The sequence below is a fragment of the uncultured Shimia sp. genome (genome assembly GCF_947493595.1).
Lineage (GTDB): Bacteria > Pseudomonadota > Alphaproteobacteria > Rhodobacterales > Rhodobacteraceae > Shimia.
Window position 1 is genome coordinate 165393 of record NZ_CANLRL010000001.1, and the last position, 111224, is coordinate 276616.

General features: G+C 58.6%; 109 protein-coding genes and 1 tRNA gene (2 of these 110 cut by a window edge). 65 read left to right on the forward strand and 45 right to left on the reverse strand.

Translation table 11 applies throughout. From position 1 onward, the window contains the following. The 7 genes from Q0955_RS00860 to Q0955_RS00890 all read left to right on the forward strand — a co-directional run. Nucleotides 1-252: the final stretch of a hypothetical protein gene (locus Q0955_RS00860; protein WP_299418783.1), read on the forward strand. It extends 303 nt beyond the left edge of the window; 252 of the gene's 555 nt are visible here — the last part of the coding sequence; its start codon lies off the left edge, out of view; it ends in the stop codon at nt 250-252. Between the two features lie 46 nt (nt 253-298). Next, nucleotides 299-1117 carry a hypothetical protein gene (locus tag Q0955_RS00865; protein ID WP_299418785.1) on the forward strand — a complete coding sequence of 273 codons (819 nt, stop codon included), beginning with the start codon at nt 299-301 and terminating at the stop codon, nt 1115-1117. 52 nt (nt 1118-1169) lie between these two features. Continuing rightward, on the forward strand, nt 1170-1949 hold the full coding sequence (locus Q0955_RS00870; protein WP_299418787.1) for a succinate dehydrogenase iron-sulfur subunit: 780 nt from the start codon (nt 1170-1172) through the stop codon (nt 1947-1949). A gap of 188 nt (nt 1950-2137) precedes the next feature. Further along, nucleotides 2138-2290: a hypothetical protein gene (locus Q0955_RS00875; protein ID WP_299418789.1), complete on the forward strand. Its 153-nt coding sequence runs from the start codon at nt 2138-2140 to the stop codon at nt 2288-2290. A 135-nt stretch (nt 2291-2425) separates the two neighbouring features. Further along, the gene (locus Q0955_RS00880) at nt 2426-4066 is read left to right on the forward strand and encodes an FAD-binding dehydrogenase (RefSeq protein ID WP_299418791.1); all 1641 of its coding nucleotides are present in this window, start codon (nt 2426-2428) and stop codon (nt 4064-4066) included. Between the two features lie 58 nt (nt 4067-4124). Then, complete coding sequence (locus Q0955_RS00885; protein WP_299418793.1) at nt 4125-4559, forward strand: DUF4399 domain-containing protein; 435 nt, start codon at nt 4125-4127, stop codon at nt 4557-4559. Nucleotides 4560-4608: 49 nt separating this feature from the next. Then, on the forward strand, nt 4609-5472 hold the full coding sequence (locus Q0955_RS00890) for a DUF1989 domain-containing protein (protein WP_299418795.1): 864 nt from the start codon (nt 4609-4611) through the stop codon (nt 5470-5472). Between the two features lie 100 nt (nt 5473-5572). Here Q0955_RS00890 and Q0955_RS00895 read toward each other — a convergent pair whose 3' ends face one another. From Q0955_RS00895 to Q0955_RS00920, 6 genes are all read right to left on the reverse strand, one after another. Further along, nucleotides 5573-6157, reverse strand: a complete 585-nt coding sequence (locus Q0955_RS00895) for an HNH endonuclease (RefSeq protein ID WP_299418797.1) — start codon at nt 6155-6157, stop codon at nt 5573-5575. A 231-nt stretch (nt 6158-6388) separates the two neighbouring features. Further along, nucleotides 6389-8068, reverse strand: coding sequence for a hypothetical protein (locus tag Q0955_RS00900; RefSeq protein WP_299418799.1), 1680 nt, complete (start codon nt 8066-8068; stop codon nt 6389-6391). A gap of 113 nt (nt 8069-8181) precedes the next feature. Further along, the gene (locus tag Q0955_RS00905; protein ID WP_299418801.1) at nt 8182-8847 is read right to left on the reverse strand and encodes an alpha/beta fold hydrolase; all 666 of its coding nucleotides are present in this window, start codon (nt 8845-8847) and stop codon (nt 8182-8184) included. 110 nt (nt 8848-8957) lie between these two features. Beyond that, entirely contained in the window at nt 8958-9662 is a 705-nt protein-coding gene (deoD, locus tag Q0955_RS00910; RefSeq protein ID WP_299418803.1) for a purine-nucleoside phosphorylase, read from the reverse strand. A 195-nt stretch (nt 9663-9857) separates the two neighbouring features. Then, a complete protein-coding gene (locus Q0955_RS00915) occupies nt 9858-10172 on the reverse strand; it encodes an H-NS histone family protein (RefSeq protein WP_299418805.1) in 315 nt (104 codons plus the stop codon). A 193-nt stretch (nt 10173-10365) separates the two neighbouring features. Continuing rightward, the gene (locus Q0955_RS00920) at nt 10366-12360 is read right to left on the reverse strand and encodes a protein meaA (RefSeq protein ID WP_299418807.1); all 1995 of its coding nucleotides are present in this window, start codon (nt 12358-12360) and stop codon (nt 10366-10368) included. 193 nt (nt 12361-12553) lie between these two features. Here Q0955_RS00920 and Q0955_RS00925 point away from each other — a divergent pair, with 193 nt between their 5' ends. The 5 genes from Q0955_RS00925 (at nt 12554) to Q0955_RS00945 (ending at nt 18749) form a co-directional block, all read left to right on the forward strand. Then, complete coding sequence (locus Q0955_RS00925) at nt 12554-13912, forward strand: 1-acyl-sn-glycerol-3-phosphate acyltransferase (protein ID WP_299418809.1); 1359 nt, start codon at nt 12554-12556, stop codon at nt 13910-13912. 151 nt (nt 13913-14063) lie between these two features. After that, a complete protein-coding gene (gene ccrA, locus Q0955_RS00930; RefSeq protein ID WP_299418811.1) occupies nt 14064-15350 on the forward strand; it encodes a crotonyl-CoA carboxylase/reductase in 1287 nt (428 codons plus the stop codon). Between the two features lie 327 nt (nt 15351-15677). Next, entirely contained in the window at nt 15678-16316 is a 639-nt protein-coding gene (locus Q0955_RS00935) for a transporter substrate-binding domain-containing protein (protein ID WP_299418813.1), read from the forward strand. A 175-nt stretch (nt 16317-16491) separates the two neighbouring features. Beyond that, a complete protein-coding gene (locus Q0955_RS00940) occupies nt 16492-18024 on the forward strand; it encodes an AAA family ATPase (RefSeq protein WP_299418815.1) in 1533 nt (510 codons plus the stop codon). Then, nucleotides 18021-18749, forward strand: a complete 729-nt coding sequence (locus Q0955_RS00945; RefSeq protein WP_299418817.1) for an SDR family oxidoreductase — start codon at nt 18021-18023, stop codon at nt 18747-18749. Before Q0955_RS00940 ends, Q0955_RS00945 begins: the two co-directional genes overlap by 4 nt. 113 nt (nt 18750-18862) lie before the next feature. Here the strand turns inward: Q0955_RS00945 and Q0955_RS00950 are convergent, their stop codons facing one another. Both Q0955_RS00950 and Q0955_RS00955 read right to left on the reverse strand, forming a co-directional pair. Further along, entirely contained in the window at nt 18863-20761 is a 1899-nt protein-coding gene (locus Q0955_RS00950; RefSeq protein ID WP_299418819.1) for a PhoX family phosphatase, read from the reverse strand. A gap of 102 nt (nt 20762-20863) precedes the next feature. Next, a complete protein-coding gene (locus tag Q0955_RS00955) occupies nt 20864-21349 on the reverse strand; it encodes a VOC family protein (RefSeq protein ID WP_299418821.1) in 486 nt (161 codons plus the stop codon). Between the two features lie 194 nt (nt 21350-21543). Between Q0955_RS00955 and Q0955_RS00960 the strand changes: the two genes are divergently transcribed. Beyond that, complete coding sequence (locus Q0955_RS00960; RefSeq protein WP_299418823.1) at nt 21544-22086, forward strand: GNAT family N-acetyltransferase; 543 nt, start codon at nt 21544-21546, stop codon at nt 22084-22086. A gap of 63 nt (nt 22087-22149) precedes the next feature. On the opposite strand, the gene trpS is transcribed toward Q0955_RS00960, so the two are convergent. Beyond that, a complete protein-coding gene (trpS, locus tag Q0955_RS00965; RefSeq protein ID WP_299418825.1) occupies nt 22150-23187 on the reverse strand; it encodes a tryptophan--tRNA ligase in 1038 nt (345 codons plus the stop codon). Between the two features lie 87 nt (nt 23188-23274). Here trpS and Q0955_RS00970 point away from each other — a divergent pair, with 87 nt between their 5' ends. Continuing rightward, a complete protein-coding gene (locus Q0955_RS00970; protein WP_299418827.1) occupies nt 23275-23961 on the forward strand; it encodes a rhomboid family intramembrane serine protease in 687 nt (228 codons plus the stop codon). 9 nt (nt 23962-23970) lie between these two features. Here the strand turns inward: Q0955_RS00970 and Q0955_RS00975 are convergent, their stop codons facing one another. The 4 genes from Q0955_RS00975 to Q0955_RS00990 form a co-directional block, all read right to left on the reverse strand. After that, nucleotides 23971-24516, reverse strand: coding sequence for a DUF308 domain-containing protein (locus Q0955_RS00975; RefSeq protein WP_299418829.1), 546 nt, complete (start codon nt 24514-24516; stop codon nt 23971-23973). Between the two features lie 95 nt (nt 24517-24611). Beyond that, on the reverse strand, nt 24612-26153 hold the full coding sequence (murJ, locus tag Q0955_RS00980) for a murein biosynthesis integral membrane protein MurJ (protein ID WP_299418831.1): 1542 nt from the start codon (nt 26151-26153) through the stop codon (nt 24612-24614). Beyond that, a complete protein-coding gene (locus Q0955_RS00985; protein WP_299421004.1) occupies nt 26150-28942 on the reverse strand; it encodes a [protein-PII] uridylyltransferase in 2793 nt (930 codons plus the stop codon). The genes murJ and Q0955_RS00985 overlap by 4 nt, the downstream gene beginning before the upstream one ends. After that, a complete protein-coding gene (locus Q0955_RS00990; protein WP_299418833.1) occupies nt 28923-30095 on the reverse strand; it encodes a penicillin-binding protein activator in 1173 nt (390 codons plus the stop codon). Before Q0955_RS00990 ends, Q0955_RS00985 begins: the two co-directional genes overlap by 20 nt. 93 nt (nt 30096-30188) lie before the next feature. Here Q0955_RS00990 and rsmI point away from each other — a divergent pair, with 93 nt between their 5' ends. From rsmI to gshB, 3 genes are all read left to right on the forward strand, one after another. After that, nucleotides 30189-31049, forward strand: a complete 861-nt coding sequence (gene rsmI, locus Q0955_RS00995) for a 16S rRNA (cytidine(1402)-2'-O)-methyltransferase (protein ID WP_299418834.1) — start codon at nt 30189-30191, stop codon at nt 31047-31049. A gap of 16 nt (nt 31050-31065) precedes the next feature. Further along, nucleotides 31066-31437 (forward strand): YraN family protein, encoded by a 372-nt coding sequence (locus Q0955_RS01000; protein ID WP_299418836.1) that lies wholly within the window; start codon nt 31066-31068, stop codon nt 31435-31437. A 71-nt stretch (nt 31438-31508) separates the two neighbouring features. Further along, nucleotides 31509-32444, forward strand: coding sequence for a glutathione synthase (gshB, locus tag Q0955_RS01005; protein ID WP_299418838.1), 936 nt, complete (start codon nt 31509-31511; stop codon nt 32442-32444). On the opposite strand, the gene Q0955_RS01010 is transcribed toward gshB, so the two are convergent. The 4 genes from Q0955_RS01010 to cobU form a co-directional block, all read right to left on the reverse strand. Then, a complete protein-coding gene (locus tag Q0955_RS01010; RefSeq protein ID WP_299418840.1) occupies nt 32441-33955 on the reverse strand; it encodes a YifB family Mg chelatase-like AAA ATPase in 1515 nt (504 codons plus the stop codon). The genes gshB and Q0955_RS01010 overlap by 4 nt on opposite strands. A gap of 78 nt (nt 33956-34033) precedes the next feature. Beyond that, the gene (locus Q0955_RS01015; RefSeq protein ID WP_299418842.1) at nt 34034-34900 is read right to left on the reverse strand and encodes a glutathione S-transferase; all 867 of its coding nucleotides are present in this window, start codon (nt 34898-34900) and stop codon (nt 34034-34036) included. 58 nt (nt 34901-34958) lie between these two features. Beyond that, nucleotides 34959-35537, reverse strand: a complete 579-nt coding sequence (locus Q0955_RS01020; RefSeq protein ID WP_299418844.1) for a histidine phosphatase family protein — start codon at nt 35535-35537, stop codon at nt 34959-34961. Further along, nucleotides 35534-36055, reverse strand: a complete 522-nt coding sequence (gene cobU / locus Q0955_RS01025) for a bifunctional adenosylcobinamide kinase/adenosylcobinamide-phosphate guanylyltransferase (protein ID WP_299418846.1) — start codon at nt 36053-36055, stop codon at nt 35534-35536. Before cobU ends, Q0955_RS01020 begins: the two co-directional genes overlap by 4 nt. A gap of 122 nt (nt 36056-36177) precedes the next feature. Here cobU and Q0955_RS01030 point away from each other — a divergent pair, with 122 nt between their 5' ends. The 5 genes from Q0955_RS01030 (at nt 36178) to Q0955_RS01050 (ending at nt 41972) form a co-directional block, all read left to right on the forward strand. Further along, nucleotides 36178-36969, forward strand: coding sequence for a ChaN family lipoprotein (locus tag Q0955_RS01030; protein WP_299418848.1), 792 nt, complete (start codon nt 36178-36180; stop codon nt 36967-36969). A gap of 66 nt (nt 36970-37035) precedes the next feature. Next, nucleotides 37036-38232, forward strand: a complete 1197-nt coding sequence (gene coaBC / locus Q0955_RS01035; RefSeq protein ID WP_299418850.1) for a bifunctional phosphopantothenoylcysteine decarboxylase/phosphopantothenate--cysteine ligase CoaBC — start codon at nt 37036-37038, stop codon at nt 38230-38232. 48 nt (nt 38233-38280) lie between these two features. After that, a complete protein-coding gene (dut, locus tag Q0955_RS01040; protein ID WP_299418852.1) occupies nt 38281-38748 on the forward strand; it encodes a dUTP diphosphatase in 468 nt (155 codons plus the stop codon). Continuing rightward, nucleotides 38748-39803 (forward strand): HesA/MoeB/ThiF family protein, encoded by a 1056-nt coding sequence (locus Q0955_RS01045; RefSeq protein ID WP_299418854.1) that lies wholly within the window; start codon nt 38748-38750, stop codon nt 39801-39803. Before dut ends, Q0955_RS01045 begins: the two co-directional genes overlap by 1 nt. 156 nt (nt 39804-39959) lie before the next feature. Next, entirely contained in the window at nt 39960-41972 is a 2013-nt protein-coding gene (locus tag Q0955_RS01050) for a M3 family metallopeptidase (protein WP_299418856.1), read from the forward strand. Nucleotides 41973-42038: 66 nt separating this feature from the next. Here Q0955_RS01050 and Q0955_RS01055 read toward each other — a convergent pair whose 3' ends face one another. Continuing rightward, nucleotides 42039-42407, reverse strand: coding sequence for a glycine zipper family protein (locus Q0955_RS01055; RefSeq protein ID WP_299418858.1), 369 nt, complete (start codon nt 42405-42407; stop codon nt 42039-42041). A 157-nt stretch (nt 42408-42564) separates the two neighbouring features. Here Q0955_RS01055 and Q0955_RS01060 point away from each other — a divergent pair, with 157 nt between their 5' ends. Next, on the forward strand, nt 42565-43074 hold the full coding sequence (locus Q0955_RS01060) for a hypothetical protein (protein WP_299418860.1): 510 nt from the start codon (nt 42565-42567) through the stop codon (nt 43072-43074). 8 nt (nt 43075-43082) lie between these two features. Next, the gene (locus Q0955_RS01065; protein WP_058241470.1) at nt 43083-43295 is read left to right on the forward strand and encodes a helix-turn-helix transcriptional regulator; all 213 of its coding nucleotides are present in this window, start codon (nt 43083-43085) and stop codon (nt 43293-43295) included. Nucleotides 43296-43417: 122 nt separating this feature from the next. Here the strand turns inward: Q0955_RS01065 and Q0955_RS01070 are convergent, their stop codons facing one another. The 6 genes from Q0955_RS01070 to Q0955_RS01095 all read right to left on the reverse strand — a co-directional run bounded on the left by Q0955_RS01070 (nt 43418) and on the right by Q0955_RS01095 (nt 49738). Continuing rightward, the gene (locus Q0955_RS01070) at nt 43418-44914 is read right to left on the reverse strand and encodes a phosphomannomutase/phosphoglucomutase (protein WP_299418863.1); all 1497 of its coding nucleotides are present in this window, start codon (nt 44912-44914) and stop codon (nt 43418-43420) included. A gap of 32 nt (nt 44915-44946) precedes the next feature. After that, nucleotides 44947-45780, reverse strand: coding sequence for a 3-deoxy-8-phosphooctulonate synthase (gene kdsA / locus Q0955_RS01075; RefSeq protein ID WP_299418865.1), 834 nt, complete (start codon nt 45778-45780; stop codon nt 44947-44949). Then, nucleotides 45780-47438 (reverse strand): capsule biosynthesis protein, encoded by a 1659-nt coding sequence (locus Q0955_RS01080; protein WP_299418867.1) that lies wholly within the window; start codon nt 47436-47438, stop codon nt 45780-45782. Before Q0955_RS01080 ends, kdsA begins: the two co-directional genes overlap by 1 nt. Beyond that, nucleotides 47416-48075 carry an ATP-binding cassette domain-containing protein gene (locus Q0955_RS01085; RefSeq protein ID WP_294116355.1) on the reverse strand — a complete coding sequence of 220 codons (660 nt, stop codon included), beginning with the start codon at nt 48073-48075 and terminating at the stop codon, nt 47416-47418. The genes Q0955_RS01080 and Q0955_RS01085 overlap by 23 nt, the downstream gene beginning before the upstream one ends. A gap of 288 nt (nt 48076-48363) precedes the next feature. Beyond that, nucleotides 48364-49401: a permease gene (locus Q0955_RS01090; protein WP_299418869.1), complete on the reverse strand. Its 1038-nt coding sequence runs from the start codon at nt 49399-49401 to the stop codon at nt 48364-48366. Continuing rightward, nucleotides 49394-49738 carry a metalloregulator ArsR/SmtB family transcription factor gene (locus Q0955_RS01095; protein ID WP_299418871.1) on the reverse strand — a complete coding sequence of 115 codons (345 nt, stop codon included), beginning with the start codon at nt 49736-49738 and terminating at the stop codon, nt 49394-49396. The genes Q0955_RS01090 and Q0955_RS01095 overlap by 8 nt, the downstream gene beginning before the upstream one ends. An 86-nt stretch (nt 49739-49824) precedes the next feature. Between Q0955_RS01095 and Q0955_RS01100 the strand changes: the two genes are divergently transcribed. Together Q0955_RS01100 and Q0955_RS01105 are read left to right on the forward strand one after the other, a co-directional pair. Then, nucleotides 49825-50406 (forward strand): uracil-DNA glycosylase family protein, encoded by a 582-nt coding sequence (locus Q0955_RS01100; RefSeq protein WP_299418873.1) that lies wholly within the window; start codon nt 49825-49827, stop codon nt 50404-50406. After that, nucleotides 50403-51194: an SseB family protein gene (locus Q0955_RS01105; protein WP_299418875.1), complete on the forward strand. Its 792-nt coding sequence runs from the start codon at nt 50403-50405 to the stop codon at nt 51192-51194. The genes Q0955_RS01100 and Q0955_RS01105 overlap by 4 nt, the downstream gene beginning before the upstream one ends. Nucleotides 51195-51279: 85 nt before the next feature. Here Q0955_RS01105 and Q0955_RS01110 read toward each other — a convergent pair whose 3' ends face one another. Beyond that, nucleotides 51280-52209 (reverse strand): glyoxylate/hydroxypyruvate reductase A, encoded by a 930-nt coding sequence (locus tag Q0955_RS01110; protein ID WP_299418877.1) that lies wholly within the window; start codon nt 52207-52209, stop codon nt 51280-51282. After that, entirely contained in the window at nt 52206-52616 is a 411-nt protein-coding gene (locus Q0955_RS01115; protein WP_299418879.1) for a VOC family protein, read from the reverse strand. Before Q0955_RS01115 ends, Q0955_RS01110 begins: the two co-directional genes overlap by 4 nt. Before the next feature lie 103 nt (nt 52617-52719). On the opposite strand from Q0955_RS01115, the gene Q0955_RS01120 reads away from it, so the two are divergent. Further along, entirely contained in the window at nt 52720-53565 is an 846-nt protein-coding gene (locus tag Q0955_RS01120) for a LysR substrate-binding domain-containing protein (protein WP_299418881.1), read from the forward strand. Between the two features lie 7 nt (nt 53566-53572). Here the strand turns inward: Q0955_RS01120 and rodA are convergent, their stop codons facing one another. From rodA to Q0955_RS01150, 6 genes are all read right to left on the reverse strand, one after another. Next, the gene (gene rodA, locus Q0955_RS01125) at nt 53573-54718 is read right to left on the reverse strand and encodes a rod shape-determining protein RodA (protein WP_299418883.1); all 1146 of its coding nucleotides are present in this window, start codon (nt 54716-54718) and stop codon (nt 53573-53575) included. A 7-nt stretch (nt 54719-54725) separates the two neighbouring features. Then, nucleotides 54726-56669, reverse strand: a complete 1944-nt coding sequence (gene mrdA, locus Q0955_RS01130) for a penicillin-binding protein 2 (RefSeq protein WP_299418885.1) — start codon at nt 56667-56669, stop codon at nt 54726-54728. Next, nucleotides 56669-57199, reverse strand: coding sequence for a rod shape-determining protein MreD (locus tag Q0955_RS01135; RefSeq protein WP_299418887.1), 531 nt, complete (start codon nt 57197-57199; stop codon nt 56669-56671). The genes mrdA and Q0955_RS01135 overlap by 1 nt, the downstream gene beginning before the upstream one ends. Continuing rightward, entirely contained in the window at nt 57192-58085 is an 894-nt protein-coding gene (mreC, locus tag Q0955_RS01140; RefSeq protein ID WP_299418889.1) for a rod shape-determining protein MreC, read from the reverse strand. The genes Q0955_RS01135 and mreC overlap by 8 nt, the downstream gene beginning before the upstream one ends. 81 nt (nt 58086-58166) lie before the next feature. After that, nucleotides 58167-59207, reverse strand: coding sequence for a rod shape-determining protein (locus tag Q0955_RS01145; RefSeq protein WP_299418891.1), 1041 nt, complete (start codon nt 59205-59207; stop codon nt 58167-58169). Between the two features lie 165 nt (nt 59208-59372). Then, nucleotides 59373-60011 (reverse strand): TorF family putative porin, encoded by a 639-nt coding sequence (locus tag Q0955_RS01150; RefSeq protein ID WP_299418893.1) that lies wholly within the window; start codon nt 60009-60011, stop codon nt 59373-59375. Nucleotides 60012-60216: 205 nt separating this feature from the next. On the opposite strand from Q0955_RS01150, the gene rlmJ reads away from it, so the two are divergent. From rlmJ to Q0955_RS01255, 21 genes are all read left to right on the forward strand, one after another. Then, a complete protein-coding gene (gene rlmJ / locus Q0955_RS01155) occupies nt 60217-60996 on the forward strand; it encodes a 23S rRNA (adenine(2030)-N(6))-methyltransferase RlmJ (RefSeq protein ID WP_299418895.1) in 780 nt (259 codons plus the stop codon). A 260-nt stretch (nt 60997-61256) separates the two neighbouring features. Beyond that, nucleotides 61257-62777 carry an arylsulfatase gene (locus Q0955_RS01160; RefSeq protein ID WP_299421006.1) on the forward strand — a complete coding sequence of 507 codons (1521 nt, stop codon included), beginning with the start codon at nt 61257-61259 and terminating at the stop codon, nt 62775-62777. A 92-nt stretch (nt 62778-62869) separates the two neighbouring features. Continuing rightward, entirely contained in the window at nt 62870-63862 is a 993-nt protein-coding gene (locus tag Q0955_RS01165) for an HAD family hydrolase (protein ID WP_299418897.1), read from the forward strand. After that, complete coding sequence (locus tag Q0955_RS01170) at nt 63862-64857, forward strand: MoxR family ATPase (RefSeq protein ID WP_299418899.1); 996 nt, start codon at nt 63862-63864, stop codon at nt 64855-64857. Before Q0955_RS01165 ends, Q0955_RS01170 begins: the two co-directional genes overlap by 1 nt. Nucleotides 64858-64869: 12 nt before the next feature. After that, nucleotides 64870-65853 carry a DUF58 domain-containing protein gene (locus tag Q0955_RS01175; RefSeq protein ID WP_299418901.1) on the forward strand — a complete coding sequence of 328 codons (984 nt, stop codon included), beginning with the start codon at nt 64870-64872 and terminating at the stop codon, nt 65851-65853. After that, nucleotides 65850-66335, forward strand: coding sequence for a DUF4381 domain-containing protein (locus Q0955_RS01180; RefSeq protein WP_299418903.1), 486 nt, complete (start codon nt 65850-65852; stop codon nt 66333-66335). Before Q0955_RS01175 ends, Q0955_RS01180 begins: the two co-directional genes overlap by 4 nt. Then, nucleotides 66328-67311, forward strand: a complete 984-nt coding sequence (locus Q0955_RS01185; protein ID WP_299418905.1) for a VWA domain-containing protein — start codon at nt 66328-66330, stop codon at nt 67309-67311. The genes Q0955_RS01180 and Q0955_RS01185 overlap by 8 nt, the downstream gene beginning before the upstream one ends. Then, nucleotides 67308-68873, forward strand: coding sequence for a VWA domain-containing protein (locus Q0955_RS01190; RefSeq protein ID WP_299418907.1), 1566 nt, complete (start codon nt 67308-67310; stop codon nt 68871-68873). Before Q0955_RS01185 ends, Q0955_RS01190 begins: the two co-directional genes overlap by 4 nt. Next, nucleotides 68870-70150: a hypothetical protein gene (locus tag Q0955_RS01195; protein WP_299418909.1), complete on the forward strand. Its 1281-nt coding sequence runs from the start codon at nt 68870-68872 to the stop codon at nt 70148-70150. The genes Q0955_RS01190 and Q0955_RS01195 overlap by 4 nt, the downstream gene beginning before the upstream one ends. Nucleotides 70151-70161: 11 nt before the next feature. Further along, the gene (locus tag Q0955_RS01200; RefSeq protein WP_299418911.1) at nt 70162-72099 is read left to right on the forward strand and encodes a multiheme c-type cytochrome; all 1938 of its coding nucleotides are present in this window, start codon (nt 70162-70164) and stop codon (nt 72097-72099) included. 129 nt (nt 72100-72228) lie between these two features. Beyond that, the gene (locus Q0955_RS01205; protein ID WP_299418913.1) at nt 72229-75105 is read left to right on the forward strand and encodes a monovalent cation/H+ antiporter subunit A; all 2877 of its coding nucleotides are present in this window, start codon (nt 72229-72231) and stop codon (nt 75103-75105) included. A 1-nt stretch (nt 75106) separates the two neighbouring features. Beyond that, nucleotides 75107-75469: a Na+/H+ antiporter subunit C gene (locus tag Q0955_RS01210; protein ID WP_299418916.1), complete on the forward strand. Its 363-nt coding sequence runs from the start codon at nt 75107-75109 to the stop codon at nt 75467-75469. After that, nucleotides 75466-76998, forward strand: coding sequence for a monovalent cation/H+ antiporter subunit D (locus Q0955_RS01215; RefSeq protein ID WP_299418918.1), 1533 nt, complete (start codon nt 75466-75468; stop codon nt 76996-76998). Before Q0955_RS01210 ends, Q0955_RS01215 begins: the two co-directional genes overlap by 4 nt. Continuing rightward, the gene (locus Q0955_RS01220; RefSeq protein WP_299418920.1) at nt 76995-77486 is read left to right on the forward strand and encodes a Na+/H+ antiporter subunit E; all 492 of its coding nucleotides are present in this window, start codon (nt 76995-76997) and stop codon (nt 77484-77486) included. Before Q0955_RS01215 ends, Q0955_RS01220 begins: the two co-directional genes overlap by 4 nt. Further along, nucleotides 77483-77752, forward strand: coding sequence for a K+/H+ antiporter subunit F (locus tag Q0955_RS01225; protein WP_299418923.1), 270 nt, complete (start codon nt 77483-77485; stop codon nt 77750-77752). Before Q0955_RS01220 ends, Q0955_RS01225 begins: the two co-directional genes overlap by 4 nt. Before the next feature lie 11 nt (nt 77753-77763). Further along, complete coding sequence (locus Q0955_RS01230; RefSeq protein ID WP_299418925.1) at nt 77764-78132, forward strand: Na+/H+ antiporter subunit G; 369 nt, start codon at nt 77764-77766, stop codon at nt 78130-78132. Nucleotides 78133-78327: 195 nt separating this feature from the next. Then, nucleotides 78328-79464 (forward strand): efflux RND transporter periplasmic adaptor subunit, encoded by a 1137-nt coding sequence (locus tag Q0955_RS01235; protein ID WP_299418927.1) that lies wholly within the window; start codon nt 78328-78330, stop codon nt 79462-79464. 3 nt (nt 79465-79467) lie between these two features. Further along, nucleotides 79468-82605 carry a multidrug efflux RND transporter permease subunit gene (locus Q0955_RS01240; protein WP_299418929.1) on the forward strand — a complete coding sequence of 1046 codons (3138 nt, stop codon included), beginning with the start codon at nt 79468-79470 and terminating at the stop codon, nt 82603-82605. 137 nt (nt 82606-82742) lie between these two features. Next, complete coding sequence (locus tag Q0955_RS01245; protein ID WP_299418931.1) at nt 82743-83186, forward strand: hypothetical protein; 444 nt, start codon at nt 82743-82745, stop codon at nt 83184-83186. 9 nt (nt 83187-83195) lie between these two features. Further along, nucleotides 83196-83768: a hypothetical protein gene (locus tag Q0955_RS01250; RefSeq protein ID WP_299418933.1), complete on the forward strand. Its 573-nt coding sequence runs from the start codon at nt 83196-83198 to the stop codon at nt 83766-83768. A gap of 70 nt (nt 83769-83838) precedes the next feature. Continuing rightward, on the forward strand, nt 83839-84471 hold the full coding sequence (locus tag Q0955_RS01255; protein WP_299418935.1) for a hypothetical protein: 633 nt from the start codon (nt 83839-83841) through the stop codon (nt 84469-84471). Nucleotides 84472-84549: 78 nt separating this feature from the next. Here the strand turns inward: Q0955_RS01255 and Q0955_RS01260 are convergent, their stop codons facing one another. Beyond that, the gene (locus Q0955_RS01260; RefSeq protein WP_299418937.1) at nt 84550-86511 is read right to left on the reverse strand and encodes a bifunctional 2',3'-cyclic-nucleotide 2'-phosphodiesterase/3'-nucleotidase; all 1962 of its coding nucleotides are present in this window, start codon (nt 86509-86511) and stop codon (nt 84550-84552) included. 318 nt (nt 86512-86829) lie between these two features. Here Q0955_RS01260 and Q0955_RS01265 point away from each other — a divergent pair, with 318 nt between their 5' ends. Continuing rightward, the gene (locus Q0955_RS01265; RefSeq protein ID WP_299418939.1) at nt 86830-87006 is read left to right on the forward strand and encodes a hypothetical protein; all 177 of its coding nucleotides are present in this window, start codon (nt 86830-86832) and stop codon (nt 87004-87006) included. A 52-nt stretch (nt 87007-87058) separates the two neighbouring features. Here the strand turns inward: Q0955_RS01265 and trpE are convergent, their stop codons facing one another. The 7 genes from trpE to fabI form a co-directional block, all read right to left on the reverse strand. Next, nucleotides 87059-88570 (reverse strand): anthranilate synthase component I, encoded by a 1512-nt coding sequence (gene trpE / locus Q0955_RS01270; RefSeq protein WP_299418941.1) that lies wholly within the window; start codon nt 88568-88570, stop codon nt 87059-87061. Nucleotides 88571-88585: 15 nt separating this feature from the next. Then, nucleotides 88586-90427, reverse strand: a complete 1842-nt coding sequence (locus Q0955_RS01275) for a peptidylprolyl isomerase (protein WP_299418943.1) — start codon at nt 90425-90427, stop codon at nt 88586-88588. A 107-nt stretch (nt 90428-90534) separates the two neighbouring features. Beyond that, nucleotides 90535-91710, reverse strand: coding sequence for an aminotransferase (locus Q0955_RS01280; protein ID WP_299418945.1), 1176 nt, complete (start codon nt 91708-91710; stop codon nt 90535-90537). 109 nt (nt 91711-91819) lie between these two features. Beyond that, a complete protein-coding gene (gene gpt, locus Q0955_RS01285; protein ID WP_299418947.1) occupies nt 91820-92338 on the reverse strand; it encodes a xanthine phosphoribosyltransferase in 519 nt (172 codons plus the stop codon). A gap of 73 nt (nt 92339-92411) precedes the next feature. Then, the gene (locus Q0955_RS01290; RefSeq protein ID WP_299418949.1) at nt 92412-93170 is read right to left on the reverse strand and encodes a murein L,D-transpeptidase family protein; all 759 of its coding nucleotides are present in this window, start codon (nt 93168-93170) and stop codon (nt 92412-92414) included. 14 nt (nt 93171-93184) lie between these two features. Next, nucleotides 93185-93799 (reverse strand): LysE family translocator, encoded by a 615-nt coding sequence (locus tag Q0955_RS01295; RefSeq protein ID WP_299418951.1) that lies wholly within the window; start codon nt 93797-93799, stop codon nt 93185-93187. Beyond that, nucleotides 93796-94614: an enoyl-ACP reductase FabI gene (gene fabI, locus Q0955_RS01300; protein WP_299418953.1), complete on the reverse strand. Its 819-nt coding sequence runs from the start codon at nt 94612-94614 to the stop codon at nt 93796-93798. Before fabI ends, Q0955_RS01295 begins: the two co-directional genes overlap by 4 nt. A 124-nt stretch (nt 94615-94738) precedes the next feature. Between fabI and pdxH the strand changes: the two genes are divergently transcribed. The 4 genes from pdxH (at nt 94739) to Q0955_RS01320 (ending at nt 96615) form a co-directional block, all read left to right on the forward strand. Then, on the forward strand, nt 94739-95344 hold the full coding sequence (pdxH, locus tag Q0955_RS01305) for a pyridoxamine 5'-phosphate oxidase (RefSeq protein WP_299418955.1): 606 nt from the start codon (nt 94739-94741) through the stop codon (nt 95342-95344). Nucleotides 95345-95440: 96 nt separating this feature from the next. After that, the gene (locus Q0955_RS01310; RefSeq protein WP_299418957.1) at nt 95441-95998 is read left to right on the forward strand and encodes a cold-shock protein; all 558 of its coding nucleotides are present in this window, start codon (nt 95441-95443) and stop codon (nt 95996-95998) included. Nucleotides 95999-96057: 59 nt separating this feature from the next. After that, the gene (locus tag Q0955_RS01315) at nt 96058-96492 is read left to right on the forward strand and encodes a DUF192 domain-containing protein (RefSeq protein WP_299418959.1); all 435 of its coding nucleotides are present in this window, start codon (nt 96058-96060) and stop codon (nt 96490-96492) included. A gap of 46 nt (nt 96493-96538) precedes the next feature. After that, a tRNA-Pro gene (locus tag Q0955_RS01320) sits at nt 96539-96615 on the forward strand. A 91-nt stretch (nt 96616-96706) separates the two neighbouring features. Here Q0955_RS01320 and Q0955_RS01325 read toward each other — a convergent pair. After that, complete coding sequence (locus Q0955_RS01325) at nt 96707-97609, reverse strand: LysR family transcriptional regulator (protein ID WP_299418961.1); 903 nt, start codon at nt 97607-97609, stop codon at nt 96707-96709. Nucleotides 97610-97713: 104 nt separating this feature from the next. Here Q0955_RS01325 and Q0955_RS01330 point away from each other — a divergent pair, with 104 nt between their 5' ends. Together Q0955_RS01330 and Q0955_RS01335 are read left to right on the forward strand one after the other, a co-directional pair. Continuing rightward, nucleotides 97714-98274, forward strand: a complete 561-nt coding sequence (locus Q0955_RS01330) for an NAD(P)H-dependent oxidoreductase (RefSeq protein ID WP_299418963.1) — start codon at nt 97714-97716, stop codon at nt 98272-98274. A gap of 85 nt (nt 98275-98359) precedes the next feature. Beyond that, nucleotides 98360-99097: an SDR family oxidoreductase gene (locus Q0955_RS01335; RefSeq protein ID WP_299418965.1), complete on the forward strand. Its 738-nt coding sequence runs from the start codon at nt 98360-98362 to the stop codon at nt 99095-99097. Between the two features lie 111 nt (nt 99098-99208). Here the strand turns inward: Q0955_RS01335 and Q0955_RS01340 are convergent, their stop codons facing one another. Continuing rightward, nucleotides 99209-99415: a cold-shock protein gene (locus Q0955_RS01340; RefSeq protein ID WP_299418967.1), complete on the reverse strand. Its 207-nt coding sequence runs from the start codon at nt 99413-99415 to the stop codon at nt 99209-99211. A gap of 416 nt (nt 99416-99831) precedes the next feature. On the opposite strand from Q0955_RS01340, the gene Q0955_RS01345 reads away from it, so the two are divergent. Then, nucleotides 99832-101154, forward strand: a complete 1323-nt coding sequence (locus Q0955_RS01345) for an NAD(P)-dependent oxidoreductase (RefSeq protein ID WP_299418969.1) — start codon at nt 99832-99834, stop codon at nt 101152-101154. A 14-nt stretch (nt 101155-101168) separates the two neighbouring features. After that, nucleotides 101169-102473 carry an NAD-dependent dihydropyrimidine dehydrogenase subunit PreA gene (preA, locus tag Q0955_RS01350; RefSeq protein ID WP_299418971.1) on the forward strand — a complete coding sequence of 435 codons (1305 nt, stop codon included), beginning with the start codon at nt 101169-101171 and terminating at the stop codon, nt 102471-102473. A gap of 99 nt (nt 102474-102572) precedes the next feature. Here the strand turns inward: preA and Q0955_RS01355 are convergent, their stop codons facing one another. Further along, nucleotides 102573-103100, reverse strand: a complete 528-nt coding sequence (locus Q0955_RS01355) for a carbonic anhydrase (RefSeq protein WP_299418972.1) — start codon at nt 103098-103100, stop codon at nt 102573-102575. Nucleotides 103101-103224: 124 nt separating this feature from the next. Here Q0955_RS01355 and Q0955_RS01360 point away from each other — a divergent pair, with 124 nt between their 5' ends. After that, a complete protein-coding gene (locus Q0955_RS01360) occupies nt 103225-103875 on the forward strand; it encodes a helix-turn-helix domain-containing protein (protein WP_299418974.1) in 651 nt (216 codons plus the stop codon). On the opposite strand, the gene Q0955_RS01365 is transcribed toward Q0955_RS01360, so the two are convergent. Both Q0955_RS01365 and Q0955_RS01370 read right to left on the reverse strand, forming a co-directional pair. Further along, a complete protein-coding gene (locus Q0955_RS01365) occupies nt 103872-104489 on the reverse strand; it encodes a TetR family transcriptional regulator C-terminal domain-containing protein (RefSeq protein ID WP_299418976.1) in 618 nt (205 codons plus the stop codon). The two genes, Q0955_RS01360 and Q0955_RS01365, sit on opposite strands and share 4 nt — an antisense overlap. Before the next feature lie 81 nt (nt 104490-104570). Continuing rightward, on the reverse strand, nt 104571-105218 hold the full coding sequence (locus Q0955_RS01370) for a TetR/AcrR family transcriptional regulator (protein WP_299418978.1): 648 nt from the start codon (nt 105216-105218) through the stop codon (nt 104571-104573). Between the two features lie 155 nt (nt 105219-105373). Here Q0955_RS01370 and Q0955_RS01375 point away from each other — a divergent pair, with 155 nt between their 5' ends. From Q0955_RS01375 to Q0955_RS01405, 7 genes are all read left to right on the forward strand, one after another. Continuing rightward, complete coding sequence (locus Q0955_RS01375) at nt 105374-106624, forward strand: Zn-dependent hydrolase (RefSeq protein ID WP_299418980.1); 1251 nt, start codon at nt 105374-105376, stop codon at nt 106622-106624. A 139-nt stretch (nt 106625-106763) separates the two neighbouring features. Then, nucleotides 106764-108221 (forward strand): dihydropyrimidinase, encoded by a 1458-nt coding sequence (gene hydA / locus Q0955_RS01380; RefSeq protein ID WP_299418982.1) that lies wholly within the window; start codon nt 106764-106766, stop codon nt 108219-108221. Nucleotides 108222-108304: 83 nt separating this feature from the next. Then, nucleotides 108305-109084 carry an ABC transporter ATP-binding protein gene (locus tag Q0955_RS01385; protein ID WP_299418984.1) on the forward strand — a complete coding sequence of 260 codons (780 nt, stop codon included), beginning with the start codon at nt 108305-108307 and terminating at the stop codon, nt 109082-109084. Then, on the forward strand, nt 109071-109508 hold the full coding sequence (locus Q0955_RS01390) for a GNAT family N-acetyltransferase (protein WP_299418986.1): 438 nt from the start codon (nt 109071-109073) through the stop codon (nt 109506-109508). The genes Q0955_RS01385 and Q0955_RS01390 overlap by 14 nt, the downstream gene beginning before the upstream one ends. Continuing rightward, nucleotides 109505-110377, forward strand: coding sequence for an ABC transporter permease (locus tag Q0955_RS01395; protein ID WP_299418988.1), 873 nt, complete (start codon nt 109505-109507; stop codon nt 110375-110377). The genes Q0955_RS01390 and Q0955_RS01395 overlap by 4 nt, the downstream gene beginning before the upstream one ends. Further along, a complete protein-coding gene (locus Q0955_RS01400; protein ID WP_294116281.1) occupies nt 110377-111222 on the forward strand; it encodes an ABC transporter permease in 846 nt (281 codons plus the stop codon). Before Q0955_RS01395 ends, Q0955_RS01400 begins: the two co-directional genes overlap by 1 nt. Continuing rightward, nucleotides 111219-111224 carry the start of a DUF1993 family protein gene (locus Q0955_RS01405; RefSeq protein ID WP_299418991.1) on the forward strand. Its footprint extends 516 nt past the window's final position, so only the first 6 of its 522 coding nucleotides appear in the window; the start codon lies at nt 111219-111221; the stop codon falls past the right edge of the window. Before Q0955_RS01400 ends, Q0955_RS01405 begins: the two co-directional genes overlap by 4 nt.

The following is a 111224-nucleotide window of genomic DNA, read 5'->3' on the forward strand; positions in this document are numbered from 1 at the left end:
GGCAACGCGCATTTGATCGTGGGCACCATTGTCACGGCTGCGACATTTGCCGCCGTGGGCACCGCGAACGAGTTCTGGTTGCTGTTTGGTGCCGGTGTTGGTGGGGCGTCTATTGGCCGGGGGATCAAGTACAAGATGTCCTGTAACCAGCTGGCGGATCCGAATTATCGGAGCGGCAAGCAGATTGATGTCGCGACCGGCTGTCCCAAACATGCGGACGTGATGCACGGTGGGAGCCGCTATTGCCGGTAAGCTGTTTGGCATATGATCTGCGCGCTGTGCTGCGGGAGGGCCTGTGATGTCCTCGCGTCGCGTGATCGTGCATATTGGTGCACAGAAGACCGGCTCCACCTCGCTGCACCGCTTTCTGGCGCGCAACCGAGACGTCTTGGCCGAACGGTTGGACATTCGTGTCCCGTCCAAAGGCTCGCTGACGCGGGAGTTGGGGCGGACCTGCACGCTTTACAGCATGCGGCCTGCGAAACATGAGGCGGACCTTGTTGCGCTGATTTCACAGGTACGCGATGAGCTGGACGGTGACGATCGGGTCTGTGTCATTAGCCACGAAAACATCTGTGGTGCGATGATGGGACGGTCGGATGTGCGGGAGGTGTTCCCGCGTTTGTCTGACATCCTGCGCTTGTTTGAGCGGCATCTGGCGCCGTTTGAGCCGGACTATGTGCTGTACACCCGCGAGTTGCAGGGCTGGAAGCGCAGCGTGCACAATCAGGCTGTCAAATCTGATGGCTATGCGGGCACGCTGGAGGATTTCCTGGCGGAGACCGCAGACAGCCGTGGCTGGGACGCCGTGCAGGTTGAGATGGAAGGTCTGGTGGGGGCGGACCGCGTGCGTGTGTTTGCGCTGGAAGACGAGACCACGCCAGAACGTCCAGGGCGGCAGCTGTTGCGCTTTGCCGGATTGACCGATGCCGAGATCGATACGCTAGAGCCGCTGGCCGGGCGGTCCAATCAGAGCCTCAACCCCGGGGCTTTAGAGTTTATGCGTCAGCTCAATGAGTTGGCGCTCGCGCAGCCCGCCCGCAAACAGGTGGCCGAGCTGATTAAGAACAATCAAACGCTTTTTGCCGATGGTCCGATGCCATCACAGAAGGCCTGAACAGAACGAAGGTATGCGCATCGCGCGCGCCCACGTATAGGAAGGAAAGACCATGGTCGAATTTGCCCTCCCCAAGAACAGTCGGATTGTGACCGGCAAGACCTGGCCAAAGCCAGAAGGTGCGACCAACGTGCGCAAGTTCCAGATTTATCGCTGGAACCCGGACGACGGTAAAAACCCGCAGATCGACACATATTTCCTCGATATGGACAAATGTGGCCCGATGATTTTGGACGCGCTGATCAAGATCAAAAACGAGATTGATCCAACGCTGACCTTCCGCCGCTCTTGCCGCGAAGGAATCTGTGGCTCCTGCGCGATGAACGTGGACGGGATCAACACGTTGGCCTGTATCTATGGCCTGGACGAAGTTAAGGGTGACGTGAAAATCTACCCGCTGCCGCATATGTCAGTGGTGAAAGACCTGATCCCGGATCTGACCCATTTCTATGCTCAACACGCGTCGATCATGCCGTGGCTGGAAACCAAGACCAACCGACCGGCCAAAGAATGGCGCCAGTCGATTGATGACCGCAAGAAGCTTGATGGTCTGTATGAGTGTGTGATGTGCGCGTCCTGCTCTACATCCTGCCCAAGCTACTGGTGGAACGGCGACAAATACCTCGGCCCAGCCGCGCTGTTGCACGCCTATCGCTGGATCATCGATAGCCGGGATGAGGCGACAGGTGAGCGCTTGGATGAGCTGGAAGATTCCTTCAAGCTGTATCGCTGCCACACCATCATGAACTGTGCCAAAACCTGCCCAAAGGGTTTGAACCCGGCGAAAGCGATTGGCGAGATCAAGAAGATGCTGATTGAGCGTCACGTCTAAAACGACGTTTCAGAGATTTGGAAAGCCCGTCTGTTTCAGGCGGGCTTTTGCTTTGGGCAAAGGTGTATCCCACGGCATACATTTGCAATTTTTGCATAGCGTCGTTGCAGGATCGGCGGTTTACGTAAGCGTTATCTGACCTAAATATGCGGGCGAGGGAGGACACCGGATTTACATGGAGTACACCAATGTCCGCGTCTAAAAATGAGAGCCCTGAAGATTTTGCCGTCCGCGCGCAGGAAGTTCTGGAACAGGCCTATGCCTATTACACCCAGCCACCGCGCATCGCAGAGGTGAAACCGTCTAGCGAAACTTACTACGAGTATGTGAAAGCGGCGTAAGCCAGACATACACATGACGACCAGCGCTCCGAGGTTTCGGGGCGCTTTTTGTTTGCCGCAATGCGCTGACGTTAGGTCTGGCTTGGCGGTGTGCGGTGCTGGGGCTAGCCTTTTGGGATCAGGGGAGGATGTGCCATGACCGATGTGATTATTGTTGGGGGCGGCTTGGCAGGGCTTGTGGCGGCCAATGAAGCGGCAAGCCGCGGGCGCAAGGTGCTGCTGATGGATCAAGAAGGCGAGCAGAGTCTGGGGGGGCAGGCGTTCTGGTCGTTGGGTGGCTTGTTCATGGTGGATACGCCCGAACAACGTCGTATGGGCATCAAGGACAGTCCGGAATTGGCGCTTGCCGATTGGATGGGCTCGGCGCAGTTTGATCGGCCTGAAGATGCCAATCCCCGCAAGGTCGCGGAAGCCTATTTGGAGTTTGCGTCGGGGGAGATGCGTAGCTGGCTGCAAAATATCGGTATGCGCTGGTTTCCGATTGTGGGCTGGGCTGAGCGCGGTGGGGAGATGGCGCATGGGCATGGAAACTCGGTGCCGCGGTTTCACATCACTTGGGGTACTGGGCCGGGCGTGGTTGCGCCGTTTCAGCGGCTGGTGCGGGAGCATGTGTCCGGTGGACGTGTTGAACTGGCGTTCCGGCGTAAAGTCACTGATCTGATTGTGGAAAATGATGTTGTGAAAGGCGTGCGCGGGCAGGTGCTTTCCGAAGATGGAGCGGAGCGCGGGAGGTCGACATCTCGCGAAGTGGTTGGAGACTTTGAACATCGTGCAGAGGCGGTGGTGATCACCTCCGGCGGGATTGGCGGGGACCATGATATAGTGCGGCGCTATTGGCCGGAGGAGCGGCTGGGCACGGCGCCAAAGCGCATGGTGGCAGGGGTGCCAGACTATGTAGATGGTCAGATGCAGCGGGTGGCTGAGGGGGCCGGGGCGGGGATCATCAACGGCGACCGCATGTGGCACTACACAGAAGGCTTGGCGAACTGGGACCCGATTTGGCCCAACCACGGCATTCGCATTCTGCCGGGGCCAAGCTCAATGTGGTTTGACGCCTTGGGTGACCGTATGGAAGCGCCATATCTACCGGGATTTGACAGTTTGGGGACGCTCAAGCGGATACTGTCGACCGGGCACGAGCACAGCTGGTTCATTCTGACCCAGAAGATCATCGAGAAAGAGTTTGCTTTGTCGGGCTCTGAGCAGAACCCGGACCTGACCTCGGGCAAGTGGTCGGAGGTGCTCAAACGTCGGGTGATGACCAAAGGCGCGCCGGGGCCGGTGGAGGCCTTCAAAGAACACGGTGAAGATTTTGTGGTGGCCAACTCGCTGGAAGAGTTGGTTGCAGGCATGAACAAGATCACGCCGGATGTGCCTGTGACACTTGAGAAAATTCGATCTCAAATCGAAGCCCGGGATGGGCAAATCGATAACGAGTATTGCAAGGACGCGCAGGTGACTGCCATTCGCGGGGCACGCAATTATCGGGGGGATCGGTTGATCCGTACGGCGAAGCCTCATCGCATTTTGGACCCCAAAAACGGTCCGTTGATTGCGGTGCGATTGAACATCCTCACGCGGAAGTCTCTTGGCGGGTTGCATACGGATGTGACAGGGCTGGTGCTGCGGCCGGATGGCAGCGCGTTTGAGGGGCTATTTGCCGCCGGAGAAGTCGCGGGTTTTGGCGGTGGTGGATATCACGGCTACAACGCCTTGGAAGGGACATTCCTTGGCGGGTGCATCTTCTCGGGCAGGGCTGTTGGGCGGAGCGTCTAGACCGGCATTTGATCTGTGTTATCCTTTTGGCATTGTTAAAAAGTTGGGAGGAAACGTTATGAAGAAACTGGTAGCCGCACTGGCAATTATGCTGAGTTCTCAGGCTTTTGCAGGGGAAACGCCGTCGCCGGACGGGGCGACGGTGTATTTCATCAACCTCAGTGATGGCGATTCTGTCGAGGCACCGTTTGTGGTGAATTTTGGTTTGTCTGGCATGGGGGTTGCGCCTGCTGGGACGGAGAAAGAGAATACCGGCCACCATCATATTTTTATCAACCGTCCGCCGCTTGGCGAAGGGGCCGATGATGCGGAGTTGATGGAGAACGGGGTGCCAACGGATGACAATCACAAGCATTTTGGCGGTGGTCAGACAGAGGTGACATTGGATTTACCTGCCGGGACACACACGTTGCAGCTTGTTCTGGGAGATGAATTTCACGTGCCCCACAACCCACCAGTGGTGTCTGAGGTGATCACCATCACTGTGAAATAGCACGGTCTTTTGCATTGCAAGACCGCCTGGTCGGGGGCAGGATCGGGGCATGACAGACATGCCTTTTCCCCCCCCCGCCGATGCAGACGACCGCCGAGCCATCAAGCCGGTGATCTGCTACCCAAATGAGACGCTGCCGGAGGCGCCAATGGCGCTTTACAAGGCGGCGCGTGAGACTGCCACAAAGGTTGATGAGGTGCTGATACCGGCGCGGGATGCGCGGTGTTTTGAGGTGCCAGCGGGGCAGTTTTTTCGGATTTCTTCTGTGGAAGGCCCACAAGTTGGAGATCTGAATCTGTGGAATTCAAAAAACCTGAATGAACGGTTTTTCTCTGGAAAAACAAGAGCTTTGCACGGCACTCATATCTCAACTGGAGAGCGGATGTGGACCAGTCTACCGAGCTTGCGGCCGATGGCGACCATCGTGGAGGACACGTTGGGCTGGTACGGGATTGATGCCTATGGAGGCTCGGTGCATGACGTGATTGGCACGCGCTGTGATCCTTATACCGGCAACCTGTTGGCGGGGGATCATTATCACTATTGCTGTCACTCCAATCTGACACGTGCGCTGGCTGCACACACGGGCATTTCGCTGCGGGAGGCAGAGCCCTATGTGCATGATGTTCTTAATGTTTTTATGTGCACAGGCTTCACGCGCGACACCGGGCAATACTTCATGAAAGCCAGTCCGGTGCGACCGGGGGACTATCTGGAGTTCTTTGCCGAGATTGATCTCTTGGGGGCGCTGAGTGCCTGTCCCGGGGGCGATTGTTCGAGTGAACACAGCTCCGACACGGCAGCGTGTTACCCGATGTTGGTGGAGGTGTTTGCGCCGGAAGAAGGCGCCTTGGGGGACTGGAAGTCGCCTGCGGTTAACGGCTACGACAGAAGCCATGGAGTGCCACGTTAACCGTCCAAAACCACGTCGGTATCCTGTCGGTATCACGACTGTATCGCGAAGGTGCGAAATTTTGGGCGCAAAGGTGCGTTAACCCTTCTCACGGAATGTGTCAGGCGTCGAGTTCCGCGTCCCAATAAAGGTAGTCCATCCAGCTGTCGTGCAGGAAGTTGGGCGGGAACTTTCGCCCAATATTGCGCAGCTCTTCTGATCCGGGCTGGCGCGGCGGTTTGCGCAGGCTCATGCGGGCCTGCCGGAGGCTCTTGGAGCCTTTTTTGAGATTACAGGGGGAGCAGGCCGCAACCACATTCTCCCAGCTGGTGATCCCGCCTGCGGCGCGAGGGATCACGTGGTCGAACGTCAAGTCGCCCCGTGAGCCACAATACTGGCAACAAAAACCATCCCGCAGAAAAAGATTAAAGCGCGTGAAGGCCACGCGCTTTTGCAGTTTTACATAGTCTTTGAGCACCACAACGGAGGGGATCCGTATCTCTGTAGAGGGGCTGCGCACCACATGATCGTATTCGGCCACGATGTCGACCCGATCCATGTAAGCGGCTTTTATGGCGTCCTGCCAAGGCCATAGCGACAGCGGGTAGTAGGAGAGGGGGCGGTAGTCTGCATTGAGCACCAATGCCGGATGATGCTTCAATCCGCCGGGATGTCGCGTGAATTCGGTCCTAAAGTCGCCGTCCATAGGGGTGCTCCCTCGCTGCGTTCGTGCCGCAGTGGCACGAGGCCTATATCCACTATATCTCGTGGTCTTGTTCTGACAAGCCTCACGATATGCGTTTATCGCATTTGTGAGGTGCAAGTGCAGCATGACATGGCTGGGTGACGGATTTGTGACGCGAGATGCCTAAAACGAAGTCACCCCACCTGTTTTACGGGCGGGGTGGGGGATTGGTTTAGGTTGTGACGACTGGTGTTACCAGAATTTGGCTCCGGTGATGTCAAAGGTTTTGGACAGTGTTAGGGCGTAACGGATGTCGTCCTGAGCAATCATGCTGCCAATGCCGTGGCGGCCAATCGCGTTGGTTGCTTGCGCATCCACGGAAAATCCTGAGTTGCCAAGATGGTAGCGCGCGCCAGCGGCCCAGGTCGTTTTGCTGCCATCACGGCCGATGGGGGTGGTCTCTGCCATCAGCTCCAGACCATTTCCGAAGCTATAACCGATGCCCATGCCCAAACCGACAAGCTCTTTGCTTCCCCAAGCGGCAATCTTTGGACTTGCGGTGAAAGAGAACCCGTTGCGGGTTTTGTAGTTGGCGCTCAGATCTGTGAAGAACACACCAACCTTTTGCGAGGAGGAGCTGATTTGGCGCCCGTAGAGCATCCGCCCTGCCAGCGAGAACGGGTTGCCGTTATTTTGATCCATCAGGCGCAGCTTTGGCCCAATCATGTAGCGCACATGGGTGGTGGGCACCAAGCTGGAGTCGGCGGTTGGGTTGTCTGAGAACTGTTCAAAAATGAACTGCAGTTCGATATCGCGATCCGGGCTGAAGTTGATTGAGGCACCGGCGTTGTTGTCGCTGCCGTACCAGAGGTCGGTGCGCATCAAGCCCGGATCCAGCGTGGCGGCAGAGCCGAGGGTGAAGCCGTCCTGCTGGGCGTTTAATTGCGGCCGCGTCGTGGGTAGCGACAGGGTGCGGTAGCTTTCATCTCGCGTGACGCCCGGCGTGTAGATAAGGCGGCCGCCAACCATCACGTGATCGCCGTCTGGCCAAAAGGTCCAGGCGCTGGTGGCCGGAGAGACACCAAATCCGTTGGTCACATAGCCTTCAAAGGCAATGCGGGGTGTTACGTTGTACCGACCCCCGGCGGACCACACAGGCTCGGTCACCCATTGGCCGGTGCTGGCGATGGTGTTGGGGCTGCCTACGGAGGACTCGATGGTGCCAAACAGGGACAGTCGGGGGTGGGCCTTGTAAGACACACCGGCGCCCATGGTGACCATGTTGCCGTAGAATTGACCGCCGTCGATTTCATCCGGCCCAAGTGTGATGCCCGGGGTGAAATGCACCTGCAGTTTTGGATTGACTGTGTAGGAGATGGGCATCTTCAACGCGCCGATGGCGACGTTGGATTGCGGTCGGCGCCAGCTGCCCCAGAGGTCAGTCTGCATTTTGGTGAAGACCTCAGCAGAGCCAAGTGCGGCAATTGCCCACCGGTCATCTTTGTAGAGCTGGTATTTGCCCCAGAGAGCAATTTGGTTGGTTTCCAATTGTGGAATGCGATCTGGGCCAACGCCAGGGAAGCCGTTGATCGGGCCGCCCACCGGGTCGATGTAGTTTTGCAGCTCCAGGCCGAGGTTGAAGCGGTCGGAGAAGGCGTAGACGCCGCCGCCGTGATAATTCTGGTTGCCGGTGCCCGCGCGGTCGCTTGGGCTGGTTTGACGTGCGCCGACCGTCAGTTCCAGCGTGCCTTTTGGGTAAAGGTTGCCGGTTTCAAGCGAAACGATGCGGGTTGGGCCGTTGTCCAGTGGATTGACGCTTTGGGCCAAAGTCGTCGCCGGGATTAATGCGGTGGCGCAAAGAAAACCGGCAAGCTTGGCGCGGCCAAAGGTCAGGCGGAGTTCGGGCGTTTTGGGGCTGTCAGAGTGCAACACGGTGAAATCCAATACATCAAATCTTAGGTTTTCTTACCGCAGAGCGCCGAGGGCGCAAAAGGCTTTTGCGCTATCGGGGATGCGATTGCTGCGAATATGTGCAGGCCGTGGCCTTAAAGGCCCAGTTTGTCGCGCATAAAGGCAAGCGCCACACTCAGGCCATCCGGCGCGATGCCGTGGGCGGTGCCTTTCATAATGTGGGCGTAGACATCGCTGAAGCCCGCCTCTTGCAGAGCTTCTGCGGCTTCGGGCAAGGACTGGGGCGGCACCACATCATCTTGGTCGCCATGGATCAGCAGAATCGCTGGTTTGCTGATCGCTTCGTCCTTGAGCAGGTCTGGCTGTAGCAGACGCCCGGAGAAGGCGACGATGCCAGCCAAGGCGTCTTCGCGGCGCGGTGCGACATGAAGGCTCATCATGGTGCCTTGGGAGAAGCCAAACAGCACCACCTGTTCCGGTAAGAGGTCTTCGTCGACCATCACCGCATCCAGAAAGGCGTTGAGATCTTCGACGGCGGCCATCATGCCGCGTTCGCTTTCTTCCTCAGACGAGCCGTCAATCCAAGGGATCGGGAACCATTGGCGGCCCATGGGCATGCCGGGGATTTCTTCTGGCGCGTCAGGCGCGAGGAAGAGCGTGTCTGGCAGGTGTTCGGCCAGTGGATCGGCCAAGCCCATCAGGTCCGCGCCGTTGGCGCCGTAGCCGTGCAGGAAAATCACCGCAGAGCGGGTTTCGCCGGAAACCGGTTCCTTGCGTTGAGCTTGCAATACACGTGTCATGGAGGGCCCCTTGTCTGTGGTGGCTGCAGCTGCAGCGGTTGGGGCGTGTGTGGCATGTCAGGCGGCCTGTCGCAAGATGTGCGTGGCCGCCTGACGGGATGTGTTGCCGATCAGGCGAAAGCGGCTTCGAGCGCGATTTCAACCATGTCGCCAAAGGTTTTTTCACGGTCTTCAGACGGCAGAGCTTCGCCGGTCAGCAGGTGGTCAGACACAGTCAGGACTGCCAGCGCGCGACGGCCGTGGCGGGCGGCCAGGTTGTAGAGCTCGGCGGCTTCCATTTCGACACCAAGGATACCGTGGCGGGTCATTTGCTCAGTCAGGTCCGGGCGTTCGTCATAGAATACGTCGGAGCTGTAGATGCCGCCGACGTGGGTGGCGGTTCCTTTGGCTTGGGCTGCGTCGGCGGCTGCACGGAGCAGGCCGTAGTCGGCGCATGGGGCGAAGTTCATTTCTTTGAAGATGCCGCGCGATGGTGTGGAAAGTGTGGTGGCGGTCATGGCGACAATCACGTCGCGGACCTTCACGCTGTCCTGCATGCCGCCACAGGAGCCGATGCGGATCAGGGTTTTGGCACCGTAGTCCTTGATCAGCTCGTTTACGTAGATCGACAGGGACGGCATGCCCATGCCGGAGCCGTGGATGGTGACGCGGTTGCCCTTCCACATGCCGGTGAAACCGAGCATGCCGCGTACTTCGTTCACCAGTTTCACGTCGGTGAGAAATGTGTCTGCTGCCCATTTGGCGCGGTAGGGATCGCCTGGGAGAAGAACGGTTTCTGCGATGTCTCCGGGTTGGGCTCCGATGTGAACTGTCATGGCAATTCCTTTTTATGTCTATGTTAGGGCGACGGCGTTTGCGAGCCGCGCAAACGTTTAAGAGTGAATCACTTGCTCAGAATGGTATCGCGAAACAAGTCGAAAATCCGAGAAACATCTCCTGAGAAAAACGAAAGCCGAAGCGTCGGATTTGACCGCGCTCCGGCTTGCATATGTGGCGCTCTTTAAAGGCGCTTAGATTTCCATCGCGTCAGGCGTGATGCCTGCTGCCAGGGCCTCGTCAAACCATTTGGGTTTGCGGCCTTTGCCGGTCCAGGTTTTGGTTTTGTCTTCTGGATGGGCGTATTTAGGCACGCCTTTCATCAATCCGCCGCGTTTTTTTCCTGTCACGCTGGCCAGTTCCTCCAGAGAGAAGCCGTATTTTTCGGCCGCTTCTTCGATGGCTTTCAGCGCGTCAGTTTTGCGCTGGGCTTCGCGTTTTTCCAGCTGGATATCGATCTGCGCGCGCAGGTCAATCAACGCTTCGCGGCTCATTTCTTCCAATTTCATTTGGAGTATCCATTCGCTTATTCTGTCCGAGCGACATAATCGCAGCCGCAAATGGGGATATGCAAGGCGGAAGACTATTTTTACGTGATAGGCGTTGAATTTAGCAACCCAAGATTGCGGGTAGGGTTTTCCCTACCCGCAAGATCTGCACTGCTGGCCTGTCTTGGCGTCAAACAGGAGGGCTTGGCCGGTGTTATTGCGCGGCCACGGAGGTGGGATTCGCAAGCGTGACAATGTCGCCCATAATGGTGTTCAGCTCAAAGTCCTTTGGCGTGTACACACGTGCCACACCCATAGCGCGTAGGCGCTCGGCATCTTCATCTGGAATGATGCCGCCGACAATAACGGGTGTGTCGGCCAAACCTGCATCGCGCATACGTTGCATGAGGTCCTCGACCAATGGGATGTGTGACCCGGAGAGGATCGAAAGGCCAACCACGTGGGCTTTGTCCTCCATTGCCTTGGTCACAATCTCTTCTGGTGTGAGGCGGATGCCGTCGTAGGTGATGTCCATGCCACAGTCGCGTGCCCGGAAGGCAATCTGCTCCGCGCCATTGGAGTGGCCGTCAAGTCCCGGTTTGCCAATGACAAATTTCAGACGGCGGCCAAGTCTATCGGACACCATGTCCACGGCATTGCGCAGGTCGTCCAGCCCTTCGGTTTTGTTCGATGGCGCGCCGGACACGCCGGTCGGGCCGCGGTATTCGCCGTGCACGACGCGCATTTGTGCAGCCCATTCGCCAGTTGTGACACCGGCCTTGGCGGCGGCAATGGAGGCGGGCATGACGTTTTCGCCATTGGACGCGGCGGCACGCAGGTCCGCGAGGGCTTTTTCGACAGCTGCGGTGTCGCGCTGGTTGCGCCACTCCGCGAGGCGGGAGATTTGCTCCTGTTCCACGGCAGGGTCGACAACCATGATTCCGCCATCGCCCGTCATCAGCGGGGAGGGCTCGCCTTTTTGGAATTTGTTCACGCCGACCACCACGGTCTCACCGGCTTCGATACGGTTGAGGCGTTCGGCGTTGCTGTCCACCAAGCGGGATTTCATATAATCGATCGCGCCAATCGCGCCGCCCATGCTTTCCAAATTGGCCAATTCACGGCGCGCGCCGTCTTTTAGCTCTTCGACTTTTGAATCCACCGCCGGGTTTCCGTCAAACAGATCATCGTATTCCAGAAGGTCGGTTTCAAAGGCCATGATTTGCTGCATACGCATGGACCATTGCTGATCCCATGGGCGCGGCAAGCCAAGCGCCTCGTTCCAGGCGGGCAATTGCACCGCGCGGGCGCGGGCCTTTTTAGATAGGGTGACAGCCAGCATTTCGATGAGAATACGGTAGACGTTATTTTCCGGCTGTTGTTCGGTCAGGCCCAAAGAGTTGACCTGCACGCCATAGCGGAAGCGGCGAGATTTGGGATCTGTCACGCCGTAGCGCTCCACCAGGATTTCATCCCATAGGTCCACAAAGGCGCGCATTTTGCACATCTCCGTGACAAAGCGGATGCCCGCGTTCACAAAGAAGGAGATACGGCCACAGAGGCGTGGGAAGTCTTCTTCCGCCACGCGTGGCTTCAGCGCGTCGAGCACGGCAATGGCGGTGGCCAAGGCAAAGGCCAGTTCCTGTTCCGGCGTCGCGCCCGCCTCTTGCAGGTGGTAGGAACAGACGTTCATCGGGTTCCATTTCGGCACGTTGGTGTAGCAGTATTCGGCCACATCCGCGATCATCTTCAGGCTGGGTTCCGGCGGGCAGATGTAAGTGCCGCGCGAAAGGTACTCTTTGATCAGGTCGTTTTGCACCGTGCCTTGCAGCTTGGTGACATCTGCGCCTTGCTCCTCGGCCGTGGCGATATAAAGGGCCAGCAACCAAGGCGCGGTGGCGTTGATCGTCATGGAGGTGTTCATCTGCTCCAGTGGGATCTGGTCAAACAGGGTGCGCATGTCGCCCAGGTGACAGACCGGCACGCCCACTTTGCCCACTTCGCCGCGCGCCAGAATGTGGTCGCTGTCATAGCCGGTCTGGGTGGGCAGGTCGAAGGCCACTGAGAGGCCGGTTTGACCTTTTTCCAGGTTGGAGCGGTACAGTGCGTTGGAGGCGCTGGCAGTGGAGTGGCCAGCGTAGGTTCGAATCAACCACGGACGATCCTTGGCAGGTTTATCGGCGGGCTGGTTTTTCTGCGTCTGCGACATGTTACGTTCCTCTGCTGGGGGCTCTAAGTGGGCCTAGCAATAATCTTTCGTTTGAGGGTATGTACGCGAAACATCGTTTGCAAGTCAATTCGCTGCGTTGCGGCAAAATCCTCTCGTCACCACCAGAGCACATTGGGGGAGAGTTGCGCGAAGTCTATTGCACCCACGGGCATGCTGTTGTCAGAGTCGGTTTATGACTTCGACTATTGAGCTTCCTCTCTGGCTGTTTGTGTTGATCCTGCTGTTTGCGGTGGTCACAGCGGCCAGCCATTTGCTGTTTCCTTCAGTGCGTTGGTTTTTTCGGCGGCGGATGGAGCGGGTTGTCGCGCGGCTAAATGAGCGTCTGGAGCGCCCCATAGAACCGTTCAAGCTGGCACAGCGCCACGATATGATAGAGCGGCTGATCTACCAGCCGGATGTGACGCGGGCAGTGGCGGAACATGCGGCGGAGGAAGGGATACCCGAAGCGGTGGCCTTTGAGACCGCCAAGCGCTACGCGGGGGAAATTGTGCCGTCGTTTTCGGCGACCATGTATTTTGGCGTCGCCATCAAGATTGCGCGGTTTCTAAGCCGAGCGTTTTACCGCGTGCGATTGACCCATGTGGATGAGGCGGCGCTGGATGCGATCCCGCAGGAGAGCACGGTTGTTTATGTGATCAATCACAAGAGCAACATGGATTACGTGCTGGTGACCTATCTGGCCGCGCGGCGTGGGGCGTTGTCCTATGCGGTGGGCGAATGGGCGCGGGTTTGGCCGCTCAGCCGGTTGATCCGGGCGATGGGGGCTTACTTTATCCGGCGCAAGTCGCGCAATGACCTCTATCGCAAGGTGTTGGCGGGGTATGTGCGCTTGGCAACCGAGGCAGGTGTGGCGCAGGCGATGTTTCCGGAGGGGCGCTTGTCGCTGACTGGGGCGCCACAGGACCCGAAGCTGGGGCTGATCAAATACATCACGGATGCCTACCAGCCGGAGGGGCGCGACGTGGTGTTTGTGCCAGTGGCGATCAATTACGACCGGGTACTGGAAGACCGGATCCTTTTGGAATCGGCGGCGCGGGGCGGCAAAGGATTTCGCGCGCGGATTTCGGTGATTGTAGGGTTCTTCTTTAAGCAGCTGCTGTTGCGGCTGCGCGGGAAGGTGCATCGCTTTGGCAATGCCACGGTGCGCTTTGGGCGGCCTGTGTCGCTCACGGAGTTCTCTCAAGACGTGACCGGGGAAGTGGCCAAACCGCTGGGTGTGGAACTGATGCGGCGCATCAACGGGGTTGTGCCAATCCTGCCTGTGCCGCTGATGGCGTGTATTTTTGAGCAGGCCGCGGGGTCATTGTCGCAAAAGGATGTGAAAGACGCCTTTGCAGCGCGGCTGGCGGCGCTGCCGCAGTCTCGGGCGCGATTTATGCGGGAGGCGCCGGAGGAGGCGATAGACGGCGCGCTGAAGACTCTGGTGGGGCGGCGGGTGCTGTTGGAAGCTGACGGAACGTTTTCTGTGAACAAGGAGCAGTCGGATATCCTTACGTTTTACGCCAACTCCATAAGGCATTTGCTTGAGTAGCTGTGCATGTGCAGCAATTTATGCTGCGACTGCTGGGTCATAAAATTACAAAAAATGCAGCTTGAAGGTTGCAATGTTACCTCACCGCCAATATCACGGTGGCAGGAACGCGATTCTGCATCGCGGCGAAACGACCACTCAGGAGGCGAAAATGGCTCTGGATACTGAAAACGGCATTGCGACCTACGACGCACCACAAAAAGACCTGTACGAAGTGGGCGAAATGCCTCCGATGGGGTATGTCCCAAAACAGATGTACGCGTGGGCGATCCGCCGCGAGCGCCAGGGTGAGCCAAACAAGGCGATGTTGCAGGAAGTTGTCGACGTGCCAACGCTCGACAGTCACGAAGTGCTGGTTCTGGTGATGGCAGCGGGCGTGAACTACAACGGCGTTTGGGCCGGTCTTGGCGTGCCGGTGTCCATGTTCGATGTGCACAAGCAGCCGTACCACATTGCTGGTTCTGACGCTGCTGGCATCGTTTGGGCCGTGGGTGACAAGGTGAAGCGCTGGAAGGTGGGCGATGAAGTTGTGATCCACTGCAACCAGGATGACGGTGACGATGAGCACTGCAACGGCGGCGATCCGATGTTCTCCGACAGCCAACGCATCTGGGGTTATGAAACCCCTGACGGCTCGTTCTCTCAGTTCACCCGAGTGCAGGCGCAACAGCTGATGCCACGCCCGAAGCACCTGACCTGGGAAGAGAGCGCATGCTACACGCTGACACTGGCAACCGCCTACCGGATGCTGTTTGGCCACGAGCCACATGATCTTAAGCCGGGCCAGAACGTACTGGTTTGGGGCGCGTCCGGTGGTCTGGGCTCTTATGCGATCCAGCTGATTAACACCGCCGGTGCCAATGCGATTGGCGTGATTTCGGACGAGAGCAAGCGTGACTTTGTCATGGGGCTGGGCGCGAAAGGCGTGATCAACCGCAACGACTTCAACTGCTGGGGTCAACTGCCGACTGTGAACACGCCGGAATACAACGACTGGCTGAAAGAAGCGCGCAAATTTGGCAAGGCGATCTGGGAGATCACTGGCAAAGGCGTGAACGTGGACATGGTGTTTGAGCACCCCGGTCAGGCGACTTTCCCGGTGTCCACGCTTGTGGTGAAAAAAGGCGGCATGGTTGTGATTTGCGCCGGCACCTCCGGTTTCAACTGTACCTTCGACGTGCGCTATATGTGGATGCACCAGAAGCGTTTGCAGGGCTCTCACTTTGCCCATCTGAAGCAGGCCGCAGCCGCCAACCAGCTTATGGTGGAACGTCGTCTGGACCCATGTATGTCTGAGGTGTTCCCTTGGGCAGAGCTGCCGGATGCGCACATGAAAATGCTGCGCAATGAGCACAAGCCGGGCAATATGTCGGTGCTGGTGCAGGCGCCAAAGACCGGCCTGCGCACGCTGGAAGATGTGCTCGACGCGGGCAAGTAACACTCACGGATCGAAAAACGGTTTCCCCCGTTTTCCTCCAGCCCCCGGAGCCGCGTGGCTTCGGGGGTCTTTTTTTGGGCGTGCCTATAGGCACTTGATGAATTCATAGCTTCACTTGAGGTGTCTGTTCTTTGTTTGGCGCAATGGTACGCGCAGGGTCTTGCTCTCAGCTTTTGGCTGCCCAAATCATTTCTTGTTTCATCATTTCATTTTTTAGAAAGAACTCCCGCTTAGGCCTTTGGATTAGTCTTTTAGCGGAGTGTCAAAATGAACATCAAAACCACCTTAACGGCGTGTGCTATTTCTGTAGTAGCTGCAACGTCTTCTATGGCCGAGACCCTTACTTTTGCAGCGGGCGAATGGGCGCCTTACATCGGCTCAGAGCTGCCGGAAAATGGCCTGCATACTCAGCGTGTGCGCGAAGTCATGAAGTCAGCGGGCTATGACATTGAGCTTGAGTATATGCCTTGGAAGCGATCCTTCGAGATGACCAAGAAAGGCGACTTTGTCGCGACATTTTCCTGGTCGCGCACGGACGAGCGCGTTGATGAGTTTTACTACCCAGAAGTGCCGGTGGATGGTCAGACAGATGTGATTTTTTACAGCCGAACCAAATACCCGGACGGCCTGAATGTGACCTCAATTGACGACATTCAAGCGCAGGGTCTCTCTGTTATTGGCTATGCGGGCTATTGGTATGAAGCGGAATATCAAAAGCGCGGGATGGACATGCGGACCGTGACTTCAGCGGAAAGTGCTTGGAAGATGCTGCACTCTGGTCGCGCAGATGTACTGATTGAAAATCGCGTCGTTGGTGAGTTGTCTCTAAAAGAAGTTCTCGGTGATGCAGCGGGGGACATTGACAAGGCAGCCGAGGTGCGTTCTGCGCCAGTCTATGTTCTGTTTTCTCGCCAGCATCCAGATGGCGAAGCCTTGCGGGATGCTTGGGACGCCCACGCGAAGTAAGTTGACGCATTAGAACAATGAGTGCCTCCGGCTCTATGGCCGGAGGTTTTGCCTTGATTGCTCGAAACTGGCTTCCTTGTGCGGTAGGACAGTGCTCGGCGGCCGCAGCTTGATTCACGGTCGAATTCGGCGAAACCGACTGGCCCCCAATCGCTGCCCGCTATAGGGTCGCGCCATGAGCAGTACCTCCATTACATTCAGCCACGATCAGGCCGAGGCCTTTGACAATATCTCCGCCCTGCTGAAGGGGCTGGGGGTGGATTTGGACGAGGGCCTGTTGACGCCTGCAATCGAAGGCAAACAGGCGATTGCTGCGGTGACCGGTAAGGCCGGGTCGGGTAAGACGTTGTTGCTGTCGGAGATGGTGAAGGCCTTGGAAGGGGCCGGGGTTGATATTGTCTCCGGCGACTATGAAGGCAAGCGCAAGAAGGATCACCGGACGCTGGCGATTTTGGCGCCAACCAACAAGGCTGCAAGCGTGTTGCGCATGCGCGGCGTGCCAGCGACGACCATTCACCGGATTATCTACACGCCGGTCTATGACCCGGAATATGAGAAGATCGCGGAGTGGCTGGCCGATAAGGGAGAGCGACCCGAGATTGAGGGGCTGACGGATGAGGCGCTGGATCGGGCGTTGGAGTTTTACAAGCTGCACAAGTCCATTCCGGGGGCATTGGCGGCGGCTGGGCTGCGGGGCAGTGATTTTATCACTGGCTGGAAGCGGCGGGATGATCCGCTGGACATCGGGTTCATCGACGAAAGCTCGATGCTGGATGACAAGCAGTTTGAGGATTTGAAAGAGATTTTCAGCACGTTGGTGCTGTTTGGCGATCCGGCACAGTTGGCCCCGGTGAACCAGTCGGGCGCGATGGTGTTTGATAAGCTGCCAGCGCCGGCGGTTTACAATCTGGAGCGGATTCACCGGCAGGATGCGGACAACCCGATTTTGGATTTGGCCCATGCGTTGGCTGATCCGCAGCTGGGGTTTCAGGATTTTGAGCGCATGGTTGAGGAGTCTGCGCGCAAGGATGATCGTGTGGTTCTGGCGCAGCGGGTTGAGGTGGATTTGATGGCGCGCTCACCGGTTTTGGTGTGGCGCAATGCCACGCGTATCCGGCTGATCAATGCGTTTCGACAGGTGCATGGCGCGCCGGAAGATGAGTTGCTGGAAGGCGAGCCGCTGATCTGTGACGGGATTGAGCTTCCGATGAAACACCGCAAGAAGCGGCTGGATCTGGAGGCGCGGGGGCTCATTAAGGGCGCGCAGGTGATTTACCTTGGGCCGGGGCGTAAGCCCGGGTTTTCACGGCTGCATGTGATGGGTGCGGAAGATCCGCGTGTGTCGGCGGCGTCGATTGTGAAGATCGAGATGCCAGATGAAGAAGAGCCGTTTATTCCCTATGCGGCGCGCATGGGAGCGACGTTTCTGCATGGCGCGGCGGTGACCATTCACAAGGCGCAGGGCTCGCAGTGGGAAAACGTGCAGGTGTTTGCACCAGACCTGTTTGTGGCGGCGCGGATGAATAGGCAGGAGGCGGGGCAGCCGTTGTGGAAACGTCTGGCCTACGTGGCGATCACGCGGGCGAGTGAGCGGCTGCACTGGGTGGTGCGCAATCGGTTGGCAAAGCCGTCTGGGCCGCTGGATGTGAGTGATTTGACGGTGGCGCCTGCGCCGCTGGAGTTGATGGCGCAGGAGGAAAATGCGTGAAGAGCATCATTGTGACCGGCGCGAGCCAAGGCATTGGCAAGGCCACCGCCGTGGCGTTTTTGGAAGCTGGTTGGCGCGTGGGCGTGTTGGCGCGCAGCGCAGAGAAGCTACAGGCGATTGCGGATGACTATGCGAACGCGGTGCCTTTGGTCGCGGATGTGACCGATGCGGCAGCGATGGAAAGCGCCTTTGCGCGGTTTGTGGCGCGGGCAGAGCGACTGGACGCATTGTTCAACAATGCGGGCATGTTTGGGCCTGCGGGGTCAATTGATGAGATTGATCTGGGTGGCTTTGATCAGGTGCTTGATGTGAATGTGCGCGGCATGTTTATCGCCGCCAAGCTGGCTTATGCGCAGATGCGGCGTCAGGTGCCGCAGGGCGGGCGGATTATCAACAACGGGTCACTGAGCGCGCATGTGCCACGCGAAGGGTCGGTGTGTTACACGCTCACAAAACATGCGGTGACGGGGCTGACACGGACGTTGTCGCTGGACGGGCGGCCGTATGACATTGCCTGTGGTCAGATCGACATTGGCAATGCGGAGACCGATATGGTCGCAGATTTGAACGCGCGTTTGCAAGCCGATGGCAAAGCGCCCAATCCCACGATGGATGTGCAGGACGCGGCGCGGTCTGTGTTGCATATGGCGGAGATGCCGCTGAGTGCGAATGTGCAGTTCATGACAGTGATGGCGACCAAGATGCCTTACATTGGGCGCGGCTAAGCATCTTTCGGCAAAAAGAATGCCCCCGACCAGGGGGTGGTCGAGGGCCAAAGAGTTGGTGCTAAAAAGTGGAATGTAAAAAGGTATTTAGGTAGTCAGAATTTGCGTCGTCGTTATCCGATTAGGCCGCCGTCTGTGCGACGTACCGCGAAAACCCCAGACCGTGGCACGGAGGTGCCGCCATCCGGGAAGTGGGAGTTGCCTTTTTCGCCCGGGTGCTGAATGCCGACAAACATGGTGCGGCGATCCGGGGACCAGCAAACTCCGGTGACTTCACATTCTTTGGGACCAACCAGGAAGCGGCGGATTTCACCGGTGACGGTGTCGCCCGCAAGCATCTGGTTGTTGCCCATGCCCGCAAAGTCGCCTTCGTTAGAATATTTGCCGTCGGTCTGGATCCACAACAGGCCGGTGTCGTCAAAGGCCATGCCATCCGGCGAGTTGAACATATTTCCGGCATTGATGTTCTCACTGCCTGCATAGGCATCATCATGTACATCTGGGTTGCCTGCCAGCGCGAAGAGGTTCCAGCTAAACCCGTTTGCGCTGTGGTCTTCGTTGTCCGGCATCCAGCGGGCGATCTGGCCATAGTGGTTTTCAACGCGTGGGTTTGGCCCGTTGGCGGAGGTGTCATCGCCACCAGCGTTTGGCTTTTTGCCCCGGTTCTTGTTGTTGGTGAGCGCCACGTAGGCTTCTGCCTTGGTTGGGTTCACCGCCACCCATTCTGGGCGGTCCATCGTGGTTGCGCCAACTTTGGACGCGGCCTGACGGGTATGGATGCGGATTTCCGCGTCGGACATGCCGGTGGTCTCTGGCGTCAGGGCCAGCCATTCGCCGCGCATGTCGTCGTGGAATTTGGCCACAAACAGGTCGCCACTTTCCAGAAGATCGCTGTTGTCGCCGGTGGCAGAGTAGGTGCCGTGGGAGACAAACCGGTAGAGGAACTCGCCGCGCTCATCGTCGCCGAGGTAGACAACGGCTTTGCCGTTTGGTGCCAGTACAACAGCAGCGTTTTCATGTTTGAAGCGGCCCAGAGCGGTGCGCTTCTTGGGCGTGGAGGTTGGATCAAATGGATCAATTTCGACCACATAGCCCGCGCGGTTTGGCTCATTTGGGTTTTTGGAGACATCAAAGCGGTCGTCCACTTTGGCCCAGCCGTAGCCCCAGTCTTTGGAAGACACACCGTAGCGCTTCAGCTCGGCGGAGACTTCGTGGGCTTCATTCTCGGCAGAGAAGTAGCCGTTGAAGTTTTCCTCGCAGGTCAGATAGGTGCCCCATGGGGTTTCGCCGTTGCCGCAGTTGTTCCAGGTGCCTTTGGTGGTGGTGCCGGTAGGATCTGCCTCGGTTTTCAGCAAGTCGTGGCCTGCTGCCGGGCCGGTCAAGTCCATGTCGGTTTGCGGCGTGATGCGGCGGTTCAGGTCGCTGTCGACCACAACCTGCCAGTTGCCGGCATCGTCGCGGGCCACTTCGAACACAGACACGCCGTGGGCGTTCATGCCCTTTTGCACGTCGTCGTCAGACACCCATTTACCATCCGGGTTGTTGCCCCAGAGGGTTTTTCGGTTGGTGTATTCGTTGTTGATGGCCATGACGGTGCGGCCGTCTTTGGTGAAGATCGACATCCCGTCGTTGTTGTCCCCAAAAGTGCGGGCCTGTGACGCGGCGGTGCCACGGGTGGTTTCGTCAAACGCCGGGACGTCGGAGAAGAGCGGATCGCCCCAGGTCACAACCTGTTCCCACTCAAAGCCTTCAGGAACGGTGATTGTGTCCTCGGTGTTGGCCGCAACCTGGGTGAAGCCAAAACGATCGCCCGCAGCCACAGCTTCGCGAGTGAGAGCGGTGGTGCCAACCAGGAAGGAGCCGAGGCCGAAGGTCATCACACCGCCTAGGAAGCCACGGCGGGACAGGGCGGTGTCCACGACGCGGTCAAAGTCGGTTTCTTCCGCACGTGGCGAGATCAGCTCGTCAATTTCGTCAAATGACAGGTCGTCGATTTGGTGGTCAGAGGACATTCCTGGCTCCGTAGGCTTGGATCGTTGGTTGATGCCAAGACTAGGAGGCCGCTGATTCAGATTCGTGACAAGCGGTTTGCAGTTTTGTGACGCTGGCCGGCGTTAGGCCGCCTCTGCGAGTAGCGCTTCGAGTTGCAAGGGGCGGCTGTACATTTGCAGACTGCCGTCACAGTGGCGCGGCCACTCAGCGGTGTGGCGGTCACGGTAGAGCTCAACCCCGTTGCCGTCAGGATCGTTGAAATAGATGGCTTCTGACACACCGTGATCGGAGGCGCCCAGAACAGGATAGCCCGCGTCAATGACCCGCCGCACGGCGGTGGCGAGGTCGGCGCGGGAGGGGTAGAGGATGGCGGTGTGAAACAGGCCGGTGTGGTGCTCCGGCGCGGGGCCGCTGCCTTTGCTGCGCCAGGTGTTGAGGCCGATATGGTGGTGATAGCCGTCCGATCCGAGGAAGGCGGCGTCATTGCCGAGGCGGCTTTGGACCTCAAAGCCCAGGACATCGGCATAAAACACAATCGCGCGGTCAAGGTCTGCGACTTTCAGATGCACATGGCCGATGCGGGCGGAGGGGGCGTAGGGCGCGGTCATGAGTGGTCTCCTTTGTTAGCAACAAAGGTAGGCGCGGGGCTGGGCGCTGAAAACTTGCGATTTGGCGCGGATTATGTGCGGAAATGCGGAGACACATTGTTGTTGGTGGCGGCGACTTGGTGGCAAGAAAGGATTGCGTTTTGGGAAGGCGTTCTCAAGTCTAACTGACAGAGTTTGAGCGAAGGGCGGATACTATGGCGCAGAAAGAAGTGCCGATTTTGGAGACCAATAGGCTGATCCTGCGAGGACATAAGCTGGCGGATTTTGAGGACAGTGCGGCGATGTGGGCGGATCCGGATGTGGTGGCACGGATTTCGGGTGTGCCGTCGACGGCAGCAGAGTCGTGGTCGCGACTGCTGCGCTACATCGGGCACTGGCAGGCGCTGGGCTATGGCTACTGGGTGCTGCAGAGCAAGGTGGATGGCGCGTTTGTGGGTGAGGCCGGGTTGGCGGATTATCATCGAGACACAAAGCCCAGTGTGCATGGCAAGCCAGAAGCTGGTTGGGCGCTGAAGACCTCTGCGCAGGGGCAGGGTCTGGCGACGGAGGCCGTGAACGCAGTGATGGCCTGGGCGGATGATGTGCTGGCCAAGGAGTTTCCGATGGCCTGTGCGATTTTTGATCCAGAGCATGCGGGCTCTGTGCGGGTGGCGAAGAAGGTCGGGTTTGGCAATCCGGTGATGGGTAGGTTTGGAGATCAAGAGGCGTTGTTTTTGGAGCGTGCGTTGGGGACGTGACTGGTGCCCAACAAAAAAGCCCCGCCAGTGGCGGGGCTGATTGTTTTTAGCGGTGTGGAAGGCTTAGGCGCCGACCATGCCGACAATCTCGTAGGTCTTTTTCAGGATCGGCGCGGCGATTTCGCGGGCCTGACCTGCGCCGTGGGCAAGGATTTTGTCGATCTCGTCCTGGTGCTCCATCAGGCGGGCCATTTCTGTGCTGATCGGGGACAGTTTGGACACTGCGAGATCAGAGAGCATCGGTTTGAATTCGGAGAACTGTTTACCGCCAACATCGGCCAGAACCTGATCCACGGTCAGGCCAGACAGACCGGCGTAGATGTTGACCAGGTTGCGGGCCTCTGGGCGCTCTTCCAGACCTTTGGCTTCTGATGGCAGCGCCTCCGGATCGGTTTTGGCCTTGCGGATCTTCTTGGCGATGGTGTCCGCGTCGTCAGTCATGTTGATGCGGGAGGCATCAGACGGGTCGGATTTGGACATCTTTTTGGTGCCATCGCGGAAGGACATTACACGGGTGGCCGCGCCTTCGATCACCGGTTCGGTGATGGGGAAGAAGTCCACGCCAAAGTCGTGGTTGAACTTGGTCGCCACGTCACGTGTCAGCTCGAGGTGCTGTTTCTGATCCTCGCCCACGGGTACGTGGGTGGCGTGGTAAACCAGAATGTCGGCAGCCATGAGAGCCGGATACGCCAACAGACCGAGTGAGGCGTTTTGCTGATTTTTGCCAGCCTTGTCTTTCCATTGGGTCATGCGCTGCATCCAGCCCATGCGTGCGACGCAGTTAAAAATCCAGGCCAGTTGAGTGTGTTCAGCCACTGCGGACTGATTGAACAGGATCGATTTCTCGGGGTCGATGCCTGCGGCAATGAAACCGGCGCAGAGTTCGCGGGTGGCGCGTTGCAGCTTGGCAGGGTCTTGCCAGACTGTGATGGCGTGCAGGTCAACCATGCAGAACACGGTCTCATGTGTACCGGCCTCTTGCATGTCGACAAAGCGCTTCATCGCGCCGAGGTAATTGCCCAGCGTCAGACCGCCCGAGGGTTGAATCCCGGAAAAGACGCGTGGGGTAAAGGTGGAGGACGTTTGGACCGCCTCGTTCATTGGAAATACTCCGTCTGGATTTGTTAGCCTGCTTGGCTTATCTCCGAGGCCAAACACCGTCAAGCAGGACGGGTAAGGAGTACAGGCATGTCGCACCCAGATGATCAAAGCCCCGTGAACCCGTTGCCTCCGGTGGTGACAGCGTTGTTTTTGCTGTTGGTCGGGGTTGAGGCGGCGCTGTGGCTGGGCTCCAAAGGGATTGTGGGTGGTCCGACAGCGGTGGGGTGGCGGCTGGATGCCATCCAACGCTACGCGTTTTCACCCGATATCTTTGATTGGATGGTGAGCAATGGGCAGTTCCCGGCCGAGCATATGATCCGTTTCGTGAGCTATCTGTTTGTGCACTACAACTTCACCCATGCGCTGTTTGGCGGTGTGTTGCTTTTGGCAATGGGCAAGATGGTCGGAGAAGTGTTCTCCGGCTGGGCCACTCTGGCGATTTTTGTGGTGTCCGGCGCTGTGGGTGCGCTGGGCTATGCGGTGATTTTGGATGCGTCCGCACCGCTACTGGGCAGTTACCCCGGTGTGTATGGTCTGATCGGGGCGTTTACATTCCTGCTGTGGACCAGCCTGGGGGCCGTGGGCGAACCGCAAGTCCGCGCGTTTTCGCTGATTGGCATGCTGGTGGCCATTCAGTTGGGCTTTAGCCTGGTTTTTGGCGGAGGTCCGGATTGGGTGGCCGATGTGATCGGCTTTGGCGCAGGGTTTTTGATGTCCTTTGCGCTGATCCCCGGAGGGTGGCAGCGGATCCGCGAAAAAATCCGCCGCCAGTGATGTGACCGCTTAGGTGGCGTCTTCTTGTGGGGCGTCCGCGTTGTTAGCGCTGCGCACGGCGAAGGCCAGCGCGATGGCGCTGATGCCGTTGGACAGAAGTTCAATGGCGAGCAACACACCCAGCAGCACGGCTGCGGATTGTGGGAAGTTGTTGAGCACCATCAGGCCCAGGATCACAGAGACCAGACCAGACAGCAGCAGAGCCCAGCGGGCGCTGCCTTCGAAGTTGGAGAAGCCAAACACACCTTTGAACACGCCGGACACCAGGAACAGAATACCCGCGGCGAAGGTCAGAGACAGCAGGCCCTGAAGCGGTTGTGCGATGATGTGCACACCGATGACCAGAGCCAGCAGGCCCAAGATCACACCGGCGATTTTTGCACCTGTGGATGGCGCGCTAAAGGCGGCAAAGGTTTGAAATGCGCCCAAGAACAGGAAGCTCCAGCCTGCAAAAACTGTGGCGGTTATTGACGCGGCGAAAGGGTTGGCCAAAGCCAGAATGCCCAAGATCACGGCCAGGACGCCGATGATCATCATAATGATCCAATTATTCATGTCTCACTCCCGAGATTAAAGAATGCCCAAGGTTAACGGCACATTAGGGTTCGGGAGCAACTGGTTTCTGAGTCTTTTTCTCGGTTTGTGCCCGCTCAACCACGGCGGGCGGCAGCCTTCAATTCGCTGGGGACATAGGCGCCGATCAGGCGGCCAACGGCAAAATACACAACCGCGCCGAGCGTGAGCAGGATCAGCAAAGCGACGTAGCGCCAGCCGGGCAGGCCGAACCATGGCACCAGAATGACCCAGGTCACCCAGAGCGCGCCGCCCATGGCGGCGGCGGCTAGACAGATGCGCCAGAGGCGTTTGCGCAGACGGGTGTCAAACTTGGCAACTGTGCCGTAGCCGCGCGCGCCAAAGCCAAGTTGAGCGACCATGATCCAGGCGGAGACAGTGGCTGCAATGGCGGGGGCCATCCATTGGATGTAGGGCGCAAGGCCAAAGGCCAGCGCGGCGTTCACCACCATGGCCCAGACGGCATAGTGGAACGGGCGTTTGGTGTCTTCGCGGGCGAAATACAACGGTTGTAGAAGCTTTTGCAGCACGAAAGCTGGCAGACCAAGCGCGTAGATTGCCAGTGCGACAGAGATGGCGGCGACGTCATCAGATCCCGTAGCACCGCGCTCATAGAGCACGGAGACAATTGGCAAGGGGATCACGAGGAACGCTACGGCGCAGGGGATGGTCAAGAACAAGGCAAACTCACTGGCACGCGAGAAGGCGTTTTGGGCCCCAGCTTGGTCGTCCGCTTTGAGGCGGCGCGAGAGGTCGGGCAGGAGCACAATGCCGATGGCGATGCCAATCACGCCCAATGGCAATTGATAAAGGCGGTCGGCTGCATATAGCCAACTGACCGCGCCTTCAGTGTTGGAGGCCACGATTTGTCCAACCACAAGGTTGATCTGCATGACGCCGGAGGCCAGCGCGGCAGGTACGGCGACCCGTACCATACGGGCCATGTCCGGCGTCCACTTAGGCAGGCGCAGGTTGATGCGCAAACCGGCGCGACGGGTGGCACTCCAAACTAGGCCAAGCTGCGCGACGCCTGCGACAGGAATGGTCCAGACCAACCATGTGATGACTTCGCCGCCAGACAAATACCCGAGGATCAGGGCCGGAATAATCAAGATGTTGAGCAGCACGGGCGCAGCCGCTGCGGCAGCAAATCTGCCGGTGGCGTTGAGCACGCCGGAAAACAGCGCGGCCAAAGACATAAAGAAGATGTAGGGGAAGACAATGCGTCCATAGCCGACTGTCAGGTCAAAGCGCGCGTCCCCGGCAAAACCTTCGGCGGTGAGCCAGACCAGCGCAGGCATGAAGATCATGCCAAGTGCTGTGAGGGTCATCACGGCGGCAAACAACAGGCTCAGTGCCTCGCTGGCAAAATGCTCTGCGTTTTCCTCGCCCTCCAGCTTTTTCGAAAACATCGGCACAAAAGCGGCGTTAAAGGCACCTTCGGCAAAAAAACGGCGGAACATGTTGGGCAGGCGGAATGCGGCGACAAAGGCGTCCAGCAGTGGGCCTGGGCCGATGAAGCTCAGCAACAAGATTTCGCGCACAAAGCCAAGAAGACGGCTCAGCAGCGTCCAAAAGCCAACCGTCAGAAAGCCGCGCATCAGGCGGATGGGCTTCATACTTTGGCCCTTTCTGCGCCTTGCAAAATGGCTTCGCGCAGTTTCTTCTCCAGCGCCTTTTGTTTGCTTTCGGCGTGGAATTTTAGGCCAAACATGTCTTTGACGTAAAAGGTGTCGACCACTTGCTCGCCAAAGGTCGCGATCACCGCAGAGGCGATATAGACGTTGTTGTTTGCCAAAGCTCGGGTGAGGTCAAACAACAGGCCAGGGCGGTCACGGGTGTCGACCTCGATGATCGTGTAAATTTCGGAGCCTTCGTTATCAAACAACACCGTGGTCGGAACCTTGAAGGCGCGCTCGCGTTTCTTGATCACATCGCGGGATTTGATTGCTTCGGTGGTGACCACTTCGCCAGCCAGTGTGCGCTCGATCATTTTGCGCAAGCGGGGCAGGCGGGCGGCCTCATAAGGCGCGTCATCTGAATCCTGTATCCAGAAGGCGGCGGTGGCGTAGCCGTCTTTGGAGGTGAAAGTACGCGCGTCGACGATGTTTGCCCCGACCAAGGCCAGAGCGCCGCACATGCGGGAAAAGATGCCTGGGTGATCGGCCATGGCAAAACATACACGGGTGGCGTCGCGGTCTTCATCGGGGTGCAGGTCGATACGGATTTCATCGTCCGGAATGTCACGCAACAGATCAGCAAAGACTTTGTGGGCGGTGATGTGCAGGCCCTGCCAGTACGGCTCGTAATGGCGGGCGGTCTCTTTCTTGAGATCCTTGCTGGGCCAGTCGCAGAGCTCTTCACGCAGAAGTTTCTTGGCCTTGGTGCCGCGGTTTTCGCGGGTGATGGCTTCCATACCATCCTCAAGCACCAGCTTGGTCTGACCGTAAAGCGCGCGCAGCAGCACGGCTTTCCAGTTGTTCCAGGTGTCCGGTCCCACGCCGCGAATGTCGCAAACGGTCAGAATGGTCAGCAGGTTGAGGCGGTCCACGGTTTTCACGGCTTTGGCAAAGTCGCGCACGGTGCGCGGGTCAGCAATGTCGCGTTTTTGCGCGGTGTCTGACATCAGCAGGTGATAACGCACCAGCCATTCAACGGTTTCGCTGTCCGCTTTGTTCAAGCCGAGGTTGGGCGCGACCTTCCGGGCGATTTGGGCGCCGAGTACCGAGTGATCGATGTCGCGGCCTTTGCCAATATCGTGCAGCAGCATGGCGACCATGAGGGCCTTTCGGTTGATGCCGCTGGAGGCAAGGATTTCGGAACTGAGGGGCAATTCTTCCTCAAGGTCCTTGCGCTCGATGTCCATGAAATTGGAGATCACCTGAATGGTGTGCTCATCCACCGTGTAGGAGTGATACATGTTGAACTGCATCATCGCCACGATGGGCTCAAACTCCGGAATAAAGGCTGAGAGCACGCCAAGCTCGTTCATGCGGCGCAGCGCCCGTTCCGGGTTGCCGTGCTTGAGCAGCAGATCTAGGAACAGACGGCGGGCTTCTTTGTTGGCGCGGAAATCTTCGTCAATCAGATGCAGGTTGGCAGTGACCAGACGCATGGCGTCCGGGTGAATCAACATGCCGGTGCGCAAGCCTTCTTCGAACAGGCGCAGCAGGTTGAGCGGGTCTTCGAGAAAGACTTTTTCGTCTGCCACGTCGAGGCGATTGTGCACCACTTTGTAGCCCGGTTTCATACGGGGGCGGCGGCGGAAAATGCGCTCGAGCAGGGGTTCGGCCTTGGCGTGGTTTGCTTCAAGTTTGGTCAGCAGAATGCGGGTCAGATCGCCCACGGCTGTGGCTTGGCGGAAGAACTCCTGCATGAAGTGTTCCACGCCACGACGGCCCCCTTTGTCGGTGTACCCCATCTGATCAGCGATCTCGACTTGCACGTCAAACGTCAACTGCTCCATAGGGCGACCGGCGGTCAGATGCAGGTGGCCACGTACCGCCCAGAGGAAGTTTTCAGCTTCGATGAAGCGTTCCAACTCGTCTTGCGCCAAGACCTCTTTTTCAACAAGCTCAGAGACTTCGGAGACATGGTAGACGTATTTGGCGATCCAGAAGAGGGATTGCAGGTCGCGCAATCCGCCTTTGCCTTCTTTGACGTTGGGCTCCACTACGTAGCGCTGGCCTTGCTTGTTGTGGCGTTCATCCCGTTCATTGAGTTTGGCTTCGATGAACTCCTGCTCGGTGCCTTTGAAGAGTTCTTCTTCGAGACGGGTGTTGAGCTCCTCATCCAAGGGCTCATGGCCACGCAAGAAGCGATTTTCCAATAGCGCGGTGCGGATGGTGAAGTCTTCACGGCCCAAGCGCAGGCAGTCTTTCACGGTGCGCGAGCTGTGACCCACTTTCAGACGCAAGTCCCAAAGCAGATAGAGCATGGATTCAATCACACTCTCCGCCCATGGCGTGATTTTGTAGGGCGTCAAAAACAGCAGGTCGACGTCGGATTGCGGCGCCATTTCGCCACGGCCATATCCCCCTACGGCAAACAGAGCGATGCGTTCGGCTTCGGTGGGCGTGGCCAGAGGATAGAACCTGACGGTGGCGACATGGAAGGCGCAGCTGACCAGGCAATCGGTCAGCCAAGTATAAGAGCGCGTCATCGCGCGGGCGGCACGCGGCTGTTCCCGGAAAGAGGTCGCAATTTGGGCCATGGCGGCTTTGCGCCGGGCCATAAGGAGTGGCACAATCTCTTTGCGCAGCTCGCTTTCCTTGCCGTCCTTTTTGAGGATTTCGGCAAGTTCAGCCGTCACTTCGGCACGATTGAAAATCTCGTCAGCAGAGCAGATCAGCCCCGCGCTGGGCGGGGCTGGAAAGATTGCGCCAGCCTTAGCTGCCAGCGCCTCCAAATCGGGTTGGGGCAGGGTCAATGATTACCACCTTTTTGTCGCGGATTGTGGCCACGGCCAGCCCGCGTTCGTTTGTGCCGTCGGTGCGCAGGCGGAAGATGCCGTTCACACCCTGGAAGCCTGCGCCTTGCGTCAATGCGCCTGTGGTCAGTGCATCAGATTTGCCTTGTTTGACCAGCGCGCCGATTGCCGCAATGCCGTCATACGCCAGGCCGCCAATCGAATGCGGCAGGCCACCGTAGGCTTGTGCATAGCGGGTTTGGAATTGGTTGGTCAGGGTTGGGTCCGGCATGGCGTACCAGCCACCCTGCACGCCAGGCAGTTCGAGCGTTTGTGCCGGGATGTCCCACCGAGTCAGCCCCATGTATTGGGTGGTTGCAGGGCTGAGGCCGGCTTCTGGCAGAAGTTGGGTCAGCAGAGGCAGTGCGCCGGAGGTGTTGGCGGTGAGGAATAGGGTGTCAGCGCCATTTTGGTCTGCGTTCAGCTTGATCTGGCTGACAGCGGCAATCACGCCTTCTTGGGAAAACTCATAGCCCACAGCGCCCGCGTTGTTTGCGCCCTTGCGTGTGATGGCGTTGGCGATGGCGGTGTTGCCCAGAAGACCAGCCGAGTTGTTGGCATGCACCGTCATGATGTTGCCTTTGCCTTGGCCTTTGGCAAAGGCGACCAGGCGGTCGGCAGTGTTGTCAAAGGTTGGCCCAAGCACAAACAGGTTGCCGCCGGCGATGGTGGTGTTGTTGGAGAAGGACAGCACGTTCACGTTGCGCGCAGCCACAGCTTTCGCAGCGGCGTTGGCGGCTTCACCAAACACTGGACCAAGAATGACTTTGGCACCTTCGTTCACAGCTTGCACTGCGGCAGCCTGAGCCGTGTTCGGGTTGCCAGCCGTTGGGTAGACACGCAGGTCGATTTTCACGCCGTCAAGATCCGCAATGGCCAGTTTGGCCGCGTTCTCAAGGCTTTGCGCCAGAAGCGCATCACCGGAGTTACTGGAGCCTTTAGGCACCAGAAGCGCCACAGGCACGGGGGCGGAGGCGTCAATTTTGGGACCGGAGCTTCCGGTGGTTTCCACGCAAGAGACCAGCGCCAGCGTGGACAGTCCTGCGACCGCCCCTTTCACAAAGCGGTGGGCGGGTTTAAGAAAAGACAACATAGGTAAGCTCCACTCCCGTTGGGGTCACGCCCGTGATTGAGGTCCGGCCGCGTTGCTGCCGAATAATAAACGAGTGAAAAGGCGGGTCCAGCTATGAATCACCAGACCGTGAAATTGCAGCCCGGTTTGTACTTTGTCGCCACACCAATTGGCAGTGCGCGAGACATCACCTTGCGGGCGCTGGATGTGCTGGCAAGTGCCGATGTGATTGCCGCGGAAGACACGCGGTCGATGAAGAAACTCCTTGAAATACACGGTGTGCCGCTGAATGGGCGGCACGTTTTGTCGTATCACGATCATTCGGGAGAGGGCGCGCGGGGCAAGCTGTTGAGCTATCTGGAGGCTGGAAAATCGGTGGCGTATGCGTCCGAGGCGGGCACGCCATTGATTGCCGATCCGGGCTATCATTTGTCCGTTGCGGCGGCTGAAGCGGGGCATCTGGTGACCAGTGCGCCGGGGCCAAGCGCGATTATCACCGCGTTGTCGCTGGCAGGATTGCCGACGGATTCGTTTTTCTTCGCTGGTTTCCTGCCCAATGCCAAGAAAGCGCGGCAGACGGCGCTGGAGGCCGTTCGGGAAGTGCCGGGCACGCTGGTGTTTTACGAATCGCCCAAGCGGGTCGCGGCCATGGTTTCTGACGCAGCTGAGGTTTTGGGGGGTGGCCGCAAAGCGGCTGTGGCGCGGGAGTTGACCAAGAAGTTTGAGGAAGTGCTGCGCGGGTCGTTGGATGAGTTGGTGGTGGAGCTACCGGAGCGTACGATCAAAGGCGAGATTGTTGTCTTGATCGACCGGCAACGCGGAGAGGCGGCCAGCGAGGATGATATTGAGAGCGCGTTAAGAGAGGCGCTGGAGACTTTGTCGGTGCGCGATGCGTCAGATGCGATTGCCAAGGCCTATGGCATCAACCGGCGCAAAGTGTACCAATTGGCCTTGAAGCTTCAGAAAGCGAGTTAGCCCACAGAGGTTTGGTATGAGTGACACGCGCAGGGAAGATACCGGGCGCAGTAATTATTTGGCGGGGCAGGCCGCCGAGGATGTGGTCCTACGCCACTATGAGGCACGGGGGCTGACGCTGGCCAAAACGCGTTGGCGGGGCAAAGCGGGTGAGGTGGACCTGATCCTGAGAGATGGTGAAGAGCTGGTGTTTGTCGAAGTCAAACACAGCCGTAGTTTTGATGGCGCTGCTGCACGGTTGTTGCCGAAACAGGTGCAGCGGTTGATGAAGGCTGCGGAGGAGTTTGCCGGTGGGGAACCCAAAGGGCTTTTAACCGAGATGCGGTTTGATGTGGCTCTGGTGAATGGCCAGGGCGAAGTTCACATCCTTGAGAATGCGCTCTGGTAAGATCATGCGCCCCATTGCAAGCGGGGGTGGCATGGGCCATGTAAGTGTGGACTTATTATCAGGGTGCGCACATGAAAATCGCCTTTCAAATGGATCCGATCACCTCGGTCGACATCAATGCAGACAGCTCTTTTCGCATCGCCGAAGAGGCGCAGGCGCGGGGGCATGAGCTGTTTTTCTACTCACCTGATCATCTGGCCTACGAAGAAGGCGAGATCACTGCGCGGGGCCATTCCATGGTGGTGCGCCGTGAGCAGGGCAATCATGTAGACCTGGGACCGTTTGAACGGGTGAACCTGAAGGATTTTGACGTGGCTTGGCTGCGTCAGGACCCGCCGTTTGACATGCACTACATCACCAGCACGCATCTGTTGGACCGCTTGGCGCCGGACACGTTGGTGGTGAATGATCCGTTCTGGGTGCGCAACTACCCTGAGAAGCTGTTGGTGCTGGATTTCCCAGACCTGACACCACCAACCACAATTGCCCGCGATCTGGAAACCATCAAGGAATTCAAAGCCAAGCACGGCGATGTGATTTTGAAACCGCTCTACGGCAATGGCGGTGCGGGTGTGTTCCGCCTGGATGCCAATGACCGCAACCTGACCTCGCTGCATGAGCTCTTCACCGGCTTCAGCCGCGAGCCGCTGATTGTGCAGAAATTCCTGCCGGATGTGAGCAATGGCGATAAACGGGTGATCCTGGTGAATGGTGAGCCGGTTGGCGCCATCAACCGCGTGCCTGCGGCTGGGGAGACGCGGTCCAACATGCATGTGGGCGGGCGTCCGGAAAAGGTTGGGTTGACCGAACGGGATCTGGAAATCTGTGCCGCGATTGGGCCGTTGCTGCGCGAAAAGGGGCAGGTTTTTGTTGGGATCGACGTGATTGGCGATTACCTGACCGAGATCAACGTGACCTCACCAACCGGCATTCAGGAACTGGAGCGGTTTGACGGGGTGAACATCGCCGAGAAGATCTGGGAAGCGATTGAAGGCAAGCTGTCCTAAACCTCTTGTGAGGTGGACAGGCGGAAGCTGATGGCTTCTGCCAGATGGGGGCGGCGGATTTGCTCGGCGCCCTCTAGGTCCGCGATGGTGCGGGCCACGCGCAAGACGCGGTGATAGCCACGCGCAGTGAGGCCAAAGCGTTCTGCCACTTGGGACAGCAATGCGCGGCCTTCGGCGTCTGGTGTGGCGATCTCTTCCAAAGCTTGACCGTGGGCATCGGCGTTCACGCGGATTCCGTCGTGGTCCTCGAAGCGGTGCGTTTGGAGGGCGCGGGCGGCGGCGACGCGCTGGGCGACCTGCTCGGATGTGTCGCCATCGTTAGGTAAATCCAAGTCACGGAAAGCAACCGGCGGGACTTCTATGCGCAAATCAAGGCGATCCATAAGCGGGCCGGAGAGGCGACCAAGGTAGTCTTGACCACAGTCAGGCACGCGGGCGCAGGCTTGGGAGGCATCATACATGTGGCCACAGCGGCAGGGGTTGGCGGCGGCGATCAGCATAAATTTGCAGGGATAGGTGACGTGCGCATTGGCGCGGGCGATCATGACCTGACCGGTTTCAATCGGTTGGCGCAGAGTTTCGAGCACGGGGCGAGAGAACTCTGGCATTTCATCCATGAACAGCACGCCATTGTGGGCGAGGGAGATTTCGCCGGGCTGCGCACGTCGACCACCGCCTACGATGGCTGCCATGGACGCAGAGTGATGTGGTTCGCGAAACGGGCGGGCGCGGGAGATGCCACCCTGATCCAAGATGCCCGCCACCGAATGGATCATCGAGGTTTCCAGCGCTTCGGCAGGGCTCATTGGGGGGAGGATGGTGGGCAGGCGGGCGGCCAGCATGGATTTTCCGGACCCCGGCGAGCCGACCATAAACAAATGATGGCGTCCGGCGGCGGCGATCTCCAAGGCCCGTTTGGCGCGTTCCTGGCCTTTCACGTCGCGCAGGTCGAGGGAGCTGCTTTCGCCCTGAACTTCGCCGGGTTGCGATGGGGCGAGCGGCGACTGGCCGGTGTAGTGGCGGACCACATCCGCCAAAGAAGCCGCGCCAATCACCTGGGTGGCGGCAACCCAAGCGGCTTCGGGGCTGCTGGCCGCGGGGCAGAGCAACATGCGGTCGTCTTCGGCGGCACTCATGGCGGCAGGTAAAGCCCCGGTGACGCCGACAAGCGAGCCATCAAGGGAAAGTTCGCCAAGGCTCACGGTGCTTTCCGAGGCATCTTCAGGGATGATGCCGAGCGCGGCCAGCAGGGCGACGGCGATGGGGAGGTCAAAGTGGCTGCCTTCTTTCGGCAAGTCGGCCGGGGACAGATTGATGGTGATGCGTTTGGAGGGCAGGGCGATGGCCATGGAAGCGAGTGCGGCGCGGATACGGTCGCGGGCCTCGGAGACGGCTTTGTCAGGCAGGCCGACAATGGCAAAGGCGGGGAGGCCGGGCGCCAATGCGCATTGAACCTCAACCTGATGCGCCTCAACGCCTTCAAACGCCACGGTGTAGGCCCGTGCAACCATGGCAAAACCCCCGCCACAAAACACTTAACAATTGTTAACAATTGGTAGCGGGGGATGGTTAGCGAAAGGTTAATTCGCCTATTGTAGGGCCATAAAGGCGGGCCAGGCCTCAGGATCCGCCACGGTTTTATCGCGGCAGAAAGCGTTGCACATGCCAAAGGTGCGTCCGTTGAGCTCCATCAGATGTGTGGAAGGTTTGCCGGAGTAGGGGCAGTTGGCGTTCTCAGGTGTACCTTCGTCCACGGCTTTGGCTGCAAGCGGTACGGGGCCAGGCCAGGTGCGTGTTGGGTAGTCTTTGGCGTACCAAGGCAGAGTTTCGCCGCGCACAAGCCCCATGGCCCGCCAGCGACGGAATGCCGGGTCAGATAGGGTGGTGTCTACATAGGCCTGCGCAACGGTTCCTACGGGCAAATTGTAGCCGGCAATGCGTCCGGCTACCGGTGCAAAGAAAGCATCCGCGATGCTGTAAGATCCGCACAGCCAGGGACCATCAGTGCCATAGGTGGCGCGGGCGTGTTCCCAAATGGTTTCAAGGCGTTGCAGGTCTTTGAACAGATCGTCGGAGGGGGACGAGTCCGCGTAGGCTTGGCGCAGGTTCATTGGGCAGTCGTTGCGCAGGGTGAAGAAGCCGGCGTGCATTTCTGCCGCCAGGTTACGGGCAGTGGCACGGGCGCCGGGATCGGTTGGCCACAACCCGGCGTCCGGATGACGGGTTGCGAGCTCTTCCGCAATGGCGAGACTGTCGGAGACAATCGCGCCCTCTGGTGTCACCATGGTGGGCACAGTGCGCGCTGGCGCGATTTTTTGCAATTGCTCAGCCACGGATTGGTCGGAGAAGTCGACCAATGTGAGATTGCGGCTGATGCCGAATTTTTCAAACAGAAGCCAGCCGCGCAGCGACCAGGAGGAATAGGCGTAGTCGCCAAGATACAAATCATAGGTCATGCTGAGAAACTAGCATGGAAATTTGCATCACATAATTAAAACATTTTGACGATTTCCATCACGGAATGTGATTAATCAGGTCTGTGATCCAGCCGTCTTCGGTAATTTTGATTGAGGTGACCGAAAGGTTGTCGATGCGGTGCGCAAAGGCCTCGTCTGCGGTTAGCTGCTCAGCACGTTGGATCTGTGTCAGGATCACGCCAAAGTGCACAACAACGATCAGTTTGGCACCTTGATGCGCGGTGATCAAGCGATCAATGGCGCTATCCACACGGGTGGTGACCTCATTCCAGCTTTCGCCATTGGGGGGGCGGACATCGCCGGGGGTTTCCCAATAGGCGCGGATGCGGTCTGGGTCGTTGGCCTCGATTTCTGCAAAAGACTTGAGTTCCCAGTCACCAAAGTGGATTTCCCGTAAGGTTGGATCGTGGGGCAACCGGTGCCGGTCCCGCTGGATGGCATCCGCAGTGGCGACGCAGCGTTGCAGGTCGGAGCTTATGACAATGCCGTCAGAGGGCAGGTGGTCCGCAAGGCGGGCGACTTGGGCGGTGTTGGAGAGATCGGCGGGTAAATCAGACCAGCCCACCATGGTTTTGGCGTGGGTGGGGCCGTGGCGGACCAAATGCAGTTCTGTCATGGCAGCTCTCCTTTGAGCACCATCGGCAATCCGGCCACGACAAGCACAGCCAAATCCGCTTGTTTGGCAATCGCTTGGTTGAGCGCGCCTTGGGCGTCGCGGAACCGGCGGGCAAGAGCGTTTTCCGGCACGACATCCAAGCCAACTTCGTTGGAGACAACCACCACACGCGCCGGGCAGGCGTTCAATGCGTCAAGCAGTTTGACTTGTTCCGTCGCGAGGTCGCTCTCCGCAAGCATGTGATTGGACAGCCACATTGTGGCGCAGTCCAAAAGGACAATCGCGTCTGCAGGCAGATTTGCTAGCGCATCAGATGTGGTGAGTGGTGCTTCGATGGTTTTCCAATCGGGGCCGCGCTGCGCCAGATGTCTCTGCACCTTCTGGCGCATTTCGTCGTCAAAGGCCTGCGCAGTTGCAATGTATATGCGCGGGTGTGACTCTGCCATGACCAGGGCTTCAGCAAACGCTGACTTGCCGGAACTGGCACCACCTAAAATCAGGCTCAGTTTGGGGAGCATGGGGTCATCCTTTGCACATTGACAGGCACCCTGCGTCATTCGTTTTTGATGGGCAAGCTGGAAAGCGGCATGCGACACGACGTGGGCTTGCATCTGGCCGTGGTGCGCGGTCTTGTGGTGCCATGAAAATGATGTTTGCCCCTCTGATCGCTGCCCTGTTTGCGGGTTCTGTTGCCGCACAAACGGTGTCCTACGATGTGTTCCACGACGCGGATGTGGTTTTTCTTGGGGAAATCCATGACAATCCGATCCATCATGATAATCAGACCCAAGCTTTGCTGGCGATTGCGCCAAAGGCGGTTGTGTTTGAGATGTTGGTGCCGGAACAGGCGGCGCAGGTGACACAAGAATTGCTGGATGATCAACTCGCACTGGACGCGGCGCTGGGCTGGGCGGAGAGCGGATGGCCAGATTTTGCGATGTACTCTCCGATATTTGCCGTGCTTGGGGATGCCAAAGTTTTTGGGGCACAGGTGCCGCGAGAGGCCGCCGGGATTGCGTTTAAGGGTGGCGACATGAGTGGCGTTCTTGACGGGGCGGGAGCGGATTTTGGCCTGACTTTGCCGTTGCCGAAAGCGCAACAGGAAGAACGCGAGGCGCTGCAACTGGCGGCGCATTGTGATGCGTTGCCAGATGAAATGTTGCCAGGCATGGTTATGGCGCAGCGGTTGCGCGATGCGCGGTTGGCGCAAGCGGTGACCGAAGCTTTGGCGGAAACTGGTGGGCCGGTGGCGGTGATCACAGGTAATGGCCACGCGCGCACGGATTGGGGCGCCCCGGTGCTGTTGCCTAAAGAGGTGTCTTCGATGTCTTTGGGTCAGTTTGAGAGTGAACCCGAGGGGGCGCAGCCTTATGATCTCTGGATTGTGACTGAAGCGGCCGAGCGGGACGACCCGTGTGAAGCCTTCAAATAAGCATGCTTGCTCCTTTGGCTCATGCGGCCTAGATTTGGGCACCCTAGCGCGAAAGAGCTCTGCTAAATGCTGACAGACAAACGAATTCTCCTGATTATTGCCGGCGGAATCGCGGCCTATAAGTCGCTTGAGCTGATCCGGAGGTTACGCGAGCGCGGCGCTTGGGTGACGCCAGTGTTGACCCGTGCGGCGGAAGAATTTGTCACGCCTCTGTCAGTGTCGTCACTCGCGGGAGAGAAAGCCTATCGCGATCTGTTTGATCTGACCGATGAGGCCGATATGGGCCACATACAATTGTCACGCTCTGCGGATTTGATTGTGGTTGCGCCGGGGACGGCAGATTTGATGGCGAAGATGGCCAATGGTCTGGCCAATGACATGGCGTCGACGCTGTTGTTGGCGACGGATACGCCCGTGTTGGTGGCACCTGCGATGAATGTACGCATGTGGGATCATCCGGCAACGCAGCGCAATCTGGCGCAGTTGAAGGCAGACGGTTTGACGTTTGTTGGCCCCAACGAAGGGGATATGGCCTGTGGTGAGTTTGGCCCGGGGCGGATGTCTGAGCCGATGGAAATTGTGCAAGCAATTCAAGGCGCTCTGTCAGAAGGCCCGTTGCAAGGGAAGCGGGTGTTGGTGACCTCGGGGCCGACACATGAGCCAATTGACCCGGTGCGTTACATTGCAAATCGCTCGTCCGGGGCACAGGGCACTGAGATTGCCAATGCGCTGGTGAAACTCGGCGCGGAGGTGGTGTTTGTCACGGGACCAGCAGGTGCGGCGCGGCCGGATGGTGTGCATTTGGTCGAGGTACAGACGGCGGCGGAAATGATGGACTCGGTGCGGGGATGTTTGCCGGCGGACGCGGCGATTTTCTGTGCGGCGGTGGCTGACTGGCGGGTGGCAAGTGCCTCTGACAGCAAGATAAAAAAGACCAAAGGCGGCTTGCCGACTCTGGAGTTTGCCGAGAACCCCGACATTTTGGCCACCGTGAGCCAGATGGGCGACGGGCGCCCTGGCTTGGTGGTTGGCTTTGCCGCGGAAACCGATGATGTGATTGACAACGCCACAGCAAAGCGATTGCGCAAAGGCTGTGATTGGATTGTTGCCAATGACGTGAGCCCGGCGACCGGGATTATGGGCGGCAGCGAAAATGCGGTGACTCTGATTTCGGACGCTGGATCAGAGGCTTGGCCGCGCATGGGCAAGGCTGACGTTGCAGAGAAACTGGCGGCACGTGTTGCGGAGATGCTGATAAAGTGACGCGCTAGGGCGCGGCCTCCGGCGGGGATATTTGGGGACAGTGAAGACATGGCAGCGGTTCCAATTAGGCTAAAATGGATGCACGATGCGGATCGGTCAGTGGCTTTGCCGTCGTATGAAACACCTGGCGCGGCAGGGGCGGATGTGCGGGCAAATTTCCCAGCAGATCAACGGGATGGCGTGACTTTGGCACCCGGCACACGGGTGTTGGTGCCGACTGGCTTGTCGCTGGAAATCCCAAAGGGGTATGAGGTGCAGATGCGACCGCGGTCTGGGTTGGCTTTGAAACACGGTCTGACGTTGCCCAACAGCCCCGGCACCATTGACAGTGACTATCGTGGGCCGCTTGGGGTGATTGTCCTAAACGCAGGTCAGGAGGCCTTTGAAATCAGCCACGGTATGCGCATTGCGCAGATGGTTGTGGCACCGGTCGTGATGGCAGAGTTTCAATTGGATCAAGAGCTTAGTGAGACCAGCCGTGGGTCCGGCGGGTTTGGCTCGACGGGAGTGCTTTGATGCTTTTGGTGCTTGCAATGGTTGCCGGGCTTTGGGCGATTGGCATGGTGATGGGCGCGCCTAAGTCTGCGCGCTGGACCATGATTGGGCTGCTGTATCTCGCCGTTGTCGGCGTGCAGGCGGTGTTTCCACCAGAACATCAATTGGTGATTGCGACCGGCGGCAGTCTGGCGATGTGGCTGATGATTGGCGGGGCAGTTGCGGTTGTATTGGGCTATTCCACAATGGTGCAGAAACTGCGCCAAAAAGCGGATGCCAAAACTGCAGATGCGGCGCAGGAGAGTGCCGCGCAAGAGCTGTTTACCGACACCGAATTGAACCGCTATGCACGTCATATTGTGCTGCGCGAACTGGGTGGTTTGGGGCAGAAAAAACTTAAAGATGCCAAGGTGTTGGTGATCGGAGCCGGAGGGCTTGGATCGCCGGTTTTGCTGTATCTGGCAGCGTCTGGCGTGGGCACAATCGGGGTGGTGGATGACGACGTTGTCGACAACTCCAATTTGCAGCGTCAGGTGATCCACAAAGATGAGGCGATTGGCACGCCGAAGGTGCTGTCGGCGGCGGAGGCGATGACGGCGCAGAATCCGTTTGTGACGGTGGTGCCGTATCCGCGTCGGCTGACCGAAGAAGATGCGGCGGAGATCATTGGCGAATACGATCTGGTGCTGGATGGCACGGACAATTTTGACACACGCTATTTGGTGAACGAGGTCTGTGTGGCACAAGCCAAGCCGTTGATTTCCGGCGCGCTTTCGCAATGGGAAGGCCAGTTGAGCGTGTTTGACCCTTCCGGTGGAACCCCTTGTTATCAATGTATTTTCCCGGAAGCCCCTGCACCAGGCATGGCGCCAAGCTGCTCTGAGGCTGGGGTGGTTGGGCCACTGCCGGGTGTGGTTGGCACGATGATGGCAGCAGAGGCAATCAAGGTGATCACTGGAGCGGGTGCGGCACTGCGTGGCGAGATGATGATCTATGACGCGCTGTGGGGAGAGACCCGCAAGATTGGGTTAAAACCGCGCTCCGATTGCCCAACTTGCGGTGGCAAAAACGGCTGATTTTCCCATCGGTATTGCGTCTGTATCACGACTGTATTGCAACTGTGGCGATGGATGCACATGCCGCGTGTCGTTGTGCAGCTGCGCACGGATTGGTGAGGTGGATTGCACCTCCTTTGAGCGCTGCCTAGGGTGGGCGCAAAGGAGATTCACCTGATGACAAATCCGCTGCTGTCCGATTGGGACACCCCGTTTAAGCTCGCCCCGTTTGATAAGATTTCTGACGAAGATTTTGCGCCTGCCTTTGAAGAGGCTTTGGTCGCGCATAAGGCTGAGATCGACGCGATTGCCGACAGTGCCGAGGCACCCAGCTTTGCCAACACCATCGAGGCGATGGAAGTGGCGGGTGAGGGGCTCGACAAAGTGCTGTCGGTGTTCTTTTCGGTGGCCGGTGCAGACAGCAATCCGGCGCGGGAGGAGTTGCAGCGGGCGTTCTCGCCGAAGCTGGCGGCGCATTCGGCGGAGATTTCGGCGAACAAAGCGTTGTTTGGCCGGATCAAAGCCATTTGGGACGCGCGGGACACGTTGGACCTAACGGAAGAGCAGCAGCGGGTGCTGATGTTGACCCATCGCGGCTTTGTGCGCGGCGGGGCTGCGCTTGAAGGCGACGCGGATACACGCATGAAAGAGATCAAAGGACGGTTGGCAGTTCTAGGCACAGAATTCACGCAGAACCTTCTGGCGGATGAGCGCGACTGGTTCATGCCGCTGGCGGAGGAAGACCTAGAGGGGTTACCCGCCTTTGCCGTGGATGCGGCGCGGGCGGCTGGCGAAGAGAAAGGCGCTGATAGGCCGGTTGTGACCCTGTCGCGGTCGATTATTGTGCCGTTCTTGCAGTTCTCGCCGCGGCGCGACCTGCGGGAGAAGGCGTTTGAGGCCTGGGCCGCGCGTGGGGCCAATGGGGGCGAGACCGATAATCGCGCGATTGCGGGGGAGATCCTGGCGCTGCGTGAGGAACGGGCGAAGCTTTTGGGCTACGCAAGTTTTGCCGACTACAAGCTGGAAACCGAGATGGCCAAGACGCCCGACGCGGTGCGCGGGTTGTTGATGGATGTCTGGGCGCCGGCCAAGGCGCGGGCAGAAGCGGATGCCGCCATGCTGACCGAGATGATGCACGCAGACGGGATCAACGGCGATCTGGCGCCGTGGGATTGGCGCTTTTACGCAGAGAAGCGGCGCAAGGCGGAGCATGATCTGGATGAGGCAGCGCTCAAGCCGTACTTGCAGCTGGATCGTATGATCGAGGCGAGCTTTTCCTGTGCGACCAAGCTGTTTGGGTTACAGTTCAAAGAGTTGGATGTGCCACTGTACCATGAGGATTGCCGAGCCTGGGAAGTGACACGCGACGGGGATCATGTGGCGGTATTTATTGGCGACTATTTTGCGCGTGGTGGCAAACGCTCGGGTGCGTGGTGTTCGGCGATGCGGGGGCAGGCGAAATTTCCTGAGGTGCAGGGGCCGGTTGTGATCAACGTCTGCAACTTTGCAAAGGGTGATCCGGCGTTACTTTCCTATGACGATGCCCGCACGCTGTTCCACGAGTTTGGCCATGCGCTGCATCAGATGCTGTCCAATGTGACCTATGAGAGCATTTCCGGTACGTCGGTGGCGCGGGACTTTGTAGAGTTGCCGAGCCAGCTGTATGAACACTGGCTGGAGGTTCCTGAGGTGTTGGCGGAGTATGCCACACATGCGGAGACCGGGGAGCCGATGCCGCAGGTGATGTTGGAGAAAGTGCTGGGCGCGGCGAACTTTGATCAGGGCTTTGCCACGGTGGAATATGTTGCCTCCGCGCTGGTTGATTTGGCGTTCCACGAAGGCGCGGCCCCAAACGATCCGATGGCGAAACAGGCGGAGGTTCTGGCAGAACTGGGCATGCCAGCCGCGATTACTATGCGCCACGCCACGCCGCATTTTGCCCATGTGTTTGCCGGGGACGGCTATAGCTCCGGCTACTACAGCTACATGTGGTCTGAGGTGATGGATGCGGATGCGTTTGCGGCCTTTGAGGAGGCGGGTAGTGCGTTTGATCCGGAGACGGCCAAGGCGTTGGAGCGGCATATCCTGTCGACCGGTGGATCGGTGGAGGCGGATGAGCTGTATAAACGGTTCCGCGGGCGTTTGCCGGGCGTTGAGGCGCTTTTGAAGGGGCGCGGCTTGGCGGCCTAAAGTTTGCTTTCATTGAGAAACTAAGACACCCGCAGGCGGAGGACGCCTGCGGGTGTTTTTATCTGGTTAGCCGATCACGTCGTGGCCGCGATTTTGCATGCAGCGGATCAGCACGTTGCGGCGTTCGTCATCGGTTTTGGAGGCGTTTTCAGCTGCACCAATGGCACCGCCAACCACCGCTCCGGCCAAAGCGCCTTCCCATTCATCATCCGCTTCAATTGCGCCAACACCTGCGCCAATCACCGCGCCTATGGCGGCGCTTTCGGCCTCGGCGCCGTTGGTGAATGAAGCGGCTTGAGCGTGGCACGCGTTGTAATCGCCATCAAAATTGGCGTTGCGTGTTCCGTCTACAGTCAGGGGGCGATCCACTGGCGCGGTGCAGGCCGCCAAGGAGAGAGAAGCAATCAGGCTGAGCATCAAAGTGTTGTGTGTCATTTGGGTGGGTCCTTTTCGAAATGAGTCTGTCTTGGGATGGTGGCCATTTAAGGAGGGCTGATTTTTATTTCAAGGCAAAAGATTTACGTTTTACATAAAAGCTTGCCTGTAAAACGTAATTGATTTATTGAGGGTCAACAGGTTTTAGGAGAAAAACATGAAGCTAGTGGCCCGTCTCGCCATGCTGATCACGCTGGTCTATTTCACCTTTGGTTGGGCCGTTTTGTGGATGTCCGCCTTCCTCGGTACAGGCGAAATGCTGGCGGATGCCTTCGATTTACCGCTGGATATGCCGGTGCCGCCGCTCTGGGCGATTCTGGTTGGCATGGCGATGATGTGGCCTGCGTTGGTCAGTTTGGGCGTCGGGTTCTGGGCGCTGGACCGCATCCTGCTTTTGAAGAATCCGCAGGACTTTGCGCAGATGGGGAAACATCTGCGGCTGTGCGCCTATGCGTTTTTGGCGTTTTGGTTGCTCAACGCGTTGAATGTGTCGATGCAGCCGGTGGTGTTGAGCGCGCATTTGGCACCGGAGTTACGCCCGGAGTTTGTGCTGATCGACATTGATATTGATGTGGTTTTCCTGGTGCTTGCGGCGGTGTTTTTTGCAATCAGCCGGTCGCTCAATCAAGCGCAAGAAATTGCTGACGAAAACAACCAGTTCCTGTAGGAGGCCCTATGCCCATACGCATCAACCTTGATTTAGAACTGGTGAAACGCAAGATGACCTCGCGCGAGTTGGCGCAGGCCATTGGATTGACCGAAACCAACCTGAGCCTACTGAAATCCGGCAAGGTAAAAGGTATTCGTTTCAATACGCTAGAGGCGATTTGCGCGCATCTTGGCTGTCAGCCCGGCGATATTCTGGAGTATGTGCCAGAGGAGGAGTGAGGGTTTCAGGGGCGCTGCCCCTGCCACATCTGCGATGTGGCCACCCCGGGATATTTCAGGAATGAGAAAAGCCCGGGTGTTGGAGCCCGGGCTTTCGTGTCTTGTAGAGGTGGCGACGTGCGTCAGATGGTTTGATCGTAGTCGCCGACACCCGGTTCCGTGCGGATCACCGCGTCGATTTCGGCAAAGATTTGGCGCATTTCGGCGTCGCTTTCGTTGCTTTCGATCACCACCACTAGGTTTGGCGTGTTGGAGGAGGCGCGCACGAGGCCCCAGCTGCCGTTGTCCAGGATCACGCGGGCGCCGTTCACGGTGACAACTTCGCTGATCGCGCGACCGGCGATTTTTTCACCTGCGTCGTGCATGGCAGAGAGCTTGGCCACGATGCGCTCGAGAATGTCGTATTTCTCGGTGTCAGCCGCATAGGGCGACATGGTGGGCGTGGACCAGGTTTTGGGCAGGGCCTTGCGCATGTCTGACATTTTCATGTCCGGATTTCGGTCGAGCATTTTGCAGATTTCCACAGCCACGCGCATACCGCAGTCGTAACCACGGCCCACGTCACCTGCGAGGAAGTAGTGGCCGGATTTTTCAAAGCCTGCCAGCGCGCCAAGCTCGTGTACGCGGCGTTTCATGTGGCTGTGGCCGGTTTTCCAGTAGTCGGTTTTGGCACCGGTGGCCAAAAGGTCCGGATCAGCGGCGTAGAGGCCGGTGGATTTCACATCAGCCACGAAGGTGGCGTTGGGGTAGAGTTTGCCAAGGTCCTTGGCCATGATCACGCCGACCTTATCGGCAAAGATTTCCTCGCCCTCATCGTCCACCACACCGCAGCGGTCGCCGTCGCCGTCAAAGCCAAGCGCGAGGTCGGCGCCGGAGGCTTTGACTGAAGCAGACATGTCGTGCAGCATTTCCATGGCTTCGGGGTTCGGGTTGTAGTGGGGGAAGGTGTAGTCGAGTTCGCAGTGGCTTTCGACCACTTCAACACCCATACGTTTGAAGAGTTCCGGCGCAAAGGCGGCGGCGGTGCCATTGCCGGTGGCGCAGACAACTTTCAGAGGACGGGACATTTTGAAGTCGCCGACCAGATCATCAAGGTAGGCTTCGCGCACGCCGTCGATAAACTCGTGTTTGCCACCTTCATGGGCGTCAAAGTCGCCATTGAGCACGATGTCGCGCAGCTCTGCCATCTCATCCGGGCCGTGGGTCAGGGGCTTTTCAAAGCCCATCTTCACGCCGGTCCAGCCGTTGGGATTGTGGGACGCAGTCACCATGGCCACGGCAGGCGCATCGAGGTGGAACTGGGAGAAATACGCCATGGGCGACAGGGCGGGGCCGATGTCCTTCACGTGGATACCAGCCTTCATCAGGCCAACAATCAGGGCCATTTTGATGGATACGGAATAGTCGCGGTAGTCGTTGCCCACGGCAATCACCGGCTCGATGCCACGGCGCTGCATCTGGGTGCCAAGGCCAAAGCCAAGCGCCGTCATGCCGGGGAGGTTGATCGCCTCCGGGAATTGCCAGCGGGCGTCATATTCACGAAAGCCGGTGGGGGCGATCATTGGGTCGCGCAGGAATTCCCAGGTATTTGGGCGCACTTCGGGCAAAGGTTTTTTCATAACAATGTCTTTCTTCGTCAAAAAAAGGTGGTTCAAATGGCAATTGGGTTGGCTTTGGCCAACACATCAAACTGCATCAATGTGTCAATCAGTTGCGGCATTTGGTCAAGGTGGATCATGTTGGGCCCATCAGACGGCGCCTTGTCCGGATCTTGATGCGTTTCGATGAACACGGCGGCGGTTCCAATAGAGACGGCGGCGCGGGCCATCACCGGTGCAAATTCGCGCTGGCCGCCGGAGCTGCCGCCCTGGCCGCCGGGCTGTTGCACGGAGTGGGTGGCGTCCATCACCACAGGGTAGCCGGTTTTGGCCATCTGCGGCAGGGAGCGCATATCGGCCACCAGCGTGTTGTAGCCAAAGGAGGTGCCGCGTTCGGTCAGCAGGATGTTGGTGTTGCCTGTGCTTTCGATCTTGGTGACGATATTGCCCATCTCCCAAGGGGCCAGAAATTGGCCTTTCTTCACGTTCACTGCGGCGCCGGTTTTGCCAGCAGCCACCAGCATGTCGGTCTGACGGCACAGGAAAGCCGGGATTTGCAAGATGTCGACAGCTTCGGCCGCCAAGGCGCATTGCTCTTCGGTATGCACGTCGGTCAGCACGGGCACGTCAAAGTCCTTGCGGATGCCGTCCAGAACGGACAGGCCCGCGTCGAGACCCAGACCGCGGATGCCGGTGAGGGAGGTGCGGTTTGCTTTGTCGTAGCTGGCTTTGAAGACATATTGCGCACCTGCCTTGGCGCAGGCTTCTTTCATGGTGCCTGCGATCATTTCGGCGTGGTCTTTGCTCTCCAATTGGCACGGGCCTGCAATGACCGTCAAAGGAAGGTCATTGCCGATGGTGAGAGCACCAACATTTACATGTTTCATTACGAGGACACCTGTTCTCTGAGGATGGACGCGGTCAGCGAGATCATCAGATAAATGCCCGAAAAGATCAGGAAGGCCAAGATCGTGTTTTCAAAGCTGCGCGGGTAAGACGGGTCCTGCGCCGATACAGGATCCACCGAGGTGGTCAGGTAGCGCACCTGGCGGTTGGCCTCCAATTCGGTCTGTTTCAGAGTTTGCAGCGCGGTCTGCATTTGCAGGTCGGCTGCGGCCAAGTCAGCTTGAGCGATCTGGATTTGCGAGGTTTTGGAGGCGAGGGATTCCTCGCCTGCGGTGGCTTCTGTCATGCGCGCACGTTGGGTGGCCAAGGCAGCCTGTAGGCGGCGCACGTCCCCCCGGACCCCTTCGACACGGGCCTTGTTGGGGCGCGCGTTGTCTTCGAGTGCGGCCAGTTGCAGCTGCTTTTCCTGCAATTGGATTTCAAGATTGGTGATCTGTTGACGCAGGGAGGCGATCACGCCTTCCGGGTCAAGCACGGTGCTTTCCTGCAGTCGGACCAGCTCAATTTGCGCGTTGCGGCGCTCTTCTTTAGCGGTGTCCAGGCTGTTGCGAGCGTCGCGCAATTGGTCCTTGCGTTTGCGTTGTGATAGGTCGTCAACCCGTTGTTCTGCATAGGAAATAAGGGCCTTGGAGAACTGAGTTGCGATTTCCGGATCCGATGCGCTGACCTCCATGCGGATGGAGCCTTCGGTCGGGTCGTAACCGATTTTCACAAACTTCTTGTAGACCTTATAGGCCTTTTCGTTGGACGGGTTTTCGTCCAGCCGCTGGATTGGGTCGATCTCCGGATTGGAGAAATGGTCTTTGAAGCCCACATCGTTGTCCAATCGGATCATCGCGTCTTTACTGGTCAGGTAATCCTGCACCGCGATGGCGTCCTGGTTGGAATTGAGCTGCGCCGGAAGCAGGCCGCCGAGGCCACCACCACCAGTGCTGTCGGCTTGTTGGACAAGGAAGGCGGATTTGGTGGAGTACATTGGCGTGGCGACGTTGTAGAAATACCAACCGGCAAAGAGGGTGGGCAGGAAAACAAAGGCCGAGAGGCGGGCCAGCAGCAGGAGCAGGCGGCGACGACGGCGACGGGCGATGTCTTTCTGGATTTCACCAATTTCCAGCGCGCGCATTTCTGCCGGAGACATGGTCTCAGTGGAGGGCAGGTTGGATTTGCCCATCGGCATGGTCTGCGGCAGTTGCACCTTGCCGGCTTTGGCGGGGGGCTTGGCACCTTTGTCCGACGGCATGAGATCCAGCATGTTGGTGCGCTGGAACGGATCTATGCCCGCCTCGCGCAATAGGCGCACGGCGTCATAGTCAGACGTAGGTGCCAGATTGTTTTTCTGCGCCATGCGGCGGGCCATACGCAGCTGGCGACCGGTGAGGCCTTCGCGTTTGATCGCGTCAATCGCGGCCTCTGCACCTTGCGGTGTGGGCTGCGCTGCGTTGGCGGCAGCGGGCTGCGGCCTTGGTTGCGGCGCGGCTTGGCCCTGCGGCTGGGCGCCCGGATTGGGCAGGTTCACAGCGTGTGGACGCGGTTGCGGCGCGGCTTGAGGGGCGGGCGCGGTGCCGTCCGCAGCTGGCTGTGCGGGCGGGGTTTCGCTGCGGCGGACGCGGAATTTCTTAGCCTTGGGTTTGGTAGTCATAGAGCTGCTTGGCCTCTTCCAAGGTGTCGAACATATAGAGTTTGCCGTTCAGCAGCACCGCCGCCGATCTGGCAAATTTTTCCAGCACTTGCGGCTGGTGTGACACAATCACAATTGTGGTGGTGCGCAGGCGTTCGCGGAGCACCTCACCGGCTTTCTTGTTGAAATCCACATCGGTGGAAGAGGGCATGCCCTCGTCAATCAGGTAGATGTCGAAGTCCAGCGCGAGCATCAGCGCAAAGGTGAAGCGCGAACGCATGCCGGACGAATAGGTGCCCAGCGGTTGGTCGAAATATTCGCCAAGGTTGCAGAGCCAGCGGCAGAACGCCTCGACATAATCCGGGTCCAGCCCGTAAAGGCGCGCGATGTAGCGGCTGTTTTCCACGGCGGTGTGTTTGTTCACCACGCCGCCCATGAACCCCAGCGGGAAGGAGATGCGGCAGTCGCGGCGGATGGTGCCTTCGTCAGGTTTCTCCAGCCCCGCCATCATATTGATCAGCGTGGTTTTACCGGTGCCGTTGGGGGCGAGGATGCCTAGAGAGTTGCCCAATTCGACACGGAAAGAGACGCGCTCAAGGATGACCTTGCGCTGCGTGCCGGTCCAGAAGGACTTACTCACATTGTCGAACTCGAGCATCAACTGCTCCTGATACTGCTCTCACGTGCCGTTATAGCACAAAACTATACACCAAAGTGGTTAACGCTCTGACGGCGTTTTGCCCAATATGTCGGATATGACAGGCAGATAGCAACTGTCTGCGGCGGGAATGGGGCAAGAAATGTAGAAAATTGAAACAGAAAGCGGAAGTCTCGGAGAAATTTGAGGAAATTCAGTGTTTTCGGTTGCTTTGTTAAGTACTTATGCAAAAACCACCGATGCGTTTGGGCACCGGTGGTTTGCATGTGTTTTGGTTAAGAGATTTGCTTATGCAACCGCTTGCCAGACGGTGCCTGCGATCAGTGCGCCGGTTAAGGCAAAGGTGAGGTAGGCGGCAAAGATGCGCGGTTTCACCAAGGCCCAGACCGCGATGGCGGCGGGGATGCAGCTGACGCCACCAGCAATCACAAAAGACATGGCTGCGCCCTGGGACATGCCTTGCTCCATCAGGCCGCTGATGAAACCCACGGCGGCGAAACCGTTAAGGTAGGCGGGCATGCCAATGAGGGCCGCGATCAGGATGGTGCCAAAACCTTCGCCACCAAGGAACTGGCCGACCCAAGCTGTGGTGTCATAAACCACCATCAGGGCTTCGAACATGTAGGCGATCAGCAGCCATTTCACCAGGAAGAGCGCGTTGTCCACCCAGGTGGTGCGGAAGATGGTCCGACGATCCGCGTCGCCCCAGAACGTCCAGACAGGTTTGGCCGAGAAGGGCGCTTTGGTGCCGCAACATCCACCAACCTGAGGTTTCTCGCGCAGAGGTTCGGCAAAGACCGCGGTGTTGGAGAAGGTCATGGTCAGGAAGCCGCCCATCATGCCGATGCTCACAGCCGCGACGGTTTTGGCCAGCGCGAAGTCCAGCCCCAATTCGCCCCAAGTGATTGTAAACATGGCGGGATCCATTAGCGGGGAGGCCAGCCAGAAGGCCATCACCGCACCCAAGGGGGCACCAACCGCCAGCAAGGCGGCAATGAAGGGAATGACTTCACAGGAACAGAAGGGCGACATGCCGCCCATAAAGGCTGCGAGGATGATCATGCGCACCTGGTTGCCTTGGAACGCCTTGGCAATCAGGTTGTCTGCGCCGGTGGCTTTCACAAAGGCCACCAATGTGATGGCGATGATGATGAAGATGCCGGTGTGGCTCATTGCCTCAAAAACGATCTCGGATGCGGGCAGGAATTTTTCTGGCGCGACCAGCAGCAGGATCAGCGGGATAATCCCCACCGCGAGCCAGGCTTTGTCGAGTTTTTTCCATCGCGATCGCCAAGGGGCGGGGGCGTTTTGGGTGGTGTCAGCCATGGTCGTGCTCCTTGCACTTTTTGGCAACGTCGGCGCAGCACTCTCGCAACAGGAAGGTGGAGAGATCACGTACGGCGTCATAAGCGATGGCGGCACAGATGATCGACCGCCCTTGTTTTTCCTGAGTTACCAGCCCGGCCTGGGCGAGGATCTTCATATGATGGGTCAAGGTGGAGCCGGTCACGCCTGTGCGTTTGCCAAGCTCACCAATGGAGAGGCCCTCATGGCCAGCGCGCACCAGGCAGCGCAGAACCGAGAGCCGTTGCTCCGATCCAAGCGCCGCAAAGGTGGAGGCGGCCACTTCGAGGGAGATATCTGTGGGGTCTGTATGTTCCATATTTCTAAAAATATCGAAATGAATGAGTCGCGCAAGTCTTATTTCGAATATTGTCGAAATAACTTTGGGCCGCTATCAGGGGAGGCATGTCACTACGTCAGGAAATAGAGGGCTGCCGGATCTGTGTAGGCCGATTTGCCGCCACTGCGACAGGCCATGAGCCGCGACCTGTGGTGTGGTTTGAAGGAAAGCCGAGGCTTTTGATTGTCGGACAGGCCCCCGGCGCGCGGGTGTATGAAAGCGGGCGGCCGTTTACTGATCCCAGCGGGGACAGGCTGCGGGATTGGATGGGCGTGGATGAGGCTGTTTTTTATGACACATCCCGTATGGCGATTGTGCCGATGGCGTTCTGTTTTCCCGGCTACAACGCGGCTGGCAGCGACCTGCCACCGCCGCCGATCTGCGCCAAAACTTGGCGGGGAAGGGTTATGGGGGCGCTGGGTGACGTGCCGCTGACGCTTGTGGTGGGGGGCTATGCCCAAAAGTGGCATCTGGGCACCAAGGCGGGGGTGACGGTCACTGTTGAAGGGTGGCGCGACCATGCGCCCAAGGTCTTCCCCTTGCCACATCCGTCCTGGCGCAATACGGCATGGCTGAAGAAGAAACCCTGGTTTGAGGCCGAGCTGTTGCCCGCGCTGCAAACCCGTATCAAGGAGGTGCTGACATGAGTGACCTGACCCCATTGGACAAGGCCCATGCGGCAATGGAAGCGGCGCCGGAAGATGATGCGGCACGCCTGCGCTTCTATGAGCGGCTTGCGGATGCGGAGCTGTTCTTGCTGCTGGAAAAAGAGCCGGAAGGCGACCGCATCGCGCCGGAGATTTTTGAAACCTCGGATGCGAGCTTTGTGCTGGTGTTTGATACCGAAGACCGGTTGGCGCAGTTTGTCGGGCGGGTGGCGCCGTATGCCGGGCTGTCCGGTCGGGTGATTGCCAACATGCTGGCGGGGCAGGGCATTGGCTTGGCGGTCAATCCCGAGGTGGCGCCGTCCTCGATCTTGATCCCGAACGAGGCGCTGGGCTGGCTGGCGGACACGCTGGAGCATGCGCCGGATGAGGTTGAGGCCAAAGTGGAGAGCTTTGCGCCGCCTGCAGGGTTGCCAGAAGTGCTGATCACGGCGCTGGATGCCAAGCTGAGCACTGCCGGTGGGTTGGCCAAAATGGCTTATCTCGTTGGTACGACTTATGAGAGCGGGAGCCGGTCGCACATGTTGGGCTTTGTCGATGTTGTGCCCGGCGCAGAAGGCGCGTTGGCGAAAGCTGTGAACGAGGCGCTGACCTTCTCTGGCATCGAGGCGGGCGCGCTGGATGTGGGGTTCTTTGCTATCAACGATCCGGTGGCGGCTCAGCTGGCGCGGGTTGGATTGCGGTTTGATCTGCCAGAGCCACCCAAGGCGGAAGACCACGTGCCTGTCACACCCGGCAGTGATCCAGACAAACCGCCAATTCTGCGCTGATTAAACTCTTCTCTTTCCCCAAAGTATCCCGGGGTGAATGGCGCAGCGGGCTGCGCCAGAGGGGCTGGCCCCTCAGGCATGAGTTTTAGTACCCCGCGCTGCGGTCGACGACATGCACAAAGGGTTCACCCGCTTCCCCCCGGCGCACGTTTTCAACCACCACTTCGCTTGAGGTTTTCACGCGGGTTTCCGAGGCGATGTGCGGCGTGACTGTGACTCTAGGATGCGCCCAAAAGGGGTGCTCTCTTGGCAGCGGCTCCACACGGAAGACATCCAACGTGGCATGGGCAATGTGGCCGCTATCGAGCGCGGCCAGCAAGGCGTCGTCGTCGATCAGTGGCCCTCGGCCAGGGTTTACGATCATCGCGCCTTTGGGCATCCACGACAGGCGCTCTGCGTTGAGCAGGTTTTCTGTTTCGGTGGTTTTGGGCAAGAGCAGCACAAGGATGTCGGCGTGTGACAAGGCGGTTTTGAGCCCGTCATCGCCGTGCAGGCAGGTGACGCCGGGAATGTCTTTGGCGCGGCGGCTCCAGCCCGCGACGTCAAAGCCCAGATCGCGCAGGGCTTCGGCGCAGGCGCTGCCCAATTCGCCGAGGCCCATGATGGTCACGCGGCGGTCTTGCGCAAGTGGCGGCACATGCGGGGTCCAGTCGCCGTTTTGACCAAGGATGTTGCGGTCCATGCCAAGGTGATGGCGCATCACATGACCCACCACCCATTCTTTCATGCCCTGGGTCATGCCGGGATCGACCATACGGCAGAGCGGCATGGTCAGGGTTTTGTTGCCGACTATGCTCTCCACACCGGCCCAGAGGTTGAGCACGGCTTTGCAGCGGGTGTACGGCGTGAAGTCCTGTACGGGGCTGTTGGGAGCGTAGACGATGTAGTCGACGTCTTCAGGCACGAAGTCTGTCTGCAGGTTGGCGTCCACACCGGCGGCTTTGAAGGCTTCCTTGAGCGGGGTCTCATACTCCGCCCAGCGTTCGGGCTTGGCGGCAAAGAGGACGTTGATCATGTGGCAAACACTCCAGACATGTCGGCAAAGCCTTTGATTTCGATGGGGTTCCCAAAGGGGTCGTTGAAGAACATGGTGCTTTGTTCGCCGGGTTCACCGGCAAAGCGCGTGAACGGCTTGAGCACAAAGTCCAAACCAGCCTCGGTGAGGCTCTGCGCGAGGGCGTCCCACTGGGCTTTTGGCAGGATCACACCGAGGTGCGGCATGGGCACCATGTGCTCGCCGACCTTGCCGGTGGCGGCGGTGGCAAAAGGTTCACCGATGTGTAGCGAAAGCTGATGGCCAAAGAAGTTGTAGTCCACCCAGGTGGCGGTGCTGCGGCCTTCGGTGCAGCCCAGCAGGTCGCCATAGAAGGCGCGGGCTTGATCAAGATCGCGGACGTTATAAGCGAGATGAAAGATGGTCATGCGCGGTTCCTTTGAAGGAGGAGAATAGGGTCTTAGCGCATAGGTAGAAGCGCAAAGTGAAGAAGGGTAGCTTGTTTTTGCATCTTCAGACATAAGAAAAACTATGGATGTGAGATTTGTGGAAACATTGCTGGCGGCGGTGGAAGAGGGATCTTTGGCGGCTGCCGCGCGGCGCCAGGGCATCACGGCGGCGGCTGCGGCGCAGCGGATAGGCGCATTGGAGGCGGCATTGAAAGTGCCGCTTTTGGTGCGGGACGGACGCCGCATGACAGCCACACCGGATTGCGAGGCGTTGTTGGCGGATTTGCGACAGATGGTGGCGTTGAAAGCCGGGCTTGCCGGGCGGTTGGCGCAGGAACAGCTTGGGGGACGGTTGCGCCTGGGCGCGGTGTCCACAGCGCTGAGTGATTATGGCCCGACAGTTGTGCAACAGCTGGAGGCAGAGGCGCCAGCGGTGGAGCTGGCTTTGATCCCGGCGGCCAGTGAGGCGGTGCTTCGTCAGTTTGAAGAGGGCGCGCTGGATGCGGCGCTGATTGTGGCGCCGCCGTTTGCGTTGCCCAAGACAATGCAGTTTGACGTATTGGCAAAACAGCCGATTGGCTTTGTGCGGCCCGTGGGCGAGGGGCAAGCCAATGACGTGCCCTTTTTGGTGTATAGTCGGACGTCCTGGGGTGGCGCGGCCTGTTGGCGAGCGTTGACGTCACAGGTCTCTGCGCCTCAGGTGCGGTGTGAGTTGGATGCGGTGGAGATCATTGCGCAGATGGTTGAGGACGGTCTGGGGCAGGCGGTCCTGCCGCGGTGGCAGGGGCTGGTGAAGCACCATCAGGACTTGCAGTTTGTGGAAATCCCAGACGCCTTCCGGGAGGTTGGGTTGCTCACGTGGCGCCGGGATGCGCGACGGCCGTTGGTGCGGCTGTTGCGTAAGACTGTCGGTGTGGAGAGCGCTTAGGTCGCGTTTAGACTTGCCGCGGACGATGCACGTGGGCGGATTGCACGAGCCCAAAGCCTGCCATCAAAACCAACATGGCGGAGCCCCCGTAACTGACCAATGGAAGCGGCACGCCCACGACGGGCGCGAGGCCCATCACCATCGACATGTTCACAGCGAAGAACAGGAAAAATGCGCCTGAGATGCCGAGAATAACCAGAGAGGAGTAGCGGTCTTTGTTGGATATGGCGGAGGCGATGCAGAACACCACAATCAAGGCGTAAAGCGACAGTAGAGACACCGCGCCGACGTAGCCAAACTCTTCGGCCAGGGTGGTGAAGATGAAGTCGGTGTGTTTTTCCGGCAGGAAGTTCAGGCGGCTCTGGGTGCCTTGCATAAAGCCGCGCCCGGTCCAGCCACCAGAGCCAAGCGCAATTTTGGATTGGGTAATGTGGTAGCCTGCGCCGAGTGGGTCAGACGATGGGTCGAGAAAAGTGTCGATACGGCGATATTGGTAGTTCTTCAACAGTTGCCATTCGGTGCCGCGCGATTGGAACACGGCGACCACCAGCCCCACAACCATGCTGATCACAGCGGCGAAGTAGCCCCAATGCACACCGGCGAGGAACATCACAATGGCGCCGCCGGTGAGCAACAGGATCGAGGTGCCAAGGTCCGGCTGGCGTAGGACCAACATGGTGGGGATGATGATCAGCAGGACGGGGATCAGCACCCAGAGCGGTTTGCTGGTTTTTTCCGTCGGTAACCAGTCGTAATAGGCCGCCAAGCACATCACCAGGGTGATTTTCATCAGCTCGGAAGGCTGAAGGCGCATGAAACCAAGGTCGATCCAGCGCTGGGCGCCCATGCCGACGCTGCCCATGACCTCCACCAGTACCAGCAGGATCAGCGTGACCAGATAGGCAAAGCCCGAGATTGATCGCCAGAACCAAATCGGGACCATGGCGACAAAGAACATGACAAACACCCCAAGAGCGTAGCGCTTCATTTGCGGCTCGGCCCAGGGTGAGAATGATCCACCGGCGACAGAGTAGAGCATCAAAAAGCCTACGCCAGCCACGGCGGTGATTAGCAGCAGCAGTGCCCAGTTGAGGTGCAGCACTTTGCGCAGCCCTGACGGCACATGTTTGACGTTATATTCGAGATAACTCATCTGCGCCTCATGCCCGGTTGCGGCGCGTGATTTCGCGGCCTGGCACCAGTTTCTCCAGCTCTTCTTGCTGTATCTTGATGCTGTTGCGGTCTTTGGTGGGATAGGCAGACAGGGGCGGGGTACCGCCATAGAGCGCCTGTAGCGTGATGTCGCGGCCAATCGGCGTGGCGGCCTTGGAACCGCTGCCGTGTTCCACAACTACGGCCACTGCGATCTTCGGGTTTTCAAACGGCGCGTAATTCACAAACAGACCGTGGTCGCGGCGGTTCCACGGCAGGTCTTCGTTGCGGGTCACACCACGCGCACGCTCAGCGGCTGTGATGTTGCGGACCTGAGAGGTGCCGGTCTTGCCTGCCATGCGGAACTCATCTTCGATGATGCGTTTGCTGTAGGCCGTTCCACGGCGGTGGTTGGAAACCGCATACATGCCGCGTTGCACCTCGGCGAGATGGGTCGGGCTGATGTCCAGACGGGGCGCTTCGGCAATTGGCTGTTCCACGCCGTTGATGGATTTCACCAGACGGGGCGGCACAGCTTTGCCAGTGGCGAGGCGTGCAGTCATCACCGCGAGTTGCAGCGGTGAGGCAAGCACAAACCCCTGCCCAATGGAGGCGTTGGCGGTGTCGCCCACCACCCAATCTTCGCCGCGCACCGAGCTTTTCCAGTCGCGCGACGGGTTCAGGCCGCGCGCCACGCCGGACAGCGGCAGGTCAAATTTCACGCCAATGCCAAATTTGGCTGCCACTTCGGACATCTTGTCGATGCCGACTTGCAGGGCGATGTCGTAGAAGTAGACGTCGCAGCTTTCGCGGATGGCTTGCGCGAGGTTCATTTGGCCGTGGCCGCCGCGCTTCCAACAGTGAAAGCGGCGGTTGGAGATTTCCATGTGGCCGGGGCAGTAAACCGTGTCGTCGTAGCCGATGATGCCCTCTTCGAGCGCGGCCAGCGCGGTGATCATTTTGAACGTGGACCCCGGAGGGTAGGTGCCTTGGACCGATTTGGCCGCGAGAGGGCGGTGGTCGTTGCCGGTCAGCTCACCGTAGTCGGCAACCGAGATGCCCTCGACAAAGAGGTTGGGGTCAAAGGTCGGAGCCGAGGCGACGGCCAGCAAGTCGCCGGTTTCGCAATCCATAACCACGGCGGCGGCGCTTTCTTCGCCCAGTCGCGCCTGCGCATAAGATTGCAGCCCTTGGTCGATGGTCAGCTGAATGTCGTCGCCCTGTTCACCTTCGCGGCGGTCCAACTCGCGCATGATGCGGCCAACGGCGTTGACCTCGACACGTTTGGTGCCTGCCACGCCGCGCAGATCATCCTCCATTCGGCCTTCCAGCCCCACCTTGCCAATTTGGAAGCGCGGGATGCGCAGCAGTTGGTCAGGGTTGTCGATCTTGGACAGGTCGTAGTCGGAGACCGGGCCAACGTAGCCCAGCACATGTGCCATGTCGCCGCGCAAGGGGTAGTAGCGCGAGAGGCCCACCTCAGGTGTGATGCCGGGCAGGGCGGGGGTGTTGACAGCTACCCGAGAGAGTTCGTCCCAACTGACGCGGTCGGCAATCGTGACCGGCAGGAACGGTGGCGAGCGGCGCATTTCAGTGACGGCGCGGTCCAACTCCTTGGGGTCAAGTTCCACCAAGGTTGCCAGTTTGTCGATCACCGCGTCCACGTCGCCGGCGTCTTCGGGCACCAGCGTGACGCGGTAAGACGGCTCGTTTCGGGCGAGCACAATGCCGTTTCGGTCAAAAATCTCACCACGGGCCGGTGGGATCAGGCGAATGTTGATGCGGTTTTCTTCGGCCAGAAGGCGGTATTGATCTGCTTGGTCCAGTTGCAAATGGCGCATGCGGAAACCGAGACCGGTCATGAAGGCGAGCATGGTGCCGCCAAGCAAGAGCGCGCGGCGGGAGAGGCGGCCGTGGACCTCGGTGACTTCGGTGGGAGTTTTGGCGCGCATCAGTTGGCCCCCAAGGCATCATGAGCTGTGGCGCGGCGCACGCCAAACAGCAGATGAGACAGGAAGACCACACCGGGGTAGATGGCGATGTTCATGATGGTTTGCATCAGCATCAGGCCCAGCGACGGCAGTGGCAGCAGGAAAATGGTGCCGATCAGGCGATACCCCACGGTTATGGCCAGCATGATCACGGCGGCGGTGAGCCATTCGGTCGCAAAAGTGGCGTCGCGTAGGCGGGGTGCGCGGCTGCGTTGGATTTCGCAGGCAAAGACCATGATCGCGGCGGCCAGTCCCGGGGGACGCAGGAGCAGGAAGTCAGCCAGCAGAAAGACGCCAGCGATCAGAAGCGGCGGCGTGTAGTCCGGTTGGCGCACGGCCCATGCCAGCGCCAGAACCACCATGAATTCCGGCCCGGCCCAGCGGCGCGGGGTGGTTTCCAACGGCAGAAGCTGTGCAAAGACCAAGAGCAGGCACAACAGGGCAAAGACAAACCGCATCAACCACTTATTGGACAGTGCTGCGTCAGCCATCGGTGGTCTCCGAGAAGGCTTCGGGGCTATCCGGGGCAATCACGGTGCCAGGGCTGTCAAGCCGTTCCTGGCCGTGGTGGCGCAGGACGCGCAGGAACTCGAGACGCTCATAGTCCGCGGCGAGGCGCACACGCAGGCGACCGGAGGGGTCCACCGCAACTTGACCGATTAGCAATCCGCCGGGGAAGACGCCGCCGTCACCGGAGGTCACAACCCGGTCTCCGGGGCGGACGAGATCAGGCGTTTCGAGGAAGTCCACATGCGGCGCAACTGAGTTGTCGCCCACGATCAGCGCTGATTGACCCGACGGCTGGATGCGGGCGGGAATACGGCTGGAGCTGTCGGTCAGCAGCATCACGCGGGAGCTGGATTGGCCAACGCCAGAGATACGGCCAACGAGGCCGATGCCATCCATCGCCGCCCAGCCGTCAATGATGCCGTCGCGCGCGCCGATGTTGAGCAGCACGGATTGGCGGAACGGGGAGCCGCTGTCGGCCAAAACAACGCCGGTGACATAGGTCAGGCGTGGATCAAGGCGCACATTGTTGAGATCCAGCAGCCGGGCGTTTTCCTGTTCCAGCTGCAAAGCGGCTTCTTTCCAGGCCTTCATGTCCTGCAATTCACGACGCAGGTCACGGTTCTGTGCGACGATGCGGGTGTAGCTTTGGAAGTTGCGCAGCATGTTCACTGCGCCAGTGACCGGCGCCATGGCCCAGTCAAAATTGGGCACCACAGTGTCGGTGATTTGAGCGCGGAAGCGTTCCACGCGGGGGCTGTCGATGCGCCAGATCAGGAAGACGCCCAGCAACAGTAGGATCAGCACACCCAGAAGCAACCGCCGCAGCGGTGCTGAGAAATCTTCGCTCTGGCTGCGATCTTTGGCCAAGGTGTCTCCGGATCAGAGATGGTGGGCGTTATGCTACACCGCCGGAAGGCTGACGCCAAACCGGCGCGAGATCAGGCCGGGTTAGCTGTCGTAGTCAATCGCGTGGCGCAGTTGCTTTTCATACTCCAGCGCCTTGCCGGTGCCCATGGCCACGCAGTTCAAGCTTTCGTCAGCAATCGACACGGCCAGGCCGGTTTGCTCGCGCAGGGCCAGGTCCAATTCACCCAGCAGCGCGCCGCCGCCGGTGAGCATGACGCCGCGATCCACAATGTCAGCGGCCAGATCCGGTGGGGTGGCTTCCAGCGCGGTCATCACCGCTTCGCAAATTTGCTGAACCGGTTCTGCCAGAGCTTCGGCCACTTGTGCCTGGGAGATTTCGGTTTCTTTTGGCACGCCGTTCAGAAGGTCACGGCCCCGGATCATCATGGAAGTGCCGCGGCCATCATCCGGCATACGGGCGGTGCCGATGGAGGTTTTGATGCGTTCGGCAGTGGCTTCACCAACCAGCAGGTTTTGCTGGCGACGCAGGTAGTTGATAACCGCTTCGTCCATGCGGTCACCGCCAACGCGCACGGAACGCGCATATACGATGTCGCCCAAGGACAGTACGGCGACTTCGGTGGTGCCGCCGCCAATATCGACAACCATGTTGCCGGTTGGGTCGGTGATTGGCATGCCTGCGCCAATGGCGGCTGCGATCGGTTCGGCCACGAGGCCGGCGCGGCGGGCGCCAGCAGAGAGCACAGATTGGCGAATCGCGCGTTTTTCTACCGGGGTGGCGCCGTGGGGCACGCAGACAATAATTTTAGGTTTGGAGAATGTGGAACGTTTGTGCACCTTGCGGATGAAGTGTTTGATCATCTCTTCCGCGGTGTCAAAATCGGCAATCACACCGTCGCGCATAGGGCGAATGGCCTCGATGCTGCCCGGCGTGCGGCCCAGCATAAGCTTGGCGTCTTCGCCCACGGCCAGCACTTTTTTCACGCCATCTTTGACGTGATAGGCCACCACAGAAGGTTCGCTGAGAATAACACCTTTACCTTTTACGTAGACCAGCGTGTTCGCGGTCCCTAGGTCGATAGCCATGTCGGATGTAAACAGGCTGCCCAAATTTCCCAGCATAAGATTTCGTTCCCCCAAAAATTCTCAAAGCCCGCGACTCTCTCGAGTCCGGGCGGCCTTCTTATAGGAACTCGAAGGCTGTTGTGAAAGACCCGCAATAAAACAAAGGCGACATTCCGCCGCGTGGGGTGGTCACGGCGCGACCACCCGGATGTGAGAGCTCGTTTAGAAGGCAAATTTCAACATGCCAACAACCCCTTCGTCATCACCGTCTCGGCCGTGATAACGCATGTCAAACGAGATGGTGTCGGTGAAGGCGTATTCCGCGCCAACGTCCCAGTAATAGTCGCTGGATGCCCCGTCATCGACGCCGTAGAGGGCAGAGGTTTTCCAGCGGTCGCCGATGTCATAGCCAACCTGTGCGTAGCGATTGTAGTTCTTGTTGGTCCAGTCGTAGGCGGCGTAGCCTTTGACATACATGGCGTTGTCAAACGTATAGGTGAGGCCGACGGCGGCTTCGCTGCTGTCATAGCCGGTGTCATCATAAGATTTGCGCACCAGGCCAAGGTCATAGGCAAAGTTGTTACCCACGTTGGAACGGTAGCCCGTGTAGAGGTTGTATTGCCATTTGTCAGCGGTGCCGAAGTCGACGTTGGAGCCCCAGGCCCCAAAATAGAACCCACTGTTTTCCACTTCGACCCAAGGTTGGATCGCAAAGCCGTCTGACTTTGATACACCTGAGTCGATGTAGTCGGACGTCATGTCCGCGCCATATGACCAGTTCCAGCCTTGTGCGGCGGCGCCACTGGCGAAGGCAAGGGGAGCACAAAGCGCGGCGGCGCAAATTGGTGTGCGATAGTTCATGGGTCTTTCCTCTCATGCGTGAGTGGTGTTTTTGTTTTTGTGAGACTTGTCTGTCTCGGGACGCATTTGGCAGCCGCTCACGGGGCTTTGAAGAGGGGCGCAAAAAACCGCCTAGACTTGGGCAGGAAGTTGCAAAATCTGATAGTTTTGGTGGGCCGAAATCTGCCGTCTGGGCATTGGCGCGCAGGCAGGCTATTGAAAGCTCATGCTGAGTTACCAACACATCTACCACGCCGGCAATCTGGCCGATGTTCAGAAACACGCGCTTTTGGCGGTGATGCTGGAATACATGGGGCAAAAGCCCAAACCAATGAGCTATTTGGAGACCCACGCGGCGCGTGGTGTCTATCAGTTGGACGATGCGGCGGCTGTGAAAACCGGTGAGGCGGAGGCTGGTATTGCCAAAGTGGCGCAGTGGTTTGCGTCGGACCATCCCTACAAACGGGCGTTAACAGCTGTGCAGGAGCGGCATGGCGACGTGGCTTATCCGGGCTCGCCCGCCATTGCGCAGGCGTTGTTGCGAGCGCAGGACAGCATGCAGCTTTGCGAATTGCACCCGCAGGAAGCGACGGCGCTACGGCAAGCCATGCGCGGCAGTGGCGCGAAAGTGCATCAAAAAGACGGGTTTGAGGCCGTCATGGGGATTTGCCCACCAACTCCGCGCCGTGGTGTTCTGTTGATTGATCCAAGCTATGAGATCAAGGACGATTACAAGACCCTGCCTGGGTGGATCGCCAATGTGCACCGCAAGTGGAATGTCGGTGTGATCGCGCTGTGGTATCCGATCTTGCGAGACGGGACACACAAGCAGATGGTGCAGGCCTTGGAGGCGAAAGGTTTCCCTAAGGTCCTACGGCATGAGGTGGAATTCCCCCCTGCAAAAGAGGGCCATCGTATGATAGGGTCGGGCATGTTCATCATAAACGCGCCTTATGGATTACAAGCGGAGGCGCAGGACCTGACGAAGAGGTTTGCCAGCCTCTGACCTCCGTTGACCCTGTGTCCCACGGCCAGATTTCGCATTCTCTAGGGTTGTGTTTCACATTGTGAAATCCACAAATTGTGGAGTAATTTCAATTGACAGTAGAGTGAGGGTTGCGCACATTTTTGGCGTGGCACCTGACGGTTTTTGTTTGCCAAGATTTTTAGCCAAGATGTCTTTCAGGTGTGCTTATTTAAGGGAGTTTTGTTATGGGTCTGAACCCAAAGAAGGCTGTCGTGCGCCTTTCAGCGGTGGCCGCTGTAATGACGACAGTTGCGACCGCACTGACGGCGCAGGAAAAACCCAACATTCTTGTGATCTGGGGCGATGATATCGGGCAATCCAATATCTCGGCCTACACCATGGGAATGATGGGCTATCAAACGCCAAACATAGACCGTGTGGCCGAAGAGGGCATGATTTTCACCGACTATTACGGTGAGCAATCTTGTACCGCAGGCCGTTCATCATTCATCACCGGCCAATCGGTGTTCCGCACAGGTCTGTCCAAAGTGGGCATGCCGGGCGCGCCAGAAGGTATGCAGGTGGAAGATCCAACGATTGCGGGTCTTTTGAAGGCAGAAGGCTATGTCACCGGGCAGTTTGGCAAAAACCACCTGGGTGACCGCGATGAGATGCTGCCAACCAACCATGGTTTTGATGAGTTCTTTGGCAACCTCTACCACCTGAACGCAGAAGAAGAGCCAGAGAATGAGGACTACCCTCAGGATCCTGAATTCCGTGAGCGGTTTGGCCCTCGCGGTGTGATCAAGTCGTCGGCAGATGGCACAATCGAAGACACCGGTCCGCTGACCAAGAAGCGTATGGAGACTGTGGATGAAGAGACCGTTGCTGCGGCAATTGACTTCATCAAGCGCTCCAACGAGCAGGGTCAGCCATTCTTTGTCTGGTGGAGCGGCACGCGGATGCACTTCCGCACCCACGTCAAAGACGAGATGCGTCTGAAGGCGGATGAGATCGCTGGCAAACACATGGACGAGTACCAGGCAGGCATGATCGAGCACGACATGCATGTGGGTCAGCTTCTGGATGTGCTGGACGAGCTTGGCATCTCTGATAACACCATTGTGCACTATTCCACCGACAACGGCCCGCATATGAACAGCTGGCCTGATGCGGCGATGACTCCGTTCCGCGGTGAGAAGAACACCAACTGGGAAGGTGGCTGGCGTGTGCCGTCCATGGTGCGTTGGCCGGGTAATATTGAAGCCGGATCGATCTCCAACAACATCATGCACCACATGGATTGGTTGCCAACATATCTTGCGGCGGCTGGTAACGCGGACATCAAGGAAAATCTGAAAGCCGGTGGCGTTCAGGCGATTGGCCGTGAGTACAAGGTGCATCTGGATGGCTACAACTTCCTGCCCTACCTGACCGGTGAGACCGAGGAGAGCCCACGTCGTGAGATTTTCTATTTCTCTGATGACGGCGATCTGACCGCGCTGCGCTACAACGACTGGAAGGTGATCTTCCTGGAGCACCGCTATCCGCAGACACTGCGGGCCTGGGCAGAGCCTTGGACAGAGCTGCGTATCCCGCTGTTGTTCAACCTGCGTCGTGACCCGTATGAGCGCTCTAATATCACCTCCAACACCTACTGGGATTGGTATCTGGATCGCGTCTACCTACTGTTGCCAGCGGCTGGCTATGTGGGTGAATTCCTTGCAACATTTGAAGAATTCCCCCCACGTCAGAAGCCAGGCAGTTTCACCATTGGGGATGCCAAGGACAAGATCTTCAGCCAGATCGGCTCCAAGTAAGTTTTTGACAGAGAACACCCCTTCCGGCCCCATGTGGCCGGGAGGGATATTTTTGATCTGGGGTGCGGCCCTGATGCAATTTGGATGGTCCTATGACTTTGTTGACTTCGTTTAAAACAACTTGTTTGTCTTTGGCTCTGGTAGGCGTTGCCGGTGTTGGTTTGGCCGATCCGTTGCCGTCCTGGCAGGGGGCGTCCAAAGACCGGATCATCGCATTTGTCGAAGCGGTGTCTGAGGTTGGCGGGGCGGACTATGTGACGCCGGCAGACCGGATTGCGGTGTTTGATAATGACGGCACGCTTTGGGCCGAGCAGCCGATGTATTTCCAACTGTTTTTTGCGCTCGACCGTGTGGCCAAGATTGGGGCGGAAGATCCGTCTAAGTTGACCAGTGATGTGCTGAAGGCCGCCGCCGCGGGCGACATGGACGGTGTTTTGGCCGGTGGCAAGGAAGGGCTGATCGAGATTTTGGCGCTGTCCCATGCCAATCAGAACCTGGATGAGTTTTCTGCTGATGTGGCGGCGTGGGTTTCAGAGGCAAAGCACCCGACCACGGGGCTTGGCTATGATGAGATGACCTATCAGCCGATGGTCGAGCTGTTGCGGTACCTGCGGGACGAGGAGTTTAAGACCTACATCGTCTCCGGCGGCGGTATCGATTTTATGCGGGTCTTCGCCGAGGACGTTTATGGCATTTCACCTGAGCAGACGATTGGCTCGTCGCTGACGTCAACCTATGAGGTGGTCGACGGCGTTCCGACGATCATCAAGAATGACACGTTGTTCTTTAACGATGACAAAGGCGGCAAGCCGGTTGCGATCAACCACCATATTGGCAAGCGGCCCATTATGGCAGTGGGCAACTCGGACGGCGATTTTGAGATGCTGGAATACACCACGGCGGGCGAGGGCGCACGGTTGGGCGTCTATATCCACCACACCGATGGCGAGCGCGAATGGGCCTATGACCGTGAAGGGCACATTGGGGTGCTGAACCGCGGGTTGGATGAGGCTGACGCGCGTGGCTGGGTGCTGGTCGACATGAAAAACGAATGGACTCGGATTTTCACCGGTGAGGTGGAGTGATGGCGGCACTGGACGAGATCAATGCGCTGCGGGAGCGCATGGGTGAGAGCATCATTGGCCAGCGCGATGTGATTGACCGCTTGCTGATTGGGCTTTTGGCCAATGGCAACCTGCTATTGGAGGGCCTGCCGGGTTTGGCCAAGACGCGCGCGGTGAAGGCTCTGGCGAAGAACTTGGAATGTGACTACTCGCGGATCCAGTTCACGCCGGACCTGTTGCCAGCGGATGTGACCGGCACGGAGATGTATGTGCAAGGCGCGGCGGATGGCGAGCAGTTCCGGTTTCAGCCGGGGCCGATTTTTGCCAATGTTGTGTTGGCTGATGAGATCAACCGCGCACCGGCAAAGGTGCAGGCGGCTCTGCTTGAAGCGATGGAAGAGCGGCAGGTGACGGTGGCAGGAACCACGCACCAGATGGAGCCATTGTTCATGGTGATGGCGACGCAGAACCCGGTGGAGCAAGAGGGGACGTATCCGCTGCCGGAAGCGCAGATGGACCGGTTCCTGATGCATGTGAACATTCTCTATCCACCGCTTGAGGACGAGATCGAAGTGATCCGGCTGGTGCGCGGCGAGGAGCAGGTACAGTTGCAGGAACAGACAGCGGAGAAGGCTTCAAAAGCGCCGCGTGCACCGATTTCGCAGGATGTGGTGTTCCAAGCGCGGCGCGAGATCGCAGGTCTGCATTGCGCCGAGGCGATGGAGGTCTATATGGCCACAATTGTGCAGGCCACGCGCACGCCAGTGGAGTTTGGCGAGAACCTGGCCAAATGGATTGAACTTGGTGGCAGCCCGCGGGCGTCACTGGCGCTGGATCGCTGTTCTCGGGCGCATGCCTGGATGAAGGGGCGCGATTACGTTGATCCCGAGGACATTCAAGCAATTGCGCCGGATGTGCTGCGGCATCGGTTGGCGTTGAGCTATGAGGCGCAGGGCAGCGGCGTGTCTGCCGATGACGTGGTGTCCGAATTGCTGACCTTGGTGGCGGTGCCGTAAGCGGAGGACGCGATGCGAAACCGTGCAGCCTTATCGCGTGCCGGGGTGGCCCCGGATCGGTCGCCGTCTGAGGCCGCAGATGACCCGCGCATTCATGTGAGTTTGCAGGGGCTGCGGTCGTTGGAGCCAGCGGCGCGGGCGATTTCCTTTTTGCCAAAACAGCCCGCGCGGTCGGCTTTGCAGGGGCGGCATCGCTCGCGCATTCGCGGACGCGGTTTGGATTTTGAAGAACTGCGGGATTACCTGCCGGGTGATGATGTGCGCGCAATTGACTGGAAGGTCACGGCGCGGGCGGGGTCGCCCTATGTGCGGGTTTACACCGAGGAGCGGGACCGGCCGACACTGATAGTGGTCGATCAGCGCATGTCGATGTTTTATGGTACGGTGCACAATACCAAGGCGGTCACAGCGGCTGAATGTGCGGCGATTGTGGCGCATCGGGTGGCCAAACAAGGCGACCGGGTGGGCGGTGTGGTGTTTGGCGACAGCGACATGGACGAGCTGCGCCCCGGACGGGGGCGGGCGGCGGTGACGCGATTTTTGACCTCGCTTGAGACGGCCAATCATGGGCTCACAGCGGATGCACCGAAAGTGACCCCGATGCCGTTTAACGATGTGCTGGCGGCGGTGGCACGGCTCGCGACGCGGGATCATCTGGTGATCCTGATCAGTGATTTTGACGCCTGTGATGATGAGACAGAGCGACGGTTGGGCGCAATTGCGCTGAACAATGATGTGGTGCTTGGGCTGGTGGGTGATCCCAGCGCGGACGTGGTGCCAGAAACCGGCGAGGTGACGGCCTCAGACGGCCAGAAGCAAACCTTGTTGGATTTTCGGGCGGAAGAGGTGCGCGCAGGGTTGGCGCAGGTGACCGGATCACGGCGGGATCAGGTGGCAAAGTGGCAGACGAGGATGCGTCTTTCGGTTCTGTCGTTGACCACCGCTGAAGACACACTCGCGCAGGTGGTGCGGTTGCTGGGAGGGCGGGTGCGATGAGCGATGAGGCCACCGAAACCGTGGACAACGACAGCCTTGTGGGGCTGCTCAATCAGCTTGCCGAAGTGCCGGACACAGCGCCCGTGTCGATGATGCCGCAGACGGCCGGCTGGCTGATGGTGGCAGGGATTGTCTTGGCTGTGGCCCTGTGGCGCGGCTGGCGGATGTGGCAGCATTATCGGGCCAATGCCTATCGGCGGGCGGCGATGAAGGCATTGGCGCAGGCGGGGGAAGATCCGGCGGCAGTTTCAGGAATTCTAAAGCGCGCAGCAATGGTGGCCTATGGGCGGCGGCGTGTGGCCGGGTTGAGCGGGCAGACTTGGGTTACGTTTTTGAGCGAGACCGGCGCGGGGCAGTTTCAGGATACCGCCTTGGTGAGTGCCGCCTATCAGAGCGGTCCAGCGCAAGCTGATCCGCAGTTGCTGGCGGCGGCGCGCGCGTGGATTACATCGCATAAGGCACCGGAGGTGGAGGATGTTTGAGCTGAGCCATCCTTGGGTGCTGTTGCTGCTGCCTTTGCCGCTGATCTGGCGGCGGGTGGTGCCGCCGTTTCGCCAACGGCAAGACGCGCTGCGGGTGCCGTTTTTTGACCAGATCGCGGAGGCCGCTGGGCTGACCGTGCGGAACGGTGCGGCGATTGTCGCGCATAAACGGCGGGCGTTGATTGGGGGCGGCCTAATGTGGGCGCTGTTGGTTTTGGCATTGGCAGGACCTGTGCGGCTGGGACCGCCGCAGGAGATCACCATGGCGACGCGGGATGTGATCCTGGCGATTGATATTTCCGGCAGCATGGACACACGCGATTTTCCCGGTGAGGATGGCAAGCCGGTGCAGCGTCTGGCGGCGGTGCAAGAGGTGGTCGAGGCGTTTCTGGCGGATCGGTCTGGTGACCGCGTGGCGCTGATTGTGTTTGGCACGCGGGCCTATGTACAGGCGCCATTAACCGAGGATCTGGACACGGTGCGGGCGTTGTTGGCGCAAACCGAAGTGGGCATGGCGGGGCCGCATACGGCGCTGGGCGACTCGATTGGTTTGGCGATCAACACCTTTGAGGCCAGTGAGGTTGAGGAGCGGCTATTAATCCTGCTGTCGGATGGCAACGACACGGCGAGCCGGATGAGCCCGGTGAATGCCGCCGAAATTGCGCGGGACAAAGGTGTGCGCATGTTTGCGATTGGGGTGGGCGATCCGAAGGCAAGCGGCGAGGACCGGCTGGACATGACGTTGCTGAGAAATTTGGCGCAACGCACTGGGGGGGATGCGTATTTTGCCGCTGATGCGGACGCTTTGGACAGCATCTACGACGAGATTGATGCGCTGAATCCGCAGGAGGCCGACACGTTGAGTTGGCGGCCGCAGCAGGATTTGGCGCATTGGCCGTTGATGGCGGCTTTGGCGGTAGGGTTGATCTTGTTGATGTCGCTTTGGTTGCGGGATCAGGAGAGGATGCGGGCATGACAGTGGACCTGTCGCTGTTCTTGGAGGCGTTCCACTTTCTGCGGCCCTGGTTGCTTGTGCTGGCTTTGCCGGTTGTGGTGACCTGGTGGCGGTTGCGTCAGAGGCGTGGCGCAACTGGGGGCAATGATGGCTGGTTGGCGCCGCATTTGGCAGAAGCGCTGACGGTGCCGGGGAATACGGCGGGCCGGGTGCAGCCGATCGATGTGATCTCATTGGTGCTTTTGTTGTTGGCGGCGGCCGTGGCTGGCCCGAGTTGGACCCGTGCACCGACACCTTTTGCGGCCCAAACCGCGCCGCTGGTGGTGGTGATGCAGGTCACGCCGTCGATGGAGCAAACCGATGTGGCGCCGCAGCGGTTGGCGCGGGCGCGGCAGAAGACCATGGATTTGCTTGCCTTGCGCAGCGGCGCGCGCACGGCACTGGTGGCCTTTGCCGGAACCGCGCATGTGGTGGTGCCGATGAGTGAAGACCCTGGGGTGATGCAGCCCTATTTGGAAGGGCTGACGACAGAAGTGATGCCAATTGAAGGGTTGGACATTCAGGCCGGGTTTGCCACGGCGCAGGCGTTGTTGGCGCGGGAAGGGGCACCGGGGGGCGTGGTGTTCATGGTTGATGAGTTGTCCGCCAGTGCGGCAGCCGAGCTGGCGGAGGCTTGGGGACGGGATGGGGCTGAAGAGGGTGACGCCGCTGAGACTGTGGCTTCGATGAGTTTCCTGTTCCTGTTGCCGGAGGGCAAAGCCTTGCCTCAGGTGCCAGACGGAGCGTCGGCGACACGGGTGACGCCGGACAATCAGGATGTGGCGGAGGTGGAGCGCTCGTTGGCATCGGCCTATCGCCGTGCGCAGTTGGAGGATGAGGCCCAGCCGTGGGAGGATCGCGGCGCGTGGTTGGCCTGGCCCGCGTTGATGCTGTTGCTGCTGTGGTTTCGACGTGGCATGGCAGTGCGCTGGGCGGGGCAGGCCGCGTTGGCGCTGTGGCTTTTGCATCCGGGGCAGGTGCAGGCAGAGGGCTGGCGCGATTGGTTTTTGACGCCGGATCAGCAGGGGTGGCGGGCCTTTGAGCGCAAGGAATACGTCGATGCTGCGGAGGCGTTTGAAGACCCGTATTTGCGGGGCGTCGCGCTTTATCGAAGTGGTCAATATGAGATCGCGGCACAAGAGATGGCGCGTCTGGACACGGCGGAGGCGGCGTTTTTACAGGGCATGGCTCACCTGAAGTCGCGCGGCTACCGCGATGGTGTCCGGGCGTTTGAGCGGGCTTTGGAGATCGATCCAGAGCACAAGGGCGCGCAGCAGAACTTGCAGATTTCTAAAGCCATTGTTGAGTATGTTGAGACCACTCGGGAGCAATCTGACACGGGTGAGGACACCGGGATTGGCGCGGATGATGTGGTGTTTGACAATGAAAGTGGGCGTGGGGAGGACACGCAAATCGAGGTGCCGGAAGAAGACGCACCGGCGCATTTGTCAACGGAACAATGGATGCGCACGGTGGACACGCGCACGGAGGATTTCCTGAAACAGCGGTTCCGACTTGAAGCGGCGCGGGGGGAGCGGCCATGAGGTGGTGTGTTGTCTTTGTTCTGTGGTTGGCAAATGTTGCTGCGGTTTGGGCGCAGGATGTGCAGCCTAAGCTTGAGGTGACTTTTGAGGAAAACGAGACCGTGCCGGGGCAACCGCTGACCCTGCGGCTAACGGTGTTGGTGCCGACGTTTATGCCTGACCCGCCAATGTGGCCGGATTTTGAAACGCCGAACCTGATGGTGCGGCTGCCGTCCAAGGCGAGCTCGCCGACCAGCAAGAGCATTGGCGGGGAAACCTGGTCCGGAATTTCTCGGCGCTATCAAATCACACCGGTGGTGCCGGGCACGTTTGAGATTCCGGCGGGTGAGGTGAAGGTGCGCTATCGGGCACTTGAGGGCAGCGATGTTGTGGAAGCGTCGTTGCCAGTGCCTGCGCAAACGGTGACGGGTGTTGTGCCGGAGGGGGCTGAAGGGTTGGACCCTTTTGTGGCGGCAGATAGGCTGACCCTGACGCAGACCGTTGAGGGGGAGACCACGGGGCTGGACGCCGGTGCAAGTTTTACGCGGGTCCTTGAGGTGAAGATCGAAGGTGTGTCGCCGATGTTCTTGCCATCTGTGACGCCGGAAGAAGGGCTTGCGGGGCTGCGTGCGTATCTAGAAAGCCCTATGGCCGAGGAGACGGAAAACCGCGGCGTGGTCAGTGGTTCACGCGTGGAGAAGACGGTTTACGTGGTTGAAGGCGGCGTGGATGGCGTGCTGCCTGAGGTGCGTTTGCAGTGGTTCAATCTGAAAAGCGGGAAAGTGGAAGAGGCCGTGGTGGAGGCCATTGAGGTGCAGGCGGATGCGCCGGTTTTGGCGTCCAATGCGGAGCCGCTGGATGTTGACAATATCGTGCGGTGGGGCGCGGCATTGGTGGCTTTCTTCCTTGTTGTATGGGCTATTGTGCGTTGGGGTATGCCGGTTCTGCACCGATCTTGGGAGAGAGCCCAGGAGCGGCGGTTGCAGAGCGCGGGGTACGCTTATAGCGGCATCAAGGCTGCGATGCAGAAACGGGATTTGAGTGCCGCCAAACAGGCCTATTTGCGTTGGGCGCGCAAGGTGCCACTTGCCGGGCAGAAGACCGAGAAAGCGATTGAAGAAGCCTTTTTGCAGATTGGCGCGGCGCGGTTTGGCAATGGCAGTGCAACCGAGGAAGCGCGGGCTTGGGCGCAGCTCAAAACACTCTGCCATAGCAAACACCGCGAAACTCGCTATCGTCACGACACGAAGACACCGGATTTGCCCCCGCTTAATCCGGTCTCCACGCATCAGAACTGAAAGACAGCTGTATGACATTTAAGACTTTTTTCGGCATGGCCCTAGCGTGCTTGATACTGGGCTCCGCCGGATATGCGCAGACGCCGCATGGCGCGGGTGTGCCGGACTATGTTGGGTCAGAGGCCTGTCAGGACTGTCATGCAGAAGCCTACGACGCGTGGAAAATCTCGCATCATGGCGAGGCCTGGCGAATGCCAGGAGACGACAGTTTTGTCGGGGCATTCGCGGGAGAAAGTTATGAACATGACGGCATGCGCGCGACGTTTGATAGAGATGGCGACGCCTATGTGGTGACGGTGCGCGAGAAAGACGGCGTGGAAGCGCGTTATGAGATGCAGTCCGTGGGCGGGGTGCATCCGCTAGAACATCCGATCCTGTCGACCGGCAAGGGGCGGTTGCAAAGCTTTGATGTGGTCTGGGATGTGGAGCAGCAGCGGTGGTATCACCTTTATCCGGAGCAGGACTTGCCACCCGAAGATGCGTTTCACTGGACCGGTGTTTACAAAAACTGGAACAGCCGGTGTGCGGAATGTCACGCGACCGGGTTTGAGAAGAATTACGATTTTCAGACCAAGCGATACGCAAGCCAGCAGGTTGAAATTGGCGTGGGCTGTGAGGCGTGTCATGGCCCCGGTGCGGCGCATTTAACTATTGTCGAGGGCGCTAAGCCAGAGAGTTTTGCGGTGGCTTTGGGTGACTGGGGATTTACGGCGACGATGTCAGAACCTGTGGCGGCAATGGAGCAATGTGCGGGCTGTCATGCGCGGCGTGAGGGTTTTGGCAATGGCAATCCGCTGCCGGGAGAGGCCTTTGCTGACAACTACAACCTCGCGATGCTGCGACCCGGATTGTATCATGCCGACGGTCAGATTTTGGATGAGGTCTATGTCTACGGGTCCTTCCTGCAGTCCAAGATGTCTCAGAAAGGCGTGACCTGCGCCAATTGCCATGAGCCACATTCGGCGGAGGTTGTGGCGGAGGGCAACGCGGTTTGCACGCAGTGCCATTCGCCAGCGGGCAATCGCGAGTTCGAGAGCTTGCGGTTGGCTGATTATGAGGATGTGGCGCACACCAACCACCCCGAGGGCACCGAGGCAGCGCAATGTGTGAGCTGTCACATGGTGGACAAGGTCTACATGGGCACCGATCCGCGCCGGGATCACAGCTTTCGTGTGCCGCGTCCTGATCTGAGCGATGCGCTGGACAGCCCGAATGCCTGTACCACCTGTCACGACGACAAAAGCAATGACTGGGCAGCAGGCAAAGTGCGCGACTGGTTCCCCGAAGGGCGCTGGCAGGAGCCGCATTATGGTGAGGTTTTGGCGAAAGGGCGCGCCAATCCGCGCGCTGCGGCGGGAGACTTGATGGGGCTGGCACAGGATGAAACTAAGCCGAATTTGGTGCGGGCAACCGCCTTGTGGCTTTTGGGGCCGGGGGCGACAACACTGGACTTGTTGGAGCTGGGGGTGTTCTTGGAGAATGAGGATCCGCAAATTCGTGTTGGCGCACTCAATGCGTTGCGCGCGCGGGCAGTCGTGGCGACCGCGCCTTATTTGTTGCAAGGCTTGAATGACGAAGTGCGGGCGGTGCGCTTGGCGGCGGCGCGGGCAATTATGAGCCAGAGGCCGGATCGCTTGCCGGATAGCCTGCGGGCGGCTTTGGGACAGGCGTATCGCGAGTTTGGCACGGTGGTGCAGAACCAGATGGATTTTGCCGAAGCGCATTTGCAAGTGGCGGGCTATTCGATGGTGTCGGGCAACTTACCATCTGCCATTGCGGCCTTGTCTGAGGCGGTAAAGCTCAATCCGCAAAACCCTCAAGCCTGGAGCAGCCTGATCCGCATGACCGCACAGGTCGAAGGGCGCCGGGCGGCGCAAAAACGCATGCGACAGGCGTTGGCCTACAATCCTGACGATCCGGATTTGCAGCAGTTGGCGGAGCAATTCTGAGCCTGCCTGCGGCATCTTCGCACAAACCGCGAAAAACACGGAGTTTTTCTAAGGTATTTTGGGTAGACGCCGGTTGTTTTAGGATAGGCGGATGCTTATCAGTCTGAGGCAACGAACAGGAGGGCGCCGATGAACGACGGCAGTATTCTGGCTTTTATCGCCATTTTACCATTTCTTGGCGCATTGGTGCCGGGAATTATGATCCGCGCCGGGCGCAATGCCTGCGCTTCTTTCACTGCCGTTCCAACCGTTTTGGCGCTGATATTGCTGGGCACGCAGGTGCCTGCGGTGATGCGCGGCGAGGTGGTCAGCACAACCATTGAATGGTTGCCACAGTTAGGCCTCTCGGCAAGCTTTTTTCTGGACGGTTTGGGGCTGTTGTTTGCGGGCATGATCCTTGGGGTTGGCCTGCTGATCATCCTGTATGCGCGGTTCTACCTGTCCGGTGACGATCCGATGGGGCAGTTCTATACCTATTTGCTGCTGTTCCAAGGCGCGATGCTGGGTATTGTTCTGTCCGACAACATCCTGCTTTTGTTGATTTTCTGGGAGTTGACCAGCCTGTCATCCTTCCTGTTGATTGGCTATTGGAAGCACCTGCCGGAGGGTCGTCAGGGCGCGCGGATGGCGTTGACAGTGACCGGTGCAGGTGGCTTGGCGATGATCGGCGGCATGCTGATCCTTGGCAATATCGTGGGCAGCTACAACCTGACCGACATTCTGGCGCAGGGCGATGTGATCAAGGCGAGTGAATGGTACATGCCGGCGCTGATCCTGATCCTGATTGGGGCGTTCACGAAGTCCGCCCAGTTCCCGTTCCACTTCTGGCTGCCACATGCGATGGCTGCGCCAACGCCGGTGTCTGCCTATCTGCACTCTGCAACCATGGTGAAGGCAGGCGTGTTCCTGATGGCACGGATGTGGCCTGTTCTGGCGGGCACGGATGCGTGGTTCTATATCGTGGCGACCACCGGTTTGATCACTATGGTGCTCGGCGCGGTGATTGCGCTGTTTAAAGATGATCTCAAAGGCTTGTTGGCATTTTCGACCGTAAGCCATTTGGGCCTGCTGACCATGTTGTTGGGCTTTGGCACCAAGGCGGCGGCGATTGCGGCGGTGTTCCACATCATCAACCACCTGACCTTTAAAGCGGCGTTGTTTATGACCGCCGGGATTGTCGACCATGAGGCGCACACGCGGGACATCAAGCGGCTGGGTGGTTTGGCGAAACTGATGCCGATCACGGCTATCATCGGCACCATCACCGCGTTGTCGATGGCGGGGACCATTCCGTTAAACGGGTTCATTTCCAAAGAGATGATGCTCGAAGAAGCAGCGCACACGGTGTGGTATAACAACCCGTGGATTGTGCCGGTTCTGGCGACCTTGGGGGCCTGTTTTTCTGTGGCGTATTCTTTCCGGTTTATCTTCCACGTGTTTGGTGGGCCGGTGCGCGACGACTACCCGTCCACGCCGCATGATCCGCCCTTTGGGCTCTACGCCGCACCGGCCTTGTTGACCGTGCTTGTGGTTGCGATTGGTGCGATGCCGTTTTTGGCAGAGCCGTTGGTGACCGTGGCGGCCAATGCGGTCACCGGTTTGGACACACATCCACATCTGAAACTGTGGCACGGTGTGACACCGGCGCTGTGGATGTCTGTGATTGCATTTGCGGTGGGCGGCGTTCTGCTGGCTGTGCATGGCAAGCTGGACGCGATTTGGCTGCGGATGCCGCGGCCTGAGGCCAAGGCGATTTTCGATGCGATCATGGAAAGCTGTGTGGCGCTGGCGAAAGCCTTTGCCGGTGGCACCCATAATGGTGTGATGAGCCGATATCTGGCGCTCTTGGTGGTGGCCGCAGTTGCGGTGGGCGCACATGCCTATTTCACTGGTGGTATCAGCGCGCCAACGCGGGAGATCCTGCCGGTGCCGCCCTTGGTTTGGGTTGGCTGGCTTTCTCTTGTGGTGGCGACCTGGCTGGTGGTGAGCCAGCATCGCAACCGCTTCCGCTCTTTGGTGTTTATCTCGATCATCGGCCTCGTGATCTCGGGCGGGTTTGTCTACCTCTCTGCCCCAGACCTCGCGCTGACGCAGATTTCGGTTGAGACCGTGACCATCATGTTGCTGCTTTTGGCGCTGTACTTCCTGCCAAAGGATACGCCTGCGGAAAGCACCAACGGCAAGCGTCTGCGCGATGCGGTGGTGGCGATTGCCGGTGGTGGCGCGGTGGCCGCTTTGGCGATGGCCTTCCTGACCCGCGATGTGGACAGCATTTCGGCTTATCACCTCGCCAATTCCTACAAAGGGGGCGGCGGCACCAATGTGGTGAACGTGATCCTCGTGGATTTCCGGGGCTATGATACCTACGGCGAGATCATCGTGCTTGGCATTGCGGGTCTGACGATCTTTGCGCTGATGGATGCGCTGTTGCGGGGGCCAGCGGCGAAGCGTTTGCGGGATCGGGCGTTCTCTCCTGATCGCTCGCGTGACCGTCACCCGCTGATGATGGTGGTGGCGACCCGAGCGATGTTGCCAATGGCGGTGATGGTGGGACTCTACATCTTCCTGCGCGGTCACAACCAGCCGGGTGGCGGTTTTGTCGCTGGTCTGGTGATCTCCATTGCCTTGCTGATGCAGTACATGGCGTCTGGCTTTGCCTGGGCGCAGTTGCGGCAGCGGATCGAGTATCATTCGATGATTGGCTGGGGCGTGATCATCGCCGGATTGACCGGTGCGGGCGCATGGTTGGCGGGCAAGCCGTTCCTGACCAGTGCTTATGGTTATCTGCATTTCCCACCGATCGAAGAGTTTGAATGGGCCACGGCGATGGCGTTTGATTTGGGCGTGTTCCTGGCAGTGTTGGGCGCGGTGATGCTGATGCTCTACAGCCTGTCGCGGATTGCGCGGTTTGCCGGGGAAACCATCAACGTGACCCCTATGGATCACGATCCGTCCGAGGCGCCGGAGGATGGCGCGGACGAGCAAGAACAGAAGGAGGGCCAATGACATGGAGATGATTGTTGCCAGTGCCATTGGCGTGCTGACGGCAGGGGGGATTTACCTGATCCTGCGCCTGCGGGCTTTCCCTGTGATCCTCGGGATGGCGTTGCTGTCTTATGCGGTGAACGTGTTCCTGTTTGCCACCGGTCGTCTGGCGGTGAATGCGCCGCCGATCCTGAACAAATACGCGGATGTCAGCTATTCTGACCCGCTGCCGCAGGCTTTGGTGCTGACTGCGATTGTGATCAGCTTTGGCATGACGGCAGTCTTGGTAATGATCGCGCTGGGCGCCTACCTTGAGGCGGACAGCGATGAGATCAACATGACAGACGAAGATGATGCGCAGGACACAGAGGGGCAGGGCGTATGAACCACTGGATTATTGCTCCTGTAGTGTTGCCAGCGCTGCTGGCGCCGGTGATTGCCTATGTGATGCGGCACGACATTAAGCTGGCGCGCTATGCCTCGGTGGCGGGCACGGTGATGCTGGCGGCGATTTCGCTGGGCCTGCTGGCCACGGCCGCAGATGGCGAGACACATGTTTATTACCTTGGCGACTGGCCGGCGCCCTTTGGCATTGTGCTGGTGCTGGATCGCCTGTCGGCGATGATGGTGCTGTTGACGTCGATACTGGCGCTGATTGTGTTGTGGCATGCAATTGCGACGGAGTGGGACAACCGCGGTCGGCACTTTCATGCGCTGTTCCAGTTCCAGCTGATGGGGGTCTGTGGCGCCTTCCTGACTGGTGATGCGTTCAACCTGTTTGTTTTCTTCGAAGTGCTTCTGATCGCCTCCTATGGTCTGATGATCCACGGCGGTGGCAAGGTGCGGCTGAAGGCTGGCCTACAGTATGTGGTGATGAACCTCGCAGGCTCCACGTTGTTTCTGTTTGCGCTTGGGGCGCTTTATGCGTCGACTGGCACGCTGAACCTCGCAGACCTGGCTGTGAAAGTGCGGGAACTTCCGGTCGAAGAAGCGGCCATTCTGCGGGTGTCGGCGGTGTTGTTGCTCATGGTGTTTGCCATCAAGGCGGCGTTGTTTCCGGTGCAGTTCTGGCTGCCCGCGACCTATGCCAATGCACCCGCGCCAGTGGCGGCGCTGTTTGCGATCATGACCAAAGTGGGTGCCTACGCGATCATCCGGTTCTACACGCTGGTGTTTGGCCCGGATGTGGCCGCCGTGGACGGTTTGATCGGCAGCTGGGTGATGCCGGCGGCGGTGATCACCGTGGCAATTGGAGCGATTGGCGTTCTTGGCGCGCGGCGGTTGATGCCGATGCTGTCTTTCGCAGTGGTCGGCTCCATGGGCACGCTGTTGCTCGCTGTGGCGGCGTTTACGCCTGAAGCGATTGGCGCAGGGCTGTATTACCTGCTGCACTCGACCTTTGCGGCTGCGGCGCTGTTCCTGCTTGCGGATCTGGTGGTCACGCGACGCGGTAGCGATGCCTTGAGCGCGCAGCCGCCCATCTATCAGAACGGCCTGTTTGCGGCGTTCTTTTTTGTTGGGGCCATTGGCGTGACCGGGATGCCGCCGCTGAGCGGGTTCCTGGGCAAGCTGCTGGTGTTGGACGGTGTGCGAGACATGCCGTGGATGGCCACCGCCTGGGCGGCGATCCTGATCGGTTCGTTGGTGACCATCGTGGGCTTTGCACGGGCCGGCAGCGTGGTGTTCTGGAAAGCCACGGCCTTGGCCGATCCTGAGGCGGAGGAGCCAGAAGATGCGGAGCCTATTGGTGTAAATGCGCTGACCGGCGTGAGCTTGTCTCTGGCGGCATTGGTGCTGTTGGCAGTGTTTGCCGGGCCAGTGATGGGCTATCTGGAGCAAACTTCGGCGCAGTTGTTTGACGTGTCAGCCTATGTTGAGGCGGTGCTTGGGCAGCCTGGGGAGGATCTGAAATGAGACGGAAACTTCTACCACACCCGATCTTGAGCCTGACCTTGTTGGTGATCTGGCTGATGCTGGTCAACAAAGTGACGGTTGGCAACGTGCTCTTGGGGGCGATCTTTGGGGTGATTGTGCCAATTCTGACCGCGCCCTATTGGCCGGGTCGTCCGCGTATCCAGAACTACTTCAAAGTGGTGGAATATGTGCTGGTGGTGCTGTGGGACATTGTGGTCGCGAACTTCCACGTCGCCGCGATTATCCTGTTCAAGCGCAACAAGGACATTCACGCCAAGTGGGTTACGGTGCCGCTCGATGTCACATCGCCTGAGGCAATCACAATTTTGGCAGGCACCATCACAATGACGCCGGGCACGGTGTCGGCGATGTTGTCGGCTGATGGCTCCAGCGTGCTGGTGCATTGTCTGGATTGTGAAGACCCGGATGCGGTGCGCGATGAGATCAAAAACCGCTACGAGCGCCGGTTGAAGGAGATTTTCTCATGATCACAATGGCTCTCTATTTTGGCTTTGCCTGCTTTGGGCTTGGCATGTTGATGTGCGTTCTGCGCATCGCCAAAGGCCCCACCGCGGCGGATCGGATATTGGCGCTCGATACGCTTGTGATCAACGTGATTGCGTTGTTGATCCTTTATGGCGTGCACAAGGGCACAGCGATTTACTACGAAGCCTCCATGTTGGTGGCGATGGTCGGGTTTGTGTCCACGGTTGCCTACTGCCGCTTTGTGCTGCGCGGCGACATCATCGAGTAAGGGAGAGACAAATGTTTGCAGAAATCCTTGTGTCCTTCTTCATCGTGCTGGCGGGTGTGTTTGGGCTGGTCGGCAGCTTTGGCATGCTGAAGCTCAAAGACACCATGCAGCGCCTACATGCCCCCACCAAGGCGACCACACTTGGGGTTGGCGGGGTGCTGATTGCCTCGATGCTCTACTTCCTACTGGTGAAAGGCACCCTGTCGTTTCATGAGCTTTTGATCACCATCTTCCTGTTCCTGACCGCACCGGTGAGCGCGCATTTCGTTGCCAAGACATACATTCAGGCCAAGATGAAGCCGGAGGAGTTGCCAGGCTCGGACGGGGAGTTTGGTTGGGCGATCTATGATGATCCGCCAGCCTATTACGACAACGATTGATCGGTTTGGTCTCATGAAGATCTTAAAAAACGCGCCCCACGTCGGCGCGTTTTTGCTTTTTCTGCCAGATGCTTGGCATTTGTGGTTAACGCACGCTTGCCGCTTGCGGCGGGCCATGTTTCTATGGCGTGAATTGTCATGTGATCACCGCCGTTGCATTTGGCCCTGATCTCCAAGCCATTGGGATAAGACACCATGAAGTTTCCGATTTTCACTCCACTGTCAGCGGCCATGCTCTCGGCGAGCCTTTTGGCGTCCAGTGCCATGGCACAAGATGCCGCATCCCCAAAAGTTGCGATTGCGGCGGCTTACACGGATGAGCTGGTCGATGAGGTCATTTTCATCGGCAAAGGGGAAGCCGTGGACAAGGTCGATCTTGTCGCGCGGGTAAGTGGGTTTGTTGAAAAAATTCACGGTCTGGATGGAGATGAAGTTGCGGCGGGAGACCTGTTGTTTGAGATCGAGCCGGAGGTCTATCAGGCGGCAGTTGATGCGCGCAAAGCGGATCTGTCTCAAGCGGAAGCCAATCTGCGTCTGAGCGAAGTGGAACTGGTCCGCAAAACTGAGCTGTTTGAGCGTGATGTGGGTACTGAGGCGGATCGCGACGTGGCCGTTGCTGACAACGAAGTGGCTAAAGCGCAGGTGGAAATTGCCAAAGCGGCTATTGCACAGGCGCAGTTGGATTTGGATTACACCAAAATCCACGCTCCGTTTGATGGGCGCATTGGGCGGTCCAATGTCAGTGTGGGCGAGTTGGTGGGGCCAAACAGTGCGTCGCTGATCAACATTGTGCGCACAGCACCGATCTTTGTGGAGTTCTCGCTCACTGAAAAGCAATTGGTGGAAGTGATGGAGCATCACGAAGCCGAGCTTCAGGAACTGGCTGACAAGGAGAAGGCACCGAAAGTTTACGCCATTTTGCCAAACGGGGACGAGCTCGAAGAAGTTGGACAGGTGGTTTTTGTAGACAACCGGATCAACCCCGCCACGGGCACCATCACCTTGCGAGCAGAGTTTGAAAACGCGCGTGGGTTGCTGCTGGACGGGGCGTTCCTGAACATCCGTATTGCCAGCGCGGCACCAAGTCAGGTGTTGATGATCCCACAGGCGGCCGTGCAGCGCGATCAGCGTGGTGATTTTGTGCTGGTTGTTGGCCAACAGCAGACTGTGGAGCAACGCTACGTGACGCTGGGTCGTCAGGTTGAGGCGGCTGTGGTTGTTGAGGATGGCATGCGGGAAGGCGAATCCGTGATTGTCGAAGGCCTGCAACGTGTGCGCCCCGGTGTGACCGTGGATGCCGTGCTGGCCGGTCAGTCGACAGAGGAGCAGTAACCCGTGTTTTCAGCGATCTTCATCCAGCGCCCCAAAACGGCGTTTGTGATTTCCCTGGTGCTCTCCATTATGGGGTTCATCGGGTATAACACGCTTCCAGTGGAGCAGTTTCCGGACATCACCCCCCCTGTGGTGACAGTGTCGACCAACTACACCGGGGCCAACTCTGAAACGGTGGAAAACACCGTCGCCGCGCCAATCGAGGCGCAAGTGAACGGTGTGGATGACATGATTTATATGTCGTCTGATAGTACAGATACGGGGTCTTACAACCTGTCGGTGACGTTTGAAGTGGGCACAGACCCGGACATCGCCTCGGTGAACGTGCAGAACCGCGTGGCACAGGCCACTGCGCAACTGCCAACCGAGGTGACCAATAGCGGGGTGGTGACACAGAAGTCCTCCACCAACATGCTGTTGATTGTGACTTTGGCATCCCCAAACGGCACCTACGACGAGGTGTTTTTGTCCAATTACGCTTCTATCAATCTGCGTGACGCACTGGCGCGCGTGAAGGGCGTTGGTAAAGCGGACGTGATGACCAACTTTGAATACTCCATGCGGATGTGGATGGATCCAGACCGCATGGCGGGACTCGGTTTGACGCCCGGCGATCTGGTTGCGGCCATTCGTGAGCAGAACCTTGAGGTGTCCGCCGGTCAGATCGGCACGCCGCCAATCCCGACTGGTCAGCAGTTTCAATACACCATCAAATCCAAAGGCCGTTTGACCACGGTGAAGGAATTTGAAGAGATTGTGCTGCGGACCGGCGAAGCAGGCAGCATAGTGCGTATGAAAGACGTTGCGCGTGTCGAATTGGGCGCAAACTACTACAACGCGTCTGGTCGGGCCGACGGCAACCCAGCGACGGTTTTGGCGATTTATCAGGCGCCAGGTGAAAACGCTTTGGCGGTTGCTGATGCTGTAAAGGCTGAAGTGGAGCGGCTCTCCAGCGCCTTCCCGGATGATGTGGAATATGCCATTCCTTATGACAGTACGCTGTTTGTGGAACAATCGCTGAGCGATGTGGTTTCGACCCTGATCTTGACCTTCATTCTTGTGATCTCGGTTGTATTTGTCTTTCTGGGCAATGTGCGGGCGACCGCCATTCCGGCGGTGGCCATTCCTGTGTCTTTGATTGGCACGTTTGCGTTCCTGCTGCTGTTTGGCATGTCGCTAAACACGATCTCGCTGTTCGCTCTGGTGTTGGCTATCGGGATCGTGGTGGATGACGCCATCGTGGTGGTGGAGAACGTCGAGCGGATCATTGCGGAAGAGGGGCTTTCGGCTGCGGACGCAACCCGCAAAGCCATGGGGCAAATCACCGGTCCGGTGATTGCCACCACCCTGGTTTTGCTGGCGGTGTTTGTGCCGGTGACGTTTATGCCCGGCATCACCGGACGTTTGTACACGCAGTTTGCCGTGACCATTTCGACCGCGGTGGTGATTTCGTCAATCAACGCGTTGACACTGTCTCCGGCGCTTTGCTCGCTGATTTTGAAAGCACGTGATCCAGGTGGCCCCAAAGGGGTGATGGCGGTGTTTGAAAAAGGTGTGGACGGAGCACGGGGGGCTTATGTCGGCGTTGTGCGTCGCTTTGTGCGTATTCCGATCCTGGCAATTGTTGTGCTGGTGGGGATAATGGTTGGTTCTGGCACGTTGATGAAGACCATCCCGGCCGGCTTTATCCCATTGGAAGACAACGGCACGCTGTTTGTGGATGTTCAGCTGCCGGATGCAGCGTCGCTTGAGCGGACCGAGACCGTGACGGCCCGTTTGAATGAGCAGTTGATGGAACTCCCTGGCGTGGCCGGCTCTGTGCTGGTGAACGGCTTTAGTTTGCTCAACGGTTCCGGATCTAACGGGGCAATGATCATTTTGAACCTTGAACCTTGGGACGATCGGCAGACGGATGAGTTGAGCGCGGATGGGATTTTGGCGAAGGTCTACGGTGTTGCGAACCAGGAGATTTCCGCCAGCGTGATTGCCTTCAACCCGCCGCCAATTTCCGGACTCGGCTTGAGTGCTGGTGTGGAAATGAAAGTGCAACAAACCGGTGGCGGTTCGGCACAAGACCTCTCGGCGGCGATTGGTTCCTTGGTGTATGCGGCCAACCAGCGCCCGGAGATGGCACAGAGCTACTCCACCTTCCGCGCGAACGTGCCCAAGGTCTATGTGGATCTGGATCGTGAAAAGGCCAAGTCTCTCAATGTGTCGATCTCTGACGTGTTCACGACGTTGCAAGGCTATATGGGCTCGATCTATGTGAACGACTTCAACCTGTTTGGTCGGGTGTACCGCGTGATGATCCAGGCGGATGGCGAGTTCCGCTCTCAGGTCGAAGACATCAATGCGCTTTATGTGCGCTCTCAAACCGGTGAAATGGTGCCCATGGGCACATTGGTAAACGTGCGCAATGAGTTGGGGCCGGTGGCCTTGAACCGTTACAACATGTTCCGTTCTGCCACGGTAACGGGTGTGCCAAAAGAAGGTCTGTCGACTGGCGATGCGATCCGCGTGCTGGAAGAGGAGGCGGCGAATGCGCTGCCGCCGGGCTACAGCTTTGAGTGGACCGGGACAGCGCAGCAACAACAGTCCGGTAGCGGGCTTGTGATCATCATCCTGATTATGGCGGTGGTCTTCGCTTACCTGTTCCTAGTGGCCCAGTATGAAAGCTGGACCATGCCGGTGGGCATTTTGCTCTCCGTGTCTGTGGCGTTGTTTGGCGCCCTTGCAGCGGTGGCTGTGTCAGGCGGGGATGTGAACCTCTATACTCAGATCGGGATGATCATGTTGATTGGCCTGGCCTCCAAAAACGCCATTCTCATCGTGGAATTTGCGATGGAGCGGCGGGCCGCCGGGTTGAGCATCAAGGAGGCCGCGATTGAGGCCGCCAGTCAGCGTTTCCGCGCGGTGATGATGACAGCGCTGTCGTTCCTGTTGGGCGTGGTGCCATTGCTGGTGGCCAACGGCGCTGGTGCGGCCAGCCAGAAAGCGATCGGTGTGGCTGTGTTTGGCGGTATGTTGGCGGCGACAGTGATTGGCGTCATCATCGTGCCCATCCTCTATGTGCTGCTGCAAGGCGTGCGCGAATGGGTCAAAGGCACCAACAAGCAAGTGGTGCCGTCAGACGCGGCTTAAACCGCTCTGAACACCAACGTAAACATAGTCTGTGGCGGCACATACCTTTGACGGGTTGCCGCCACAGTGCGTTTTGGACCGGGTGTTGTTTCGGTGACGCGTGGATTTTGGAACCCTGGAGGCGCCGTGGCAGTCGAATGGCGGAAGGTCAGAAAAACATGGAATCGTTGGATGCTTTCATCGCAAAACTTAGTCTTGGAGCGGCGAGTAAGTTCTTGATAGTGCTGCCGTCTCTGTTTCTGATCTTCCATCTGCTTATCATCGCAGGTGTCTTACCCCATAGCATTGTGTGGGGCGGGCGTTTGACCGACCAAACCATGCTGCCGTTTGAGCTTTTGGCCTTGGTGTTAAACCTGTTGTTGATGCTTGTGGGCGGTGTTGCAGGGGGATTTGTGACAAGCTCAGTGGCCCGGTCTGTGGTTGCGAGAATTCAGTGGTTCTTGTTCTATTTTGTGGTCGTCAATACTGTTTTGGCGCTGTTCTCGACCACCTTGTTTGAGGTGCTTTTGACGCCGGTCACCGCGATCTATGCGGTGTGTTTGTATCGGATCGCTAGATTTGGTGGGGTCGACGTTGTGTGAGGTTCGGCAATGATTCGGGGCATTTCTACACTCTTTGCAGTGTTTGTGACGGCACTGTCAGCGTCCTCGGAGGAGCGACCTCAGGGGCTGTTGTGGAACCGGTCTGGGTTGCCCGCCACTCTGCCATTGTTGATCAAAACAACGGAAGATGCCGACTATTTCCTCCATTTGCGGGATGTCGAGAAGGATAGGGTCGTCTTGGCGGCTTACGTACGCGGCGGCGAGTTTTTTCAGGTCTTGGTGCCGCCGGGGCGGTTTGAGCTTGTTTTTGCGTCCGGTGAGAACTGGCAAGGTGAGGCCAAGCTGTTTGGGGTGAACACGCATATATTCACACTGGATCAACCTTTGAAGTTTTGGGCGACGATGAGCCAGCGGAAGGGGCATTTGATTGACCTCACACAGGCGAGCGGCACAACCATCAGCGACTTGGCAAAGTGTCAGAGATTGGCGCTGGATCCAGACAGCTTGCGCTACCGTAAGGGGCTGTTTGATCCTTTGCTGCGCGACCCAAGCGGAGCGACTGAGGCTTGGTCGGAGATGCCGTCGCCGCATTACGATATACGGGTTCACGTGTGTAGTTAAAGACGCCCATTCGTCAATTCTTTTGCCCGCACTATGGACCCCTGAGGGCTGCTCACCTACGAGTTAAGTCATGTCAAAATCTAGTATTTCTGTTCAGAACAATCCAAGTCTTGAAGATATTTTGGCCGACGACGAAAAAGTGCTTTGGTCTGGCGCTCCAGATTTTGGAAAGAAGCTATATGAGATGGCACAAACGGAGCGGGTCTTGGGGATTGGCTTCGCCATTGGCTCGGTCGCCATGCTCAGCTCGTTGCCGTTTGTCAGTACAAAAATGGGCGGATGGACCATTGCTGCTTGGGTGTACGGCGCGGTGATTGTTGTCTTCTTTTTTGCCCTATTCGCCATGGCCTTTGATCGTCAGTTTGTGTTGTCAAACCAAGCCTATTTCGTGACGGATCGGCGTTCTATTGTCTTGCGTTTGGGGAGAAATTGGCGATTAGCCAGCAGGATTTACGTGGTGTCTTGTCCGCACGCAAAAGCGTTTACCTATGCGGTGCGTCGGAACCACCCCTACGGCTGTCTTCGGGTGGGAACCCTTTTGGACAAGGACTTGGTGCAGCCATTTGGTTTTGGCTTGGCCCAACCTGGGCAGCCGTTTTTGCATGGGCGAACGCTTGTTCCGGTGGAGTTCGAAAACATTCGGGAAGCGGACTACGTGCGCTCGCTTATTCTGGCCGCCATGCCTAAAGAGAGGGTGGATTAACGTCGTCGCCATACAAAGCGGTGCCGCTGCAAACAAAGGGCCGGAGAAAACTCCAACCCCTTGTGATTGTGTTTGATTTCAAAGCTGAATGCGGAAGCGGGCGAAGCCGTCTGGGCCTTCGCCTGCGGCCTCGATGGATACACCGTCCACGCTGTCGCTGTAGTCTGCAGCCTTTGGGCCAGTGTCAAACAGAACTGAGGTGCCCGGCAATGGGGCAAAGGTCCAGTTGGCGTCGGCGCGGGGGCTGATTGTGCCTTTCTCAACGATGTAGCGCACGATCACGTCGCGGTTGGTGTCCGGGCCTTCAAACACAATGGTGTCGCCCATGGCGCCGGGGAACTTGCCGCCACCGCCCGCGCGGTAGTTGTTGGTGGCGATGATGAAATCTGCGTTCATGTCCAGGGGCTTACCGTCAAACATCAGGTTCACGATGCGGTTGGCATCGGCGTTGATCAGATTGCCTTTGGGGTCAAATTTGGACGGTTGGGACAGGTCGATTTCATAGGTGACACCGTCCATCACATCAAAGTTGTAAGATGGGAAATCCGGGTTCAGCAGCACTTGATCCGCTTTGCCGGCTTCCACTTGGTTGAAGATACCCGCAGAGCGTTCGAGCCAGTCTTTGACCTCGGCGCCACTCACCTTCACCGCGCGGGCGGTGTTGGGGTAGAGATAAAGGTCGGAGACGTTCTTGATCGCCACGTCGCCTTTGGCCACATCGGTGTAATACTCTGGACCACCACGCCCACCCGCTTTGAAAGGGGCGGCGGCAGATAGAATGGGCAGGCCTTCGTATTCGGTGCCTTTCATCATCTCTGCAATGTACCAGCTTTGGGCAATCGACACGATCTGCACCGACGGATCATCTGCGACCAATGCGAAGTAGCTGTGCAATGGCGCGTCTGTCTTGCCAACCGCGCGGCGCACGTAAGCCAATGTCGCGTCATGTTCGGCCTGAACACTGGCCAAGACGTCTGGCTGATCTTCCACAAGCGCCGTGATGGAGCGGTCTTCGTTGCGTTTGGAAATCGGGCGGGCCTCTGTCGAGTGGCTGACAATTTTCCACTCGTTGCCTGAGCGCTCCAGCATCAGGTCAATCAGACCAAGGTGAGAGCCCCAGAATCCCCCCATCGCGGCGGGTTTGCCCATCAGCGTGCCGTTGGCCACGTCCACGCCTGCCATGCCGTCATAGGCGGAGGAGGGGAACACACGGTGGTGGTGACCGGTCAGAACAGCGTCGATGCCGTCGATCGCTGCCAGTGGCACGGAGGCGTTTTCCATGCCGTCGCTGTGGTCGGCGGCCCCAATGCCGGAGTGGGAGAGCGCGATGATCAGATCACAGCCCTGCTCTTTCATCACCGGCACATAAGCTTTGGCGGTGTCGACGATGTCACGCGCCATAACGTTGCCTTCGAGATGGCGGCGGTCCCAGTTCATCACTTGCGGTGGCACAAAGCCAATCAGGCCGACTTTGATCGGGTGGGTTTCGCCAGCGCCGTCGGTGATTTCACGGTCAAGGATCACATAGGGTTTGATCAGAGTTTTGTCTTTGGTTGGGCTGCCGCCTTCTTCGAGCGCAACGTTGGCACAGATCACGGGGAAGTCCGCGCCCGCGAGAGATTTCATCAGGAAATCGAGGCCGTAGTTGAATTCGTGGTTGCCCAGCGTTGAGGCATCAAAGCCGACGGTGTTCATCGCGGTGATGACCGGGTGCATGTCGCCTTCTTTCATGCCGCGCTCATAAGCGATGTAGTCGCCCATTGGGTTGCCCTGAAGGAAATCGCCGTTGTCGATCAGCATGGAGTTGGTTGCTTCAGCCCGGATGGCTTTTACGTGAGAGGCGGTGCGAGAGAGGCCAACCGTGTCGCGGGGTTTGTCGGCGTAATAGTCATACGGGAAGACGTGCACGTGCAGATCTGTGGTTTCCATGATCCGAAGGTGTGCCTGATTGGTGGCGGCGTTGGCCGAGAAAGGGTGCAGGGCGATAAAGCCGGCTGTTGATGCCAGAAAATGGCGACGTGATAAGGTGAATTGTGACATATTGGGCTCCCTAAGTTTTATAAAATATGCCGCCTCGAGCGATCCAAACGAATCGAACTGACGATCTTTCTTGCTATGTGATTGCTCAGTGTAACGCTGATTTTACCGTTTGGACAAACTTTTGCATCTTGCGCTTGAATACCCAGGACGGGGGAGGGAGGAGACGCGAATGTCACGTAAACAGAGCCGGCGGCGGCTGTCTTCAGGAAGAACGGTTTGGAAATGCGCTGTTTGGGCTGGCCATTTGTCAGCGCGTTGTTAGGCTGAAGGCGTAAAGCAAGGCGCGATTCCGTGCCTTGCAAATGGGGGAAGTTGGCGATGAAATATGTGCCTAAAGAAACCACCGATGAAGATCTGATTCAGCAATATTTGGACAAAGGCGGTAAGGTCAGCAAAGGCAAAACCAAACCGATGGCCTATGACATGGGAATCAGCAAGAACACCTGGGGCAACAAATTGTCCAAAGAAGAAAAGATCGCGAAGAAGATAAAGTAAGCCGCCTCAAAGGGCGGCTTCGTTGTTTTAAGAGCAGTGATGCACCAATTGCTTAGCTGTTGCCGTTGCCGGTGAACCGCGCAGCATCGGCGGCGGCGCGGCGGATGGCGTTGGATTTGTGCACGGTCTCCATGTATTCGGCCTCGGGATCGCTGTCATAGACAACGCCGCCGCCGGCCTGAATGTAGAGCTTCTGATCTTTCACAATCGCCGTACGGAGCGCGATACAGATGTCCATGTCGCCGCCGGAGCTGAAGTAGCCCACACCGCCGCCATAGATGCCGCGTTTCTCTGGCTCCAACTCATCGATGATTTCCATCGCGCGCACTTTGGGAGCGCCGGAGACGGTGCCGGCGGGCATGCCTGCAAAGAAGGCGTCCAGCGCGTCTTTATCCTCAGACAGTTCGCCCACCACGTTGGAGACGATGTGCATCACGTGGCTGTAGCGCTCGATGATAAATTTCTCGGTTGGGCGCACGGTGCCGATTTTGGAAACGCGGCCAGTATCGTTCCGGCCCAGATCCAAAAGCATGAGGTGCTCGGCGAGTTCTTTCTTGTCCGCCAAGAGATCCTCTTCGAGCGCCTTGTCCTCCTCGGGCGTGGCGCCGCGCGGGCGGGTGCCTGCGATCGGACGGATGGTGACTTCGTCGCCAAAGACCCGCACAAGGATTTCCGGGCTGGCGCCGACAACCTGAAAGCCACCGAAGTTGAAGTAGAACATGAACGGTGACGGGTTTGTGCGGCGCAGAGAGCGGTAGAGCGCAAAGGGTGGCTGTGGGAAGTCCTGTGTCCAGCGTTGGGCGGGTACGACTTGAAAGATGTCGCCAGCCTTGATGTATTCCTTGGCCTTCTCCACCGCGGCCAGGTAGCCCTCTTTGGTGAAGTTGGAGACAGGCGGGGAGACTTCATGCGCTTCGCCCAGATCACGCGCGGCCTGTGGCATGGCGCGTTCGAGATCGCGCACGGCGTCCATCACGCGTTCTGCGGCCTGCGCATAGGCGGCGCGGGCGGATTGGCCGTCGCTGACCCACGCGGGGGAGACCACGGTGACTTCGCCTTTCACACCGTCAAGCACGGCCACCACGGAAGGGCGCAGCATGCAGGCGTCGGGCAGGCCAAGCGGGTCCGGGTTGATGTTGGGCAGATGCTCCACAAGGCGGATCATGTCATAGCCGAGGTAACCAAACAGACCGGCGGAGGCCTGTGGCAGGTCTTCGGGCAGATCAATTTTGCTTTCGGCAATCAGCGCCCGCAGGTTGGTGAGCGGGTCGCCATCTTGCGCGGTGAAGCCGTCGGGATCAAACCGCGCGGTGCGGTTGATGCGGCTTTCGGTGCCGTGGGTTTGCCAGATCAGGTCGGGTTTCATGCCAATGATGGAATACCGTCCACGCACTTCGCCACCGGTTACAGACTCCAGCATGAAGGCGTCTTTGTGGGCGCCAGTGAGCTTGAGCATGAGCGACACCGGGGTGTCGAGGTCGGCGGCGAGCCGCGTGTACACTACCTGATTTTCACCGGCCTCATAGGCTTTGGCAAAATCTTCAAACGAGGGAGTCAGGTCCACCTTGGCGGCCTTTCTTTACTGGAAGTTCACGTGCACCGCGTTCAGTGCCTGCTGGTTGATCTGTGTCGGATACATGCCTTGCAACGCTTGCGCATAGGCGGAGAAGACGTCCTGAGAGATGCCGCTGGAGAGCTGTGCGGTGATTGCAGCCTTCAGAGACGTGATCTCCGGGTCATCGGTTGCAGGCTCGGTGATGGCATTCAGGCGCACCACAATCAGGCCTTCCGGGCTGTCCAGCGTGCGCAATTCGCCCACTTCCATCTCAAAGATTTCGGAGAGGAATTCGGCAGGGGTGCCCGGCACAAATGCGGCGCGGTCCATCTCGACCTCTTCGTTGGCGGTGAAGCCAAAGGAGGTGAAGCTGGTGCCGTCGTTCAGGCGTGGCTTCAGGGTTTCGATCAGACCTTTCAGCGCTTCAGTGTTGCGGGCGGCAGTGATGGCTGCAGCGGCGTCCTCTGCCACATCTGCCAATGGGGCAGGCTGGCTTGGGGTTTCTCCTTCCAGACGAAGGGCAAAGATGCCGCCGTCCTCAAGCACTTCGATCTGCGGGAAGTCGTCCAGGGTCACCTCGGTGGCGACGGTGCGGAAGCCCTCATAGCCGGCAAGATCATCCTCAGATGCAGGGTGCCAGTTGAGAACACCCAACTCCATGTCGGTCTCTTCGACCAGCTCTTCCAGTGTGGCGCCACCGGCAAGCAGATCGTCGATGTTGCCAATTTGAGTGTCGATCAGACGGCGGGCACGTTCCGCAGCCAGCTCTTCACGCAGCAGGTCTTTGGCTTCGTCAAAGGTGGTGGTCTGCGCGCCCAGGATGCCGTTCACGCGGAACAGTGCCGGGCCAAGGTTGGACGGGGCTGGGCCCGCGATACCGTTGGCAGGTGCCAGGAAGACAGCTTCGCCCGCTGCGCCAAGGTCAGCTTTGGTCACGTCGCCCAGATCCACATCGGAGAGGGTCAGGCCGCGGCCTTCGACCAGGCTGGTGAAGGTGGCGGTGCCAGCGGTGATCTGTTCCATCGCGGCTTGCGCGGCAGCGTCATCAGCAAAAGCCAGACGCTCGACCAGACGGCGCTCCGGGCGGTTAAACTCGCTGTCACGCTCATCATAGAGCTTCTGCAGGGAGGCTTCATCCACGTCCACCTGATCGATGATCATTTCAGGCGACAGCCACGCATAGGTGATCTGACGGGTGGCGGGCAGCATGAAGCGGTCTTGGTTGTCGTTGTAGAAGGCTTCAACTTCCGCTTCGGTTGGGGCGGCAACGGCGGTGGTCAGGTTGTCCGCGGTCAGTTGGGACCAGGTGAAGTCACGCTCTTCAGCAACAAATTTGATCACGGTGTCGGCGTAGACGTCGGGCATCACCAGGCCGGAAACCACGGCGCCTTGCAGCAGGGAGCGCACGGTGTCTTCGCGCACGCTGTCTTCAAATTCGGATTCGTTCATGCCGGCCTGATCGATGGCAAAGGCGTAAGCGTCGCGGTCAAAGGAGCCGTCAAGACCTTGGAAGGATGGAATGTTCATCAACTCCTGACGCAGGTTTTCGTCGCCAATCGAGATGCCGAGGCGTTTGTTTTCCGCGTCCAGGGAACGGGTGGTGGAGAGGCGGGAGAGCACCATACGGTCGATGCCAAAGGCTTGGGCCTGGGCAAAGGGTAGGGATTGGCCGGTTTGAGCCTCAAGCGCGCGCAGCTCTTCTTGCAGGGCGCGGGCGTAATCGTCGACCGAAATGTCTTCGTCACCAACGGTCCCAACGGAGCGCACGGTGCCGGTGAGGCTGGTTGCGCCAAAACCGCCTAAGCCCAGAATGAGCAGGCCCATGAGAATCCAGACCGCTGTTTTGGAGGTTTTGCTCTGCGCCATGTCCGATGTCCGCCCTGTAATCGTTCAAGTTTCTTCTGCGAAGGTCTACGCGGTTGGGGCAGGGGGGGCAAGCATGATTGGCCTGTCCCGCCTGTGTTGTGGTCGCGTCAGGCTTTGACCGTGGCGAGACGGGCAAAAAGGTCACCGATTCCGGCGCGGTCGACGTTGGCAAAGGCGATCCTCAGGGTGTCTTTGCCCGCCTGATCGCCCTCTGGCGTGAACATGGTGCCGGGCAGGGTCAGGATGCCGTGGCTTTGCACCAGATGTTGCGCCAGTTGGTCGGACTGCAGCGCAAAGGGATGCTTCATATAGGCGAAGTAGGCGCCTGCGCCTTGCAGCTCCCAGCCCTGATTGGTGAGCAGGGGCAGGTTGTCGGTGATCGCCGCGCGGCGGTCGAGGATTTCGGCGCGTTCGCCTGCGAGCCATTGGCTGAGGTTTTGCATGCCCCAGAGTGCGGCGTGCTGGCCGAGCTGGTTGGGGCAGATGGTGACGGTGTCGAGGAATTTCTCCGCCTCCGCCAAAAGCTCCACGCTGCCCACCATGGCGCCGACGCGGTGGCCGGTGAGGCGGTAGGCTTTGGAGAAGGAATAGAGCTGCACCAGCGTGTCTTGCCAGTCCGGGTCGCCAAAGAGGTCGTGCGGCGCGCCGGTGCGGCTGTCAAAGTCACGGTAGGTTTCATCGACGATCAGACGAATGCCGCGGGACTTGGCAAGCTCATACATGTCGCGCACGAGGTTTGCGGGGTATTCGACGCCGCCCGGGTTGTTGGGGGTGACCAGCACAATGGCGCGGGTGCGCTCTGTGATCAGGGCAGCGGCGTGCTCTGGGTCTGGCAGGAGCTGCGCGTCGGTTGGCAGGGGCACAGCGGTGACGCCCTGCATGTCGAGCCACATTTTGTGATTGAAGTACCACGGGGTTGGCAAGATGACCTCGTCCCCTTCGCCGGCGATGGCGGTGAGGGTGGCGCAGAAGGCTTGGTTGCAGCCGGAGGTGATGGCGACTTGCGCGGGGGCGATCTCGCCTGCGTAGGCGGCGGACCATTGCGTGGCGACCTCGGCGCGCAGTTCGGGCAGGCCCAGCACGGGGCCGTAGAGGTGGGCTTCGGGCTTGTTGAGTGCTGTGTCTGCGATGTGGTGCAGGAGGGGTTCCGGCGGGGCAGCGACAGGCGCGGCCTGACTGACGTTGATCAGCGGGCGCTCCGGTGGAAAGGTGACGCCTTCAAGCCAACGGCGGGCTTCCATCACGGGTGGGGCAAAGGTGGCGGCGGTGCGGGTGAAGGTCATTTGGTCAGTCTCTCAGGCAAAGGCGGGCAAAAGAAAACCGCAGCGAGGGGCCTCGCTGCGGTCCGATTTGGGCGGTTTGTGATGTGGGCAAACCCACCAACCGGTGTGATCAATCGGTGCCGCGATAAGGCTCGACGTATTGCAACGCCATGTCCCATGGGAAGAAAATCCAGGTGTCCTGGCTCACGCCGGTGATGAAAGTGTCGACCATCGGCTCGCCGGCTGGCTTGGCGTAGACGGTGGCGAAGTGGGCTTTGGGGTAGAGCTGGCGCACCAGCTCGAGGGTTTTGCCGGAATCCACCAGATCGTCGACGATCAGGATGCCTTCGCCGTCGCCCATCAGCTCCGCATCGGGGCTTTTGAGAACCTGCGCCTCACGCTGTTTGTCCTGTTTGCCACCGCCGGAGTAGTAGGATTTCACCGAGATGGTGTCCACGGTGCGGATGTCGAGCTCGCGGCTGACAATCATCGCCGGGGCCATGCCGCCACGGGTGATGGCCACAACAGCTTTCCAAGCGCCGTCATCAGGGCCTTTGCCGTCCAGACGCCAAGCCAGCGCGCGGCTGTCGCGGTGGATTTGATCCCAGCTGATGTGGAAGCCTTTTTCGTGTGGCAGACGCTCGCTCATGTGGACTCACCCCTTTGTCGCAGATTTCAGCCGTTCTAGCAGAACGCAAAGGCGGCGCAAACTGTTTGCGTGCTTACCAAGCGGTGACGCGGTATTTGTTGTCATCCACTGAGATCAATGGCGGGCGGCCGGTTTTGTCAAAAGCGTGATACGCGGGTGCAAGTTGCAGCCAGAAGTCTTCCCATTTGTGGCCGGTGGCTTTGGCCACGCGTTGCGGCGTTGGGCGGAAGGGGAAGGCGTGCACAGGCACAGAGGACAAACCGTTGTTCAAGGCGGCTTCGACGGCGACGTAGATTTCCTCGATCGCGGGGTCGGTCATGGCGTAACACCCAACGGAGACGCAGTCGCCATGTACCATCAGGAAGCTGCCGGTGCGGCCCTGCGCGCGGTCAAAGCGATTGGGAAAGCCGAGATTGAAAGACAGGTGGTAGCTGCTGTTTGGGTTCAGAGCGGATTTGGTGACTGTGTAGAAACCCTCAGGCGATTGGTGGTCGCCTTCTTTGAGTTTCGGACCAAGGACGCCAGAATGATTGCAGATCGGGTAAGTTTTGAAGAGGGCGTAGGTGTCTCTTGGGGTTTGCACCCAGAGTTCCAGCTCACGTTCTTCTTTGAATATGCGGATGTAGATCGGCGCGCCTAGGGCGGTGTTGTGGATGGCAAAGCCTGTGCTCAGCATAGGTGTTTGACGGGCGCGCACCACGGCGATGTCATCCCGCGGCCAGATGGCGTCTTTGATCGGGGGCGGAATGTAGTGTGGGCGATAGAGTGCGAATATCCCCAAGGCGCTCGCGATGCAGAGCAAAAAGAAGAGTGCCTTGAGGAGTTTGCGCATGGTCCGAGCGCGGCTTAGGTGGCCGCGATCTTGACGCCCAGAGCCGCCAGAAGGCCGCCAAAGACGCGGTCAATCAGGTGCTTCAGGCCGATGTAGATTTTGCGGGTGCGGTCCAGCGAGAACAGCCGCGCGACAGAGGTGTTCCAGAGGAACTCACCGAGGAATATGCAGGCCAGCAGCAGCGCCAGCGCCAGTGGTGAGGCGTCGGTGGGCACGGTGCCAACAAAAACTGCACCAAAGAAGACGGCGGGCTTTGGGTTGGCGAGTTGGGTCCAGATGCCAAGGCGCAGCGCGGACAGGGGCGTCATTGCGGCGACTTCTGCGGCGTTGTCTTCCAATGGCTCATCGGCTGCACGCCACATTTTAAAGGCGGTCCAGATCAGGAACGCCGCACCGCCAATTTTCAGAACGGTCAGCAGGAAAGGCGCGTATTCAAACAGCAAGGCAAGGCCAAAGAGTGCGGAGGCGGCCCAGAAGACCGCGCCGAGGCCGATGCCCACAGACAGGGCTGCGCCAGTTTTGAGGCCCTGTTGCAGACCCACGCGCGCGGCCATGAGCACGGCGGGACCCGGGCTGACAGCGGCCATCAGGCAGAGAGAGACGGCGGCGATAAAGGCGGCGAGACTCATTTGCGGCCCACCACAGCGTCGATGTCCGGCGCGTCGACGGCTTTCATGCCGACCACGTGGTAGCCCGCATCAACGTGCAGGTTTTCGCCTGTCACGCCGCTGCCGAGATCAGACAGCAGGTAAAGCGCGGAGTTGCCCACGTCCTCTAGGTTGACATTGCGGCGCAGAGGGGAGTTCAACTCGTTCCATTTCATAATGTAGCGGAAGTCGCCAATGCCGGAGGCGGCGAGGGTTTTGATCGGGCCAGCGGAAATTGCGTTTACGCGGATATCGTCTTTGCCAAGATCTTCGGCCAGGTATTTCACTGAGGCTTCCAATGCGGCTTTGGCCACGCCCATGACATTATAGTGTGGCATCACCTGCTCGGCGCCGTAGTAGGTCAGCGTCAAAGCGGAGCCGCCGTCTGTCATCAGCTTCTCCGCGCGCTGCATCACGGCGGTGAAGGAATAGACAGAGATGTCCATCGTCATCAGGAAGTTGTCTTTGGAGGTGTCGACGTAGCGGCCGCGCAACTCATTTTTGTCTGAGAAGCCAATGGCATGTACGATGAAGTCGATTTTGCCCCATTTGGCTTCGATCTCTGCGAAGGCTGCGTCAATGGAGGCAGCGTCCGAGACATCGCAGTCGATCAGCGTGTCGACGTTGAGTTGTTCCGCCAGCGGGACCACACGTTTCTTAAAAGCGTCGCCCATATAAGAGAAGGCCAGCTCGGCACCGGCGTCGGCGCAGGCCTTGGCGATGCCCCAGGCAATAGACTTGTCGTTGGCAAGCCCCATAATTAGGCCGCGTTTGCCTGCCATGAGTTGATTTGACATCCGGTGAACTCCGTCCCACTTGGTTATGCGTGACGTTTAGGCGATTGACCCTGTCGCATCAAGGTCTTCGCCAGCGTGGAATATACCTAGCCTGAGTGGCTGGATGATGCATTTGGAGGCAGTGATGAGCGAGAGATCAGGGATTTTTGCGGGCGAGAACCCGTTTGAGATTGCGCGGGCGTGGTTGGCTGAGGCGGAAAATAGCGAGCCAAATGATGCCAACGCCATTGCGCTATCGACGGTGGACGCAGACGGTATGCCAAATTCCCGTATGGTGCTCTTGAAGGATATCGAGGAGAAGGCGTTTGTGTTCTACACAAATTACGGCAGTGCCAAGGCACAGGAACTGGATGGCGCAGGCAAGGCGTCCTTTGTGATGCACTGGAAATCTTTGCGCCGCCAGATTCGGGTTAGAGGACACGTTATGCGGGAAGATGGTCCTCAGGCGGATGCATATTTTGAGTCGCGCAGTTTGAAGAGCAAACTGGGTGCCTGGGCGTCGGAACAGTCTCAACCCCTAAATTCGCGCACAGAATTAATGGCAAAAGTGGCAAAAATAACAGCCGCGCACGGCACCCACCCCAAACGCCCGCCGTTCTGGGGGGGGTACCGGCTCATTCCTGCCGAAATTGAATTTTGGGCAGATGGGGCGTTTCGGTTACACGACCGGTTTCGCTGGACCCGCGAAACCCCTGAAAAACCGTGGGAAATTCAGCGCCTTAACCCTTAATTAGTTAAAAATTATCGTGGCAAGCGCATGAAATGCATGGAAATTTTGCGCTTGCCGAAGTCGTCTTGATGCAGCACAGTCACGCAGATCATGGGGATGATACAAACTAAGGTTGAGGCATTGAGTACTCTAGAAAATGACGTCACGCAGGTGATGGGCGTGGTGAAATGGTTCGATCCGGTCAAGGGATTCGGATTTATTGTTTCAGACGACGGTGGGCCGGATATTTTGTTGCACGCAAATGTGTTGCGCAACTTCGGTCAAAGCTCGGTTGCGGATGGGTCCGTAATTGAAGTGTCCGTGCAAGTGACACAACGTGGCGCACAGGCCGTCGAAGTGTTCAAAATCGAAGCACCGGAAACGGAAGTGCCTGTGGCACTGTCTGATTTTGAAGGCATGGACCTGGATGACATTCGCGCGACGCCGCTGGAGCCAGCGCGGGTGAAGTGGTTCGACAAAGGCAAAGGCTTTGGCTTTGCCAATGTGTTTGGCCGCCCGGAAGACATTTTCCTGCACATTGAAGTGCTGCGCCGCTCAGGTCTGTCTGACCTGCAGCCCGGTGAAGCCTTGGCGCTGCGTGTGATCGACGGTAAACGTGGTCGCATGGCAACCGAGGTATTGGCGTGGGAAAACGCAGTTTTGGAAAACGACTAACACTCTCTGGCGCGGGTCGCAGGATCGGCGCCGGATTTCTTGGGCTGGTGGCAGGGGTCATGATCTCCTTGCCCGCCCAAGCAGACGACGCCTGCCGCGCAGACAGCTTGCTGATACGCGGTGACTGGGGGCAGGCGCGATTCTCCGTAGAAGTGGCAGACACAGAGGCCGAGCGGGCGCAGGGATTGATGAATCGCTCCCACATGCCGAGCAGTGCAGGTATGCTGTTTGTCTATGAAACCACGCGGTCTGCATCTTTCTGGATGCGCAACACGCTGATTCCCCTCGATATGCTGTTTGCGGACGAGCATGGGGTGATTCAACACATCCACAGCAACGCCATCCCTTTGGACGAAACGCCGATTTTTGGCGGAGACGATGTTCGCTATGTCCTTGAAATCAATGGTGGATTGTCCGAGGCGATGGGCATCTCTGTGGGCAGCGAAATGCGCCACCAAAGTTTTTTGCAAGAAATTGCAAACTGGCGTTGTTAGGGGGTTTTCATTCCCGAACAGTGGGGGTAAACCCTGCCTCACAAGTCGGGGCGTAGCGCAGCCTGGTAGCGCACCTGTTTTGGGTACAGGGGGTCGCAAGTTCGAATCTTGCCGTCCCGACCAATTTCCTCCCGGAGGAAAAGAAAAAAGACGTAGCCTTCGGGCTGCGTCTTTTTCTGTTTTGGGGGCGGTTGGCGGTTCAGCTTTTGGGGTTTCAGCCTCTTTTGGCGATAGCTTGCTTTAAGTGCTGGATGAACAGCCTTAGCGGCACCAGCGCTCGATACTCTTGGGGGAAATAGATGTGGACGCGGGGCATAGAGGCGGCGTGATCACTCAGGATTTCTACAAGTTCGCCGCTTTCTAGTGCAGTGGCGCTGAATTCCCGGAAGGTGTAGCTGATACCAAGGCCATGGATGGCCTGTTCAATCGAAACCGGCAGAGAATTGGCGATCAAGTTGCCATGTACCTCGACTGGATAGGGCCCATCAGGCCCTGAAAACACCCATGGTGCCAGCTGACCAGAACTTGGAAAACGATAGTGCAGGCAATTGTGCTCAAGTAAGGCCAAAGGGTGCGTGGGGGTGCCGTGCTTTTCCAGATAGGACGGGCTGGCCACCACAGCCGCGGTCATCGGTTCGGTCAAACCCACCGCGACCATATCTTGGGCGATCACGCCGCCAAGCCGAAAACCGGCATGTAGCCCTTCCTTGAGTATATCAGACCAAGCGTCCGCAAGCCGGAGTTCTATCTCTATTTCTGGATAGCTTTCTTGGAATGACAAAAGGGGTTCGCTGATCAGGAGGTGATAGACAAACTCCGGGATGGCGAGTTTCAGAGTGCCGCGTGTGCTTTGACCCGCGGTGCGGGCATTTTCGAATCCATTCGCCAGTTGCTCAAAGGCCGGGCCAGAGCTCTGGGCCAAGGCGCGGCCTGCCTCGGTTAGGCTGATTGAGCGGGTTGTGCGTACGAAGAGGGCTGCACCGATCTGTGTCTCAAGGGTCTTTAGCTGGTGACTCACTGTGGAGCGCTTGATGCCTAAAGCCAGTGCGGCCGCGCTGAGGCTGCCTTCGTTGACAATGGCGTTGAAGACTTCGAGCGTGGCTAGAGGGAGGCGCATTGTTGAATTCCATGCAACAGAGTGGTTGTTCGTTGGGTAATTGTTGGCTTGGAGGTGAGTAGTTAGTTTTGGCTCACTTGTAAACGCAACACCTGAGGCCCCCGATGACTACACTTGTTTTAACTGCGCATCCAAACCTTGGGAGCTCCACGGCCAATCGTGTGTGGCATGATGCATTAAGCAATGTGTCCGGTGTCACGACGCGCGACTTGTCCGCTGTTGGGGGAGCAGAAATGATGTTTGACCCGAGCTGTGAGCAGCCCCTGTTGCGCCAGGCAAATCGGGTTGTACTTCAGTTTCCGTTCTACTGGTATTCATCGCCGCCTGTGCTGAAGGCCTGGTTGGATCAGGTTTTGCTTTTCGGATTTGCATACGGCCCGGGCGGGACCGCGTTGCACGGAAAAGAACTTGGCTTGGCGATCACGACCGGCGGGCCAGCAGGAAGTTATCAAGCGGGCGGGCTAAACAGTTTTCCAATGGATGCGTTCTTGGTGCCGTACCAGCAGACCGCTCGTATGGTGGGCATGACCTATCTGCCTCCATTTGTGCTGCACAGCGCAATGAGCCGAAATCCAGCTGCCCTTAATGCCAGCGTTCCAAAGCTGATTTCCTTCGTCACGGCGCCGCGCAATGCAGTCGAAGGTGGCGGGACCAACAGGGTGTAACGCGTTTCAACCACACACAAAATCGCACTCTGTTGGGATTGCCCAAGTGGAGGCCGCTATCCCTATCCAGATACAGGAGAAAACCATGGAAAAATTTGAAAATAAAGTTGCGATTGTCACAGGCGGTGGCACCGGAATAGGAAAAGCCATTGCGGTGGCTTTTGTTGCCAGCGGCGCAAGGGTTCTGATCGCGGGGCGCAGGCAGGCTGTGCTTGAGCAGGCTGTGGCTGAACTGGGACCAAGGGCTGCGTTTATTGCAGCAGATGTTTGTGAAAGTGGTGCGTCAGCGCGGATTGTTCAGGAGGCGGTCAGCACCTTTGGTCGCTTGGATGTGTTGGTGAACAACGCCGGCACTGGCACAATGGGGCCGCTGACCGAAACCAGCGACGCGGATATTGAAAGCACATATCGGATCAATGTGTTTGCGCCACTGGCGCTTGCTCGTGAGGCGATCCCCCATCTTGCGGAGACGAAGGGCGCCGTCATTAATATTTCATCCGTCACAGCGCGCGGCACTTTACCGGGCGTCGTGGCCTATGCGTCGTCAAAAGCAGCCGGAGAGCATGCGGTTCGATTGCTGGCTTCAGAGCTGGGTCCTATGGGGATCCGCGTGAATGCAGTGGCACCTGGATTTACGGAAACAGAGGCCTTGGCCTACGTCAAGACGGACGAAGCGATGATGGGAATGGTCATGGCCCAAACGCCGATGGGGCGCCTAGGGAAGCCAGAGGATATTGCGAATGCAGTGATGCTGCTTGCGGATGAGCGGGCGGGGTGGATTACCGGGCAGTCCGTTCAGGCCGGTGGTGGCTATATGCTTTAGAGCACTAAGGCTGGTGGGCCATGCGCTGGTTGTTTCTGTCGTTGCCAGCGCTGTTTGAGAGACACAAAAAAGGCGCCCATTGGGCGCCTTTCGAAATGCTGGATTGGTCGCTTAGAGCAGGGCCAGATCCACAGCGCTTTCGCGGCCGTCACGGCCCGCTTGCAGCTCGTAGCTGACTTTCTGGTTGTCGGCCAGGCCGGTCAGGCCGGAGCGCTCAACTGCAGAAATGTGTACAAATACGTCGTTGCCGCCTTCGTCAGGTGCAATGAAGCCGAAGCCTTTGGTGGTGTTGAACCATTTAACGGTGCCCGTAGCCATCGTTGTTCTCCATGTTTTGTGTCGCCCGCGTCATGCGGCAACCCGGCGGGTATCTTGATCGAAAGCTGAGCCGGTTAGGAGCAGGGGGTCGAAAATAGAAACTGCGCGTCTACCATCTGATAAAAACTCAGGCAGAAAACAAGAGTTTTTTGCGCAATAAGTGTTTCAGGGTGGCGGATTTCGCAAAAACGTCATGCCGCGAAGCGTGTCGGGCGGAATGCCGCGTCCTTTCGGGTTTGCCTGCTCAAAATTGCGCTGAAGTCTTTGAAGTGGTGAAGATTTGTGCAGCTGTCTTTTTGTTGGTCAGCGGACCGATGTTTCTCATCTTTTGACCATGTGGTAAATTTTTTTATTGATTGGTCAAAAAACCTGTGCAAGCCTACGGGGGTAGCCAACAAGGTGTATGGGGAGGTCTTATGTCCAACACACCGTTTAGCGACGGCATCCAAGCAGCGCGTTTAGACGCTGCGGAACTGTCCGATAACTTTGGGGATTTGCATCCTCGTTTTGACGATCACGAAGCCCTGGTGGCGTCGGATCGTTGTTATTTCTGTCACGATGCGCCCTGTATGACGGCCTGTCCGACAGACATTGATATTCCGCTGTTCATTCGTCAGATCGCCACCGGCACGCCGGAAGCGGCGGCCAAGACGATTTTTGATCAGAACATTCTGGGCGGTATGTGCGCCCGTGTGTGCCCAACCGAGACGCTGTGTGAGCAGGTCTGTGTGCGCGAAACCGCAGAAGGCAACCCAGTCGAGATTGGCCGGTTGCAGCGCTATGCCACTGATAAGCTGGTGGATGCGGGCCTTCACCCTTTTGGCCGAGCCGACAGCACCGGCAAGAAAGTCGCTGTGGTGGGTGCGGGGCCAGCGGGTCTGTCCGCGGCGCACCGTCTGGCGATGCATGGGCATGATGTCACTGTTTATGATGCGCGTGCAAAAGCGGGTGGTCTAAACGAGTTTGGCATTGCGGCCTATAAGTCGGTTGAGAGCTTTGCCGAGCGCGAGGTGGATTGGCTGCTGAAGATTGGCGGCATCACCGTTGAGACCGGCAAGAAGCTGGGTGACGGGCTGTCGCTGGACGGTCTGAAGGCTGACTTTGACGCGGTGTTCCTTGGCATAGGCCTTGGCGGCGTGAATGCGCTGGGCGTGGATGGCGAAGACAAAGACGGCGTCGATGACGCGGTGGATTTCATTGCGGAGCTGCGTCAGGCAGATGACCTGAGCAAAATGGCAATTGGCCGAGATGTTGTGGTGATTGGCGGCGGCATGACCGCTGTGGATGCTGCTGTACAAGCGAAGCTGTTGGGCGCGCTGAACGTGAGCCTCGTCTATCGTCGTGGCAAAGACCGGATGAACGCGTCCGAGTTTGAACAGGATCTGGCGGCGTCCAAAGGCGTGCGGATCATCACCAATGCCTCACCCAAAGCGGTGATTGGCAACGGGGCTGTGCGCGAGATCGAGTTTGAGTACACCGACAATGATCTGAATTCGACTGGTCAAACCGTGCGGTTGCAAGCGGATCAGGTGTTCAAAGCCATTGGTCAGACACTGGAAGGCGAGGGCCTGCCAGAGTTGGAGTGGGGCAAGATCAAGGTGGATGACAACGGGCGCACGTCGGTGGATGGCATCTGGGCCGGTGGCGACTGTGCCACGGGCGGCGATGATCTGACCGTGACTGCGGTGGCTGAGGGTCGTGACGCGGCCGAAGACATTCACGCCAAACTGTCGGCGTAAGGGGAGATAAGCATATGGCCAATCTCGAAAGTGACTTTGTAGGGATCAAATCCCCCAACCCGTTTTGGCTCGCCTCGGCGCCGCCAACGGATAAGGAATACAACGTGCGCCGCGCCTTTGAAGCGGGCTGGGGCGGTGTTGTGTGGAAAACTCTGGGTGCGGAAGGTCCACCCGTTGTGAACGTGAATGGGCCACGTTACGGGGCCATTCATGGCGCGGACCGGCGGTTGCTTGGCTTGAACAACATCGAACTTATCACCGACCGTCCTCTGGAAGTGAACCTTGAGGAAATGACCCGTGTGAAGCGGGACTATCCCGATCACGCACTGATCGCCTCGGTGATGGTGCCGTGTGAGGAAGACGAGTGGAAACGCATTCTTCCCATGATCGCGGAAACCGGCTGTGATGGGTTTGAGCTGAACTTTGGCTGTCCACATGGCATGGCAGAGCGCGGCATGGGCTCTGCTGTGGGGCAGGTTCCAGACTACATCGAAATGGTCGCGCGCTGGTGTAAAGAAGCCACGGAGCTGCCGGTGATTGTGAAGCTGACGCCAAACATCACCAACATCCTGCATCCTGCGGAAGCAGCGTTGCGCGGTGGGGCGGATGCGGTCAGCCTGATCAATACCATCAACTCGATCACCACTGTGAACCTCGATGCGATGAGCCCGGAGCCGATGATTGATGGCAAGGGCACCCACGGCGGCTATTGCGGACCGGCAGTGAAGCCAATTGCGCTCAACATGGTCGCGGAGATTGCACGCAACCCTGAGACGGCGAAACTGCCGATTTCTGGCATTGGTGGCGTGACCACCTGGCGCGATGCGGCGGAGTTCATGGCGCTGGGCGCGGGCAACGTGCAGGTTTGTACGGCGGCGATGACCTACGGCTTCAAGATTGTGCAGGAGATGATCTCTGGTCTGTCCCAGTGGATGGATGAGAAGGGCTACACCTCCACCGCAGATTTTGTCGGCATGGCGACGCCAAACGTCACCGACTGGCAGTATCTGAACCTGAACCACGTGACCAAAGCGGTGATCAATCAGGATGATTGCATCAGCTGTGGTCGGTGTTATGCGGCTTGTGAGGATACCTCTCACCAGGCGATTGAGATGTCTGAGGACCGTGTGTTCACCGTGAAAGACGATGAATGCGTGGCCTGTAACCTCTGCGTCAACGTGTGTCCGGTGGAGAACTGTATCACCATGCGCACGCTGGAGCCGGGTGAGATGGATGAGCGCACAAACACACCAGTGGAGGCCGATTACGGCAACTGGACCGCGCATCCAAACAACCCGATGTCCACGGCAGCGGAGTAAGCTTCACACAGGGCCGTTTGGCCCGCTTTTCAGGGATCTTTCCTTCCTGAAACTGACCGTCGCGGTGTCCCCCGCGACGGTTTTTTGTTTGTGCGACAGTTAGTTGAGTTGTGCTGGCGGGGTGAGTGTTGAAACGAGGCCGGTTTTCACATCGTAAATCATGGTGGACACGGTCAAGTAGTCCGGTACAGCGGGGGAGGTGCGCAGCGTCTCGAGGTCTTCACGCAGACTGTCTTCATGGTCGTGGATTGCCAGGGGAGCAACATCGACGCCGGTTTTGGACTTGATGACAGCCGCCAGATTTGGGTCGGTGAGGCGTTCGGAGCCGCAGTGGGTGTGCTGCATCAGGATGAGCTCAAACGGGGTGTCTTGTCCGCTATTGATTTGGTTGATCATCACCGAAAGCGCAGCGATTTCATCTATCACAGCCGGGGTGACGCGACCGCCGGTGTTGCGCACCACAACCGCTTCGCCGAGGTCCAGGTTGAAGATATGTGCTGGGTCTACGCGGGCGTCCATGCAGGTCAGGATCATGGTGTTGAGTTTGGGGAAGACGGAGAGGTCGGCTTTGACAAAATTGGCTGCGAAAGACTGGTTGCGGTCGAGAAGGGTGGTTGTGTTGGACATAATTGCTCCTTGTTTTCAATAGGTCATCGGTGGGTCTTGGACCGATGAGGGGGATGTGGTAGTGTGCTTTAAAATTTAAAGTTGATGCTTTAAAGAATAAAGTAACGCTTTCGTGAGGTCGAGAATGGCAAAGGCGCGGTCGTATAAATTGCTCTGCCCCATAGCGCGGGCTTTGGACCGGATTGGGGATCGCTGGACGTTGCTGATCCTGCGGGATTTGCATGCGGGGCCGATGCGATTTGGGGAGTTGCAAAAGGGCTTGCCGGGGATTGCGGCGAATCTGTTGACCGACCGGCTCAACAAGCTGGTGGCGGATGGTTTGGTGACAAAAGAAGAGAGCTATGCGTTGACGCCTTTGGGGGTGCGGACGCTGAATGTATTGTTTGAGCTGGCGGTGTTTGGTGCGGCGTTTGAACCTGAGGGCGAGGTGGTCAAACCAGGAAACTTGCGCACGGTTGTGACCACGTTGCTGGCGGCAGCGCGGCGGGCAGAGCTTGGAGATATGGCGCTGCGCGTTGGGCTGGTTGTGGATGGTGAGATGATGCAGTTGGATGTTGCGGATGGGGCGGTGCGTGCCAGCTACGGTGCGCATGATGCGCCGGATGTGGTTTTGACCGCCGGGTATGAGGATTTGCTGGCCGTGTCAGAGGGTGACCTGCCGATGGAGGCCTTTGTTGGCACACGTGCGGAGATGCAGGTGGTCACCCCCGGTGCGGAGGGTGCGTTTGCCCAGATGATGGGAGCCGTGATAGCGGTTTTGCAGGGTGTGGACTAAGGCGTCAGCAGTTTGCGATACATCTGATCCAGGAAGGTATCGGCGCCATCTAGCGCGTCGGTGTCGCGGTCGCTGAGCACCTGCACCTGCGCGTCAAAATCGGCGTAATGCTGGGTTGTGGCCCAGATCGAGAACATCAGATGGCGCGGGTCCACATCAGCCAGTTTGCCCTGGGCGATCCAGGTGCGAATGAGCGCGGTCTTTTTGTCGACCAGCGGTTTCAGGTCGCTTTCCAGATGAGGCTCCATACGCGGCGCGCCTTGTAGGATTTCATTGGCAAAGAGGCGGCTTTCGCGCGGGAATTCTCGGCTCATTTCCAACTTGCGGTGCACGTAGCCGAGGATTTCTTCAAGCGGTTCGCCGTCCGGGTCCATGTGATCCAGCGGATCGAGCCAAGTTTCCATCAGCTGGTTGAGCAGGGTGACATGGATGTCTTCTTTGCCGCCAAAATAATAAAGGATGTTGGGCTTGGAGAGACCGGCCTCTTCGGCGATCAGGTCCAGTGTGGCGCCGCGATAGCCGTGGCGTGAAAACACTTCGAGAGCGGCGTCCAGAATGCGCTTGCGGTTGCGCTGCTGAATGCGGCTGGGTTTGCGCGTCGATGCCTCGGCCATAGGTAACGTTCCGTATTTCTTTGCCTTTTAGGCTAATGCAGCCAAAGGCGTGGGTCTACAGGGATTTAGGATAGGAAAGCCTTACTCAACGGCACCAATCCCGCGCAGGATGATGGTTTTGATATTGGTTTTGGCCGCTTCCCACTGCACATCATCCAGCGGCGCGCCGCCGTTGAGCGTCTCGATCTGGTGGCCGAAGTCGGCATAGTGCTGGGTGGTGGCCCAGAGCATGTAAAGCAGGTGGCGCGGATCGATTGGCGCCATACGGCCCTCTGCGATCCAACGTTCGATCACCTCGATTCGGCCATTGGTCCAATCGGTGAGGGTGGTCTCCAGATAATCCTGAATCACCGGCGCGCCATGCATGACCTCGCTGGCCCAGACTTTGGAGCCATCCGCATGGCGGCGGGAGATCTCCATTTTGGCGTCGATATAGGCGCCAATGCCTTCTTCTGGTCCCTCGGCTTGGTCAAAAATATCTGCCGCCTGAAGCCAGATTTGGAAGATTCTCTGCACAACCTGCCGATAGAGTAACTCTTTGGTAGGAAAGTAATAATGCAGGTTCGCCTTGGGCAGTCCGGCGACGTCGGCAATGAGCTGCATCGTTGCCCCGCCAAAGCCGGCCTCGGCGAAGACTTTTTCCGCTGCTGATAAAATGAGCGCCTCTGCCTCTTGGCGGCGCATTTTTTTGCTGGTCGCTTTGGGGGATGCCGCTGTGGTCTCTGCCATCAAAAATGCCCTGATAAAAAATCTTGACCGGTTGGTCAGGGTGTGGTCGTCTGAATTTGACCATACGGTCAGGAAGGCCGTGAGATCAAGAGCCCCACCAGCAAGGGCCGCCCAAATGGGCGCAAGCCCGGGCCAGATAATAGGGAGTAGATGCTATGGGTGCACCGGGTGAGAACCTTAAGGTGAACGCGGATCGGCTGTGGGACAGCCTGATGGAGATGGCCAAGATTGGCCCCGGTATCGCCGGTGGCAACAACCGCCAGACATTGACCGATGAAGATGCGGAAGGCCGTGCGCTGTTCCAATCGTGGTGCGAAGCGGCCGGCATGACAATGGGCGTGGACACGATGGGTAATATGTTTGCCACGCGCGCGGGCGAGGACCCGGAGGCGCTGCCGGTCTATATGGGCAGCCACCTCGACACGCAGCCAACCGGCGGCAAGTATGACGGTGTACTGGGTGTGCTTGGCGGGTTGGAAGTGGTGCGCTCGATGAATGATCTGGGCATCAAGACCAAACATCCGATTGTGGTCACCAACTGGACCAACGAAGAGGGCACGCGCTATGCACCGGCGATGCTGGCATCCGGTGTGTTCACGGGCCGTCACACGCAGGATTGGGCTTATGATCGCGTCGATGCGGAAGGCAAGACATTTGGCGATGAGCTGAAGCGGATTGGCTGGGTTGGCGACGAGGAAGTTGGCGCCCGCAAGATGCATGCGATGTTTGAGTTGCACATCGAGCAGGGACCGATTCTGGAAGCGGAAGGCAAAGACATCGGGGTTGTGACCCACGGTCAGGGCCTGCGCTGGATTGAGTGTACGGTGACCGGCAAAGAGAGCCACACCGGCTCCACGCCGATGCCAATGCGCAAGAACGCTGGGCGGGGCTTGGCGCGCATCACCGAGTTGGTGCATGAGATTGCGATGAAGCATCAGCCCAACGCAGTGGGTGCGATTGGCCATGTGGATGTCTACCCCAACTCACGCAACATCATTCCGGGCAAGGTGGTCTTCACCATCGATTTCCGCAGCCACCTGCAAGAGGTGATTGACGCGATGCTGGCGGAGTTTGCTGAGAAGGCACCGAAGCTCTGTGAAGAGATCGAAGTGGGGCTGGAGTGGGAGATTGTGGGTCAGTTTGATCCGCCCGCCTTTGATGAGGCCTGTGTTGGCGCGGTACGCGAAGCGGCGGAACGTCTGGGCTACAGCCACATGGATATTGTCTCTGGCGCGGGGCATGACGCCTGCTGGATCAACGATGTGGCGCCTACAGCGATGATCATGTGTCCTTGTGTGGACGGGCTGTCGCACAATGAGGCGGAAGACATCAGTAAAGAGTGGGCGTCAGCAGGCACGGATGTGATGCTGCACGCGGTGCTCGAAACAGCGGAAGTTGTGGAATAACTGGCAAGACCGGGGGCGCCGCCCCCGGAGACAGACACACGTGGGGGCCAGCCCCCACACCCCCGAGATATTTTTGGCCAAATGAAGCCGAGGTCGGGGCAACCTGCGCATAAGTGCAGCGATATCAGGGAGCGAAGATATGGCGACGAAAGTCATTAAGAACGGCACCGTTGTGACCGCAGATCTGTCTTATGAGGCGGATGTGCTGATTGAGAACGGTCAGATCATTGAGATCGGCAAAGGCCTCAAAGGCGACGAGACGCTGGATGCAACCGGCTGTTACGTGATGCCGGGTGGGATTGACCCACATGTGCATCTGGAAATGCCGTTTATGGGCACTTATTCCACCGATGATTTTGAGAGCGGCACACGCGCGGGTTTGGCGGGCGGCACCACGATGGTGGTGGATTTCTGTCTGCCGAACCAAGGCGAGAGCCTGCTGGACGCGATTAAGCGGTGGGACAACAAATCGACTCGCGCGAACTGTGACTACTCCTTCCACATGGCGGTGACCTGGTGGGGTGAGCAGGTGTTCAACGATATGAAAACTGTGATCGAGCAGCGCGGGATCAACACGTTTAAGCACTTCTTGGCCTATAAGGGCGCGTTGATGGTCAATGATGATGAGCTGTTTGCCTCGTTCAACCGTTTGGCGGAGCTGGGCGGGATTGCCATGGTGCATGCCGAGAACGGGGATGTGGTTGCTGAGATGACCGCGAAGCTGCTGGCCGAAGGCAACACCGGGCCGGAGGCGCATGCCTATTCGCGGCCGTCGCAGGTGGAAGGCGAAGCCACCAACCGCGCGATCATGATTGCCGACATGGCGGGTGTGCCGCTTTATGTGGTGCACACCTCCTGTGAAGAGGCGCATGAGGCCATTCGCCGGGCACGCATGCAAGGCAAGCGCGTGTGGGGTGAGCCACTGATCCAGCATCTGACGCTGGATGAGAGCGAGTATTTCAACCCGGATTGGGACCACGCCGCGCGCCGTGTGATGTCGCCTCCGTTCCGTAACCAGAAACATCAGGACAGCCTGTGGGCCGGTCTGCAGTCTGGCTCTTTGAGTGTGGTGGCAACCGACCACTGTGCCTTTACCACCGAGCAGAAGCGCTTTGGTCTCAAAGACTTCAGCCAAATTCCTAATGGGACTGGCGGGCTAGAGGACCGTATGCCGATGCTCTGGACCCATGGGGTGAACACTGGTCGTCTGACAATGAACGAGTTTGTCGCCGTGACCTCGACCAACATTGCAAAGATCTTGAACTGCTACCCGAAAAAGGGCGCGGTTCTGGTGGGCGCGGATGCGGACCTTGTGGTGTGGGACCCGGAGAAGTCCAAGACCATTTCTGCAAACAACCAGCAGTCGTCGATCGACTACAATGTGTTTGAGGGCCATGAGGTCAAAGGCCTGCCACGCTTCACTTTGACCCGTGGACAAGTGGCGGTGCATGACGGTGAAATTCGCACGCAGGAAGGCCACGGCAAGTTTGTGGAGCGCGAAGCCAACACCACGGTGAACAAGGCGCTTTCCACGTGGAAAGAATTGACCTCGCCGCAGCCTGTGCAGCGCTCCGGCATTCCGGCGACCGGCGTTTAAGACAGACAGAATGGTGGCACCCGGGATCAACTTGGGGCCACCCAAAAACGAACTCCGCGCAGGGCGGTGAAACGAGAGCCAAGATGAACGACACAGTCATTTCAGCCAAGAACCTGAGCCTGACGTTTGAAACAAACGATGGGCCGGTTCATGCGCTTAAGGATATCAACCTTGATATCAACAAAGGGGATTTTGTCTCCTTCATTGGGCCGTCAGGCTGTGGCAAGACCACATTTCTGCGTTGCATGGCCGATCTGGAACAGCCCACGGCGGGGGAGATCACCGTCAACGGGGTGAGCCCGGCAGAGGCGCGCAAAGCGCGGGCCTATGGTTATGTGTTCCAGCACGCAGGGCTTTACCCGTGGCGCACCATTGGCGGCAACATTCGCCTGCCGTTGGAAATTATGGGCGTTGATAAGGCGGCGCAGGACAAATCCGTGAAAGAGGTGCTGGAGCTGGTGCACCTGGAAGGGTTTGAGAAGAAGTACCCCTGGCAGCTGTCGGGCGGGATGCAGCAGCGGGCGTCGATTGCGCGGGCGCTGGCGTTCCAGGCCGACATTCTGTTGATGGACGAGCCATTCGGGGCGCTGGATGAGATTGTGCGCGATCACCTGAATGAGCAGCTTCTGGAGCTCTGGGCGCGGACCAATAAGACCATCGGGTTTGTGACGCACTCAATCCCTGAGGCGGTGTATCTGAGCACCAAGATTGTGGTGATGAGCCCGCGACCAGGGCGGATTCATGATGTGATTGAAAGCACCTTGCCTAAAGAGCGGCCACTGGACATTCGCGACAGCCCTGAGTTCATCGAGATTGCACACCGGGTACGTGATGGCCTGCGTGCGGGGCATGGCGATGACTGAGAGTATCGTAAGACGGGCGGTGGAGACGGATGTGCCGGCAATGGCGCAGATCGTCTGTGACTGGGAGGCAGCGACGGAGTGGGTGCCTGACACGTATAGCTTGAATGAGTCGGAGAATTTCCTGCGTGAGGTGATGCCGAACCGAGATATCTGGGTGGTTGGCACCCCTGTGCAGGGGTATTTGTCGCTAAACGCCGACGAGGGCCGGATTGGCATGCTTTATTGCAGCGCCCGTGGGAGTGGTTTTGGGAAAGCTCTGATGGAGCGTGCCAAGGATGGTCGTGATTTTCTTTGGCTCACCACACAGGCCTGTAATGACAACGCGCAGCGGTTCTACAAGCGTGAGGGTTTTGTGGATGTGGGGAGCTTCCCAGTGGAGCCGCCGAACACACTTCCCGAAATTCGGATGGAGTGGCGGGCATGAAAAATCTCGGACCGATCCTGACCGTTGTCACTGCGATCTTTGTGTTGTGGTATGCAGGGGCCGTCGCGCTCAACGCATCTTGGGCTTATGACAAAGCCAAACGCGCCAATGTGGAGATCACCTTCTCTGAGATGGTGGCCGACACGATGCAGCAAAAGAAACCCAAGCTTCCAGCCCCGCATCAGGTGGGCAAGGAAATTTGGAAAACCACCGGCGAGATGGTTGCCAAAGGGCGCGCTTTTTCCAAACGCAGCCTGATTTATCACAGCTGGATCACGCTCTCTGCGACGCTTCTGGGCTTTGCCATGGGCACGGCGTTGGGCGTCTCGCTGTCTGTGGGGATTGTCTATAACCGCACCATGGACATGAGCGTCATGCCCTGGGTGATTGCCAGCCAGACCATTCCGATTCTGGCGATTGCACCGATGATCATTGTGGTTCTGAACGCCATTGGCATTTCTGGCCTGCTGCCCAAAGCGGTGATTTCCATGTACCTCAGCTTCTTCCCGGTGGTTGTTGGCATGGTGAAAGGCCTGCGCAGCCCGGATCATATGATGGTCGATCAGATGAAGACCTGGAGCGCCACCAAGGGGCAGGAGTTCTGGAAGCTGCGCTTGCCAAGCTCAATGCCGTTCCTCTTCCCCTCGCTGAAGGTGGCTATGGCGGCCTCGTTGGTGGGGGCCATTGTGGGTGAATTGCCGACGGGGGCTGTGGCCGGATTGGGCGCGCGGTTGCTGGCCGGGAGTTACTATGGACAGACGATCCAGATCTGGAGCGCGTTGATCACGGCTGCGGCCCTTGCGGCAGCACTGGTGGCGATCATTGGTGTGATCCAGAAAGTGGTTCTCAAGCGGATGGGGATGGCGTGATGGGTTGGATTGTTTTTGGACTTGTTGCGTGGCTGGTGGGCTGGCGGGTGAACTCTTACCTGTCCCATCGCCCGCGGACGCAGTTTAGCGCGCTGGCGGTGCCGGTGATCTTTGGTTTGACCATTGTGGTGCTTTGGGAATGTGCGGTGCGCGGGTTTGAGATCAACCCTGTGCTTCTGCCTGCGCCCACAGCAATTGCGCTGAAGTTTGCCACGTCGATCCCGATCTTGTGGGAAGACTTTGTGCAGACGGTGATCAAAGGCGCGATGTCTGGGTACATTCTGGGCTGCGGGGCGGCTTTCCTGACCGCGCTGGTGATTGACCGCTTCCCGTTCTTGCAACGGGGCTTGCTGCCGGTTGGCAACTTCGTGGCCGCGCTGCCAATTATCGGCATGGCGCCAATCATGGTGATGTGGTTTGGCTTTGACTGGCAATCCAAGGCCGCCGTGGTTGTGGTCATGGTGTTCTTCCCGATGTTGGTGAACACGGTGGAAGGGTTGCAGGCCACGGATCACATGCAACGTGATCTGATGCGGACCTATGCGTCCAGCTATGGTCAGACGTTGATGAAACTGCGGCTGCCCGCGGCGATGCCGTTTATCTTCAACGGGTTGAAAATCTCCACCACGCTGGCCTTGATCGGCGCGATCGTTGCTGAATTTTTTGGCAGTCCGATCAAAGGCATGGGCTTCCGGATCTCGACAGAGGTCGGACGGCTTGCGCTCGATATGGTTTGGGCGGAGATTGTGGTCGCAGCCTTGGCAGGCTCGCTGTTTTACGGCGGTGTGGCCTTGCTTGAGAAGTCTGTGACCTTCTGGCATCCCTCACAGAGGAAATCGCGATGAGC

Bases quoted from the DNA above. Each gene is read 5' to 3' on its own strand.
- Q0955_RS00865 (WP_299418785.1), top strand. From the start codon at position 299: ATGTCCTCGCGTCGCGTGATCGTGCATATTGGTGCACAGAAGACCGGC.
- Q0955_RS00870 (WP_299418787.1), top strand. From the start codon at position 1,170: ATGGTCGAATTTGCCCTCCCCAAGAACAGTCGGATTGTGACCGGCAAG.
- Q0955_RS00875 (WP_299418789.1), top strand. From the start codon at position 2,138: ATGTCCGCGTCTAAAAATGAGAGCCCTGAAGATTTTGCCGTCCGCGCG.
- Q0955_RS00880 (WP_299418791.1), top strand. From the start codon at position 2,426: ATGACCGATGTGATTATTGTTGGGGGCGGCTTGGCAGGGCTTGTGGCG.
- Q0955_RS00885 (WP_299418793.1), top strand. From the start codon at position 4,125: ATGAAGAAACTGGTAGCCGCACTGGCAATTATGCTGAGTTCTCAGGCT.
- Q0955_RS00890 (WP_299418795.1), top strand. From the start codon at position 4,609: ATGACAGACATGCCTTTTCCCCCCCCCGCCGATGCAGACGACCGCCGA.
- Q0955_RS00895 (WP_299418797.1), bottom strand. From the start codon at position 6,157: ATGGACGGCGACTTTAGGACCGAATTCACGCGACATCCCGGCGGATTG.
- Q0955_RS00905 (WP_299418801.1), bottom strand. From the start codon at position 8,847: ATGACACGTGTATTGCAAGCTCAACGCAAGGAACCGGTTTCCGGCGAA.
- deoD (WP_299418803.1), bottom strand. From the start codon at position 9,662: ATGACAGTTCACATCGGAGCCCAACCCGGAGACATCGCAGAAACCGTT.
- Q0955_RS00915 (WP_299418805.1), bottom strand. From the start codon at position 10,172: ATGAAATTGGAAGAAATGAGCCGCGAAGCGTTGATTGACCTGCGCGCG.
- Q0955_RS00920 (WP_299418807.1), bottom strand. From the start codon at position 12,360: ATGTCGCAGACGCAGAAAAACCAGCCCGCCGATAAACCTGCCAAGGAT.
- Q0955_RS00925 (WP_299418809.1), top strand. From the start codon at position 12,554: ATGACTTCGACTATTGAGCTTCCTCTCTGGCTGTTTGTGTTGATCCTG.
- ccrA (WP_299418811.1), top strand. From the start codon at position 14,064: ATGGCTCTGGATACTGAAAACGGCATTGCGACCTACGACGCACCACAA.
- Q0955_RS00935 (WP_299418813.1), top strand. From the start codon at position 15,678: ATGGCCGAGACCCTTACTTTTGCAGCGGGCGAATGGGCGCCTTACATC.
- Q0955_RS00940 (WP_299418815.1), top strand. From the start codon at position 16,492: ATGAGCAGTACCTCCATTACATTCAGCCACGATCAGGCCGAGGCCTTT.
- Q0955_RS00950 (WP_299418819.1), bottom strand. From the start codon at position 20,761: ATGTCCTCTGACCACCAAATCGACGACCTGTCATTTGACGAAATTGAC.
- Q0955_RS00955 (WP_299418821.1), bottom strand. From the start codon at position 21,349: ATGACCGCGCCCTACGCCCCCTCCGCCCGCATCGGCCATGTGCATCTG.
- Q0955_RS00960 (WP_299418823.1), top strand. From the start codon at position 21,544: ATGGCGCAGAAAGAAGTGCCGATTTTGGAGACCAATAGGCTGATCCTG.
- trpS (WP_299418825.1), bottom strand. From the start codon at position 23,187: ATGAACGAGGCGGTCCAAACGTCCTCCACCTTTACCCCACGCGTCTTT.
- Q0955_RS00970 (WP_299418827.1), top strand. From the start codon at position 23,275: ATGTCGCACCCAGATGATCAAAGCCCCGTGAACCCGTTGCCTCCGGTG.
- Q0955_RS00975 (WP_299418829.1), bottom strand. From the start codon at position 24,516: ATGAATAATTGGATCATTATGATGATCATCGGCGTCCTGGCCGTGATC.
- murJ (WP_299418831.1), bottom strand. From the start codon at position 26,153: ATGAAGCCCATCCGCCTGATGCGCGGCTTTCTGACGGTTGGCTTTTGG.
- Q0955_RS00990 (WP_299418833.1), bottom strand. From the start codon at position 30,095: ATGTTGTCTTTTCTTAAACCCGCCCACCGCTTTGTGAAAGGGGCGGTC.
- rsmI (WP_299418834.1), top strand. From the start codon at position 30,189: ATGAATCACCAGACCGTGAAATTGCAGCCCGGTTTGTACTTTGTCGCC.
- Q0955_RS01000 (WP_299418836.1), top strand. From the start codon at position 31,066: ATGAGTGACACGCGCAGGGAAGATACCGGGCGCAGTAATTATTTGGCG.
- gshB (WP_299418838.1), top strand. From the start codon at position 31,509: ATGAAAATCGCCTTTCAAATGGATCCGATCACCTCGGTCGACATCAAT.
- Q0955_RS01010 (WP_299418840.1), bottom strand. From the start codon at position 33,955: ATGGTTGCACGGGCCTACACCGTGGCGTTTGAAGGCGTTGAGGCGCAT.
- Q0955_RS01015 (WP_299418842.1), bottom strand. From the start codon at position 34,900: ATGACCTATGATTTGTATCTTGGCGACTACGCCTATTCCTCCTGGTCG.
- Q0955_RS01020 (WP_299418844.1), bottom strand. From the start codon at position 35,537: ATGACAGAACTGCATTTGGTCCGCCACGGCCCCACCCACGCCAAAACC.
- cobU (WP_299418846.1), bottom strand. From the start codon at position 36,055: ATGCTCCCCAAACTGAGCCTGATTTTAGGTGGTGCCAGTTCCGGCAAG.
- Q0955_RS01030 (WP_299418848.1), top strand. From the start codon at position 36,178: ATGAAAATGATGTTTGCCCCTCTGATCGCTGCCCTGTTTGCGGGTTCT.
- coaBC (WP_299418850.1), top strand. From the start codon at position 37,036: ATGCTGACAGACAAACGAATTCTCCTGATTATTGCCGGCGGAATCGCG.
- dut (WP_299418852.1), top strand. From the start codon at position 38,281: ATGGCAGCGGTTCCAATTAGGCTAAAATGGATGCACGATGCGGATCGG.
- Q0955_RS01045 (WP_299418854.1), top strand. From the start codon at position 38,748: ATGCTTTTGGTGCTTGCAATGGTTGCCGGGCTTTGGGCGATTGGCATG.
- Q0955_RS01050 (WP_299418856.1), top strand. From the start codon at position 39,960: ATGACAAATCCGCTGCTGTCCGATTGGGACACCCCGTTTAAGCTCGCC.
- Q0955_RS01055 (WP_299418858.1), bottom strand. From the start codon at position 42,407: ATGACACACAACACTTTGATGCTCAGCCTGATTGCTTCTCTCTCCTTG.
- Q0955_RS01060 (WP_299418860.1), top strand. From the start codon at position 42,565: ATGAAGCTAGTGGCCCGTCTCGCCATGCTGATCACGCTGGTCTATTTC.
- Q0955_RS01065 (WP_058241470.1), top strand. From the start codon at position 43,083: ATGCCCATACGCATCAACCTTGATTTAGAACTGGTGAAACGCAAGATG.
- Q0955_RS01070 (WP_299418863.1), bottom strand. From the start codon at position 44,914: ATGAAAAAACCTTTGCCCGAAGTGCGCCCAAATACCTGGGAATTCCTG.
- kdsA (WP_299418865.1), bottom strand. From the start codon at position 45,780: ATGAAACATGTAAATGTTGGTGCTCTCACCATCGGCAATGACCTTCCT.
- Q0955_RS01080 (WP_299418867.1), bottom strand. From the start codon at position 47,438: ATGACTACCAAACCCAAGGCTAAGAAATTCCGCGTCCGCCGCAGCGAA.
- Q0955_RS01085 (WP_294116355.1), bottom strand. From the start codon at position 48,075: ATGCTCGAGTTCGACAATGTGAGTAAGTCCTTCTGGACCGGCACGCAG.
- Q0955_RS01090 (WP_299418869.1), bottom strand. From the start codon at position 49,401: ATGGCTGACACCACCCAAAACGCCCCCGCCCCTTGGCGATCGCGATGG.
- Q0955_RS01095 (WP_299418871.1), bottom strand. From the start codon at position 49,738: ATGGAACATACAGACCCCACAGATATCTCCCTCGAAGTGGCCGCCTCC.
- Q0955_RS01100 (WP_299418873.1), top strand. From the start codon at position 49,825: ATGTCACTACGTCAGGAAATAGAGGGCTGCCGGATCTGTGTAGGCCGA.
- Q0955_RS01105 (WP_299418875.1), top strand. From the start codon at position 50,403: ATGAGTGACCTGACCCCATTGGACAAGGCCCATGCGGCAATGGAAGCG.
- Q0955_RS01110 (WP_299418877.1), bottom strand. From the start codon at position 52,209: ATGATCAACGTCCTCTTTGCCGCCAAGCCCGAACGCTGGGCGGAGTAT.
- Q0955_RS01115 (WP_299418879.1), bottom strand. From the start codon at position 52,616: ATGACCATCTTTCATCTCGCTTATAACGTCCGCGATCTTGATCAAGCC.
- Q0955_RS01120 (WP_299418881.1), top strand. From the start codon at position 52,720: ATGGATGTGAGATTTGTGGAAACATTGCTGGCGGCGGTGGAAGAGGGA.
- rodA (WP_299418883.1), bottom strand. From the start codon at position 54,718: ATGAGTTATCTCGAATATAACGTCAAACATGTGCCGTCAGGGCTGCGC.
- mrdA (WP_299418885.1), bottom strand. From the start codon at position 56,669: ATGCGCGCCAAAACTCCCACCGAAGTCACCGAGGTCCACGGCCGCCTC.
- Q0955_RS01135 (WP_299418887.1), bottom strand. From the start codon at position 57,199: ATGGCTGACGCAGCACTGTCCAATAAGTGGTTGATGCGGTTTGTCTTT.
- Q0955_RS01145 (WP_299418891.1), bottom strand. From the start codon at position 59,207: ATGCTGGGAAATTTGGGCAGCCTGTTTACATCCGACATGGCTATCGAC.
- Q0955_RS01150 (WP_299418893.1), bottom strand. From the start codon at position 60,011: ATGAACTATCGCACACCAATTTGCGCCGCCGCGCTTTGTGCTCCCCTT.
- rlmJ (WP_299418895.1), top strand. From the start codon at position 60,217: ATGCTGAGTTACCAACACATCTACCACGCCGGCAATCTGGCCGATGTT.
- Q0955_RS01160 (WP_299421006.1), top strand. From the start codon at position 61,257: ATGACGACAGTTGCGACCGCACTGACGGCGCAGGAAAAACCCAACATT.
- Q0955_RS01165 (WP_299418897.1), top strand. From the start codon at position 62,870: ATGACTTTGTTGACTTCGTTTAAAACAACTTGTTTGTCTTTGGCTCTG.
- Q0955_RS01170 (WP_299418899.1), top strand. From the start codon at position 63,862: ATGGCGGCACTGGACGAGATCAATGCGCTGCGGGAGCGCATGGGTGAG.
- Q0955_RS01175 (WP_299418901.1), top strand. From the start codon at position 64,870: ATGCGAAACCGTGCAGCCTTATCGCGTGCCGGGGTGGCCCCGGATCGG.
- Q0955_RS01180 (WP_299418903.1), top strand. From the start codon at position 65,850: ATGAGCGATGAGGCCACCGAAACCGTGGACAACGACAGCCTTGTGGGG.
- Q0955_RS01185 (WP_299418905.1), top strand. From the start codon at position 66,328: ATGTTTGAGCTGAGCCATCCTTGGGTGCTGTTGCTGCTGCCTTTGCCG.
- Q0955_RS01190 (WP_299418907.1), top strand. From the start codon at position 67,308: ATGACAGTGGACCTGTCGCTGTTCTTGGAGGCGTTCCACTTTCTGCGG.
- Q0955_RS01195 (WP_299418909.1), top strand. From the start codon at position 68,870: ATGAGGTGGTGTGTTGTCTTTGTTCTGTGGTTGGCAAATGTTGCTGCG.
- Q0955_RS01200 (WP_299418911.1), top strand. From the start codon at position 70,162: ATGACATTTAAGACTTTTTTCGGCATGGCCCTAGCGTGCTTGATACTG.
- Q0955_RS01205 (WP_299418913.1), top strand. From the start codon at position 72,229: ATGAACGACGGCAGTATTCTGGCTTTTATCGCCATTTTACCATTTCTT.
- Q0955_RS01210 (WP_299418916.1), top strand. From the start codon at position 75,107: ATGGAGATGATTGTTGCCAGTGCCATTGGCGTGCTGACGGCAGGGGGG.
- Q0955_RS01215 (WP_299418918.1), top strand. From the start codon at position 75,466: ATGAACCACTGGATTATTGCTCCTGTAGTGTTGCCAGCGCTGCTGGCG.
- Q0955_RS01220 (WP_299418920.1), top strand. From the start codon at position 76,995: ATGAGACGGAAACTTCTACCACACCCGATCTTGAGCCTGACCTTGTTG.
- Q0955_RS01225 (WP_299418923.1), top strand. From the start codon at position 77,483: ATGATCACAATGGCTCTCTATTTTGGCTTTGCCTGCTTTGGGCTTGGC.
- Q0955_RS01230 (WP_299418925.1), top strand. From the start codon at position 77,764: ATGTTTGCAGAAATCCTTGTGTCCTTCTTCATCGTGCTGGCGGGTGTG.
- Q0955_RS01235 (WP_299418927.1), top strand. From the start codon at position 78,328: ATGAAGTTTCCGATTTTCACTCCACTGTCAGCGGCCATGCTCTCGGCG.
- Q0955_RS01245 (WP_299418931.1), top strand. From the start codon at position 82,743: ATGGCGGAAGGTCAGAAAAACATGGAATCGTTGGATGCTTTCATCGCA.
- Q0955_RS01250 (WP_299418933.1), top strand. From the start codon at position 83,196: ATGATTCGGGGCATTTCTACACTCTTTGCAGTGTTTGTGACGGCACTG.
- Q0955_RS01255 (WP_299418935.1), top strand. From the start codon at position 83,839: ATGTCAAAATCTAGTATTTCTGTTCAGAACAATCCAAGTCTTGAAGAT.
- Q0955_RS01260 (WP_299418937.1), bottom strand. From the start codon at position 86,511: ATGTCACAATTCACCTTATCACGTCGCCATTTTCTGGCATCAACAGCC.
- Q0955_RS01265 (WP_299418939.1), top strand. From the start codon at position 86,830: ATGAAATATGTGCCTAAAGAAACCACCGATGAAGATCTGATTCAGCAA.
- Q0955_RS01275 (WP_299418943.1), bottom strand. From the start codon at position 90,427: ATGGCGCAGAGCAAAACCTCCAAAACAGCGGTCTGGATTCTCATGGGC.
- Q0955_RS01280 (WP_299418945.1), bottom strand. From the start codon at position 91,710: ATGACCTTCACCCGCACCGCCGCCACCTTTGCCCCACCCGTGATGGAA.
- gpt (WP_299418947.1), bottom strand. From the start codon at position 92,338: ATGAGCGAGCGTCTGCCACACGAAAAAGGCTTCCACATCAGCTGGGAT.
- Q0955_RS01290 (WP_299418949.1), bottom strand. From the start codon at position 93,170: ATGCGCAAACTCCTCAAGGCACTCTTCTTTTTGCTCTGCATCGCGAGC.
- Q0955_RS01295 (WP_299418951.1), bottom strand. From the start codon at position 93,799: ATGAGTCTCGCCGCCTTTATCGCCGCCGTCTCTCTCTGCCTGATGGCC.
- fabI (WP_299418953.1), bottom strand. From the start codon at position 94,614: ATGTCAAATCAACTCATGGCAGGCAAACGCGGCCTAATTATGGGGCTT.
- pdxH (WP_299418955.1), top strand. From the start codon at position 94,739: ATGAGCGAGAGATCAGGGATTTTTGCGGGCGAGAACCCGTTTGAGATT.
- Q0955_RS01310 (WP_299418957.1), top strand. From the start codon at position 95,441: ATGATACAAACTAAGGTTGAGGCATTGAGTACTCTAGAAAATGACGTC.
- Q0955_RS01315 (WP_299418959.1), top strand. From the start codon at position 96,058: ATGATCTCCTTGCCCGCCCAAGCAGACGACGCCTGCCGCGCAGACAGC.
- Q0955_RS01325 (WP_299418961.1), bottom strand. From the start codon at position 97,609: ATGCGCCTCCCTCTAGCCACGCTCGAAGTCTTCAACGCCATTGTCAAC.
- Q0955_RS01330 (WP_299418963.1), top strand. From the start codon at position 97,714: ATGACTACACTTGTTTTAACTGCGCATCCAAACCTTGGGAGCTCCACG.
- Q0955_RS01335 (WP_299418965.1), top strand. From the start codon at position 98,360: ATGGAAAAATTTGAAAATAAAGTTGCGATTGTCACAGGCGGTGGCACC.
- Q0955_RS01340 (WP_299418967.1), bottom strand. From the start codon at position 99,415: ATGGCTACGGGCACCGTTAAATGGTTCAACACCACCAAAGGCTTCGGC.
- Q0955_RS01345 (WP_299418969.1), top strand. From the start codon at position 99,832: ATGTCCAACACACCGTTTAGCGACGGCATCCAAGCAGCGCGTTTAGAC.
- preA (WP_299418971.1), top strand. From the start codon at position 101,169: ATGGCCAATCTCGAAAGTGACTTTGTAGGGATCAAATCCCCCAACCCG.
- Q0955_RS01355 (WP_299418972.1), bottom strand. From the start codon at position 103,100: ATGTCCAACACAACCACCCTTCTCGACCGCAACCAGTCTTTCGCAGCC.
- Q0955_RS01360 (WP_299418974.1), top strand. From the start codon at position 103,225: ATGGCAAAGGCGCGGTCGTATAAATTGCTCTGCCCCATAGCGCGGGCT.
- Q0955_RS01365 (WP_299418976.1), bottom strand. From the start codon at position 104,489: ATGGCCGAGGCATCGACGCGCAAACCCAGCCGCATTCAGCAGCGCAAC.
- Q0955_RS01370 (WP_299418978.1), bottom strand. From the start codon at position 105,218: ATGGCAGAGACCACAGCGGCATCCCCCAAAGCGACCAGCAAAAAAATG.
- Q0955_RS01375 (WP_299418980.1), top strand. From the start codon at position 105,374: ATGGGTGCACCGGGTGAGAACCTTAAGGTGAACGCGGATCGGCTGTGG.
- hydA (WP_299418982.1), top strand. From the start codon at position 106,764: ATGGCGACGAAAGTCATTAAGAACGGCACCGTTGTGACCGCAGATCTG.
- Q0955_RS01385 (WP_299418984.1), top strand. From the start codon at position 108,305: ATGAACGACACAGTCATTTCAGCCAAGAACCTGAGCCTGACGTTTGAA.
- Q0955_RS01390 (WP_299418986.1), top strand. From the start codon at position 109,071: ATGGCGATGACTGAGAGTATCGTAAGACGGGCGGTGGAGACGGATGTG.
- Q0955_RS01395 (WP_299418988.1), top strand. From the start codon at position 109,505: ATGAAAAATCTCGGACCGATCCTGACCGTTGTCACTGCGATCTTTGTG.
- Q0955_RS01400 (WP_294116281.1), top strand. From the start codon at position 110,377: ATGGGTTGGATTGTTTTTGGACTTGTTGCGTGGCTGGTGGGCTGGCGG.